Raw genomic sequence first — 115,343 nt, forward strand, 5'->3', positions numbered from 1 at the left:
GCGTACATATATTGCCTTGGGCACCAAACATCTGCAGGCGTACCTCAACGAGTACACCATACGCCGCCGACTGCGCCTGCCCGGAGCGGAAGAAACGATGTGGCATAAGTTGCTGTCCATGGGCGCGGCGATTCCTGCGATCCCTTACCGCCGATTGATCGCGCGCCAACCGGTTCAGCCTCTTGCGGCTGCGTCCTGATCACAATGCTTGAACGAGGAAAAGCGAGTATGATGGCGTGGCTTGAACGGTGTGGGTTAGCATGAACGAGGACATCGGAAAAATTCAGGTTCAAGCGGCAACGAGGGCCGGGGTCTTATATTTTTTCAGGGCTCTGATCCGCTCCCTCCTTCTCTCTTGGTCAGCTTCACATCACCTGAACGCTCTGCTTTCTGCTAAGATCACCTCATAATCTTGAACCGATCTGCTTTCTCCTAAGATCGCCTCATGATCTCGAACCGATCTACTTCTCCATAAGGCACAACCCCAAAATAATAGACCCGTTCGATGGTCCTGAATAGCGTAACAACAGGCATTTTCGTGCCACACTTGATCCGTTATTTTCTTTAACGCGCCTAAAGTCTATTTTCGGTTCCCGGTCTTCTATTTTTCCTTTCTGTTTTTCTTTACCTGATCTAACGGGATAATCGTGCAAGGCTTCCGGGCAGCAAGTTCACATGCCTTGCCACGATCGACGGGCGCCTTGACTATCAAGCCTTAACTTTCGAAGCATGAAATCGGCAAATTTGCAAGGAGGGGATTCGAATTCTTCAGAACCCAGAAGCTATACAGGTTTAAGTGGATTTAGACTCTGCGAAATTTGAGTTGTTATTTTCAACATATGAAAAATTCATAATAGAAAAGATCTCCCCCGAATCTTCTTTTGTGCCCCAAGCAGCTTCCCACCGTAAACAGAAAAAAGAGGTGCACGACCTTAGGTCGGCACCCCCTGCACCTGACAGTGAATTACCCCATATGATTGGCCAAAGTAATCAGGACTGTCATCGTGAGCACGTTGACGATCGTGGAGAGCAGCACGGTCTGTGCCGCGAAATCCGGCTCATTCTTGTATTCCTCTGCCAGAATGGACGTATTGACACCCGTCGGCATCCCCGAAGCGATGAGCAGTGCCTGGGCAGGAACGCCCTTCAGACCAAGCAGGAATATGACGGCAAATCCGACCACCGGGCCGGCCAGCAGCCTCAGAATCATACTGAGATATACAGCGGTCCGGCGCAGCCGGAACGGGTACTGTACAATTTGCGCGCCCAGGGTCAGCAGAGCGATAGCAACCATGGAGCGGCTTATATATCCCAAGGGCTCGGTCAGCATGGCAGGCAGCGGCGAATGCAGCACATTCAAAAGCAGGCCGAGAATAAGCGCGTAGGGCACCGGCATTTTCAGAAAGTTCAGCAAAATCTTTCTGGCGTTGGAGCTGCCGTTTTGGACCACAAAGGTGCCGTAGGTGAACGTGATAAAGCTTTGAAAGGTCATGATAAGCGCCTGCACGGAAACGGCGGTTGGTTCTCCTTTAAAGACCAGCTCATTGATCGGCATCCCGTAATTGCCCGAATTGTCCAGCATTACGCTGTTGGTAAAGGCCCCCCTCATGCCGGGAGAGTATTTCAACGAGCGTGCGACCGTCCAGCTGATCAGGAAAAGAATGAATATATAAATGGCGTAGAAAAGGGCCACTTCACCAAGCAGCACCATCGAAATGTTCGATTGATACAAGCTGAAAAATACAACTGCCGGTGTTATGTAGTAAAAATTGATTTTGGCAAGCGTGTACAGATCTAGCCGGAAGGAATACTGCATGATGCAGCCGAAGCCGATCAGCACCACAATGGGCAGGACCACATTGAGCAAAATCGTTAAAATCATGGAAGTTCATCTTCTTTCTGTCTGGTTCATTAAAGCTATAAAGCACAGCATGCTTTTCATTATACTGCGAAATCAGGCTGAAAAGAGTGGTTTTTTCTGAAAAAAAATTAATTTGCACTACAAAAACAAAATTCAATATATGAAAAATTCAAAATAGTTAAAAACGCAATCCTGCATCATACCAGCTCACTCCCAAGTCTGCACTCGCACCATCGAAAAAGGAAACGAACAGGTGTTCCTGATCACTCTTTGTTCCCATTCAACATAAGGTAAACAAACTGAACACCTATTTACCGGTTGAAGGAGAGAAATAAATGCATCGTTTTTGGGAAAAGGTGATTAAGCCCGTCATAACCGCCCATCAGCCAAAAAGCATTGTTGAGATCGGATCACTATCAGGCCTGAATACCGTCAAGCTGCTCGATTATTGCCAACATTACGATGCGGTATGCCATGTGATCGATCCTCTGCCAAAGTTTGAAGTTGAATGGGCGCAGCTTTGGTACGGAGAGAAGTTCAAGCTTTACCAGGATTTAAGCCTCAATGCACTGCCTCAAATTGAAAGCTATGACATGATTCTTATCGACGGCGACCATAACTGGTATACCGTTTACCATGAGTTAAAGCAAGTGTCCGAAATGGCTGAAAAAAGCGGGCAGTTCCCGCTTGTTCTGCTGCACGATACGGCTTGGCCCTACGGACGGAGGGATATGTATTACAATCCTGAAACAGTACCGGAGGAGTTCCGTCAACCTTGCGAGCTGAAGGGGATTGTGCCTGGCTCGTCAGCGCTTGTGGAAGGAGCTTTTAATTGGATGGTGCATAATGCGGTACATGAATATGGAGAGCGGAATGGAGTGCTTACAGCAGTGGAGGACTTTATGAAGCAGTCCCCGGTTCCCCTGCGCCTTCACCTGCTTCATTCCAACAACGGCCTTGGGGTTCTGCTTCCTGAAGATTCACCTTTGAACCCGATCATATCCTTTATTTTAGATACTTCAGGATTTTAATGAGAAGGAGGTAACGGCAGAATGGTTCTGGTATCCATCATTATGTTGACCCATAATAAGACGGACATGACCCGGCGATGTGTTGACAGTATTTTCAGGCATACGGATGTTCCTTTTGAAATCATATTTGTGGACAATGCCTCAACGGACGACACGGCGGTCTATCTAAAGACCGTGCCCAAGGCAAGGGTGATTGAAAATAAAGAGAACAGGGGGTTTGCCGCCGGCTGCAACCAGGGAATAAAGGCTGCAAGCGGAGATTACATTCTCCTTCTTAATAATGATACCGTGGTTACGGCAGGCTGGCTGTGTAGGCTGCTGAAATCGTTGAATGCTGATCCGCGGCGCGGAATTGTAGGGCCGGTGTCGACGAATGTAGCTCCCATACAATGTGTGTATGACCTGAAAGGTACGTCCATCGAGGACATTGACTCCTATGCTCATGAACGGAAACTGGCTTTTGCGGGCCAGGGCTTTTTTCCACACAAGCTGATCGGTTTTTGCATGCTGTTCCGGCGCAGCCTGCTGGATTTAATTGGCGGGTTGGATGAACGCTTTTATCCGGGAAACTATGAAGATGATGATTTTTCCATTCGGGCGCGGGCTGCAGGCAACACGTTGTGGGTCGCACAGGATACGTTTATTTATCATGAGGGTCAGGGCTCTTTTTCGGGTACAGCACGAACCAGGGAATACAGGCTGCAGTCTCTTGAAAATGCACAGCGTTTCCGCGATAAATGGAATATCGGGCTATCCGCCTTCGAAATTGATCTGAGGGGCTATAATCCGTCTGAGATCGTTGCCAAGGAAAATGTATTTCTTCCCGAAAGGCATGTTGTGCCGCTGCCATAGCTGGAAAATTGACGAACAGGCGATCCGTAATATATATTAGCTGAAGAATAGGCTTATCGTGTAGGCTTATCGTGAGGAGGGGGATTATGAATATAGCAAAAATAGAAGCCAACGGAGAGACGATTGCCGTCGTAAATGACAGCGAGATCAGGATTGAGGATGTTCAATCGGCATTGGATTTTATGGCAACCGTACGGTATGAAACAGATTGTGATCGCATGGTAATCCCCAAATCGATGCTGAGCGAAAGCTTTTTCGATTTGAAAACACGGCTCGCAGGCGAAGTTCTGCAGAAGTTCATCAATTATCACGTGAAGGTCGCCATTATCGGCGATTTCTCGGCATATACCAGCCGCAGCTTTAAAGACTTCGTATACGAGTGCAACGGCGGAAACGATATTTTTTTCTTGCCTGACGAACAACTGGCGATTGAAAAATTAAGCAAGCTGAAGTAGGCAGAGGACAGTTCATTTCGCACCTGTGCGAAACGATCATATCATTAACTCAGCGGCAGCCCGGGACGATGCATTTCGTTCATGGCTGCCGCTGTTTATGATCTTATTCTTTTCCGTTTCCTTGCGGAATTTCACAGCCATCCTCTGTACAGACAGCACTGTCTGGCTGGTCTTGGGATTCCACAATTGTAAATGGAGATTGCTCGTTCCAGGCTCGCTGCAGCGCATCGGCAAATACTTCATCCGGCTGGGCTCCAGAGACGGCGAACTTTCCGTTTAGTACAAAGAAGGGGACGCCGTTAATGCCGAGCTGCTGCGCCTGCGCTTCGTCTCTTCGTACTTCCTCTGTAAACCGGTCGCCGGTAAGAACAGCAGCAGCTTCGGCACGGTCTAGACCGGCTTCCGCGGCCAGATCAGCCAGCACTTCAACGCTCCCGATATGCTGTGCTTCCTCAAGTACGGCTTTAAACAACCGTTCGCTTAGCTCTGCCATTTTACCCTGAGTGTCCGCCCAGTGAGTCAGGCGGTGCGCGTCAAAGGAGTTGGTGGGGACGATTGCATTCAGGTTGTAGTTGAGGCCTACAGTCCGTGCCTGATCCTCCAGATTTTTATTCATCGCTTCGGCTTGCTGCACGCTTACTCCATATTTCGCCGCCAACTCCTCCGGCATGGTTCGTTTGGAATCCCTGGCAGCGGTGGGGTCAAGCTCAAAGCTGCGGAACTGTACCTTAACCTGATCCCTATGCTCAAACTGTGCCAAAGCATTTTCCAGCCGGCGTTTGCCGATAAAGCAAAAAGGGCACATAAAATCAGACCAAACTTCAATCATCATGAGGAAAACCTCCATTATTCCGAATAGCTATAACTCCATCAGTTACAACTATCTCATTATAAAAGATCATTACGTATAACGCAATTTTCGATTCCCAGAAAAAAACAAATTGTCAAACCGAAAAAAGTATGATATTTTTAATGCTGTAACCGGTTACACATTGAGGTGATCATATCATGGCAACAATCAAAGATGTAGCTGTTCTGGCTGGCGTATCCGTAGCCACCGTATCACGAGTCATCAATGAAAGAGGCTACGTGCATGCCGATACACGCAAGAAGGTGGAGGAAGCCGTTAAGCAGCTTAATTTTTCGCCGAATGAAGTGGCACGTTCCTTATACAAACGCAAGTCCAAGCTGATTGGCCTGCTGCTGCCGGACATCGCCAACCCTTATTTTCCACAGCTGGCCCGCGGTGTTGAGGACCGGATGCAGGAGCAGGATTTCAGGCTGATTTTCGGAAACAGCGATGAGGATGAAGAGAAGGAGCAGGATTATATCCAGACTTTTATCCAAAATAATGTTGTCGGTCTAGTCTCTTCGACGAATTATCCTCACTCTTCAATATATGAAAAGTTGAAAATCCCGGTCGTGTTCCTTGACAGAACACCACTGGACAGCCCGTCTGTCTATGCGGACGGCAGAGAAGGCGGCCGTCTTGCCGCCAGAGAAATCATCAGGCGCGGCAGCCGCCGCATCGCGGTCATGCAGGGTCCGCTACATATCAGGCCTGCGCAGGATCGTTTTGAAGGCGCGGTCGAAGCGATCCGCCAGACCGGCATGGACTACCATGTGGTGCAGACTGCGTCCTTTTCCTTTAACGAAGCGGCATTATGGGCGGAAGAGCTGTTCAGCAAGCACAGCGATACCGACGGTGTCATTGCCAGCAATGACATTACGGCGACAGCGGTGCTGCATGAAGCGCTGCGGATCGGAAGAAGGGTACCCGAGGATCTGCAGATTATCGGCTTCGACGATATTCCCTTGAGCAGCCTGCTGTCGCCGGCATTGTCGACCATCCGCCAGCCTGCTTACGAGATGGGCAGGGAAGCGGCCGAGCTGCTTATCAAGCTTATAGAACAGACTCCAATCGATCATAAAAATATACAGATGCCCGTCGAGTTTATCGAAAGAGGCACAACGAGAAAGGTGATTGCGAATGGCTAAAATTTGCGTAATCGGCAGCAGTTCCATGGATCTGGTTGTTACATCCTCGAAGCGTCCGGGTGCAGGAGAAACTGTGCTGGGCGAGAGCTTTAAAACCGTTCCTGGCGGCAAGGGCGCCAACCAGGCCGTAGCTGCGGCAAGGCTCGGCGCGGAGGTAACCATGATCGGACGGGTAGGCGACGATCATTTTAGCAAGGTTATTTTGGATAATTTTAAAGCCAATTCTGTAAGTACACGGTATGTGGAACCGGTTACAGATATGGAAAGCGGAACAGCTCATATCGTGTTGGCGGAAGGCGACAACAGCATTGTCGTTGTCAAAGGAGCTAATGATGAAGTTACGCCCGCATATGTGGACAAAGCGGCTGAAGCGATCCGCAGCGCCGACATTGTACTGATCCAGCAGGAAATTCCGGAGGAAACGGTTGTTCATGTAAGCGCCATTTGCGTCGAGAGCGGAGTTCCGCTGCTGCTGAATCCGGCGCCGGCAAGAAGCGTGCCGGAAGAGGTTATCAACAATGCCGCTTATATCACACCGAACGAGCATGAAACTGCAGTATTGTTTGAGGGGTTGACCCCGGCAGAAGTGTTGCGTAAATATCCGAACAAGCTGTTCATTACGGAGGGCAGCAAAGGAGTTCGCTATTTTGACGGGGAGCAGGAGATCGTAGTTCCAGCCTACAAAGTGGAGACGGTAGATACTACCGGCGCGGGCGACACATTTAACGCGGCATTCGCCGTGGCTCTGGCGGAAGGCAAGCCGCTTCAGGAAAGCATACGTTTCGCCAACCGGGCGGCATCGCTGTCTGTTACCAAATTCGGAGCACAGGGCGGCATGCCGACACGCCGTGAAGTAGAGGAGAGCCTGTAATGAAGAAACATGGAATGCTGAACAGCCATATTTCCAAAGTGCTGTCTGATCTTGGTCATACGGACATTATCGTCATTGCCGATGCCGGCTTGCCCGTACCCGATGGAGTGCCCAAAATCGATTTGGCTTTAAAGCTGGGTACTCCCGGCTTCCGGGAGGTTGTTGACCTGGTTGCTGAGGATATGGTGATCGAAAAGGTCATTCTGGCGCAAGAAATCAAGGATGAAAATGCAGAGGCTTTGCAGTTTATTACGGATAAATTTGGTACCGGCACAGTTAACGCTTCTATCAGTCACGAGCAATTTAAAGCGCTTACCCGGCATGCCAAAGCGGTGATCCGCACGGGAGAAGCGACGCCATATGCCAATTGTATTTTGCAGGCTGGTGTCAATTTCGGTTAAAAGGAGGGCTGTATCATGCATATTCAGATGAAAGGCATTCATAAAGCGTTTGGAACGAATCAGGTGCTAAGCGGAGTGGACTTTGAATTGAAGGAAGGCGAAGTTCATGCCTTGATGGGCGAGAACGGAGCCGGCAAGTCCACATTAATGAATATTCTGATCGGTTTGCATCAGCGGGATCAAGGCACCATTGAGATTGATAGAAAGGAAACCTATTATGGCAGCCCGAAGGAAGCGGAGCAGCAGGGAATCGCCTTCATCCATCAGGAGCTTAACGTGTGGCCGGAAATGACCGTGCTTGAGAACCTGTTTATCGGCAAGGAACTGACTTCAGGCCTAGGACTGCTCAATACGAAACAGATGAGAGCGCTCGCACAAGAGCAATTCGCCAAGCTGGCGGTCCAAATTCCGCTGGAACGTCCTGCGGGCGAATGCTCGGTCGGACAGCAGCAGATGATTGAAATCGCCAAGGCCCTGATGACGAATGCCAAGGTGATCATCATGGACGAACCGACTGCAGCGCTTACGGAACGCGAGATCCGCAAGCTGTTCGATGTCATTGCTTCGCTCAAGAAAAACGGGGTATCCATCGTATATATTTCGCACCGGATGGAGGAAATCTTCACCATCTGTGACCGAATTACCGTGATGCGTGACGGGAAAACCGTGGATACCAAACCGATCCCGGAGACCAACTTCGATGAAGTGGTACGGAAGATGGTTGGACGTGAGCTCACGGAACGGTATCCGGCGCGAAACCCTTCATACGGGGAAGTTGTGCTGGAGGTACGCAATGCAAGCCGCAAAGGATTGTTTCAAAACGTCAGCTTCTCTGTAAAAGCGGGCGAAATTCTCGGCTTCTCCGGGCTTATGGGCTCAGGGCGCACCGAGATCATGCGCGCCATCTTTGGACTTGATGCTTTGGACAGCGGGGAGATTTTGATTCGCGGCAAGAAGGTTCACATTCGCAAGCCAGACGATGCCGTCAGACACGGAATCGGCTTTATCACGGAGGACCGCAAGGATGAAGGGCTTGTGCTGGATTTCTCCATCCGCGAGAACATGGCCTTGCCGAATCTGTTCAGCTTTTCAGCCAAAGGTTTTATTTCCGCCAAGAAAGAACAGGATTTCGTTGACACGTTGATCAAGCGGCTGCAGATCAAAACCCAGTCCTCGGAGACAGCGGCCCGGAACCTGTCCGGCGGCAACCAGCAGAAGGTAGTCATCGCCAAGTGGGTCGGCATCGGACCGAGCGTGCTTATTCTGGATGAGCCGACACGAGGCGTCGATGTGGGAGCCAAGCGGGAAATTTATCAGCTGATGAATGAACTGACAGACCGCGGTGTCGCGATCATCATGGTTTCGTCGGAGCTTCCCGAGGTGCTGGGCATGAGTGACCGGATCGCGGTGGTGCACGAAGGACATATTACCGGTGATCTGGCCAGGGATGAAGCAACACAGGAAAACATTATGACATTGGCCACAGGGGGGCAATGAGATGACAACTTTGCAGGACAACAAAACAGCCAAAGGCGGCTTCCGCCTTACCAATCTGACACAAAAATTGGGCCCGCTGCTCGGACTGATCATTCTGATCGTCATTGTTTCGGTATTAAATCCCAGCTTTTTGGAACCGCTTAACATATTAAACCTGCTGCGCCAGGTCTCCATTAACGCGCTGATTGCCTTCGGTATGACGTTTGTGATTCTGACCGGCGGCATCGACCTGTCGGTCGGCTCCATCCTTGCATTGTCGAGCGCCTTTGTCGCCAACATGATGCTGTCCGGTGTAGATCCGATTCTGTCCATCATTATCGGGGTAGCGCTCGGCGGTGTCATGGGAATGGTGAACGGCATCATGATCACCAAGGGCAAAATGGCTCCTTTTATTGCCACATTAGCTACCATGACGGTATTCAGAGGTTTGACACTTGTGTATACGGATGGGAACCCGATCACGGGACTGGGCGATAGCCTGCTGTTCCAATTGTTTGGACGCGGTTATTTGTTTGGTATCCCGGTTCCGGCCGTCACGATGCTGATTACCTTTTTGATTCTGTGGATGATTCTGCATAAAACAGCCTTTGGCCGTAAAACTTACGCCATCGGGGGTAATGAGAAAGCCTCCATCATTTCCGGGATTAAAGTGCCGCGTGTCAAAATCATGATTTACTCGCTGGCAGGCATGCTGTCCGCACTGGCCGGCGCAATTCTGACCTCCCGCCTGAACTCGGCGCAGCCAACAGCTGGTACGTCCTATGAGCTGGATGCCATCGCTGCCGTCGTGCTGGGCGGAACGAGCCTGTCAGGCGGACGGGGCCGGATCGTAGGCACACTCATCGGTGTGCTGATCATCGGTGTACTGAACAACGGCTTGAACCTGCTGGGGGTTAACTCCTTCTATCAAATGGTTGTCAAAGGTGTCGTTATTGCCATTGCCGTCCTGCTGGACCGCAAGAAAACGGCTTAAGGAGAGAGACGAACATGAAAAAACTGACTATATTCCTGCTTGTAAGCGCATTGATGATTGTTCTGGCCGGCTGCTCCCTGGAGCCTCCGGGCTGGGCGAAGCCTAATTCCGGCGGAAGCCAGGGACAAGTGAAAATCGGCCTGTCGGTTTCAACCCTGAACAATCCGTTCTTCGTATCCCTTAAGGACGGAGTTGTATCCGAGGCGGCCAAACTGGGCATGCAGGTCATTGTAGTCGACGCGCAGAACGATTCCGCGAAGCAAACCAATGACGTGGATGATTTGATTCAGCAGGGAGTAAACGTGCTGCTTATCAATCCGGCGGATTCCGCAGCCATTTCCACCGTCGTTCAGTCCGCCAACAGCATCGGCATTCCGGTCATTACGCTGGACCGTTCGGCCGATAAAGGTGAAGTTGCGGCACTGGTGGCATCCGATAACGTTAAGGGCGGACGCATGGCGGCGCAGTACATCGTCGATCAGGTCGGCGAGGGAGCGAAGGTGATTGAGCTGGAAGGTGTACCGGGTGCATCCGCAACCCGTGAACGGGGTAAAGGCTTCCACGAAATTGCCGACAAGCAGCTTAATGTAGTGGCCAAGCAAGCGGCAGACTTTGACCGCTCCAAGGGGCTGAATGTCATGGAAAACCTGCTGCAGGGCAACCCTGACGTGCAGGCGGTATTTGCCCATAATGACGAAATGGCGCTCGGAGCCATTGAGGCGATTCAAAGCTCCGGCAAGGACATTCCGGTCATCGGCTTTGACGGCAACGATGATGCGATCAAGTCGATCCAGGAGGGAAAACTGACGGCGACCGTTGCCCAGCAACCTGAGCTGATCGGCCAGCTGTCGGTGCAGGCGGCACGTGATGTGCTGGACGGCAAGAAGATCGCGAAGTCCATCCCTGCTGAATTGAAGCTGGTTACGAAAGAAAATGCAAACAAGTAAAGTTCGATGAATGCAATCCCGTTCCGGGCACAGATGCCTGGGACGGGATTTTCTGTTTTTCAGTCTGGAAAAAAGTTAATTTCCGTACAGTACATGGATAGGGTGCAGGGCGGGAAAAATAAACAAGAACGTATAAGGAGGCGAGAGCATGTCAAATGACTCCATGAACGGTACTTCCCGTTCAGCGGGAGGTTTCGGTGTGCATGAAAAGCTGGAGCTGCACGAGCTGCTTGTATTTAAGACAGGCTGCCTGACCAAGAGTCAAATGATGCTGCCCCAGGTTCAGGAAGATGAACTGAAAAGCATCCTGCTGACAGACATTCAATATGGAATGGAAGACGTGAAACAGCTAAAAGAAGCTTTCGAGCAAAAAGACGAAGGAGCCCAAAAAGGCGAAGGAGCACAAAATGATAAAAATAAAGGCTGAACACAAATCGGACAAGAACACGTTAACGGATCAGATGATTGCCGCAGAGCTTTTGGCCTCTGTGAAAAGCGGCATTATGAACTGCGCCATGGCATTGACCCAGGCAGCGACCTCCGAAACACGCAGTATGCTTTGCGATCAGCTCAGCAAAGCGGTGACATTACATGAGCAAATTTTTGATTATATGCATAAAAAAGGCTGGTACGAGGTTCATGATATCGACAAACAGCTGCAAGCGGATTTGCGGGCAGCGGATACGGCTTTAAACCTGCAAAATGACGATCAGTCCAAACAGTAACCATCATTCGGAGAGCCTGGTTTACAAGCCAGATCTTTTCCTTGAGAACCGCTGCGGTACAATCGGGAGTGTGAACTTATTCATATGTCTAAGGCCAAAAAGAATTTGCGGAAATGGAAGCTCGGAATGATTGCCGCCACTGCCCTGGCCGGTCTGGCCGTGTTCGCAGGCATTGCTTACCATGAAGGTCATGCACCGGCAAAAAAGAAGATAAGCACGATGAATACGGGCCTGCAGTCCACCATCCAGGCCATTCAGCAAATGGAGGAGACTTATCCTTACCGGAAATATAAAAAAGCGGGGGCGCCAGCCTATTTCGGGGCGGGAAAGGGCTGCAATCTGATCGTCGTTCAGCTCGAGTCCTTGCAAAATTTTCTGTTAAACACCTCCATAGATGGCAAAGAGCTGACGCCGGTCATGAACCGTTTGGCCGCGGAAAGCCTGTATTTCCCATACATATTTCAGCAAATGGGACGGGGCAATACCTCGGATGCCGAGTTTTTGAGCAATACCTCCGTGTATCCTGTCGGCAATAAACCGATGTCCTATGCTTACAGCGAAAAAAAGCTGCCAAGTCTGGCCCGGCTGATGCACAAGCAGGGCTATACGGCAAGGACATTTCACGTCAACAATATTACCTTCTGGAACCGGGATCAGCTGTATAAGGCCTTGAATTTCGATAAGTATTATGACAAGCCTTATTTTCGCAAGCAAAACTTCAACCGCTTCGGCGCTTCTGATGAAGAGCTTTTCCGGGTAGGCTTGAACAAGCTGACAGCACTGCAGTTCAGATGGAAACCGTTTTACGCCCAGTTTATTACCGCCTCCAGCCATGCTCCCTTCACCATGCCTGCCGGACACAAACGGCTGAAGCTGCCAGAACGGCTGGAAGGCCAGCCGCTTGGAGATTATCTGTCGGCCGCGAACTATGCGGATTATGCGTTAGGTACTTTTATCGACGGTCTGAAAAAGAGCGGTATATGGGATAAAAGTGTCGTTGTTGTGTACGGTGACCATTTCGGCTTGAACCGCAAAAAATTCAAGGCCAAGGAGATCAGCCAGGCGCTGGGCATTCCGTACCACCGTCATATCACCAGATTCAACGTGCCGCTGATGATTCATCTTCCCGGCCAGTCCGGGCGGGTGGTTGAACAGGTGGGCGGACAGGTGGATATTTTGCCGACCGTGGCCAACATCATGGGCATTGACCTGGCGGAAGAAGGGTTTACCGCCTTCGGGCATGATCTGATGAACATAGACCACAATATTATCGGTATCCGTTATTATTTGCCTACAGGATCGTTTTTTAATAATGATATTTTATTTATCGCAGGCAAAAAGGGTTTTAAGGACGGCAAGGCGGTATCAATCCGAACGCTGCAGCCGGTCAAGGATTTGTCGCCCTATCAGCCCGAGTATGAATATATCAGGAAATGGATGAAGCTTTCGGACAAGTATGTCAAGGAGCTGCCCGGGCTTGACGAATTTTAGATATAATCCCTTGCCAGGGGGAACCTCCCGTTCAGCGGAAGGTTTCCCCTTTTTGCTTTTTTTGCAATTCACCCTGCTAATGTCCGAACCATATACATAACGGGTAGGCATGAGCCCGCCAGTTGACTGATACATGCGGGTGATCACACGAATACAGGAGGAGGGGGGACTTTATGATTCGGGCAACCAGGATAGCTGACCGTATTGGCGGAGGCGTTATGATTCTGACAGGTCTGCTTTCGCTGCGGGAAGCATACCGTCTTTATCCCTATCGATTGACAGAAGCTGCGGGAGATCATAGCGTTCCGGCGCTGCTCGGGATAGCGCTTGTTATATTGGGAGGCTGTCTGCTTTCAGGATGGAAGGCGGAATGGACGCCGGCGGATGCGAGACAGAGCTCCAAAACCGGCAGGATCATGCTTCTCTGCGGGATATTGCTGATCTATGCGGAAGTAATGCCTTATTTGGGGTACTCCGTAAGCACATTCCTTGCAGGGATCGGGTTGTTTTTCATATTTGGCCATGGCGGGCTGCTGTTCTCGCTGCTGGCATCCGCAGCCGTTACGGCTTCACTGTATGTGCTGTTCGTCGTTTGCATGCATGTGACCTTGCCTGCGGGCTGGATCGGGTTTTAAGGAAAGGGGGCATTTCATGGATTCGTTAAGCATGCTGATGCACGGGATGGCCATTGCGCTTACACCGCCGAATCTGCTGCTGGCCGCCCTTGGCGCGCTGCTTGGCACCTTTGTGGGCATCCTTCCCGGACTTGGGCCTACGTCGGCCATAGCTATTCTGCTGCCGGTCACGACCCTTATGGATCCGGTCCAGGGTATGATTATGCTCGCGGGCATTTATTACGGCTCCATGTACGGAGGCTCTACTACAGCCATTCTGTTAAATATCCCGGGGGAAGTGTCATCGGTACCGACCTGCCTGGACGGGTACCCTTTGGCCAGACAGGGCAGAGGAGGTCCGGCGCTCGGGATCGCTGCCATTGCGTCTTTTGCGGCGGGAATTATAGGAACGCTGGGCCTTGTCCTGTTTGCTCCCTTTCTGGCGGAGCAGGCACTCAGCTTCGGCCCTCCGGAATATTTCGCCCTGATGCTGCTGGCCTTCTCCGTCATTATCGGCATTGCCGGCCGTTCCATGATCAAGGCATTGGCCATGTGTGCGCTTGGTTTTCTGTTTGCATCGGTGGGCCTTGCAGCGACATCGGGCATGCCGCGCTTCAGCTTTGGCAGCACAACACTGACAGGCGGTTTTGAAATGGTAAGCATCATCATTGGGCTGTTTGCCATCACCGAAGTATTTAAAGGCATGGCGGAGGAGCGGGCGACGATTTCCAGTACGGCCGCCGGCAGCCTTTATCCGGGCAGGAAGGACCTGCGCGCAAGCGCGCCGGCGATGCTGCGCGGCGGATTGCTGGGCTTTCTGCTCGGCCTGCTCCCGGGCTGTTCGGCTGCCGTTACCTCTTTTCTCGCCTATGATCTTGAGAAAAAGGTGTCGCGAAACCGCAAGCGGTTCGGCAGCGGGGCCATCGAGGGAGTGGCCGCGCCCGAAGCGGCGAACAACGCCACCAGCTCGGCCGGCTTTATTCCATTATTTGCGCTTGGCATTCCCGCATCCCCGCCTTTGGCCATCCTGCTTGCCGGGCTCATGATCTACGGCCTGGCGCCCGGTCCTGTCCTGTTTGAGGATAACGGTCCGTTTGTGTGGACGATCATCGCCAGCATGTTTATCGGCAATGTCATGCTTTTAATCCTGAACCTGCCGCTGATCGGCCTGTGGACGAAGCTCACAAACATCCCTTACAGCCTGATGGCACCCGTGATTCTGCTGCTGAGCGTAATCGGAGCCTATACGGTGCGCAACAGCATTTTTGATGTGCTGATTGCCGTGCTGTTCGGCGGCCTCGGTTATCTTTTTCACCGTTATGGCTGGCCTGTACTGCCGTTTGTGCTGGGCTTCATTCTCGGGCCGATGCTGGAAAGCTCCTTCCTGCAGTCGATGGCTCTGTCAGGCGGCAGCTTTGGCGTATTTTTCTCCTCACCACTCTCGATAGTGCTGCTGATTCTGTCAGTGGTGCTGGTAGCTGTCTCCGTTTTACTCAAAAGGCGCACGCTGCAGCGGGTCGAGGAGACGACAGGGGAGAATGCCGGAATGATTTCCTGAGGAGGTTATGGAATGAAAGCTTGGTGGAGAAAAATTATGATGGTTGTGTCTGCTGCAGCTTCCGCCGCTGTGTTCCTGTCCGCCTGTGCGGAAAACACCGCAACGGACAGCGCAAGGGGGGCGGCTGCCGCTGCGGGTTATCCTGAACATGAAATTCAGTATATTGTTCCTTTTTCACCGGGAGGCGGGGTGGATCTGGTCGCAAGGGCGACGGCGGAATATGTGGGCCAGAAGTGGAACCAGACCATTGTTGTCGTCAACAAGCCGGGAGGCGGCGGGGCGGTTGGAGCTCAATTCGCGCTAAAGCAGTCCCCGAATGATGGTTATACCGTGCTGGCAGATAATAATTCTAGCACAACGATGCTGACCGCCGGCAGCAGCACACCGCCTGTACAGAATGATGACAGGGTGTTCGCGGCCCGCATTGTGGAGGACGCCCCGGCTTTTGCTGTGGCTGCCGACGCGCCCTGGAAGGACTTCAAGGAGTTTTCGGATTGGGTAAAAGCGAATCCGGAGCAGCTGACATGGACCAGTGTGGGGAAGGCCGGATTCTCGTCGTTTGTCATGGCTGAATGGATGGAAGCGATCGGAGCGGATTTTGCCAAAACACGCATGATTACGACCAAAGGAGCCTCCGAATCCGCTCCCATGGTGGCAGGCGGGCATGCCGTATTGGCCATTCATACGGTTTCCGAGCTTTATCCGCTGGCTAAAGCGGGGAAGATCAGACTGTTGGCTGTGCAGGCTGATGAGCGTAGCCCGTATTTTCCCGAGGTGCCAACTACGGAAGAGCAGGGTATCAAAGGTTTGGCGATCCGCTGGTGGACCGGTCTGTCACTGCCAGCCGGCACGCCGGACGGCATCCGCCAGAAATGGGAGGAGACCATTGCGCAGATGGTTAAAGACCCGGAATTTATCCATAAGTTAGAAAATATGAAAATGAAGGCTTCCTACGCCGATTCGGCCGCTTTCCGGGAGGAAATCAGGCAGGAGACGGAATATCTGAAAGAGATGGCGCAGACACACGGAATGAGAACGGAGTAAGCGAAATAAAGGGGCACCTCCCAAAACCATTTTCAGGCGGGGTGCCCCTTTTCCTAAAGAGCTGGCACTTGTTCAGCGGCAGCCTGCTCACGGCTGACAAGACGCCGGTGTGCGATATACAGGAAAGGAAGGCCGGCGGCGGTCATGAGCGTCAGTGGAATAAATATAGTCAGGCCGTTCTCTGCACCGAATTGATCAAGCAGCAATCCGCCCAGAACCGGGGCCAATACGTTGCCGAAGTTATTGAAGCCGATGGTGCCGAAATACGTTCCCTTCAGCTCCGGCTTGGCAATGCGGTCCACGAGCATATCCATCATCGTAAACAGCATCACTTCTCCGACCGTAAACACCACAACACCAACCATCATCAATGCGACGCCTTCCGCGATGCCAAAAAGCAGGAAGCTCGCAGCGACACATACATTACCGAACATCAGCGGAATAAGCGGAGGCAGATTGCGCATCAACCGCACAATTGGAAATTGTACAACCAGCACGGTCACCGCATTCAAAGAAAGCATATAAGAGAACACTTTCGCTCCGTCAGCAAAATGAGTGTTCAAGGCCAGATACTGCGCCAGCGTTGATTCGAAATGTCCGTAACCCAGCACGCAAAAAACGGTGCCGATCAGCACGGGCAAAAAGACGCGGTCGCTGCCCGTAATCCGCAAAGCCTCAATCAGCTTCGGCGGACTTGTATCCGTACGACGGGACAGGACGGAACGGTGAATAGAAAACTGGACAAACAGGACGGCTCCATAAACCGTATATACGAGCGCGGCAATCAGAAAAGGAAATGTCGATTGCGCAGTGCCCAGCTGCAGTCCGATCAGCGGACCAAATACGACACCCATGTTGATCGCGGCATACCGCAGGTTAAATACAAGCAGCTTATGCTCCGGCGGCGTAATGTCGGACAGCATGGCCCGTGATGTCGGCTCAAAGAAAGCGCGGGCCAGTCCGTTCAAAGTATTGAAGATAAAAAACATCACAAGATGCTCCGCGGTGGAGAAGCCGACAAACACGGCCGCCCAGCCGAATATGGATACCAGCATTACAATCCTGCGGCCAATGCGATCGGATATGTATCCGCCGTAAAAGCTGACAAGCACTCCGGCAAGCGAGCTTACAGCGACCGTAATGCCGGTCTGGGCAGGTGTAGCCCCCAGAACCTGCGTTAAATAAATGGAGAGAAAGGGAATGCTCATGGATGTTACAAGCCTGCCGAACAAGGTGCCGATAATGATCGTCCAGGCGAGAGGATGAATCTGTCGAATCGTGTGTGCCATCTTTTAGTTCTCCTTTAAGAGGTTGTTCAAAAAGTCATCTTTTGATCACGAAGGAAGTCAGGAAGCGGATTCGACGTCGAATCTTGAATTCAGCCGGGCCTAAGCAGATGCTTCCGATGCATGTTTCCTGCGGAAACATTTCAGGTGCTCACGTACCCCACGTACGCTCCGCTCCTCAGTCCCTAGCTTCATCCAACTCCAGCGTTTTGAAAAAACGCACTTCGGAAGCATAGGCTTCGGTGCTGAAAACCTGACTTTTTGAACTCGCACTGTAAGTGTGTACTTGCCATGATGCTTCCCAGATCGGTCAGGGAACGATGTTCTCATTCTAGGGCAAGAAAAGGAGAAGAAAAAGTGTAAGCTTCATATGGCTCATTTCACCTTTTATGTTGCGGGTGTTTTTTTTCATATATAGCAGCCTGTTTGTTGTACTTGCGGATTAATGACTTATTATCCATTGGTTCTCCTCTTGCCATGATCCCCGGATCTGATTTGATTGCGCAGCAGCCTGTTAATCGTTTCTCTGCGCAGGCCGATAAATTGGCCGATTTCATCCTGGGTCAGAACATCCGTCAAAGTGGACGGCGCGATATATGGCTGAATCCACGCTTGCAGCTTCAACAGTCTTTCAGCGGGAGATATTTCAGTTAATTGATCAATGCGCTGCTGCATCATGCGCAGTTTATCCTGCAATTGCAGGGCAATATCGCGGCACCGTTCCGGATTCTCTTCAAGCTCACGATACCAGTCTGAGCGGGGAAGGACGTCCACATCGCTTTTCACCAGCGCGATTGCCGAACCGAAATACGGGTTGGGACTGATCAGGGAATGATGGGGAATGGTTTCATTCGGTACAATGATGTTGACCAATAATTGCGAGCCGTCCGGATGAAGGCGTACAATTTTTAACATGCCGCTTTTCAGATGATAGAGAGGCCCCGTTTCACCTTGTCTGAACAGAGTCTCGCCTTTTTGTAAAATCATAATTATGCCTCCATATGTACCCCAACGAAATGCCGAGATTTCTGTACTATTTTTTTAGATTCGAGAAAGTATAAACATCTTGGTGTAAGCTTCCTGGAATCGCAAGAAAAACTACTGCTAAACGCGGTCTGTCTTCTGTGAATGTACATCGATAGACGTTTTTCTTAGGAGATCACAATTATTATAGCAGTCCTCGCTTTTTCGCTCCAAGTGACAGATTTGAGTCGCTATCCTTCGACCTAAAACAAGATACTCGTGAGGCATATTGTGACTGCAATCACAATATGCCTTCCAGGCACCCCCTACAATGAACTTAATAGATGAAAACCATTCTCAAAAGGAGGGCATAGACTTCCTGGTATCTTAGTTGCGACGGGGTGATTACTCGTATGTTCAAGCTTCCTTTCTCTTTTATCATTACGGGAATGATCAGCTTTGTGCTGTATCATGTTTCGACATTGGTCGACTTCGCAGGTTGGATTACTGAATACCCCCGGACTTCGGACGGCTGGTATATGGTGCATCTGCTGGTTCTGGGCTGGGCGACCATGATCGCGATGGGGGCGGTTTATCAGCTGGTTTCCGTTGTTCTTCAATCCGCCATTTATAGCGAAAAGCTTGGTTTTGTTCAGTACGGTTTGTTTACTTTGGGTACGGCCGGGCTGTTGTTCGCATTTCGTACGGCCCATGCCGGATGGATTGCTATTTGCGCAACGGCGGCCTTTCTGGGCATTATGCTGTTTTTATGGAACATTGGGGCCACTTTATGGAAGAGCCGCCGCTGGAATCCGGTTACCTTATGTACGGCAGCCGCCGTCAGTTATTTGGGGCTTACGGGGATGAGCGGCATGCTGCTGGGCATGGATTTTCATTTCAATTGGCTTGGAATATATCATGACCGTTTATTCGGGGCCCATGTGTGGCTTGGGATGACCGGATGGTTCGGGCTGCTGATCGTTGGTTTCAGCTATAAGCTGCTGCCCATGTTTTTATTGTCCCATCATTATCCTGAGCGGTTGCAAAAAGTTATCGTTCTATTATGGAATGCTGCTGTGTGGTGTGGTGTTCTCGGTTTCATGACGGACTGGGGCTTCGCCAAATCTATTGCTTTTCTAATGCTGGCCGGGGCATTGGTTCTGTATTGCTGTCATGTACAGCAGATGTATACCGTCCGCCATAAGCCCGATCCAGGCGCGGGAGTTACCTGGGCGGTATGGGCTGCAAGGCTGCTGGCGGCCGAGGCGGTAATTGCTTCCGTATCCTATCTGTTTATCCCGGATCAACTTTCCCATTCCTTCATTGTAATGATGGTTTGGAGTTATTTGTACGGATGGGTTGGGATCACCATGATGGGATATTTGTCCAAAATCGTTCCTTTTTTATGGTGGACACACAAGTATGGCCCGCAGGTGGGTAAGACCAAGGTTCCGACCATGGGTCAGCTTCTGCTGGACCGGCCGGTTAGTACCAGCCTTGCGATATTGACCATCTGCCTGCTGCTGCTTCTGATTGGCATGGGATCGGGACAAGGTGTATTGGTAGGAGTGGCCGGCAGCGCGCTGTCCGTTGCGGCTTTGATCTATATGAGTTTGATCGCGCGCGTATTTACAAAATAACGAAAGAAGCAGGGGGGATAAATCATGGGCTTGCATGAAGAAACGGATATGACTGCAGCAATTATGGCCTTGCTGAAGGAGGTATACGACCCGGAGCTTGGCGTGAACATCGTGGATCTGGGGTTGGTTTACGGAGTGGAGTGCACGGAAGGGAGCGCCAAAATTATCATGACCCTGACCACGCCAGGCTGCCCCATGCATGACATGCTGGTTGGCGGGGTAAAACGGGCAGCTGCCGGACTTCCGGGAGTCCGGGAGGTTCAAGTGCAGGTTGTATGGGAGCCGCAGTGGAGTCCGGAGCAAATGTCCGAAGAAGCCAAAGGATGGCTGGGCTATATATAAATCTGGGGGGAATAGTCACATGAAGAAGATAGCCAGAAACCAATATGAGCAATTTAATGATGAGCATTTTACGAAAAAGATCTTGTTTAAGCAAGGCAAAACAGTCGTGTTTACGCTTAGCTTCAGACCCGGACAGCAGCTTCCGGCTCACAGGCATCCTGGCAGCCACTTGTATCTGACCGTGCTGGAAGGGGGAGGGACGCTCACCATCGACGGCATCGATACGGACGTCGCAAAAGGCGACGCTGTCCATTGCGAAGGAGAAGAAGAGTTCTCATTCCGCAACACGGGAGCCGAATCGGCGATCCTGTACGTCGTGCTGAATCATATACCGGATGAACGATACGCACAGGATTTTTGATGAATGTGGGGGTCCAAAAGAAAGGAAGATGCCTATGTTCAGGCACTGGTTAAAATTATTTATCATGATTGCGGTTTTCGCTGTCCTGGTTATGACCGGATGTGAATCCGGACCATCACACGAATCATCTGCACCAAAGGAGACGGTTCAGCCAGATTTTCCGGAGGAAAAGCTTGATCAGCCTCCGGTAAAGCCGGTGATCCGAAAAGAAGGCGATCAGGAGTATGTTGATCTGACTGCCCAGGTTACAAATATTGAGATTGCCAAAGGTTACACCTATCATGCATGGACATTCAACGGCACCGTGCCCGGACCGATATTGCGGGTGAAGGAAGGAGTTACCATTCATATGACCCTGCGCAATCTGGACCCGAACTTGCCGCATTCCATGGATATGCATGCCGTTCAAGCGGCACCCTCCAAGCATTTTATTGATGTCAACCCTGGAGAGGATGGGACCTTTATATATAAAGCGGACAATCCCGGCGTATTTATGTATCATTGCGGCACCAAACCAGTGCTGCAGCACCTCGCCAACGGCATGTATGGTATGATTATTGTTGAACCGGAGGCAGGATATCCGACTGACAAGATCGTAGATCGGGAGTATACGATCGTACAAAGCGAATTTTACAAGGAAAATGATCTGCAAGCCTTTAGTGAAGGGGAACCGACACATGTGGTGTTCAACGGCGGCACGGAAGCGATGAAGGATCAACCTTTTATGGCCAAAGCAGGGGACAGAGTGCGGTTTTATGTTATCAATGCAGGGCCGAACCATGTCAGCTCGTTTCATATCGTGGGGGCCATCATGGACCGGGTATACCTGGACGGAAATCCGCAAAATGTGCTGCAAGGCATGCAAACCGTACTTATTCCGGCTGGCGGCGGGGCGGTCATAGAGACCGAGGTGAATGAAGAAGGAGAATATACAATCGTTACTCACCAATTCAACGATGCAGACAGAGGAGCCACAGCGACATTATCGGTTACCCGGTAGCTTGAAGAAGGAGCGTTATGTTTAAAATCAAAAGAATATATGACCTGCCTGCCCCGGACGATCAGATCCGGGTGCTGGTGGACCGGCTGTGGCCGCGCGGGACCGATAAACAGCGGGCACAGCTTACGAGATAGATGAAGGAAGTGGCTTCAAGCGGTGAGCTGCGCAGATGGTTTGGACATGATCCAGATAAGTTTGGGGAATTCAGCATTCGTTACAGGGAAGAATTGCAGAGTGTGCCTGTTCAGCCTTATTTGCAGCAGCTGCGTAACTGGGCTGACCAGCAGACGGTGACTCTGCTTTATGCGGCAAAAGATGAGAGATGCAATCATGCGCTGGTTCTTAAACGAGTGCTTGAAGATACCAAACCGGAGTTTTAATAACTTTACACCGCAAAAAAACTGTACCCGGCTGTATGGCTCGGGTACAATTTTTTGATGATAATAGAATTATTAAGTTTTTTAGCCGCTAATCACAATTTTCATTTTTGCCGTGCCGTCCGACTGTTCTTCCACCGTATAGGAATAACCCAGGTTCGTGAGTTCCTCCATCAGGAATACCGGCACTCGGTCATTATGAATCCAGATCTCATCCCCCGGGCGGCTTCGTTCCAATGCGGACAGCGTCCGAACCATAGGTTTTGGAGGCTCCAGCCCCCGGTTATCCAGCTGAATAATTTGCGGATCTGAGTTTTCAGTCCTTGTCCCGTGATCAGCATGAATGTCTTCTTCGGCAGGTGAGGCCGTGGTATGAACTTCTTCATCGAGCCATTGCCTGTTCTCTTTCCGGACAAGGGTGACCACCCAATGATCCTGCGCTTTTTTCTCTGTTTTACTTGCAAAACCCTTCATCTTTAGAAGCGTGATCAATGGAGAGGGTTTGATCGTAGCGTGGAGAATAAACATGTCGTCTTTATCCAGTTTTTTGACCGTGTCCATAATGATGTGAAACGGATCGTTTTTATTGCGCAAATATGCTCTTACATCCAGCTCTATGATGTTAAATGCTTCCTGTTTCATGCCATTAATCCCTCCCGGCCAACCTGGGGATTTTACGAAACTTCTCACAGGCTTTTAATTTTTGCCGATTTTGACCTGAAAAACGTCAGGCCCCTCTTCGACGTACTCCCATGTGAATTCATTGGGGTGCATCGCTTCAAACTGATAGCGGAGAGGGAGCGGATCGTGGTCGTTCACCAGCAGCATCGCTTTGGACGGCGGCAGAGCAGAAAATGTATCAAAAATAACCTTGTGCTTGAATTTAGGGGGATACTCCGTAGCGTTAATCATTGCGGCATATTGATTCATGGTTGATTCCTCCTTGGTTGTTTGTAATTCCATTCACAACCTGATTATAAAATTGGTAGGGATTCCACCCTGTGATTAGACTCACTAAATGTAAAGTCAATGTCAGGCGCAAAAAGGAAATCTGTTATAATACTCAGTATCTGAACCTAGGAGTGGAATGGCATGCATATCGAAATGAATGATATAACGAGAGATAAACTAAAGAACAGCCTTGGAAATCGCCCAGGCTGCTTTAAACTATTTATTGATACAGAGGACTGCGGTTGTAATGGTGTTATTGTCATACTCATCGTTGATGGGCCTAATAGAACGGATATCACTTTTCAGACCGAGCCGTTTACGTTCCTTGTAGACCCCCAGCAAAAGCCGCAATTTGAAGAAAAGTTGCGTTTGCAAGCGGACGAGAATTATCCGTCGTTTAAATTGTCCAGCGATTCTGCGTTATACAGCAGCAATGTGCGGTTAAGGGATATGCGCGCATAATTCATTAAAATTTGGAGGGGGGATGCAATAACAACAAAATTCATATGATTCGACAACATTATTTGCGAGACTTCGACATTATGATTCTGGTATTTTGTTTCTATACCATAAACTTTGTATTTATGTAAATGATTTCAAAAGGAATCATGTATAGGTCAAAGATCTGAATTTTTGAACAGATTCCACTACTCATCCAGTGCATTATCCTCAACAAAGTTGAACTATCCTCTCTTTCAGCAGTTTTTCTTCTATGTGAAACAAAAATCAAACATAAAATGCATAATAGTAACGAAAACTTCTTTAGAAAAACCATCTCTTCGTATAACAAGCGTATTTTATAACCATTTCTATTATACTAAATATTTTTACCACAGACTGGAGGAATGTAATGAACCCAATCAATGAGTTTAATAGAAGTATGCTAACCGGCCGGCTGTTGGATCAGCCCAATTCTTTCATTCATGACGAGATCCTGAACCCCCAATTCAGGTATGAGGTTAATCATTTATTACCCTATTACATACTGATAGAGAAAGTAATAACCAGAGAGTACGAGCGAATGGGATTACTGGGATCTGAAGCCCTGCAGAATATTATGTTTCTGCTTGACCAGATTGACCCTGAGACATTAGTAGGCAGCCCCCAGGGCAATATGACGGATATTTTGTTTGCTATTGAGTGTTATGTGGAACAGAATGCAAGCAACCCGATTACAGCGTGGCATCTCGATAGAAGCCGAAATGATGTGCAGGCAACAGCCCAGTTGATGTTGGCAAGAGACAAACTGTTGGAAATTGTTGAATCGTTGCTCGAACTTTCCGATGAGACTCATAAATTGGCGCAAGAACATATAGATGTTCGAATGCCAGGTTATACGCATTATCAATCAGCACAAATCATTAGTGTAGGCTTCTTTTTTACAGCTCTCATTGAACAGTTAGGCAAAATCATCGATCGCTTGATCAGCCAATGGGGGAGCATTGATGAATGCCCACTAGGTTCAGGTGCCATGTCTGGCCTGGAATTACAGTGGGATCGTAAACGAATGGCATGTATGCTTGGCTTTGAAAGACCTTGCCGACATGCATTGATGGGCGTTGCCAGCAAGGAGTATATGCTGCTTATCGGTGCTGAACTATCTACTGCCAGTGTAACATTAACTCGGTTTGTGACGGATTTTATGAACTGGGGAAGCAGTGAATACAGATTCATTGATCTGCCGGATCATTTGTGCGGGATTTCTTCAGCCATGCCTCAAAAGAAAAATTTAACTGTTTTGGAACGGATTAGAGGGAAGCTGGCCCACATTTCAGCGTATTATGTAGATTTTGTGATGGGGCAGCAAAGGACCCCCTACACAAATTTAGTCGAGACAGCGAAAGAAGGGGGGAGCAATTTTTTATCGATGCTCACGACTATGCACTTGGCGATCAAGCTTCTGACTCATGTGATATCGAATATGCAATTTAATAGAGACCGTATGGACAAAATCTGCAATCAGGAGTTTTTCGGAGGATTTTCTTTAGCTAACTATCTGACTCAGCAGTTTGATATTCCTTACCGGATCTCGCAAATTGTGGCCGGAAAATATATTACCAGCATGATTGAGCACGACAGGCTTCCCGCAGACGTTGACCAGCGATTGCTTCAGGAACTGTGTCTCGAGTTTGGATTTCCGACAGTGATCAAAGAGGATGTATTGGCCCGCCTGTTTTCTGCTGATGCTGGCTTATCCATGAAACAATCTCTTGGTTCTACCCATCCTGATCAAGTGGCTGCTTTGCTTTCCATACAGGAACGTGAACGAAAAATACAAAGGGAGGACTTGCGCAAGAAAAAAGAGCAATGCCAAACATATTTACTTTAGTGAATCTAGGGGGATGGCCAGATGAGCTCGCATTTGGAAGAGAAAAATGTAGCCAAGCATATCGGAATCGGTAAGTCATTCGGAACCTTTGGTGAATTACTTCAGGGTGTGGGGACAGATAACCAGAACTTTCTGATTACCCTCCCTATCAGCCGTTATTCACAAGTAACGTTCGAGTCTCAGCCGGACTTTCCTGATTTGATTGTGTCTCCCAGCTATAAATTGAAATCCAAACAAATAGCACTCCGGCTTCTTCGACTTTATAACCTTCCCATCGGTGGAGTGATCGAGATCAGCAGCAATATTCCGGTCGGAAAGGGATTGGCCAGCTCTTCGGCAGATATTGTGGCAACGGCCCGCGCCATTGATCATTGCTTTGCTTTAAATATGTCTACAGAGCAGATTGAGCGGTTAATTCAGGAAATTGAGCCGACTGACGGGGTGATGTATGAGGGGATTGTTTCTTATTACCATCGTGATGTGAGGCTTCGCGAACGTTTGGGCCCCGTGCCAGACATGTCAATTGTGAGCCTTGACGAAGGAGGTGAAGTGGATACCACCGAGTTTAACAAAATTTCCAAGCCTTTTGGCGCTGCAGAAAAATCCGAATATGACGAGTTGCTTGAAAGCATATCCTCCGCGATAAAGAAAAATAACCTCAAGATCATGGGCGAAATTTCTACACGCAGCGCGTTAATGAATCAGGGGCTGCTGGAAAAGAAGCAGATGGATCAGGTGCTTGATATTTGCAATACGGTCAATGGTTTGGGCATTGTGATCACACATAGCGGCACCTGTATCGGAATCTTGCTGGACAAGTCCGATACGAACTACTTCCGGCAATTACATAACGCTTACCATTTGATGAGCGAACTGAATGGCGTGGTTACGATTTTTCATACGAATACGTAGCATTTATTGAAAAAAACTAATCGGAATCTATGGGAGGAGAATCAGAGTATGGAAACGGGTACACGCAAGTCCGCACTCTCTGCCGCCAAACAGGAGTTGTTTCATAAACTGCTGCAGCAAAAAGGTGAAAGTCATGCTGTGCAGACAGCCATTCGTCCCGTATCGCGAACAGGGCACACGCCGGTGTCCTCGGCTCAAAAAAGACTTTGGTTTTTGGACCAGTTATATCCGCAAAACTCCTTTTACAATATCCCGTTCCTGTTTCGTCTCCAAGGAAAACTTAACATGGCCGCATTGTTAAGCAGCCTTCAGCACATTGTCAGCAGGCACGAATCCCTCAGAACCACATTTTCTGTCAACGATGGAGAACCTGTGCAGATCATCCATGACCAAGCCGAATGCAAGTTTGATGTGGTGGACTTAAAGGAGATTTCCGAAAAGGACAGAGAAGCCGCCGCAATGGACTTGTTTCAGCAGGAAGCGCAGACGCCGTTTGATTTATCCGAAGGCCCGTTGATGCGTTCCATCTTGATTTGCATGCAGCCGGAGGACCATATTTTTATTCTCAATATCCACCACATTGTTTTTGACGGCTGGTCGACGGGGGTGTTATGCCATGAGCTGGAGGTTCTGTACCGTGCCCACACCAATGGAGAAACTTCACCTTTACCGGCCTTAACAATCCAATATGCAGATTATACTTACTGGCAGAATGAATATCTGAAAGAAAGCGAAATCAAACGGCAGCTTGCCTATTGGGAGGACAGACTGAGCGGAGAATTGCCTGTTCTTCAGCTGCCCTATGATTTTCCGAGTCCCACCCACCAAACGTTTAAGGGAAAATATACGACATTTGAAATTCCTTCCGAGTTGACGACCGCATTAAAGAATATCAGCCGGGACTACGGGGCCACTCCATTCATGGCATTTTTAACGATCTATAAAATTCTCCTCTTTAGATATACAAGGCAAGCGGACCTAATCGTAGGGACGCCTATTGCTAATCGAAATCTGGAGGAACTTGAGAATCTGGTAGGCTTTTTTGTGAATACTCTGGTGATTCGTACATCCGTGTCAGGGGAAATGTCCTTTGTTGACCTTCTGCGCCAGGTCCAGCAGGAAACCGTGAATGCTTATGCTAATCAGGATGTGCCGTTTGATATGGTTGTCGAGGCGGTGCAGCCTGAAAGAAATTTAAGTGGAACCCCGTTATTTCAGGTGTTGTTTAATTTGATCGATGATGTGAGTTTGGAGCTGGACGGATTGCAGGTTAAGTCGCTTGTGATTGATAATAAAACGTCAAAGTTTGAGATGGAGCTGACTCTGGTCGAAACCGCTGAAGGCATGTCAGGTGGGGTAGAGTACAGTACGGAACGGTTCAAGGAACACACGATCACCCGGCTCATCGAACACTATATGCTTCTGATCAGGGAAATCATTGAGAAGCCAAACCTGCCGATTTCACAGCTGCAGTTCATGTCTGATGAGGAACGCAGACAGCTCTTGTACGAATGGAACGAGACCGCAGTCCCTTATCCGGATGATATCTGTCTGCATGACTTTTTTGTACAGCAGGCTCAACTTACGCCCGATGAAATCGCCGTCACTTTTCAGGATGAACGCCTAACTTACAGGGAGCTGGATCATCTTTCTAACGGGCTGGCATGGAAGCTGCGGACGTATGGAGTAGGGCCGGATGTTTGCGTAGGCATCTGCATGAACCGGTCTATGGAAATGATTGTCGCGGTGCTGGGCGTGCTGAAAGCAGGAGGAGCTTATGTTCCGCTTGATCCGTACTATCCGCAGGACCGTCTGATTTATATTTTAGAGGATACACAGGTTCCAGTAGTGATCACCCAGTCCTCCTTAACCTCACTGCTTGGTAACGTGAACACTAACCTGTTCCTGCTGGATACTATTGAAGAACTGGAGGCTTCCCAAGAGGCTCCAGAGACCGGTGTAGGTCCGGACCATATCCTTTACATTCTTTATACGTCTGGTTCAACAGGTAAGCCGAAAGGTATCATCATGAATCATCGTCCAATTGTCAATTTGATCGCATGGCAGAATAAAAATTTGAAGTCGAAGCATCAGGCGAATGTACTTCAGTTCTCAACCCTCAATTTTGATATGTCCTGCCATGAGATGTTTTCGGCCTTTTGCAACGGAGGGGCCGTAGTTGTTGTTGATGAAAAGACCCGCAAAAATCCGGAGAGGCTGCTTGAGTTGATTGCAGGCCATCAGATTAAGCGTCTTCATTTACCTTACATCAGTCTTCAGCAATTGGCCGAAGCTGCTGAACAAATGGAAGAGATTGAATATGCGGTTACGGATATTACGGTCTCGGGCGAGCAATTACGGGTGACACCTCAAATTAGAAACTGGCTGAAAAAGCTTGGGAATTGTACGGTGCAAAATCACTATGGGCCAACGGAAACCCATGTTGTTACCGCCTATATGATTGACGATATGGACACAGTGCCCTCGCTGCCTCCAATCGGCAAGCCGATTGACAACTGTGAGATATACATCCTGGACAACCACCTTCAACCTGTGCCCGTTGGCGTATACGGTGAACTGTACATTGGCGGAATCTGCCTGGCTAGGGGTTATTTGAACCGGGATGATATAACATCTGACAAATTCATTCCACATCCCTTCTCCAAAGAACAGAATCAACGCATATACAAATCGGGAGACTTGGCCCGCTTCCTGCCGAGCGGAGATGTTGAATTTTTGGGCAGAATCGATGAGCAGGTCAAAATCCGCGGCTTCCGTGTGGAGCCGGGTGAGGTCGAAGCGGTCATCAGCGCTTATCCGGGAATCCGCGAGACGGTAGTGATTGGATGGAAGGACAATCATACGTTGCAGGAGCTGGCAGCCTATATCGTTGCGGATCAGACCATCGCGGAATACGAACTGAGGGATCATATGAAAAAGAAGCTGCCTGACTACATGATCCCTTCAATTTTCATGCAGATCGAGAAAATGCCTCTTACGCCAAGCGGAAAGGTAAGCCGGTCTTCACTGCCGCAACCCAAACGCAACCTGGCTGCTAATGAGAAAGTCGCACCCGTAACAGAGACCGAAAAGAGTATCGCCGCGATTTGGGCTGACATTTTAGGCTGCGAGAGAGTTGGACTTAATGACCACTTTTTTGAGCTTGGCGGACACTCTTTATTGGCCATCAAGGTGATCTCGCGGATTAGAAACGCTTTTCAGGCGGATTTACCTTTATATACGATTTTTGAGTTTCCGCAGCTAAGCGACTTTGTCACCCAGTTGGAAACATACCTTGTCCAGCACGAAAGCCTTGCAAAAGAGAGCATCGTTCCTGTCAAGCGCGAGCCCTATATGCCGCTTTCCTTTGCTCAGGAGAGGATATGGTTTTTTGAGCAGCTTCGGCAGGGGACATCGATGTATAACATTTCCAAGGCTTTAAGAATAAGAGGAGCGTTTGATATCGGAGCTTTACAAAAGAGCTGCCAGCAGTTGATTGGACGCCACGAAATCTTGCGCACCAACTTTGTGGATGTGGACGGATTACCGATGCAGGTTATTCACACGCACCGGACATGTCCGATGCAACAGGTGAACCTGACGCACGGGGAATCGGGGCATCAAGAAGCGGAACTCAAGGCACTGATCGCCAAGGAGGAGCAGCGGCCGTTTGATCTCGCCCAGGATCCGTTAATCAGGACCTTCTTATACCGTCTGAATGATGATGAGTGGGTACTGCTGCTGGTGATGCATCATATCATTTTCGATGGCTGGTCCATGTCTGTACTCGAGCAGGATTTGTGGGAAATTTATGAGAGCTGCAAGCATGACCCGGCTTATCAAGGAGAGGCCCTCCCTTTACAATATGTTGATTATGCGGTGTGGCAGCGCGGCATGCTTCAAGGTACTCTATGGGACAGGCAGTTGAGTTATTGGAAGAACCAGTTGCACGGCAAACTCCCGATATTGCAGCTGCCAACCGATCGGCCGCGCCCTATGGAACAGTCATATAAGGGTGCAAGCATCCGCTTTGTCATGGATGACCGGCTTGCTGCCCAGGCAAGGTTATTCAGCCAGCAAGAAAACGTATCTTTATATATGACGCTGCTTACTGCATTTAAAGTGCTGCTTTATCGGTATACCGGGGAGCAGGACCTGCTGGTTGGGTCCCCCATGACAAACCGCAACCGAATGGAATGGGAGAAACAGATCGGATTTTTCATCAACACCCTGGTGATCCGGACGAACGTGTCTCCGAAGCTTACGTGGAGGGAAGTGCTGTCCAGGGTGAAGAAGGTGGCCATGGAGGCCTTTGCGCACCAGGATATTCCCTTTGAGAAATTGGTGCAGGAACTGCAGCCTGAAAGATCACAAGGTTTTTCCCCCGTCTTTCAGGTGATGTTTTCCGTGCAAAACGCGCAGCATGATGCCTATCCAACCTCAGATCTGCATTTCAGCCATTATGAGCTGGAGAATATCAATTCACTGTTTGATCTGAGTATGTTCGTGGAGGAAGAAAGGGAAAAAATCAACGTAACGATTGAATATGCCGCGGACTTGTTTGAGGAGGCGACGATAGAGCGATTTGCCGGGCATTATTTGCAATTACTGGCGGGCATGCTGCGGCAGCCAGACGAATGCATTTCCCAAGCCCCTTTACTGACTGAGGAGGAGCGGCGGTTGCTTGAAGATTGGAATCACACGGATGCGACCTATTCGGAGAACAGCAGCATATACGAGTTATTTGAAAAAAACGCTCATCGCCGTTCGCTGGCCGTGGCCATTGAAGATGGTGAACGGCAGGTCACTTATCAGGAGCTTCATGCCCTGGCCGAGGAAATTGCGTCTATGCTGCGTGCCAGACAGGCGGGAGCTGGTATGGTCATAGGCATTTATCTGGGGCGCTCGCTGGAGCTGGTTGCATCTATGCTGGGGATTTTGAAAACAGGGGCCTGCTTTGTCCCGCTCGATCCTGAATATCCCATTGACCGGATCATGTGGATGGTTGAGGACAGCCGTATGCCCGTCATCCTGACTCACTCCCAGCTGACGGGTCGGTTGCCGGTTGAAACTGAGCGGATAATACGGGTTGACCAGCTCGCTTCAGGAGAGGGAACAGACTGTACATTGGATCACCCTGCCGTATCTGTAGACCAGCCTGCATACGTGATCTATACTTCCGGTTCCACAGGCAAGCCCAAAGGGGTTATGATTTCGCAGCGCTCGCTGGCAGATCATGTCCAGTCGGTCATGGTGGATAACAAGCTGAATGAAGAGGACCGGATTGTACAATTTTCAGCGATCAGCTTCGACTTTTCTATCCATGAAATGTTTCCGGCGCTGCTGGCGGGAGCGACATTGGTGCTGCGTCCGAAGTCGGTGCTGGATACGCATGAATTTATACGCTGGTTAGTTGTCAAGCGCATAAGTGTGCTGTACCTGCCGACAGCATATTGGCATCTCATGATCAGTGAATGGGAAGACACCGATGCCTTTCCTCCTTCCTTAAAGCTGCTGTCTGTCGGGGGAGAGAAAGCCTCATCGGCCATGTACAAGAAATGGAGGCAAATCACGCAAGGGCGCATTCGTTGGAGCAACGCCTACGGACCGACAGAAACAACGGTAGCGGCGACTGCTTTTTACGATGACCTTGACCCGCTCCATGAGGAACATACCGATATCCCGATCGGAAGACCATTGCCGAACACGCAAATTTATATTTTGGACGATCTATTACAGCCAGTCCCGATTGGGGTTGCGGGAGAATTGTATATAGGCGGAACCCGCCTGGCCCTGGGCTATCTGCAACAGCCTGAGTTAACGGCGAAGGCGTTTATTACGAATCCGTTCCGTCAAGGGCAACGTCTATACCGGACAGGTGATTATGTGCGTTATCGGCCCGACGGTCAGGTCGAATATATCGGAAGAAAGGATTCACAGGTAAAAATCAGGGGCTATCGTGTGGAGCTGCGAGAGATCGAAGCCTGCTTGGAGCAGCTTTCTGGAGTTGAGCAGGCACTGGTGATGGTCAGAGAGGATATGTCTGCTTCGGAGAAGCAGCTTGCTGCTTATGTGAAATGCGAAGACGGGGAGAGCGCATTGGACCGGATCCGCCGGGAAGTAAAGCAGTATCTGCCGGCATATATGCATCCTTCCTTCTTTATCGCACTGGAGTCTTTCCCGGTAACAACGGGGGGAAAGGTAGACCGGGAGCTTCTGCCCAAGCCGGATGTTTACCCGGCAGCAGATCCTGCTCAGGAGATGCCGTCCAATGAAACGGAGGTTAGATTGCATCAGATTTGGCGCCAAATCCTGCAGCGTGAGGCTGTTGGCACGACGGAGAACTTTTTTGACATTGGTGGCCATTCTCTGCTCGCTACCCAGGTTATCTCACAGATTCGAAAGGAATTTGCCAAAAATGTGCCGATCAAGACGATATTCGATGCACCGACGATTGTTGAACTGGCTCAGGCCGTAGATGCGATAAATCCGGTTGAGCCGGACAGCAAGATATCCATTCCGAGGGTATCCAGGCAGGCCAGAGATATAAGATCTTAGAGTTGTCATTTTAGCATAAAGGAGGCTGACCGATTGAGCACATCGTTCATCAGTAATCACTATGTGTTTCCAGCTTCTTTTGCCCAGCGAAGGATATGGTTTGTACAGGAAACGATATCCGATCCTTCCGTCTATCATGTGCCGCTGCTGTATAAGCTTCACGGGCCGGTTCAAATGGAGCTGCTCCAGCAATCAGTCAATAAACTGGTGGAACGGCATGAATCCTTGAGAACATATTTTGCGATGGAAGACAATGAAATTGTGCAAGTTATCGTTCCGGAGCTGGACTGTGTCATAGACCATGTTCAGATCCACGCCGAGGCCGTCATGCAAGTACAGGGGCGGATGATGGACGAGATCCGCAGACCATTTTCGTTGGAGCAGGCACCGCTTTTTCGTATGATTCTTTATTCCATCAATCCGCACGATCACTATTTGCTGATCAATATGCATCATATTATTACGGATGGCTGGTCTTACTCCGTTTTCATGAGGGAGTTAAGCATGCTGTACTCAGCTGCGCTGAGAGAAGAGGAAGCTGAGCTGCCGGAGCTTCCTATTCAGGTGGCTGACTTCTCTCAGTGGCAAAAAGAGAATTTACAGGGAGGGTTATTGGAAAAGCAACTCTGCTTTTGGGAAAAGCATTTGGAAGGGGAACTGCCTGTTCTCGATCTGCCGACGAACCCTTCCAGGCCGAGTGTAATCGATAATACGGGCGCATCTTTCGATTTTACCGTTCCGCTTGAGCTCTCCCAAAGATTTGCCCAGCTTTGCAGCAGCAGTGGAATGACCTTATATATCGGCTTATTAGCTGTATATCAAGTGCTGCTGGCCCGCTATTCGGGACAAGACGATATCATTACCGGTACACCGATTGCGAATCGCCATCATGATCAGCTTGAGAATGTAATCGGGATGTTTGTCAACACGGTAGTGTTGCGCTCTCGGCTGCGTCACAATCCGACTTTTCGGGATATGCTGCGGGAGCTGAGAATGACAGCCATAGAAGCCTATGAGCATCAGGATACTCCCTTTGAAATGCTGGTAGAGCGTCTTTCTCCGGAAAGAAACCTTGGACAGACACCGGTATTTCAGGCGATGTTCGCTTTCCAGAATCATCCCAAGCTGGAATTGGAATTGCCTCATGTTCATATCACTCCGGTGGAGTTGGATCTAGGTACCGCCAAGTTTGAGCTTTATCTGGATATCACTGAAACGGCGAAAGGTTTGCTTGGGGTTTTCGAATACCAAAAGCAATTATATGATCACAACCTTATAGAGCAGCTGTCCGTGCATTTTATTGGCCTGCTAGAGAGCATTTTAGAAGACCCGGACCAACGTGTGTGGCACATCCCTTTTATAAGTGAGCAAGAGAAACAGAGTCTGCTTGACCGGCTGCATCATCAGTCCAATATCGCTCTCCACTGGCAGGGCGACGAATGCTGCCACCAAAGGTTTGAGAGAGTAGCCACTAATGCACCCGATGCTGCAGCCGTTAGCTGCAATGGCCAGACGCTTACCTATTTTGAGCTAAACCAAAATGCCAATCAAATAGCTTGGCATTTACGGAAGAATGGCATTGGTCCAGGGTCTGCTGTAGGAATATGGCTCAGCCCTTCCCTGGACTTTGTTCTCAGCATACTTGCGATCTGGAAAGCAGGCGGCTGTTATGTTGCCTTGAATCCCGATTATCCAGTGGAGAAGAACAGCTCCACGCTGCAAGCAGCGGATTTATCTTACATCCTCACGAATCAAATGAATCAAAGGGATATCCCGGAAGGCGATCATACGGTCATCTGCCTGGAGCAGCTTGGGCCTGTGGGAGAGTCGGACAGCAATCCTTACAGCCCGGCAGCGCCCCATCATGCGGCATATCAAATTTATACCACTGATGCGTCCGGCAGCCATCAAGCTGTCAGCGTGCCTCATTACAGGCTGATGAAACGGTTCGAAGCGGCAGCTGGGGAATTTGGGTATCAGATCAGCGATGTCTGGACTTTACTGCATTCTCCGGATAGTGGGCTGGCCGTTTGGGAAATGCTGTGCCCTCTCTTGTCCGGTGGAAAATTGGTGATCGTACCAAACTGGATTGCGAAGACTCCTAAATATTTGCATGAGCTGCTGATCAAAGAGAAGGTGTCGATTCTTACTCTAACGAATGCGTCGTTTTTCTCATGGGTCGCTTTGGACGAGATCAACATCAAGGACAAGCTGTATCTTCGTACAGTCTTTGTCAAAGGAAAGATGCTGGCAGCGCCGCCCTTGGATGACTGGTTTAAACGTCATGCTCATTCGCACCCCGAGCTTATTCAGATGTACAGCAGCGATGAGCTGGGAGGGCCAGTTGGCTATCGGACCATTCATGCGCATGGGGACAATGGAGGAAGACAGAATCGGAGGATAGACGTTCCTGCGGGCGGACTGGCGATTTATATTGTGGATGCGAATGGCGAATTCGTGCCTGCAGGCGTTGCAGGAACGCTCTATGTGGGGGAACCGGACACGGGCAGCGCAAAACTGTTTCATACCAAGTTGAAAGATGGGCGCTGGAGTTATCATACCGTGAATCAAGACCGGGGCGTCTGGTTGTACCGGACTGACGATATCGGACGTTTGTTGCAAAATGGTGAAATCGAGTATTTACGAAGCTCGGGAGGACACGCGGAACTGGGCGAATTTTATGCCAGGCTTGAAGAAATAAGAAGGGCTTGCATTCAACATGGCTTCATACGAGAGGCTGCCATCCGGGCTGTTCGGGATGAACATGAAGTTGAGCAGTTGACGGCTTATCTGGTCGCTGAAGCTGATCAGGACGTATCCGTGCAAGAGGTGCAAGCTTATCTGCGGAATAAGCTGCCGGAACATATGATTCCGTCAACGATGCATTGGGTTGAGAGCCTTCCCCGTCAAGAAGACGGAGAGATTGACTATAAGCTCCTGCGAAGACAAACAGAGCATAAAGCAAAACAGCGCTCCTATTCTCCACCCTCCAACTGGATGGAAGAGACATTGGCAGGTATCTGGGAGCGTAGTTTGGAACTCCTGAAAGTCGGCGTGGATGACAATTACTTTGTGTGTGGAGGAGACTCCATTCGCATGCTATCGATGATTGCCCTGGCAAGAGAGTGCAATTTGCATTTTGACATCAGGGATCTGCTGTCCCATCAGACGATCCGGGAGCTGGCGCCGCATGTAAAGATGGTACAGCAGACTTCACAAGCCCCTGAGGAAAAGTTTGATTTGGTCCCGGATACAGATCGGGCAAAGCTTCCCAGGGATGTAACAGATGCTTATCCGCTGACTCAACTGCAAAACGGCATGCTGTTTCATAGCGAACTGTATCCCGAATCCAGGCTGTACCATGATATGCTTCGGTTTTCAATTCACGCTCCTTTCCAAAAAGACGTGTGGGAGAACGCTTTACGGAAGCTGGTCAGCCGTCATCCGATTTTGCGCACCACCTTCGACTTGTCCGGTTACAGCATTCCTCTGCAATTGGTGCATGAAGCAGGTGAACTGCAGCTCAAGTACTTCCAATTAAGCGGATTGAACCCTGAGCGGCACCAGGAATGGATTCAGGATTGGGTGGAGGAGGAACTAGATACGCCCTTTGACTGGAGTCATTCATTGTTCCGAGTCTATATCCATCAGCTTGCGGATGATTGGATTCAACTGTTTGCAGTGTTTCACCACTCCCTTCTGGACGGCTGGAGTGTGAACCTTATTATGGTAGAGCTGTTTGAAACGGTTGATCGTATCCTGCAAGGGCAGGACTCGGAAAAAGTATCGCCATTGCAGTCCACATTCAAGCAGTATGTCAAAGAGGAATTAGATGCTGTTCAATCCATAGAGCATAAGCAATACTGGCAACGGCAGCTGCAGGGATTTTCAAGAGTCAAGCTGCCCCAATGGCAGGAGAGCAAACCTAGACCCCCAGAAATGAAAATCAGAGATGTAGAGATATCCATATCTCTTTTGCAGGCTGTGCAGGCTTTGGCACAGAGGACGCTGATTCCGGTCAAAAGCTGGCTGTTGGCGGTTCATATGCAAATTTTAAAAACGTTGACTAATCAGCAGGACATTACGACAGGGGTGCTTTTTCACGGTCGTCTTGAGCAGAAGGATGGAGACCGAGCTCTGGGTTTATTCCTGAACACGCTGCCTTTCCGTATGCAGCTGAATGGCGGAACTTGGGCACAGATCGCGGAAAAAGCATGGGAAACCGAGAAGGAAATGCTGCAATACCGCCGATATCCCATGGCACAAATTCAACAGGATGCAGGTGGTGGCAAGTTATTTGAAACCTTTTTTAACTTCACTCACTTCTATGTGTCTGAACAAAAAATAAATTCTTACGCGAAATTGCGCATTCGTGAGGAACTGGGCTTTGCTGACAACAGTTTCCCGTTCGGGGTTGAATTTTCACTGGAGGGGGAGAACCCTGAGCTAATATTGAGGCTCCGCTGGGATCAAGCTCTCTTCACCGAGGCGCAAATGGAGCGGATTGCCGGGTACTACCAGAATGCCCTGGCAGGAATCGCTTACCATTCCCATGAAGTGGCTGACCAATTTTCCTTGCTGCCGGACCGGGAGCTTCATGAAATTGCACAGTGGAATCAAACATCCCGTCATTTTCCGGAAACTCATCTGATACATGAGCTGTTCGAGCAGCAGGCAGAGAGAACGCCTGACCAAATGGCTCTGATTTATAAGGAGCATCGGTTAACCTACCGCCAATGTAATGAAGAGGCCAATCGGATCGCCCATTACTTACGAAAGCAAAACATCGGACCGGATGTAAAAGTAGGAATTTGCCTGGAGAGGTCGGTTGAGATGGTTACGGCCTTGCTTGGTATCTTAAAGGCGGGCGGCGCGTATGTACCCATTCATCCGCTTCATCCAATGGCCCATAACCGTGGATTAATCCATGACGCTGAGCTGGAGCTCGTCATAACAAGCGAGGAATGGACTTCGTTATTTAACGATTACGAAGGCACAGTTTTGTACATGGAGCAGATCGGACAGGACTTGGCTGTTGAGCCTGTGGAAAATGTGAATGCCCCGGCCCATCCGGAGCAGCTTGCTTATATGATTTACACGTCCGGCTCGACCGGAAAACCCAAAGGTGTCTTGATTGAGCATAAGGCGATTGCCAATCGGCTGCTCTGGATGCAGAACAAGTATCGGCTGAATGAAAGTGACCGGGTGCTGCAAAAAACGCCATTTACATTTGATGTCTCAGTATGGGAGTTCTTTTGGCCTTTACTGGCTGGAGCGGCCCTTGTCATTGCGGAGCCTGAGGGGCATAAAGACCCGGAATATCTGGCAAGGCTCATCGGGGAGGAGCGCATTACAACCATTCATTTTGTTCCTTCTATGCTTTATGCCTTTCTATCACAAGCAGGAGTGGAGCAGTGCACGAGCCTGCGGCGGGTCATTTGCAGCGGAGAAGCGCTATCCCCTGCGTTAAAGCAGCTATTTTTCGAAAAGCTGTCCTGTGAACTGCATAATCTATATGGCCCTACGGAAGCGGCCGTGGATGTGACCAGCTGGGAATGCAAACGTGAGGATACCCAGGTGCCCATCGGCTATCCGATCGCCAACATCTATATCCGGTTGTTGAATGAACAGATGCAGCCTGTACCTGTTGGTGTGCCAGGTGAGCTGTATATTGGCGGAGTTGGCTTGGCTCGTGGCTATCATAACCGTCCGGAGTTAACCGCCGAACGATTCATAGCGGACCCGTTCAGCAAAGATCCGCATGCGCGTCTCTATAAGACAGGGGATGAAGCAAGGTACCTGCCGGGCGGGGCTATCGAATATATTGGTCGTCTGGATCATCAGGTGAAAATACGCGGTCATCGTGTCGAACTGGGAGAAATCGAAGCCAGGCTGGCAGAGTTTCCTGAAGTTAGAGAATGTGTGGTACAGACCATGGAGGACCTGCACCAGCACCTGCAATTAGTGGCCTACATCGTCAAAAAGCAGCCTGACATTCAGATTTCCGTAAAGCAGTTATACGATTTTCTGAGGGAACGGATTCCTGAATACATGATCCCGGCCCGTTGGATGTTCATCGAAGAGCTGCCGCTAACGGCGAGTGGAAAAGCGGACCGAAAAGCTCTACCGTGTCCTGATGTCAGTTCTTTCGCGCAGCAGGATGCCGAATATCAGGCGCCAAGGGATGACCTGGAGCAAAAGTTGGCAGCCATTTGGGAAAAGGTACTTCATATATCCGCACCTGGCATCAGGGACTCCTTTTTTCATCTGGGAGGAAGCTCGCTGCATGCCGTTCAGCTTATGGCAAGCGTGGAGCGGGAGTTTGCTCGTAAATTACCGTTATCCACCATACTGGAAAATGATACGATTGAACGTCTGGCGGAATTGCTGCGAAATAAACAGGAATCGGAGCAGAAACCGTCGGCTCTTGTAACGTTAAGATCCTCCGGCTTCCAGCCCCCCCTGTTCTGCATTCATCCTGTGGGAGGAAGTGTCATTTGCTACAATGCTTTTCCCGAAGCTTTAGGCGAAGATTGGCCCATGTATGCCATTCAGGCAGAGCACAGAATGGGGGAGCGTCCACCTTCTTCAATTAAGGAGATGGCCAAGCAGTATATTCGGCTCATAAGAACAGTGCAGCCCGCTGGACCTTATTCACTGCTCGGCTGGTCGTTCGGCGGAGTTGTCGCTCATGAAATGGCCTGCCAGCTCCGGATGGAAGGAGAAGCTGTTGCAATATTGGCGCTGTTGGATGCAAGACTCAAGTCCCCGGATGAAGGCGAGCCTGAGCTTTCGGAGGAAGAATGGAAGGATTATTTCCTGAATGATTTGGCAGCTGTGCAACTGATGGGAAGAGACACCGTGGACAAGGAGGCTTGGGACCAGGGAGAGGAAGGCCTGAGTCATTTTTATAGCTTGTTCAAATCCAACTATAAGGCGATGCTTAAGCATGCCCCCCAATGGTTTGACGGAACATTAACCTGGTTCGGGGCTAAGGAGGAAGAAGCAGACTTCGCCACGGATAACGTATGGAGCAGTCATGCAAGGCAGGTCGACAGCATCATGCTTGAGGGAGACCATTATTCCATCATGAATGCCGCGAATGTACAGCGGATTGCAGCCTATCTGAAATCCTATAATCCTGAAGTGAAGGAGTCGGTCTGATTGTCAGTCCAATTGCTGTATAAAACGCTTATAAATAATGAGGGACAGTATTCAATTTGGCCTGCGGAAGAAAAAAATGCTTATGGCTGGAAGGATGCGGGTTTTGAAGGAACGCTTGAAGAATGCCTGAAGGAGATTGGGAGTGTCTGGCAGGATATGCGTCCATTGAGCTTGCGGCAGCAGAAGCCTGCAAATGAAAATGAAACACTGAATGTGGGGAAGATTTCCACCGGCTCCGAGCATTTGGAGGAGGAAAGCTCATGGAACGGGAGCGTCAAGCCCTTGGCCCCTCCCTCCTGCATTCACCAGTTATTTGAGAGCCATGTCCGCACAGCTCCCGATTCCTATGCTTTAACCTATAATGGCCGTCATATGACTTACCGGCAAGTGGATGAAGAGGCGGAGGCATTAGCGAACAGATTGGCACAATTTCAGATCGGGCCTGACAGCGTTGTTATGGTGTTTGCCGAGCGTTCCTTTGAACTTGTGATCTCTCTATTAGCTATCCTGAAGGCAGGTGGTTGTTATCTTTCCTTGGAGACAACGATTCCGCAGGCACGGCTGGATTTTATCATAGGGGATGCCGATCCAGGGCTTATCATAACCCAACATAAATTCAAAGAGCATTTCACGAATCAAGCTGTTCCGATACTGCTGCTGGATGACAAAGAGGTTTTCATCAGCCAGGCCCCTCAAAGAAACAAGGTGGCAGTAAATCCGGAGCATCTAGCTTATATCAGTTATACATCAGGTTCCACGGGCACTCCGAAAGGGGTATGTGTGCCTCATAGAGCCGTTGCCCGTCTGGTTAATAACCCGAAGGATTTCTCTTTTTCTTCAGAGGATGTATTCCTCCTCATTTCACCGGTAGCTTTTGATGCCTCGACCTTTGAAATTTGGGCACCTCTCACCAATGGGGGACGGCTCGTTATTTATGACTGTGGCATGATTCAGCCGGATTTGCTGGCAGACACCATTCAAACAGAAGGCGTTACGACATTGTGGCTAACGGCTGGACTATTTCAGGTCATGGTTAATTCCTATCTGGAGGCTTTTGCCGGCCTGAAGCATGTTATAGCGGGCGGGGACGTGATTTCCACCGTACACCTTGAGCTTCTTTTGAAAGCTCATCCGCATTTGATGTTTACCAACGGATACGGTCCAACTGAAAATACGACCTTCTCCACTTGCTGGACAACAAACCAGATGACTTCACATTCTACGGTGCCGATCGGCTCGCCAATAAACGGAACCTGGGTTATGATCTGTGATTCCAATTTGAATCCATCATCCGTGGGGCAGGAAGGGGAATTGTATGTTGCCGGAACGGGATTGGCCCGCGGTTATCTCAATAATCCGGTGGAGACGGCGAGCAGGTTCATTCCCAATCCTTGGAGCAAGATTCCGGGGGCAAGAATGCTGAGGACCGGTGATCTTGCCCGCTGGCTCGAGGACGGCAGTATCGAGTTTATTGGACGAGCGGACAGGCAGGTCAAGATACAGGGCTACAGGGTTGAGCCGGATGAAATTGAGCTGGCTGTAATCAAACATTCAGATGTACAGGCTGCAGTAGTTACGACACAAGAGGATGGGGTTGGGAACAAGCGCTTGCTCGCATATGTTGTGCTCCGGGATTTCGTCACCAATGAATCAGAGCCTTTGGCCAGCTTGCATGCCTACTTGTCCCGACAACTGCCCCCATATATGATTCCATGGGCCATAATGCCCATAGCAGAAATGCCATTGACGCCCAATGGGAAGGTGGACCGCAATCAATTACCTGCGGCCGTGCGTTCACCACGTCGATTGAACACCCCTTATACTGCACCACGAAATTCAGTGGAATCAGCTCTTGCCAGGCTGTGGGGGGAGACTTTGGCGGTTGAGCCTGTCGGTATCCACGACAATTTTTTCTCGATTGGCGGCGACTCGCTTACACTATCCGAGTTAATCGTAAGAATGGAGAGTATGCTGGATATGGCTATATCCGCCCGCTTTCTCTATCTGAAACCAACAATTGCTGAGCTTGCCGTTATGATCGAAGACAGTAAACGGGCCGTAAAAGGCTGACCCAAGGAGGAGAGGACTATGCCAGACACCAATGTTATAGATTCATCCCATGTGAACATAGCGGAGGTCAATTTATTGGACCCGCTGTTATACAGCCATGGTGAGCCTCACGTCATATGGGACGCGCTGCGCCGCCAAGCTCCGGTTCATTGGCAGCAGGTCAATGATGATATAGGTTTTTGGTCGATTACCAAATATAAAGATGTGGTTCAGGTCTTAAAGGATTATGACACATTTACCTCCGAACGGGGCAGCCTGCTGAATTTACTTGGAAAGAAGGATCCTGCGGGAGGGAAGCAAATGGCGGTTACAGACCCGCCGCGCCATACCCAAATCCGGCGTCCGTTGCAGCGGGGCTTTAATCACAACTCGATTGATAAGCATGAGGATCAAATACGTGCGGAAATTCGGCGACTGCTATCTCCTTGCCTGGAACCAGGCGGGGTTGATTTTGCCCGCGCGATGTTTGCGATGTCGATTGCTGTAGCCGGGTGTATTTTGGAGCTGCCGGAGGAGGATTGGCCCATGCTTACCCGGCTTACCACCATGGCGATTGCTCCCGATGATGAAGAGTATGTGCTGCAGGAGGGCAGTGCTGCTACTCTGCAAAGAGCACACCGGGAGCTGTTTGCTTATTTTCAGGACATTGTGGGTCAGAGACGGCGGTCTCCCGGCGAAGACTTGATCAGTATTCTGCTGAACCTGGAGGTGGATGGAGCCAAGATGGACATGGGAACGGTGATTTCCAACTGCTACAGCATCCTTCTTGGAGGAACGGTGACCACACCTCATGCAGCCAGCGTGTCGTTTTTGGAATTAATCAGGACTGATTTGTATGGAGAATTCGCTGCACATCCGGAATGTATGGACAGCGGACTGGAGGAAGTATTACGCTGGTCGTCTCCAGCTAGCCATTTCATGAGGTATGCAACACGGGATACCGAAATCAGAGGCACGCGAATCAAGGAAGGGGAGGCGGTTGTTGTATGGCTCGGTTCTGCCAACCGGGATTCCGATATTTTTACCGATCCTTACACATTTGATATCCGGCGCACACCCAATCCTCATATTGCATTTGGAAGTGGTGCCCACCATTGCATCGGACATAAAACTGCGAAACAAACGATGAACATGTTGTATGAAGAGCTGTTTGCCAATTATGAAGGCTTTGAAATCACAGGGCCTATTGAATATTTGGGCTCGAACTTTATCTCCGGTCTCAAGCATTTGCCAATCCGCGGATACCTGCGAAAATCGTAAGGAGTGGATTTACAGTGGAATATATGTATCAAGAAACGGAGGCTCAGAATAATCCATGGTTTCTTAAAGAGCCCTCTCCATTGTCAAAGGCTCGGCTGTTCTGCATTCCTTATTCCGGATGCGGCGCGAGCATGTACCGCCATTGGCCCGAGTTCATTGGAAGGCTTGAGGTATGTCCGATCCAGCTGCCTGGCCGTGAAAACCGGTTTCATGAACCGACCTACGCTTCCTATGAGCAATTGGCGGGAGAGATGAATAAGGCCTTGCTGCCATACATGGACCGACCGTTTGCTTTTTTTGGTCACTGCGGTTCTGCATTACCGAGTTACGAGGCATCCTTCCAGCTGGTGCAGAGAGGAGGACCGTCACCGGCGCACTTGTTTATATCGTCACAGGTAGCGCCGCATCAAGGGCCGTATGGAAGGTTTTTAGATTTGAACGATCATGAGCTTGCGGCCGAAATTGAATTGTTAATGCGCAAAATGGGAGGCACGCCGCTGCCTGATATCATCGAACTGAATACAGGAATCATGCGGGCTGATTTGGAGGCGAATCGACGTTATATTCAGAGTCAGCCGGTACAGCTTCCCTTTCCGATTACAGCGATCGGCTGGAACGGGGACAAAGAGGTGGACCCCTCGCTACTAAGCGGCTGGGAAGAATATGGGGAAACTTCCTTCAAAATTCTGGACGGGGACCATCATCAATTTCTGGAGGCACCATTAGAGCTTATATCTGTTATAGCAGAAGCTATGAGGCTTTATGTTTGAGGGGGGAATACATGGATAATCTCGATAAAATTGAAATGCGCAGCGATACCTTTACCTTGCCTACTCCCGAAATGATGGAAGCGATGGTTCATGCTGAACTGGGGGATGACGTCTATGGGGAGGACGTTACAGTCAAGAGGCTGGAAGCCAGGGCGGCTGAAATGCTGGGGAAGGAAGCGGCAATTCTCATGCCCAGCGGAACGATGGCGAATCTTGCTTCGATCATGGCTCATTGCCCGCGCGGCTCCAAGGTGCTGGTGGGTGATGAATCGGATATTTACATTTATGAAGCAGGAGGTGCGGCAGTCTGTGGAGGAGTCATGTATGAGCCGGTCAAAACTCAGGCTGATGGCCGGCTGGATTTGGAGGATTTGCAGAGAGTCTTTCCTCGTGACCCAGCCGATCCGCAATTCGCATTGCCTGCACTGCTCTGCCTGGAAAATCCACACAATCGCATGGGAGGACGGGTACTGCCGCTTTCCTATCTGGAAGAAATCCGCGCTTTTGCAAGCGAGCGACAGATCGCTGTGCACATGGATGGGGCCCGTATTTGGAACGCCGCTGTAGCTATGGGGGTTCCGGCGGCAGCAATTGCTCAATATGCCGACTCGGTGCAGTTTTGCCTTTCCAAAGGATTATCCGCTCCGATTGGCTCGATGGTGGTTGGAAGTGAAGCCTTTATCGGGGACGTATACCGGATCAGAAAAATGCTTGGGGGAGGAATGCGTCAGGCAGGGGTGATTGCTGCCGCAGGTTTGGTGTCACTGAATAAAATGATAGAGCGCCTGGCAGAAGATCATGAGAACGCCAAAAAGCTAGCTTTAGGATTATCTGATATCCCGGGAATCTCATGCGACCACCATGCCGTTGAAACCAATATTGTGTTCTTTCGTGTTACGGATCCCAGGTTTACGTGGGAACGTCTTGTGGAAGAATTGCGGCACAAAGGCGTGTTTGTTGATGAGCTCGGTCATGGCCGCATACGTGCGGTGACTCATGCAGGGACAAGCTCCAGGCATATCGAGCAGGCAGTAGCAGTGATCAAAGAGACTCTTGCGTAAACAGTTAAGGGAGGGGATGGCTTGAATTTTCCGGATCATTGCATTCACGAGCTTTTCGAGAAGCAGGTCGAGCAAACTCCGCGGCATACCGCTGTCATCATGAATAATACATCCATTACATTTGAGGAATTAAATAGACAGTCCAACCGGTTTGCACACTATTTAGTCCAAAAAGGGGTAGCTCCGGATGTGGCGGTAGGTGTGCATATGAATCGCTCACTGGAGTTAATTGTTGTGCTGCTTGGCATCTTAAAAGCTGGCGGCGCCTATGTGCCGCTGGATACGGAAGCCCCGTTATCCCGGAAGCAGCAGATTCTAGAGGACGCCGGTGCCCGAATCTGTGTGACCGAGCCTGATGTAATGACAGATACTCCATTCGAATCCGTAGAGGTAATTGAATATGAAGGGTTATTCTCCGAATTGAAGTTTTTCGCTGATAGTAACCCGGGAAATAGAGTTCAACCCGAACATCTCGTATCCATCTATTATACTTCCGGTTCTACCGGCAGGCCTAAGGGAGTAGCAAATATGCATCAGGGCTGGGTCAATGCCATACTTTCCATGCAGCATGCCCTCCAGCTTCAACAGGGGGAGACAGTGCTGCAGAAGACCACATTAACTTTTGACGATGCTGCTCTTGAAATATTTTGGCCATTGCTTACCGGAGGGCGGGTTGCCCTTCTTAATCCGGGAATGCACCGGGATCCTGAAGCGATAATTGATGCTGTCCTCCGATATGATGTCTCCTTCCTGGTGCTGGTTTCAAGTATGCTGAGCCGAATACTGGATGTCATTACACCGGAACAAACGCAGAGCATGAACTGCCTCAGAGGCTGCTTTGGTGGAGGAGAACCTTTATCTACACAGTTGGCACGCCGATATATGGAGAAAATGCCTGGCACCCTGTACAATCTTTGGGGAGCTACGGAGGTATCCATTGGTTCTACGCTGCATGCCTGCACTGAAAAAGACTTGGCAGTAGATGGCCAAATTAGTATCGGTCAGCCGCTGGTTAACAGCCGGGTCTATATTTTGGACCACAACTTGCAGAAAGTGGCGGCGGGTGTAACAGGAGAGCTTTATGTTGCGGGTAAAGGGGTTTCCAGAGGATATATTAATGATCCCGAGCGGACAGGCAGCTTTTTTACCAATGATCCGTTTGTAGCCGGTGAACGCATGTATAGAACGGGAGATCAAGCCTATTTTCGCGAGGACGGCAGCGTTCAGTTTGTGGGGCGGTCGGATCATCAGGTCAAAATCAGGGGAATCCGCGTAGAGCTTGGCGAGATTGAGGCTGTGTTAATGGCGGATGCTGCTATTAAAGAAGCGGTGCTTCTTCTTCGGGAAGACATTCCGGGCATCCAGCGGTTGACCGCATATGTCGTACTGTATCCGGGTCGGACCAAGAGCGTGCGGGAGATCAAGGAAGACTTGAAGCAACAACTGCCTGCGTATATGATTCCGCATTTTATTGTGCTGCTGGATGAGCTGCCTTTGAATAGTAACAGCAAGCTTGATCGGCTTGCCCTGCCGGTACCAGAACCTTTTCATAGTGAACTTCAAAGGGCTTATGCAGCACCGCAGACACCTATGCAGGAATTTTTGGCAGCCGCGTTTGCGGATGTTCTTCAACTGGAGCAGGTGGGAATCACAGATGACTTTTTTGAAATCGGTGGAGATTCCATCTCCGCATCCAGGATGATCTCTACCCTCCGTTCACGTGTGGATGCAGCGCTTCCTTTGACCTTGATATTTGAGAAAAGAAATGTACAAGAGCTGGCACACTTTTTCGGCGAAAAGGGTTATGTAATCCGCGACGCGGACAGGCATCCTTTACGGATACCGGAAAAACAAGACAATAAATATGCCGAGATGTCTTTTGCACAGGAGCGCATATGGTTTGTTCAGCAAATGGACCCGCTTGAGCCTGCTTATAATGAACCTTTGGCTTATTGGATTGAAGGAAGGCTGGATACAGAGGCGCTTCAATCCGCTCTAAACGAGATTGTACGGCGGCATGAGGTGCTGCGGACCTCTTTCACAGTCATCAATGACCGGCCTGTACCGCAGATCGCCGATCAGCTTGTCCTTGATATGCCTGTCCTTGATTTGGCTATAAATATGAGCGGTGATGCGGAAGAGTTTATTCAGTTTAGGCTGACTGAAGAATCCCGGGTGCCTTTTGATTTGGAAAAGGGGCCACTAATCAGAACAGTTTTGTATCGAATGAACGAGGAAAAATGGATTCTGTTCATTAATATGCATCATATTATCACCGACGCTTGGTCGAATGTCATTTTCCTGGAAGAATTAAATCTTCTGTATACCGCTTATCTGCGGAACAAACCGAGTCCGCTGCTAGACCCGCCTATTCAATACACAGCATATGCTTCATGGCATAAACAATGGCTGCAGGAGAGCAGACTGCAGGAGCAGCTCGCATTCTGGAGAAGAGAATTGGCCGGGGAAACGCCGGTTTTACAGCTGCCGACTGATTTTACAAGACCACCGCTTCTGACGTATGAAGGGGATAAGCTCCATTTTTCACTGCCGTGGGAGCAGGTATCCCGGATTCAGAAGCTTGGCCGGCAGACAGAAGCATCCGTATATATGGTATTGCTGGCCGCGTATAATATTTTACTTCACCGGTATTCCGGTCAGAAGGATATCCTCGTAGGCTCGCCAATTGCGAATCGGAATCAGCATGGTCTGGAACGGATCATCGGTTTTTTCGTGAACACGGTGGCCATCCGCAGCCATTTCATGGGAAACGACAGTTTCCTGGCCTATTTGCGGCAGGTTAAGGAGCGCTGCCTTAACGTTTATGATCATCAGGACGTACCGTTCGAATATTTAGTAAGAGAATTGCAGCCAGAAAGAAATCATACATATTCTCCACTAGTCCAAGTGATGTTTGCCTATCAGAATAACCTGGAGGAAATGTTACAGCTTGGTGATCTTACTGTGCATTCGATCGAGGTCAATAGCAAGACATCGCGCTATGACCTTACACTTTTTTTCAAAGAAACGGCTTCCGGCCAGCTGGCGGGCACGTTCGAGTTCAATACCCGATTGTTCAAGAAGGAAACAATACAGCGGATGCTTGAAAGCTTTACAACCTTGTTAGACGCGATTTTGACCCAGCCTGAAAAAAGTATAGCAAATCTGCCCTTGCTGTCGGCTGACGAGCAGCGGCGTATTCTGTTTACGTGGAATGATACCTATGTGCCTTTTCCTTCCGAGCTTTGTCTGCATGAGTTATTTGAACATCAGGTGCAGAAGACTCCCCAACATATAGCGGCAGTTTATAAGGGGAAGGAAATCACCTATGGAGAACTTGAAAAGCAATCCAATCAATTGGCTCACCATTTACGTCTGCACCATTTAGGCGAAAAGAAGGTTGTAGCTGTATGTGTGGAGCGCTCTTTTGAGCTTGTGATCAGCCTTATGGCGGTTTTAAAAGCAGGAGCTGCCTTTTTGCCCATAGATATGGAACTGCCGCTTGGCCGCATTCAACATCTGCTGCAAGATGCGGACGTGAAGGTCTGTCTTGTGCAAGAGCATTTGAGACAAACGCTGAGGCTGGATGGAGTAACCTTCGTATGTCCGGATTCGGATGGAGAGATCATCAGACAACAACCGGTCCACAAACCCGAACGCAGTGCAACAGCAGACTCGCCAGTCTCGATTTATTATACCTCCGGATCTACAGGCAAGCCGAAGGGGGTGATCAACCTGCATCGCGGCTGGGTGAACAGGATGTGCTGGATGCAGAACCATTTTCAATTAAAGCCGGGCGAAACCGTTCTGCAAAAAACGACCTTGACCTTCGACGATGCAGCAGTGGAGTTTTTCTGGCCATTGATGTGCGGCGGTCGCATAGCCCTGCTGGAACCGGGCTTGCATCGCGATCCGCGTGCCATCATTCAGGCATGCATACAGCACGAAGCCGTTCATGTCCAGTTTGTACCCAGCATGCTGAATTTAGTGCTGGATGAGGTTACACCGGAGGATCGGCGGCAGCTTCATAAGCTTCGAAGCACAATTTCATCTGGCGAGGCACTGACGGCCAACACGGTCAAACGTTTCTTTGCCAAGCTGCCCGGAACGCTTAACAATACTTGGGGAGCAACAGAGGTTTCCATTGATTCCACGATCCATGTGGCTGTGAAGGAAGATATGGAGGTGGAGGGAGCAGTATGTATTGGAAAACCGATTGATAATAATCGCTGTTATGTGCTGGATGAAAACCTTCAGCCCGTACCGCCAGGAGTAATAGGCAGCCTGTATCTTGCCGGCACCGGTCTCGCTCAAGGATATTTGAATCTGCCGGACAGGACAGCCCAAGTATTCATCCCGGACCCTTTTGTCCCGGGTGAGTTGATGTACCGAACAGGCGACCTTGGATTTTATCGTCCGGATGGCTCGCTGCAGTTCATTGGCAGGTCTGACAATCAGGTGAAAATTCGGGGAATGCGAGTAGAATTGGGCGAGATTGAAGCCGTTCTGTTGCAGCATGCGAAGGTGAAGGAGGCGGTGGTTATTGTCGATGAGGAAGAGCCAGGCATCCAGCGGCTGCTGGCTTATGTGGTTCCGCTGCAGACGGGCAACGATATAAGCGAAGAGCTTCGGCAGTTGGCGAAGGAGATGCTGCCGGATTATATGGTGCCTTCATTCATTATGCTGCTGGACCAGATGCCTCTAAATGCCAATGGAAAGGTTGACCGCAGCCAGTTTATCAAGCCGGACCGAACTCTGCATTATACCGGTGCCAGCCTGGTTCCCCCCCAGACGCAGATGGAGGAGTACCTTGCCGGGATTTGGCAGGAGCTGCTCGGCATGGAACTGATCGGGGTAAAGGATAACTTTTTTGATCTGGGGGGGCACTCGTTATTAGCTACGCAAATGGCATCCCGCATCCGCCGCCAACTGGAGGTAGAAGTACCTTTACGGGAATTTTTCCTCCATCCCACGATTGAGCAGTTGGCTTTGAAGGTGGAAGAGCTACTGTATGAGAAGCTTGAACAGATGAGTGATGAAGAAGTAGATACGCTATTGAAATCATAATCAGCCATTCCATGCATAACCGGAATACCTGAGCTTGAAGGAGGTTGCCGCTTGATCTGCACAAATATGATAGATGCCATAGGGAATACTCCACTGGTGCAATTAAGGCTGAGTCATCATGAAGGTGGAAACGTATATGCCAAGCTGGAAATGCAGAATCCCTTTGGCATGAAGGACCGGGTTGCCAAGCAAATTATATTGGAGGCCAGACGTACCGGCCAACTTAAGGAGGGAGACCCTATTATTGAGAGTTCCTCCGGGACGATGGCTTGCGGTGTTGCCATGGTTGGAACCTATCTGGGACATGACGTTCATATTGTTACAGATCCCCGTATCGACCAGATTACGCTGGCAAAGCTGACGGCCATGGGCAGCAAAATTTATATTGTAGATCAGATGGGCGTAAATGGCTGGCAGAGCGCGCGCCTGAACCGTCTATATGAGTTGATGGAAGAACTGCCTGGCGCCTACTGGCCAAGACAATATGAAAATCCGGATAATCCCGGTGCCTATCACTCGCTTGCTGTGGAAGTCATGAATGAGCTGGAGCATGTGGACATCCTGGTGGCATCTGTGGGGAGCGGTGGATCCATGTCAGGTACGGCCCGCGCTTTAAAAAGCTATAATCCGAATCTCAAAGTAATTGCGGTAGATTGCATAGGCAGCGTTATTTTTGGTCAGCCGGACAAGCCCGAACGGCTGCAAGGCGGTCTTGGCAACTCTTTGGTTGCCTCTAATGTGGATCATGCGCTGGTCGATGAGGTTCACTGGCTCAACGATGAGGAGGCTTTCGCCGCAACGCTTGCGCTCGCGGCGGAGCAGAAGATATTCGCCGGCAATTCCTCCGGCTCGGTATATGCCGTAGCCAAGTGGGTCCGTTCAAACGTACCTCAAGGGGTTAATATTTTGGCCATCTTCCCTGACAGGGGAGACCGGTATGTCAATACGATCTATAACGAGCGCTATAGAATCGACAAACAAATTGAAAGGCTTCGCCTGCCAGAGAATCCGCAGTATGTGCCGTACCGGACGACCGTTGCTTCATGGTCGTATTCCAGCCTTTCAGGAGTGATGCATCGTGTCTAGGTTGCTTTTTATTGAGGCAAATACAACGGGGACGGGAATGATCGCACTAACCCGTGCCGCATCCTGGGGGCTGAAACCACTATTTTATACGAATAATCCCGACAGATATTCAGGATTGGCGGAAACGGGCTGTCAGGTTCAGGTCTGTGATACAAATCATCTGGAGAGCCTGCGGCAGCATATTAGGGACACAATGGACCCACAAGACATCCGCGGCATTACGACCACAAGTGAATTTTATTTGGAGCAGGTGGCTGCGCTAACCGCTGAATATCATCTCCCGGGGAATCCCGTTGAGGTTGTCCGCAAGGTGCGAAATAAAGGCGAAACACGCAGGACACTTGCACAGGCGGGAATTCTGCAGCCCAAATTTGCGGTAATCCATAATGAATCGGAGGTTGAAGCAGCAATTTGGAAGATTGGTCTCCCTTGTATTATAAAGCCGGTTGATGATAGCGGATCAAATGAAGTCCGTCTGTGTTCAAACCTGGAGACTGCACTACAGCAGGTATCGCAAATCCTTGGACATAAGGTTAATGTGCGCGGGCAAGCGACAGTGGGTGCGGCCTTGGTGGAGGAATATGTCCAGACCCCTGAGTTCAGCGTGGAGACCATAAGCTGGCAAGGGCAGACAGAGGTCATTGGTATCACGCAAAAATCGCTTGCGGGACTTCCTTTTTTCGTAGAAGTGGGACACGTGTTTCCTGCTCAGTTGGACAGAGAGCAGTCCAATTCGATGATCCGTTCCGTGTTGGATGCTCTTCAGGCCGTGGGCTTCCGCAATGGAGCAGCTCACACGGAGGTGAAGTGGACCACTCAAGGCTGCTCTATTATCGAAATCAATGGCCGCTTGGCAGGAGGAATGATTCCTGAGCTGGTCCGTTTGACGACAGGGATCGATCTTCTGGAGCAGCAGGTATTTTGCTCCTATCAAGGTCCAACCGTGAAAGAAGTGGTGTGCCAGGGTACGGCGGGAATCCGGTTTCTAATATCAGAAACGGCTGGAACGGTCGAGCATATCAATGGCCTGGATGAAGCAGCCCAAATGAGCAATGTGAAGGAAGTAAAGGTTAACGTTCTTCCAGGAGATTTTGTATCTCCTCCACAAAACGCTTACCAGCGTTTAGGATATGTGATTGCTCATGGATCTACAGCAGAGGAAACGAATCGAGTTCTTGATCAAGCTATTCAAAATATTCAAATTTTGACCGGGCAACATGATTAGGGAGGCTCCTATGAGTAGAATTTCACTTGGTTTATTAAAAAAGCCGGATTTCAGGAATTTTTGGCTTGGCCACACGGTATCCTCATTCGGTGTTCAGATTACAACCGTGGCCATTCCGTTAATTGCGGCGCTCACGCTGGAGGCTTCTTCTCTTGAAATGGGGATTCTGTCCGCCGTCGAATTTCTGCCTTTTTTGCTGATCAGCTTGTTTGTTGGTGTATGGGTGGACCGCAAGCACAAGCGACCGCTCATGATTATAGCCGATATCGTGCGGGCAGTTGTTTTGATCGGCATCCCGATCAGCATCTATTTTAATATATTATCCATGCCTATCCTTTATGTGATTGCAGCCGTGGTAGGAGTCAATACCGTCATATTCGAGATAGCCCACGCCTCCTATCTGCCAACGGTGGTTAAAAATGAAGAGCTGGTTGAGGGGAACAGTAAATTGGAATTCAGCAGCTCCAGTGCTACAGTCGTGGGGCAAAGTATCGGCGGCGCATTGATTCAGGTTCTATCCGCCCCCTTGTCCATTTTATTTAATGTTGGGACCTATTTATTATCGGCCCTGTATCTTGCATTAATCAAAAAAAAGGAAGCTCCGATTGAGGTTCCGGAAGAAGCCGAGCAAAATATGTGGGCAGATATTCGCGAAGGAACCACATTTGTTTTCCATCACAATATCATTCGTCCTATTTTGATAGGAACCGTGATTTTTAACCTGTTCACTTATGTAATTGAGCCCATTTTCATCCTGTATATTTCACGAACCTTGGCATTGGACCCCATCTATATCGGCTTGATTTTCTCTATGTCCGGAGTCGGAGCGCTGTTGGGTGCCTTTATAGCGGGACCCATGGCGAACAAGCTGGGGCTTGGCAAAACGCTAGTGTTCTCCCTGTTTGTAGCAGGATTCGTATCCTTAATCATCCCTGTGGCTACCTTAATGCCAACATTACCTGCTGTTATATTAATTATGGTGATGTATATGATCGATGCTGCGATGGTCATTGTGTATAACATTAACCAACGCAGCTTGCGGCAGGCCGTTACTCCACAGAATCTGCAGGGCAGAATGAATGCTTCCATACGTATGTTCGGCATGGGGGTTGTCCCGATCGGAGCTGTCCTGGGAGGATGGCTGGGAGGAATTATAGGTACAACGCCGACCTTAATTGTTGGTGCCATTGGCCTGATGTGTTCGTCGATATTTATTATTTTCTCTTCTGTGCGTACAGTATCCCAACCCGCAGCATCGGGAATTACACAAGACGGGGGATGAGTTTGATCAGTTTGGGATAAAGTTCGGGGTAAAAAATACACCTTTCAAAGGAGGATTTTAGTATGTCTGGAAACTGGGATTGGAATAATTGGAGAGCACAATTCCGCAATCGAATTCAGACAGTTGAGGCTTTAAAAGAATATATTCAGGTAAGTCCTGAAGAAGAAAAAGCGATCCGAAAAAGCGAAGGACTCTATCGTTGGGCAGTTACCCCTTACTATGCATCCTTGATGGATCCAAATGACCCCAATTGTCCGATACGGCTGCAAGCTTTGCCTACTGCCGAAGAACTGGTTCCCAATATGTATTCGGACGTGGATCCGGTAGGGGATATGAAGTACCGGGTCACCAACCGGATCATTCATAAATATCCGGATCGGATCGTGATGCTGGTCACGGAGCAGTGCTCTGTCTATTGCAGGCATTGTACACGCAAATATCACACAACCGATGTCAACGGCACTTATTTTGAACGTCAGGAAGCAGAGTCCTTTGAGGAGGATTTTAAATACATTGAAAAGCATCCTGAAATACGGGACGTGTTATTAACCGGTGGTGATCCGTTAACCTATTCGGATGAACGGCTTGAGCATATCATATCGCGTCTGCGAAGCATTCCCCATGTGGAGATTATCCGAATTGGGACAAGGTATCCGGTGCTGCTTCCTCAGCGAATTACCAAAGAATTTTGTGAGATGCTGGAGAAATATCATCCGGTTTGGCTGAATACCCATTTTAATCATCCGAAAGAAATTACGGAGGAATCAGCAAGAGCCTGCGATCTGCTGCTGAAGCATGGTGTTCCGGTACAGAATCAATCCGTTTTACTTAAAGGTATTAATGATGATTTGGAAACGATGAAAGCTCTGCTTCATGGTCTGTTAAAAATTCGTGTAAGGCCATATTATCTCTATCATTGCGATAATGTGACAGGTGTCTCTCACTTTATGACCCCATTGGAAAAAGGGCTCGAAATTCTTCGCGGCCTTGTTGGATTTACGACCGGGTTTGCCATACCAACTTATGTGCTTACTACAATCAATGGAAAAATTCCGATATCTTTAGATACGATCATTAGCTATACCGAGGAAGGCTTAACCCTTCGAAGTTATGAAGGCAAGGAAACGTTCATTCCTTATCTTCAGCACCAGGTTACAGTAAGGTCGGAAGTTTAAGTGATATCACGACACTGTAAATTGCTCAATTCCCGGCCGGGAATTGAGCAATTAAACTTTAGGGGGAACTATGGAGAAAATAAAACTTTTTTGTCTCCCTTATGCTGGCGGTTCAGCAGCATTATATATGAAGTGGAAATCCTCTTTGCATCCTTCTATCCATATTGTTCCGATTGAACTGGCAGGCCGGGGGAAGAGGTATTCAGAGCCGTTCTATTCAGATATTGAACAAGCTGTACATGATATATATGAAAAAATAAAAGACGAATTAGATGAACTGCCTTATGCTTTGCTTGGGCATAGTATGGGAGGATTGCTCGCATTTGAAATCGCCCATAAAATCCAGGTACAAGAACATAGGGCACCTAAAATCATTTTTTTATCGGGAAAGAATCCTCCTCATTGTCAAAACCACAGATTCATTCATCATTTGCCAAATAAAGAGTTAATCAACGAGATTCTTGAAATGGGAGGGACTCCAAAGGAAATTTTACAGCATAATGAATTAGTTGAAATTTTAATCCCGATTTTACGGGCGGATTTTACTCTTGTGGAAAACTATCATTACAATAAGAGAGAAGAAATTTTAGATTGTGATCTGGTAGTAATGTACGGAAGACAAGATAACCTGACCAATAATTCCGATATGAAGGAATGGAGCCGGTATACAAAAAGAGAAGTGCGGACTTACGATATTGACGGAGGTCATTTCTTTATAAATGAGCAATTAGAGTCTGTTTTACATCTGATTCATAAAGAATTGATTCATATGTAGGAAAGAAGAGCCCTCCCGGACGACAATGAACGCTCTGTTTGAGATTGAGATGCAAGGCTGTTGTCCGGGAAGGATTTTGCGGTACTAAAAGTTATGGCGTCTGACTCTTGTAGCTGTTCAAAAATTGCTGCACCTTTGCCGGGTCGGCAGTCAGCTCGTTTCCGGTCTTCACCAGCGGGCTGACCGTCGATGCGGCTTTGATTTTGTTGCCCTCATAAAACTGCAGGATTTCATCCTGATTGATCGAATACAGGACCGCCTTCCGCAAATCCTCGCTTTTGCTTACCTCACGGTTGCCGGTAACATTGAAGAGCAGATAAGCTACACCGTTGCTTTCCAGCGTTTGCAGCTTCAGCTTGGGATCGCTTTTTACAATTTCATATTTGGTTTCCGGCACACCGTAATAGGCGTAAATTTCACCGCTTCTGAGCGCCGACAGGGCGCTGTCCGCATCCGCGATAAAGCGGAGAGAGATTTTGGAGATTTTCGGTTCATTTTCCGTGCCTGGCATATAAGCCGGGTTTTTCTCAAAAACAGCCTCATAATCATTTTTATAAATCAGGATATATGGACCGCTGGCATACAGCGTATTGTTGTATTTTCCACCTTCGGTCACCGTGTTTTGATCGCCGTAAGGGATGTCTTTGTTGACGTCAAAAGTAGCTACATCGAACGTGTTGATGCTTTTGACCTGCTTTTCAGATACAATGCCGGCGGATTGATGGCCTAAATAGTTCAGCACCTGCGGAAAAGGTTCCGTGGTCGTCAGCTTAACCACCTGGTATTTGCCTTGTGCGTTGTTCGCTTGGTTCTTATCCGCAACCAGGGCGGAAATGGGGGCGCCAAGCCCTTTTTCCAGCGCATCACGCACGGTGCCGCCGTCTGCGGAGCGGACAGAGCTCAATGTATTCAGATCCGTAACGGCTTCAACCGTCTTGATATGCTCATGGAGTGAATACGTCCGGTGATCCGGTACGGAATTCTGATCCTTGGCACGGTTCAGCGAGAAAATGACGTCTTCTGCACCGACCCGTTCACCGGAATCGATGGCTTTTTTACTTTCTACCTTGGCAAAGTGAATATCATCCCGCAGGATAAAATAGTACTCCGAGTTGCCCTCCGCAATGGTAAAGTTGCGGGAGAGGGAACCGTCAGCCGTAATTTTGTCGTCATCTGTCAAATTGATCAAGCGCACATACATATTTGTGTTGATCGTATTGATGGAGCCGTCATTGCCTTTAATCGGGTCCAGTGACGTCAGGGTTGAAATCGATTGGGTCAGAAGCAAAGGGTCTGACGCATTGCGGGAGGAATCGTTAAATTCGATATCCTCCCAGGCCAGCGCACGGGATTTGGACAGCCGCACGGATTCCGGCTTCAGAATGTCCTTATTGACGGCCTGGCTCTTCAGCGAGATGTACAAGGGAGCAATGTAAGCTTTGTCAAAAACGAGACGCTGCTCCAGCTGCTTGTACGTTTCCGCATATTTCTCAGGTGATTCCGAAGCAGCCTGATCAATCAGCTTGTCGATGTCCGGATCGGACATGATGCTGTAGTCACCCCCGGTTTTGAACAGGGAACGGACGGCATAGTCCGGGTTGCCTGTCACCGTTGTCCAGCTTGAGAGGGCAATGTCATAATTGCCGGCGTCCTTTTGCGCACTGAAGCTGCCGTAGTCAGGCTGCAGGTTAAGCTTGACGTTAAACCCGTTTTTAGTCAGCTGATCGCGGATGATGTTAACATCGGATTCCTGTGAAGTTTGCGCGAGCAGCTCGATATCCACTCCATTGGCAGTATTGTCAGACGGCTCCTCGGTAGCGGAATTTGCCGTCGGATTGGCCGTGTCTGATTTGGTCGTTATGGAGCAGCCTGTTAATAGAAGTAGTATAGCCAGAGTAACGATGGCCGCCGATTTTTTGTACATGCTTGTTTCCTCCCCTAATATAAGTAGGTTTACTGAATTTCCATGAATGTGTAATTCTCGAACTATGCCATTTGGCTAGGCCATTTTAGGATCAAGGGCATCCCTTAAACCATCCCCCAGAAAATTAAAGGAAAGCACAAGGGCGATGATGGCCAAACCCGGATACACGGCCAGATAGGAGTTGGTTTCCAGATAGGTGCTGCCCAGCTTCAAAATATTCCCCCATTCCGGGATATGCGGCTCCACTCCAAGCCCAAGGTAGCTTAAGCTGCTGGTGGCGATGACAGCCGAACCGATGGTCAGAGTAGCTTTAACGATCATGGGCGCCATGGAGTTCGGTACAATGTGCTTAAACAGAATAGACAGACTGCCCGAACCTAGTGCTCGGGCCGCATCAACAAACTCATACGTGGACACCATCATGACGCTGGCCCGCATCGTGCGGGCGTAAGCCGGGATGGCGCCGATACTGAGGGCCAGAATCAGGTTGACTGTACTGGCACCAAAAGCGGCGATAATGGCAATGGCCAGCAGAATGCCCGGGATGGAGTACAGGATGTCGAGTGTTCTCATAATGATGTTATCTGAATGTCGCCCATAATATCCGGAGATCGCCCCCAGAATGCCGCCGGCCAGGAACGGGATCAGGGTGGATATCGTTCCGACAACAAGCGAAATTCTGGCCCCAAAGATGATTCTGGAGAACAGGTCTCTGCCAAAGTTGTCGGTCCCCAGTGGATATGCCAGGCTTGGAGGCTGCAAAATAGCACTGTAATTGTTTTCCACCGCCATGCTGTAGTCAAAGGTGAACATGCTGCAGATGGAAATGGAGAACAGAAAAACGATAAAAAACATACCCAGCATGGAGGCGATGTTTTGTGTGATCCGTTCTGCAATGTCTTCCCATTTGGGTGCGGCCGGATCGTTTCTGCCCCGTATTTTCGCCATTAAAATGATGCCAAGCAGCAGGGAGAACAGATTCCCTGTTATTGCTGTAAGGATCAACGGCACCGCAAGCCATAGCAGCCGTGGGGCAATATCATTTTTTCGTACAGCCTTCGCAATGATGAGCAGTGCTGCAAGATCAAACAGGGCAACAGCGCATAGGATGAGCATGGCGGCGGGGAAGGCATCCGCCACATACGGCTTGAACAGATTCAAGGCCGATACGGCAATTACGAAAAGCTGTGTGAGCAGCATATACACGGCCAGCGTGTACTCAGCGGTTTTTTGTTTTTTTACAAGACCAAATGCTGCAGTCACGATAAAAATATTGCCTATCGCAGCGCTTAGAAGCTGGATATAACCGAAGGCCCTTGTGCGGCGGCGGATGGCTCCGGAACGAAGGAGATCCGCACGAACCAATGCCGTAACGGCAGCCTGCAGCAGGGTGAAGAAGGCATAGAGCAAACATACCGTAAACACCACCGGCTTCAACGAAAGGCTGTTATAGCTGAAGCTGTTGAGCAGCAGAATCAGTGTAACCACAAGCGAGCTGATCCAGGCAAAGACGGCCTGGTTGTACGCTGTGGATGTTTTAAGCTTGAGCCCGTCTTTGTGACGGGCGAAACGTCTTTCGGACAATGGACCCCACCTGCTTTAATAATGTTTCATTTTCGTGCGGATTCTTGGATCAATAAAGGCATACATCACATCCACAATGACGTTGACCAGTGATATGGTAATCGCTGTGTACACCACCCCGCCCATAATGGCCGGAATATCAGGGATAAACTGTTTATCCACGATATAACTGCCGAGCCCGCTGATATTGAATACCTTCTCTGTCACGGCCGCTCCGCCCAGCATGGTGCCGAACTGCAGGCCAACCACGGTGATGATCGGGATAAGGGCATTGCGGACCGCATGCTTCATCAGCACCTGCGACCGGTTAAGCCCTTTGGCTCTGGCCGTCATTATATAATCCTCATGAATGACCTCCAGCGTGGAAGAACGGGTCATTCTGGCGACCGCCGCCGTCAGTCCGGTACCCAGCACAATGACCGGCATCACGAAGGACAATGCATTTTGCGGGTTATAGGTTGCGGGAAGCCATCCCAGATGAATCGAAAAGTTCAGGATGAGTACCAGTCCCTGCCAAAAGTTCGGAATGGACAATCCCAACAGGGCGATGAACATAAAGCTGTGATCGAACAAGGAATTCGGTTTTACGGCCGAAAGGATGCCGATCGGCAGAGCGATCACTAATGCCAGCACAAGCGAGATGGTTGCGAGCATAAATGTTACCGGAAACTTTCTGACGATTGTGGGCACAACCTCTTCATTGCCGGTGAACGAGCTGCCGAGATTAAAGGTCAGGATGCCTTTAATACTGCTCCATAGCTGTGTGAGATAAGGCTGATCCAGACCATACAATGAGTTAAAGGACTGAATTTGTGCAGGAGTCGCTGTTTCGCCAAGAATGTTGGCTGCCGGATCGAATGGCGACAGATACAGGATGGTGAAAACCAGCAGCGCCACGCCAAGGATGACGAAGAAGGTCATGACCAGCCGTTCGAATACGAACTTCACATAAGGATTGCTGTAAACCAGCATCAGGCTGTACATCAGCAGACCGGGAATGAAGGTTAACAACAGAAACAACGGGTGCTTTGCAAGCGAGCGGAATGTGTCCGTAAAACTGTGCTCCACTGCCTGGTTATCCTGTGCCTGATGAGCAACCTCTTCGTTGACGAGTTCCCGAAACCGCACTTCCGCCCGCTGAACCACTTCCCGGTATGCTTCGCGCTTGCTTGGCTGCTGCCCGAAAAAACGCTGTTTATGTATAAGCTGCTGCTCAAACTCAGCCACGAGCCTGTCATAATGCCCTGCAGCACGCAGCTCTGTTTCCACCTGCGCCCGCAGACTGAGTACGGTAGAGCTTCTTCTGCGATACAGATGCACCAGCAGGACAACGAGGTTTACCGGGGCGCCGGTTAATAACAGCCAGAAGCGGTATGCAGGATGGAGCATCATTTGCCCGTAAGCTTCAGCAACGGCCTGGGAATAAACAGATGATACTTTGGGAGCTGTGGATAATTCCAAAAGATTTCACCTCCTTACAAAATTAAATTGTACTAATCCGATGAATATAGTACATTTTATTTGGGCATTTGTGGATAGTCAAGACAATTCGGGAACGGATGAAACTTTTAACTTGGCAGGTGATTCGTTTGGAACCTATTTTAAAAATAAGAGATTTACGCGTAGCCTTTGCAGCCCGCAGCCTGGAGGTTGAAGCTGTGCGTGGAGTAAGCTTTGAGCTTTATCCGGGGGAAACGCTTGGAATTGTGGGGGAATCAGGCAGTGGTAAAAGTGTTACCGCACGGTCGATCATGCGGCTGCTGCCCTCTCCGCCAGCATCGATCAAGGGGGGTGAAATTGTTTTTCTGGGGCACGATTTGGTGCAAAAAACACAGGCGGAAATGGAGAGCATCCGTGGCAGGGATATCGGCATGATTTTTCAGGACCCGATGAGCTCGCTCAATCCGACGCTTCGGATCGGTGAGCAGATTGCGGAAACTTTAATCAAACATCAAAAGCTGTCTCACAGGGAGGCGAAGGAGCAGGCCATTGAGATGCTGAAGCTTGTAGGCATCCGGGAGCCGGAAAGGAGATATGAGCAGTATCCGCATGAATTTTCGGGAGGCATGCGCCAGCGGGCGATGATCGCCATTGCGCTCGCCTGCCGTCCGGCCCTGCTGATCGCGGATGAACCGACGACCGCGCTTGATGTGACGATCCAGGCGCAAATTTTGCAGGTGATGAAGCATATGCAGCAGCAGTTTGGCACGTCCATCATCCTGATTACGCATGACCTGGGCATCGTGGCGGGTATGTGCGACCGGGTAGCGGTGATGAAAGAGGGCGAGATTGTCGAATCGGGAACGGTTGCGGACATCTTCGAAGATGCGAAGCATCCTTACACACGCAAGCTGCTTGATGCGATTCCACGATTGCACGAAAGCAAAAAGTCTAAGAGGCAAGTCAGTCTCAGTGTAAGCGGCAAGGGTGAACGTCCACTGATCGAGGTGCGTGCGCTCAAGCAATTTTTTGATATGGGGAAAGGGCAGGTGGTACGGGCGGTTAACGATATCAGCTTTTACATCAATGAAGGGGAGACGCTGGGGCTGGTGGGGGAGTCGGGCAGTGGGAAATCAACTACAGGACGCTCCATTCTGCGGCTTCATGAGCCCACTGGAGGAGATGTGCTTTATCAGGGCACGGCGCTCGGACGACTTTCCCCCAAAGAAATGAAGCAGATGAGAAGATATATGCAAATCATTTTTCAGGACCCGTATGCCTCTTTGAATCCGCGCCGAAAAGTAAAGGATATTATTGGAGAGGCTCTGGATATACATAAGCTGTACGGAAGCAAGCTGCAGCGTGGAAAAAGAGTGGAGGAGCTGCTGGACATGGTTGGGCTTGATGCCTCATTCGCCAACCGTTATCCGCATGAATTCTCCGGCGGACAGCGGCAGCGGATCGGGATTGCCCGCGCGCTGGCGGTTGAGCCGCGATTTATCGTATGCGACGAGCCGCTCTCGGCACTTGACGTCTCCATTCAGTCGCAAATTGTGAAGCTGCTTGAAGATCTTCAGCAGCGGTTAAGCCTCACTTATCTTTTCATAGCTCACGACCTCGCCATGGTCAAGCATATCAGCGACAGGGTGGCCGTGATGTATGGAGGCAAAATTGTAGAGCTCGCGGAAAGTGAAGAGCTGTATGCCAATCCGCAGCATGAATATACCAAATCACTGCTTTCGGCCATTCCCGTACCGGACCCGAAGGCGGAGTCCTTCAAAAGCAGACAGCTCACGGAAGAGGAAAGCGGGGAGGAAAGCAAGGCGGATAAATACCAGTTGGAGAACTCCCGCTTGATCGAAATTAGCAAAGATCATTGGGTGGCGGTTCCCTCTTAAAGTGGTTGACAGTCGGGATCAAGTCCATTTATACTCGAAAAAATCCAAGTGGAATGATAGGAATGCAGACTGAACCCCGATGGCAACGGACCCCGCATTCCGCGCCAGCACTGATGTGGCGAACGAAGGAATGGAAGCTGATTTTGTATATCGAGGGCTCTGTCCGGGATGCGGCCGCGCGAGTGGATGATACGAAAGGGGAACTGTACCATTTGACGGATGATCCGGGAGAATGGGTGAACCGCTACCATGATGAGGAGCTATCCGCCATTCGTGAACGGCTAAAGACAGAGCTATTAATGCATCTGGCTGTGGCCTGGTCCAAAGGGCCGATGTTCTATGATAAAGGCGGAATTCAGCCGTTGGAATCCTGAAGCCAATATATGGGGAGTGCTTTGTTATATCGCATCAAGGCAAGCTTCAAATAGTTCCTGCAGCTTACTATATCAGAAAATTAAAACCTCCCTATGTGAGCGTTTAATCAACATCATTTGCTCTCATGGGGAGGTTTTATCAATAGACTAACGTTCACCGTTAGCTGAATATCTTCACAGAGAAATGTTATTCGAGTGTTTTGGTCATTATAAAATCGATCTGTTCTTCATCACCCATATAGAAAGAGTGGGCTCCTGTTTGCACAAACCCCATTTTCTTATAAAAAGCAATGGCATTTTCGTTTTTCTCCCATACGCCCAGCCAAATTTTCTTTTTATGATGTTTCATCGCAATTTCAACAGCTTTATTTAGCAGATATTTGCCCAGCCCATGTTTTTGAAATTTGCTCTTTATATAAATCCTCTCGATCTCAAGTGACTCATCACCCATGTTTTCGGATTGGGCATCATTCATATTTATCTTTAAATATCCTGCAAGTTCTTCATTGGAACAGGCGAAAAAGAATTCCGCAGCACTATTGGACAATTCCTTTTCCAGCTGTTTAACGTTAAATGCTCTTTCCAAGTAGGCTTTCATATTTTCAGGTGAATTCTGATCTTTAAATGTATCGTTAAATGTTTCAATGCTTATTTCCTGGAGTATTTGTAAATCTTCGTGGCTGCATTTTTTTATTGTTAGGGTCATTTGAATACGCCTCTCCTTTAATAATCAATAAGTTCGCTTGTTACCCTTTTTTACAAATTCCCAATCCTTTTCTATATTTGTTCTTACTCTTTGCAGAAGACTGAAAATGGTTTCTGCTTCACTTTCGGAAAATCCCGCTAATGCGACGCTATTTGAATGATCATGTTCTCTTTTTATAAAAGGAAATACATGCTTCCCTTTTTCTGTTGGAAAGAGCTTGTTTATTTTTTTGTTATGCTTATCATCTTTCTTTTCAATAAAACCATTCATTTCAAGTTTTTTTATAGCACGAGCGGCGGTTGTCCGGTCTACTTTAATCATTTCAGCCAACTTTTCCTGAATGATTCCCGGGTTTTCACATATTCGCACAAGGTACAAATACTGTCCTTTTGTAAGGTCATATTCTTTAAATTCTATATTGCTTATGGAATCCAACGCCCGTGCGATCATTCCAATTTCACGAAGAATTTCCCTCATAGTTAACTCCTTCGCACATATTTTTGTTGCAAATGCAATAAAAATGGCATACTTTGAATTTAACCTAATTTTGTTGCATTTGCAATAAAAAAATAATGATAAAGAGGTCGAGTAAAGCAAACCGTCCAAATAACTACTTTTTAATAAGGTCAATGAACTTCTGTGCTGCAGAAGATAGAGGAAAGTCTTTCTTTACAGCAATACTCAAAAACCTTTTCGGTATTTTCTCCTGGATAGGTACTTCGAACAGCTGTTGCTGTTCCAATTCTGTGCGTACAAAATCTTTAATTACACAGGAAACACCCATTCCTTTTTTGGCAAATTCAATTAGCAGCTCCATGGTGCTTAATTCTGCTTTAGGAGACACCTTCAGATCATGAGAATCAAAAAAACTGTCAATATAGTTTCTTGTGTTAAGTCCTTTTTGCACCAAATTGATAGGATAATTTTCTACTAATGTTTTTAAAGATACTTGTTTATCGCAAAGCTCACGGTATCGTTCATTCACTACAAAGCAATCTTGAATTTCAATCTTGCCTATAATAGAAAGGGAGTCTTTGTTTCCGTTAAAATTAATTATACCTATATCTATTTCGCCAGATTCCAATTGCCGCATGGTCATATCAGTAGATTGATCTTTTATAAAAATTTCGATATTGGGGTATGTTAAAGAATACGTTTCTAAATATTGCATAAAAAAGCTGCTGCATGCAGTAGTGCTTACAGCTATTCTTAGTTGTCCGGTAGTCAGATTTCTCAGTTCCAAAAATTTTCGCTCGGCTGCTTGTAATGATTCATAGACCTGTTCTACATATTGAAACAACAATTTTCCTTCAAAGGTGAGAGACACACCTTGCGCCACTCTATGAAACAATTTCCCCCCCAGCTTGCTCTCCAATAATTTTATGGATTGACTAACCGCAGGTTGTGACGTGAAAAGCTCTTTTGCTGCATTAGACATACTGCCTGTTTTGGCCGTGATATAAAAAATTTTGTAGAGTTCATAATTGATATCCATATAAGATTCCAGTATACCTCCTATACTCATTATTAATTTTACTTATCTAAGTATATAAACTATACTCGGATTGTCAAAGGCTTGGAGAAAGGAGGCACATCAAAATGGCTATTTTTTTTATGATATTTGCATTATTAGCAGGGATGGCTCTTCCTATTCAATTTAGCGTCAATTCACAATTAAGGACAGTGGTGGGTTCACCCATTACAGCTTCTGGTATTTCATTTACTGTCGGGGCCATCGTATTAATGTTTATCTCTCTTTTTGGAAATGGTTTACATGTAAAAAAAGAGTGGCTTGAAGCACCCTGGTGGATGTGGACAGGGGGACTTTTAGGAGCCTTCTATGTATCGGCAACTACTATACTAATGCCCCGGATAGGTGCGGCAGCCACTGTTGGATATGTACTTGCCGGACAGATCATAGTGTCCATAATCATTGACCATTTTGGATTAATCGGTGCGAATACGCATGCTATTAATATTCCTCGATTAGTAGGAGCGCTTTTGGTTATTGGGGGAGTGGTTATCGTTCAAAAATTTTAACCGGAATGCAATTCAAGCGGTACCCAACAGAACAATGGAGGAATTAGCAATGAAGGAAATTGGAAAAGACTTCTTATGGGGGGGCGCAATAGCTGCAAACCAAGCAGAAGGCGCATATAACAGAGATGGAAGAGGGTTAAGTACAGCGGACATCCAGCCTTTTATATCTGGTGCTGATCCCGTGGATTTGCATTTCAATGATCTGGATTCATCGACATATGAAAAATATCGAAATGGGGCATACTTTTATCCGAAACGTCAAGGCGTTCATTTCTATGACCGTTACAAAGAATATATTGACGCCTTAGCTGAAATGCATGTGAAAACATTGCGCTTATCCATCTCCTGGAGCAGAATTTTTCCTAATGGGGATGATGCCGAACCCAACGAATTAGGCCTGGCCTTCTATGACCGGCTGTTTGAATATATGAAAAGCAAAAATATTGAACCGATTGTAACCATTTTCCATTACGAAATGCCTCTAAACCTGGTTGATAAATATGGCGGTTGGGCGAATCGTGAACTCATTGATTTATTCGTAAACTATGGACAAACAGTACTAAACAGATATCAACATGTCGTTAAGTATTGGATCATTATCAATCAAATTAATCTTATTCATAAGGAAGCATTCGCTTCATTGGGAATTCTGAAAGACCAAGCAGATCATTACGAGCAGGCGAAATTTCAAGCTATTCATCATCAATTTGTAGCTTCCGCGAAGATTACGGAGTTCGCCCATCAACTGAGCCCAACGCTGCAAATGGGAATGATGTTGGCGGATACATTAACCGTTCCTTATTCATGCGATCCGGCGGATGTTAAATTAAACTTCCAAAGAAATCGAATGCAGTATTTTTACAGCGACGTTCTGTTGCGGGGGGAATACCCTGAATATGCTTTGACCTATTTTGAGGATCATAACATCCGTTTGGAAATCACCGAATCCGAAAAAGAGCTGCTGCGAAATAATACAGCCGATTTCCTGGCCGTCTCCTATTATTGGTCAAACACCGTTAAAGCTGGCGAAAATACGATGGATCCCAATTCAACCGTCAAGAATCCTTATTTGAAAGAAAATCGTTGGGGCTGGTCTATCAATGCTTCCGGATTGTATTTGTGTGTGTCGAAATATTGGGACAGATATCGTGTACCGATGATGATTGCCGAAAATGGGATTGGATTCAGAGATGTTCTGACAGCTGACTGCAAAGTTCATGACAACTACCGTATCGAATACCACCAGGAGCATATCAAAGCGTTGCTGGAAGCAGTTCGTGAAGGGGCGAATGTTTTTGCTTACTGTACGTGGGCACCGTTTGATATTATCAGCGCAGGTACTGCAGAAATGACGAAAAGATATGGCTTTATTTATGTGGACTATGATGACGAGGGGAACGGAAGCGGGGAATTCCATTACAAAGACAGTTTTTACTGGTATAGGCATGTGATTGATTCAAACGGCCAGGATCTTGGCTAAATCAACATGGCCCGGATCATTTTGTTACGTTCAAATTTTGCAGTCTGTAATGAGTTGGTCCGGGTCTTTATAATGGGGGGGATAAAAATGAGTTTTCAAAAATTGGCAAATGATATTCTGGATGGCGTAGGCGGCAAAGAGAATGTAAATGCGGTCTGGCATTGTGCTACCAGATTGCGATTCAAATTAAATGATGTAAAACGCGCCGATACCGGCAAAATTGAAAAATTGGAAGGAGTAATTACTGTCGTTGATAGCGCTGGCCAATATCAGGTTGTGGTCGGGAATTCTGTCAGTCAGGTTTATGAAGCTCTAACATTGTTACCCGGAATGGCTGCACATGCTTCTGCCAGCAATGGGGACATTCAAGAAAAAAGAACTGGCAAGTTTAATCCCGTCAGTCAATTGATGGACTTTGTTTCGGCAGTGTTCACGCCGTTTCTGGGCGCTTTAGCCGGAGCAGGTATTCTTAAGGGTATTCTGGCTTTGTTTACGACAATGAATTGGATATCTCCGGATAGTGGAGCATATAAGGTATGGAGTGCAGCGGGGGATGCTATTTTTTATTTTTTGCCAATTTTCCTGGCATTTACAGCCGCCAAAAAATTGAGAGTTAATCCATTTGTTGCTGTATCGTTAGCCGGTGCGCTGATTCATCCAACTTTAGTTGAAATCGTTTCCAATTCACAAACGATTAACTTCTTTGGCATACCGATTGTACCTATAACCTATACTTCGTCTGTGTTTCCGATTTTATTAGCAGTCTGGGGCCTCTCTTATTTGGAACCGCTGTTGAACAAGTGGTTTCCTGAATCCGTTCGTAATATGCTGACTCCTCTGTTCTCTCTGGTGATCATGCTGCCGCTCACGCTGATTGTGATCGGGCCCATCGGTACAAAGATCAGCGGTTTGCTTGCGCTGGCATTGTTGGCGATCTATAGTTTCTCGCCGCTGCTTGCCGGGTTGGTTCTGGGTGCGTTCCATCAGTCCATTGTCATTTTTGGAGTTCACTGGGCGCTTATTACACTGATGATAAACAATGTCGCCAATCAGGGATACGATCAGTGGTTACCGATCGTCTGTGCAGCTGTACTTTCCCAAGCCGGCGCTGCTTTAGGCGTATTCTTAAAAAGCAAAGATGCTAAGATAAAGGGCTTATCGAGCTCGGCGGCGATCACTGCTATATTTGGAATTACTGAGCCGGCTATCTATGGGGTAACTTTAAAGTTGAAGCGTCCATTCTACTGTGCAATGATTGCCGGAGGTATTGGAGGCGCTATCATTGGATCGTTTGAAGTTCACGCGTCAACATTTACATTCCCAAGTCTTTTAGCTATCCCGACTTATTTAGGTCAAGGTTTTATTGGAGAAGTGATTGGCTTGATCGTTGCATTCTTTGGTGCTGTCATTTTAACCTATTTCTTCGGTGTCTCTACTAAGCCTCCAGGGGACAGCATCGATAGTGATGTTTCCAACCCAAATGAAATTTTGTCACCGATAGATGGAGAGGCAGTTCCGTTAAATCGCGTAAATGATGAAGTGTTTGCATCTGAAGCTATGGGTAAAGGCGCGGGAATCATTCCGGCAAATGGTATCGTTAAAGCTCCTGTGAACGGAACTGTAACGAGCGTCTATAAAACGGGCCACGCCATAGGCATTGTATCCGATTCCGGGATAGAATTATTGATTCATATCGGTGTTAACACTGTAAAATTAAAAGGGCAGCATTTTAAACCGTTAGTTAAAGAAAATGAGACGATCAAAGCTGGTGATCGATTGGTCGAATTTGATTTGGAGCAAATTAAAGCTGCCGGTTATGATCCAACCGTTATGGTTGTGGTTACCAATTCCTATAATTATGATCAAGTTATTGTCAACTTGGAGGATACCAAGTCAAAACGCTTATTACAATTGATTCCGAAAGAACAATAAATAACATTTGCTGTTGGCGAAACCAGGCCAAAGACAAGACAAGGGAAACTGAGAAATCTTCCCTTGTCTTTTATATTTAACATTGCAATTGGGGACAAAACTTGTTCCGCATTACGCTTTCATTAATTTTATAATTCTTATAAAGGCTAAACAAGCGCGCTTGCCTTCTAGGTTTTTAAACCGCTTTCAAACAACTTTTATGCTTGATCACAGAGGGGGATAAAAATGGATGCAGATCGCAAGGCGTTGATTGAACAAATTGTGGCCGGGATTGGAGGGAAAGAAAACTTAAAATTCGCGAATCATTGTGCAACCCGGTTGAGGCTGCAAGTAAATGACGCCTCCAAAGTAAAGGAAGAGGCTGTAAAAAGCACGCGAGGGGTACTGGGGGTCGTCCAAAAGGACAACGAAGTTCAAATCATTATCGGTACTCATGTGAACAGTGTTTACAACGATTTTATCGCTACGACCGGCGAACAAGCTACAGCTAGTGCCGACCCTTCGGAGACAGGCAGGAAAGCAAAATTCTCCGTACACACCATCATTGACTTTCTGAGCGGTGTTTTTGTTCCCGTATTGCCGGTTTTGGTAGCGGCAGGGCTCGTTGCGGCGGTCTTAAACATTTCAACGATGTATTTTGGACTTGATCGCAATAGCGGTACCGTTGTCGTTTTGTCGGCCATCAATTCCGCCGGATTCTTTTTTCTCCCGGTTTACCTGGGGGTCACTACAGCCAGAAAGCTTGGCATCAACGGAACGATGGGAGCGTTTCTTGGCGGCATATTGTTAAGTGATACAATCAATAATGCGGAAGGCCTGTCTTTTCTGGGCATTCCCATTGCTCAGACGACGTACGCCTCGACCACGCTGCCGGTGATTTTCGGGGTTCTGTTAATGGCGTTTGTTGAAAAAAACGTGGACAAGGTCATTCCCAAGGAACTCAAGTTTTTCTTGCGGCCTTTAGTTACCGTCTTGATAACCGTTCCTGTCGTTCTGGTTGCATTCGGCCCGGCCAGTGTATATTTAAGCAATATTGTGGCGCAGGGGCTTGACTGGGTAAATACGAATTTTGGTTGGCTTTCTTTAGGAGTATTCGGATTATTCAGCCCGTTTATTGTCATGTTGGGCTTGGACAAAGCGTTCCTCTCCGTAATCACCACCTCTCTGGCGACAAACGGTTATGAGAGCTTTATGCTGCCGGGAATGCTTGTTTCTAACGTGGCTGTGGGCAGCGCGGCGTTGGCGGCGTTCTTTCTCTCCAAGAACAGTGAGTTTAAAGGGTTGTCCCTCTCTGCAGGAATAACGGGAATTTTAGGAATTACCGAACCATCTTTGTTTGGCGTCTGCCTAAAATATATGACCCCTTTATATGGGGCGATGATAGGCGGTGGAGCAGGCGGGGTATTTGCCGGGATTTTTCAGCTAAAACAGTACGCCCTTGTCTCGCCGGGACTGGCTTCCATTGTTACTTATGTCGGCGGGGATGGACAATTGTTCAATTTTTGGATTGCGCTGATTTCAGCACTCATCGCGATTGTGGTCAGTTTTGCGGCTACAATGATATTGAGTAAAGTAGGCAAAACCAAAAGAACCTACGGGTAATCAACAATACCGTTTGCGAAAGGAGAAGCCGTATGGAAAATACAAAAATAAGCCCGTTAGGCACACTCATGTCTATTGTCAATAACACTTCGACAGGAACGCTTGAATATCAGTTGGCGTCTTATTTCCTGGATCAATACAACCATTTTGAAAGGTTAAACATTTTCGATGTTGCCGACCAGTGTTACTGCTCAAGAGCAAGTGTGCGGAGATTTTGTAAAAAAATCGGCTTCTCCAATTTTGTGGAAATGAAAAAACACTTTATAAACTATGAATTTCAGCAAAGACAGTATACAAATCGTGTACAGGTAAGTGATTTTCGAAAAATAACGGCTCATAAGTTGATAAGCATGATTAACGATATTGACCAGACACTTGATGATGCTCGTCTTGAAGAAGTCGTGCAAAAAATGTATCAGAGCAAAAACGTGATTATCTTTGTCGTTGATACTGCTGCTACCATGGCCAAGTTTTTTCAGCAGGAAATGTTTTTTTGCGGGAAAACCATTAAAGTTGTTACAGATTACTCCGACAGTTTAACCTTCGGGGATATGCAAGCCACGCAATCTGCAAATCATTCGTCTATCGCGGCTTTGGGTAAAGACGACTTGCTTATCACGATTTCAGTTACCGGTATATTTGCCGCAGCGACGCTGGATATTGTCAAGTACTGCGCTGCGCACAAGATGCTGTTCACTTTGAACAGGGACGCAGAATTAACGGAATGTTATGACGATGTTTTTTACATTAGCAGGAATGAAGATAACCCCAGGGTATTTACGGAATACACGGTGTATGGAGTAAATTATATTTTTGACAATTTATTTTACTTGTATTATAGCCGCTACTCGCAAGAAAAGAAAAAGCAATAATGGAGGGACTATATGAAAGTGCTTGTTGGTTCATTTAATGCTGAGTCAAATGCTTCCGTAAAAAAACCATGCGGTTTGAATGACTTTGTCTATAAATTCGGGGATGAAATGATCGATGAGATGAAAACAAAAGATCTTTTTGAACAGCATCATATCGAGCTCCTTCCTACCATTTATGCAAATGGTTATGCTCAAGGATTGGTGACCAAAGAGGCGTTCGATTTTATTTCAAGTGCTATTCTTCAGGGAGTAAAGGAAAATATCCATGAACTGGACGGAATATATCTATTTCTTCACGGCGGAAGCTATATTAAAGATTTGGAGGGAGGATCAGGAGAGCATTTCTTGCTGCGGGAAATTCGCAAAATTACCGGCCCTTACTTTCCAATTGCCGTTGTCATGGACCCGCACGGTAATACTTCTGAGGAACTTATCTCCAATTCAACCATTGTAAGATGTTACAGACAGTCTCCGCATACCGATATTGACGAAACCTACAGACTTGTGGCGAAAATGCTCATTGAACTATTGAATAACAGAAAAAACATAAAACCGGTGTATAGAAGAGTGCCGATTTTATTAGGCGGGGAACGCTGTGTGTCTACAGACGAGCCTTTGTTGTCTATCAATAAAGTGCTGGATAAAGTGGAAGCTTCACCGGAAATTCTAAGTGTTTCCTATTATATAGGATATACGAGACATGATAATTACACCTGTGGGGCGGGGGTTGTTGTCATCCCGTCGGAGGAAGAACATACCCAATATGCCGAAACGGTGGCTGAAGAAATTGCAGATTATGTTTTTTCCAAGAGAAAAGAGTTTCATTTTACCGGGAACGCCATGGAACCTGAAGAAGCATTACAGGCAGCAATTTCATTTGAAGAGAGTCCAGTGATCATGTCCGATTCCGGAGACAACACCACGGCCGGCGCTTCCGGACAAAGCACCTTTGTATTGAGACAGCTATTAACACGAAATCAATTCGGCAATAAGAAAATCCTGATCAGCGCGATCACCGATCCGCAGGCCGTATCCATATTATCGAAACAAGACGTAGGACAAAAGGTAGATATCGAATTAGGCGCCCATTCGGATCTTCCGTCACAGCAAGTAAGAATTTCGGGAGAAGTTGTTTCAAAAGGTTATGTCAGAAACTTGAAAATATTCGGCAGTGCCAATGAAAATGTAGGGGAAGTTGTTACCGTTCGTTTGAACGAATATCCGATTGATGTTGCCGTATCCAATAAATTTGTTTCGTTTGCCGAAATGCATCAATTTACAGCGGCGAATCTGGATATTCACGCCTATGACATTATTGTTGTCAAGCAAGGGTATATTTTCCCTGAACTGAATGAGATTTCGAAATTGAGCATTATGTCTTTAACCCCTGGGGAGACGTATCAGTATACCGAAAAAATCCCTTACAAACGAATTCTTCGTCCTATGTTTCCTATCGACGATATTTAAGCAGAACGGAGTGGAGTCTTTTGACACAAACTTATAAAATAGCATTTGAAAAAGTGCAGCAACCTACATGTGAATTCAATAAAGAAACAGTAGTTTTGTCCGATGAAACGATGAAGGAACGCCGCAAAAAAGTTCTTGATCAAATGAAAGCAAGAAATATTGATTCGCTCCTGATTTATGCCGATCGTGAACATGGAGCCAACTTTGAATATCTCACCGGTTTCATTCCCCGGTTTGAAGAAGCTTTATTAATCATGAACAGTCAGGGGCCTTCATACCTCTTGCTTGGAAATGAAAATCTAAAAATGGCGAACCACTCCAGGTTTGAGGCGGAAGCCATTCACGTTCCCCATTTCTCCTTGCCTAACCAACCCATGGAGAACACAACAAGTTTTACCGAGTTTCTTAAAGCCGCCAATATTGAAAACAAGAAGATCGGCGTTGTAGGATGGAAAGTTTTCACCAGCAAGTATGACGATAATCATCAATTGTATGATATCCCTTATTATATTGTGGATTCCTTACTGGAGGTTGTTCAGGACGGCGGATCCATCATCAATTGTACGGACCTCTTTATCGGGGAGAAAGGCGGGGTTCGAACTGTAAATAATGCGGATGAGATTGCCTACTATGAATATGGATCGAGTTTGGCCTCCGATTGCGTACTAAAGGCGATGGATGAAATAGAGCCGGGCAAATTGGATATTGAAATCGCCAGCTATTTATCCGTATTTGGTCAACCTCATAATGTAACAACAATTTTTACAACAGGTGACCGGTTTACTAAAGCTGTTTTGTACCCGCAAAATAAACGGATACAGCTAGGAGATAAGTTTTCGATGACTACAGGTTACAAAGGCGGTTTAACAAGCAGAGCCGGTTATATTGTATCCGATCCGAGCGAACTGCCTGAAAATGTGCAAGATTATCTCGAAAAAGTCGCCATTCCGTATTATGCTGCCGTAGTGGTTTGGCTGGAAAACGTAAAAATAGGCATGAGCGGCAGCGAAATGTATGATTGTATTCAAGCTGTGTTGCCAAAAGAACAATTCAACTGGTCGCTGAATCCCGGCCACTTGGTGGCCGATGAAGAGTGGATGTGTTCGCCGATATATCCCGATTCCAAAACCCGCTTTAAAAGCGGGATGTTGTTTCAGGTAGACATCATCCCTTCCGTGAAAGGTTATGGGGGAACTGGCGCGGAAACAGGGATTGCTCTGGCCGACGAAGCTTTAAGGGAGACGATTAAACAACAGCACCCGGGTTTGTGGGAAAAATTTGAGAAACGCAGAGTGTATATCAAAAACGTGTTGAATATCGATTTGCACCCGGAGGTGCTGCCGCTTTCCAATACCGTGGGTTATTACAGACCGTTCGCTTTAGCAAAAGATAAAGCTTTAATCAAAAAATAGAAAGGGTATGGGGAGATTGGCAAGGCCTAAATGGGCCGTCTTATAATCAAATTCCCTCCGATGGTTAGAGAACTGAATTATCTGGTTCTCTAACCATCGGAGGGATTTTTTCATGATAGTGATCACCACAAGAATTGCTCAGTAATGCGACAGCAAGCTATTCCTTAACTGAACCGATTAATAAGCCTTTAATGAAGTACCGTTGAAGGAATGGATAGAACAAAACGATCGGACCGATTGTGACGATCGCAGTTGCCATCTTTATGGATTCGGTCGGAAGCAGTGATGTCGACATCGAGGTAGAAGTGGATTGCATCTGCTGAATCATGCTTATTTCTGAATTGAGTTTGAATAGCAAGTACTGTAACGGGTATAACTTCGGGTTATCGACAAGCATAATAGCATTAAACCAATTGTTCCAATAGCCGATACCATAAAACAGCGTAATGGTGGCTAATACGGGCAGGCTAAGCGGGAAGAAGATCTTGAAGGCGATAAATGCATCGTTCGCTCCGTCGATTCTGGCAGCTTCGATCAGCGATTCGGGAATTTGTTTCATATAGTTTCGGACAAGGAACAGGTTAAACGGGTTGAAAACAAGTGAAGGAATAATCAATGCCCATATGTTGTTGTGGAGACCAAGTTTTGTACTTATCATGTACCAGGGGACCAAGCCGGTGTTGAATACCATTGTCACAAAGAAAAACATGGCTAGGCCGTTACGGTACCGAACATGGCGTACCGCCAGCGTATAACCGGCCATTGATGTTGATCGTAACCGCGAGCAGCGTTCCCACCACAGTGACGGTTATAGAGACCAGGTAGCTCTGTAACAACGGTGAGCTGCCTGAGAAAAGCAGGCGATAAGCATCAAATGACAACTGATTTGGGAAAAAGCTATATCCCTGACTCTGAATAGAGCGCTCATCTGTTATCGATACAATAAGCACCAGCAGCAAAGGCAATGTACATACGAAGGATAAAGTTGCAATAAACGTATTGTTGACGACATCGAATAGTTTATGGTTTTTCATAAAGACTCCTTTCTCGTTTAGAAAAGGGAATTATCCGGACTGACCTTGCGTACGATCATATTTACTCCGAAAACAAGAACGAATCCAACGATGGACTGGTAGAGTCCTACGGCCATCGCCTGAGCAGGATTGCCAATCGTTCTTAAAGACCGGAATACATACGTATCGATGACGTCAACTGTTGGATACAGTAAGCCGTTATCTTTGATGATCGCATAAATCATGTCAAAACTTCCGTACATGATCTTGCCCAACGCTAGCAAGGACAGAATAATTACTGTAGGCATGAGCAACGGTAACGTGATGAAGCGAATCTGCTGCCGACGGTTAGCGCCATCGATAGTTGCCGCCTCGTACAAGGAAGAGTCGATACCTGCAATAGCCGCCAGGTAGATGACGAGCGAGATGCCGACTTCTTTCCATACGTTTACGGTGACGAGAATCGGCACCCAATAACGCGGTTCAGAATACCAGTTCTCCTGAGGAAGGCCTAACCAAGCCAGCATCTGATTGAGAAGTCCGTAATTAGAAGCAAAGAAACTGTAAATCACATAGCTGATAATGACCCAGGACAAGAAATGGGGGAACAGGATTGTGGATTGCATGATTCTGGAGAAGCGCCGCCCCTTTAACTCGTTAAACAAAATGGCGAGCAAAAGGGCTGCTGCTGTGCCGACGACAATAAATAGGAAGTTCAAACGAATCGTATTGAATGTCACTTGCCAGGCGCGATCTGACATGAAGAAGAATTCGAAGTTATCAAAGCCGATAAATGGCGATTTCCAAATGCCAAGCTTATAGTTGAACTTTTGGAACGAGATCAGGAGGTAAGGAAGTGTCAGGTAGCCGAAAATAAACGTATAGATCATTGCGGGTAAAGCGAGTGAGTAAGCAATGTGATTTTTCCTTATTTCTTTGAATGTGCTTTTTATTTTACTCATGTTCATTCGGTATTCCTCTCCTTCGGATTGATTTAAAAAAACAAGACCTGCACCTAAACTACCTCAGTGTCATTTCGGATTAAACTTTGATTTATTGCTTCCCCACCACTTTTCCGATACTTGATATTTCGTTTTTCTAAATTAACTTCGATTTCCGGCCTTTTAGGTATGAAGTGCACTATTTACTTGCTACAATGTTGAAACAAGAAATACTGTACGCATACCGGGGGAGTTTTTGATGCAGATCCGTAAAAAACTATTTCTTTATGCAACCTATCGCAAGCTGTTCCTAAGTTATTTTTTGCTGCTATCCATCTCGATCGGAGTAGTCTGTACGGCGCTCTATATGTTCTTTTCAGCCAACTCGGTAAGAGAGGTTGCCGGCGTCTCTCAGTCGATGCTTCGTCAGACAAGCTATGTGGCGAATATCGTCAACCAGCAAGTGTACGAGGTGGGAAACCATTTGCTGAACAATCCTGACATCGTAACTGGCATGTTTAACCCGGAAATTGACTATCTTCAGGAGTATCGTGTCGTACACGCCTTGACGGATGTGCAGGCAGGCTACCCATTCCTTAATTTCATCGGGATTTATAATGGTTACACGGAACGTTATATCAATAATAAGGGAGTGAGCCGCCAAGCTGAGGCGGAGCTTCTGGACCAGGCTTCCAGTTCTTCTGAAACCGCATACAGCAGCTTATACCCACGAACGTTCGAGGATCCGGTCACAGGTGAGCGAGAACAGGTATTCACCTTCGTGCTCAAGCCCGGGTTCAACTCATACTTGCCCAAAAAGGGAGCCATCGTCATCAATATCAACGAAAGCTACATCCAAGAGCTTGTTCAGCAAATTCGAAGCAATCGTGGAGACTTTATTGTTATTACTGACGATGCCGGCTCCATCCTTATGCAAAGCGACAGCGAATCTCCTCTCGTGAACGTCGACAGCGAGTCTTATCTTAATAGGATGCTGACTTCAAAATCGACAAGCGGGAGCTATACAATAAGCATGGCCCACGAGAAGTATTTAGTCAGCTATGTCAAGTCCGAAGAGTTGAACTGGTCATTTGTCAGCGTGAACCGTTACAAAGACTTGTTATCGAATCTCGGACGACTTCGTTCCATTGTGCTGACCATTGCATTAGCGATGTTTCTAGCCGGAGTTGCAGCGGCAATCTGGCTGGCAAACAATATGTACGCCCCGCTCGACAAGCTGCTGCGCAAGCTGAACTCCATTCATGCGGTCGGAGGGTATGAAGCGCGCCAGAAAGTAAACGAGTATTCATTGCTCGGCGAAGCGTTTCAAGACATCGCTGATCAAATTTCCTCCATAAGCCCGGCATTGCAGATCGCAAAAAAGAGCCATCTGTTGAACTATTTTAAAGGGAGCCAGATCGACCTCGCGAATCGTTACCTAGAACCGTTAAAGGGTCCCGATTTCTTGGCAATTGTACTTAAAATCGATCGCTTCGCCGTATTCAGCCATATACATTCGGAGCAATCGCAGTCGCTAATACGATTCGCCATCTGTAACATAGCTCAGGAGTTGACGGGAATGGAAACTATCGTTATCGCTGCAGATGAGATAGGGATACTCGGAAAGCTTGATTCTCCGATTTTTCCGAGTGAACTGCAGACTCGACTGCAGGAGGTTCAGCGGCATGTCGAGAAGCTCTTCAAAATAACGGTATCCATCGGCATTGGTACTATCGTACATACGGATATCGAGATTCGGGATTCCTATGAGAAGGCCAAGGAGGCGCTGCTAAACAGGTTCTTTGCCGGAGCAGGCAGAATCTTTTACGGTGAAGACGACGAAGAACCGACAGCGGGGATCCGCTACCCATCCGCGATTGAGAAAGTGCTGGTGGAATCGATTCGGGCTTCTCGTGACGAGATCGCTGCTAAAGAGATCGATACATTGGCGGTTTACGTATCCGAGCTTCCCTACGACCAGGCGCTGATCTGCCTGAATCAATTGGTTATAACGATGTACAGGAACTTTGCCATAATACCCGCCTGTAAGAGCGAAGCTAACGGACTGATGGAGTTGGCTACAAGCTTGACGCTTTATGAGACTTTGGAGGAAGTTATCTCTGAGTTGATGCGGATTTGTATAGCCATATCTGAGGCGATCAGAGTCAATTCGAAAGGCAGACAGGCGGAGATTATCGAAGAAATCAAAGCGTATATCGATCAAAATTATTCGAGGCCGGATCTGTCGCTGGATTTTATCGCCGATCAGGTTCAATTGACGCCGGGCCACCTTGGAAAAATGTTCAAGGCGCATAGCCGATTGTCCTTCAGTGATTACTTAAAAAACATAAGGTTGGAAAAGGCGAAGGAACTGTTGCTAGAGACGGACGACTCTGTCAATACGATTAGCGAACGGATCGGCATCTTTAACACAACCTACTTCTACACCATTTTCAAAAAAAAGTATGGCGTATCTCCGGCCCAGTACCGTTCGGAAGCACTTACCAGCCGTTTGAAATCCCCTGGAGAGAAAGCCGATATTTCCGAATCATAGTTGTCAAAAGCCTCATAAATTGAAGCAATCTCCGGATTTCGAAGTTTACGTACTTTCAGGTGCAGCCCTATTATGAACATGCACTTCAAAAAACGATTAAAGGAGAGGGTCTCGTATGATCGAAAAGCTGTTTCGTTTCAAGCGTCTGCTGACGCTGCTGCTTGGAGTTGCGCTCGTGACGTCCGCACTTGCGGCCTGCTCAAATTCGAAGAGCGAGGGCAGTTCTTCCGAGGAAAACACTGGTCCTGCTTCCACAGCTGGCGTCAATAGCAGCGCCGACGGAGAGAAGGTACCCGTTCGTTATGTCATGCCCGGCACGGCGCCGCAGGATCAAGCCATGGTGGAGGATGCCATTAATAAAAAGCTGGAGCAGGACGGGCTTCATCTGACGTATAAAGCAATCTATATCCCGTGGGATGTATGGGATCAGAAGACGAATTTAATGATGTCGACAGGCGAAGAGTTCGAGTTGATCCATATTATGCACGACTTGAAGGGACCGAATATCCTTGCGGGTAACGGCGGTATCATCCCGATTGACGATTTGTTGAATAAATACGGATCCGACTTGAAAAAATCGCTTCCCGATTGGGTCTGGGATGCAGCAAAGATTCAAGGACAGACGTACTTCGTTCCGGACTTTTGGACCGATACCGCCTATGCTGACGGGATGATCACCATTCGTACCGACCTGCTGAAGCAAAACAATCTGCAGCCGCCAAAATCGCCAGAGGAATTACTCTCGATGTCGGAGGCATTAAAGCAAAATTGGCCCGAAGACAACAAGGACGTGTACATTCGGGTACTGAAGGAAGAGACCCCGGCTTACCTGCACACGACGTACGATACGTACCCGTTTACAGTGTTCCAGGATTTGATCTACGTGGATCAACAAGGAAACGTCAGGCCGTGGATCGAGACAAATGAATTTAAAAAAGACGCTCAGTTTTTCCGGGAAGCCTATACCCGTAAGTTAATTAATCCGGATATTCTCACCATCCCCAAGGAGTTGGAATCGAAGGAAGAATCCAATGGCAGATTCCTTTATCGCGAAGCCGAGGCACTTATCGGCGACTTGGCCCATAAAGTTCCGGGAGCTTCCGTAGACACCTTTTATCTGAATGACAAACCGAAGTTCCGGTCTTACGGCGTTCGCAACTCCAATGGTGTGTCTGCTACCAGTAAACATCCTGAAGCGGCCATCGAGTTTCTGAACTGGCTGTACAGCAAGCAGGAGAACTTCGATCTCGTCATGTATGGCATCAAGGATGTCCATTGGAAAGACGATGGGCCAAACAAGATGGAGTTGCTGAAAAAAGACGACAAAAACGCCCCTGCTTATCAGCTGCAATATTGGATGTTGGGGAACATCAAGATGGGGCGCTGGACTCCGGAGACACATCCGACATACGTTAAAACCAAGACGACAGTCGAGGAGAACGCGATCAATAGCATCACAGTAGGCTTTAACTTTGACGCAAGCAAGGTCGGGGTAGAATATTCGAACTGTCTGACAGAGCTTAAGACAAGCATCTACCCGATCAAACTCGGATTGATCGATTATGACAAGGCGTTCCCCGAAGCACTCAAAAGGATGAAGGCTGCAGGCCTGGATAAGGTCGTTGCTGAATATGAACGCCAGTTCGAGGAGTGGAAGAAGAGCAACACTTGAGTACGACCAAGGAGTGTGTTTGTTATATGCAAGCTCGAATCAATGTAAACGTTACGAAGAAGCAGAATTTAATTCATCATTTTATGTATGGACAGTTTATTGAATTTCTTGGAAGGTGCATTGATCAAGGTATCTTTCACCCCGGTTCTCCGTTGTCCGATAAAAACGGATTTCGTCAAGACGTACTGGAGAAAGCAAGGGGGCTGCAGCCTCCGCTTCTTAGATTCCCCGGTGGCACAATGGTGAAATTGTACCACTGGATGGACGGCATCGGGTCTAGGGAGGAGCGCAAACGCCAGAGCAATCGGATCTGGGGCGGCGTCATCGATCACGCATTCGGCACAAACGAATTCATTCAATATTGCAGGGAAATCGGAGCCGAACCCTTCATCATCGTCAACATGACGACAGGAACAGCCGAAGAAGCAGCGAATTGGGTGGAATATTGCAACGGAACGGACGACACTTACTATGCTAATCTGCGCAGAAGCCATGGCTTCGAGGAGCCGCATAACGTCAAGTACTGGGGACTTGGAAATGAGGAGGCCGCGGTCCCTGATATCGGCTTTCTTCATGATCCGCACGAATACATTAAAGCCTCTTGGGAGTTCGCCAAGCAGATGAAGTTGGCCGACCGTTCGATTAAGCTCGTAATGGTAGGGGAAAAACCGGAGTGGAACAAGGCGATTCTGGATGAGCTTCATCCAATATGCGATTACCTTTCGCTTCATTATTATGCACGCTCGGAAAACGATGACTACGCCAACTTGTTTGATCATGCGGTCCGAATGGAGGAGATGATCGTCGATACCAAAAAGCTTCTCGATCGTTATCCTGCAAGGGTTGAGTCATTCGATCGCTGGTATCGCTTCCCGCCAAGACAGGGGGAAATTCAGATAGCGCTTGATGAATGGGGCATCTGGCAGCATCAGAGTTCGGACGATTACGTAGCGGATCTGGAGGCAATCTTCAACTGGAAGGAGGCGCTGCTCGTCGCTAGTATGCTGAACGTCATCCAACGTCAGAGTCATACGGTGACGATGGCTACTTTTGCACAGCTGGTCAACATTCTGGCGCCGATCTTCACGAACGGGAACGGTTCGTTCTGTCAAACGATCTATCATCCGCTGCAACTGTATCGGGAACACAGCGGGAATTGGAAGCTGCCGTGCGAAGTAGAATCAATGATGTTATTGGATGGAGATGAAAAAGCGACAGTTAGTGCTTGTCTGGATGTATCTGCTACCTATCACGATGAAAAAGGTGAGGTTATCCTTGCTGTTGTCAACCGCCACCCGGAACAGTCTGTGACTGCGGCAGTATCATTTGTCGGCCTGGAAAGCTTGGAGATCTGCGAGGCGATTGAATTGAATTGCCCATCGTGGGAGACGGTTAACGGTTTTGAAATCGTGGATCAAGTAACGCGCATGACAAAGACAGATGCTCGGTACGACTCGGAGCGAGGGTATGTCTTTCCTCCTCATTCAATCACGCTGCTTAAACATCGCTATCTCATAGATGGATAATCAAATTCCTTGATCTGCTCCCTTAATCATGCTATATTTATATCAAAATTAATGCGTTTCCAAAATGGGTTTCATTAATAAATCTAATTGGGGTTGTGACTGTTCGGCAGGCGATACCTAAATTGTGGCGATATAAAGCTGCTTATGTGCAGCAGTTTTTATCGTTTCAGTTTAGGTATTTTTATTATCTTACTGTGAGAAGGTGTGAAGGTGAGCTGAATGAGAATCAAAAAAATTTTCAATAACAATGTGATATTATTGGCCGATGAGCATCAGAACGAAATGATCGTGATGGGAAAAGGCATCGGGTTTAACAAACATAATGCAGAGTCCGTCGACTTTTCCAAGGTAGACAAAAGGTTTGTGTTAGACAAGGGAAACACCGATAAGTTGGTGGGACTAGTTAGCGAAATTCCGGCAGAGCATCTGGAGCTCTCTCATGAAATTATCGAATATGCGAAGCAGAATCTGTCCGAGAAACTGAGCGATAACATTTATATCACCTTGACCGACCATATCAGCTTTGCTCTCTTTAGATTGGAGGAAGGCCTGCAAATTAAGAACGTCCTGCTCTGGGAAATCAAAAAATTCTATAAAGAAGAGTTTCGCATCGCGCTGGGTGCGCTGGAACTGATTGAGCGGAAGTTAGGCATTCGTCTTCCGGAAGATGAAGCGGGGTCCATTGCCTTGCATTTCGTCAATGCACAGCATACCGGGCAGGATATGAGACATACCGTGATCGTGACCCGGATTGTAAATGACCTGGCGAATATTGTGAAATATCATTATGGAATCAAGATCGATGAGGAATCCTTGAATTATAGCCGGTTTATGACGCATTTGAAGTACTTTGCGTACCGCATGCTCCAGAATGAACTGATTCCGGAGGAACAGGATTCCCTTTATGATCAAATCAGAGAGAAATACCCCGAGGCGTATGTTTGTACGCAAAAGCTGGTAAATTATTTGGAACGTAACTACGACAAAAAGCTGACGAACGAGGAAATGTTTTATCTCGTCATTCATATTCAACGGCTGACGAGCCGGGAAATTTAACCGGCAAAGCTGGAGGCCAAAAACAATCGAATACAAAGGGATTGTGACTGTACGGCAGGCGAAACCTGAGCTGATGCTTCTTCATGGGAATGATGTACCCGTGAAGAAACATCAGTTCAGGTTTTTCTTTTTTGGCGAGTAAATGACATGTATTTGCCAAAGCTGAGCTGAGTGGATGATTGTCAAACTTATCAATGGGAGGTTATATTTCATGGATCACTCCAAATTGGCCAAAGAAATTTTGCATCTTGTCGGGGGCAAAGAAAATGTACAAAGCTTGACTCACTGCGCGACACGGCTGCGGTTCGTACTGAACAACAACGAGCGGGCTGATGCTAAAAAGCTGGAACAGACTTCAGGGGTACTTAAGGTCGTTATAGGAGGAGGACAATTTCAAGTAGTTATCGGGAACGATGTATCAGAGGTGTATAAGCACATTGATAGAGAGGGCGGTTTTGCCAACAAGGAGGCTTCACAGGGGAACGATGCGCAAAAAACAAGCCTGACCTCCAAAATCTTCAGCGTGATCTCCGGCAGCTTGTCGCCCTTGATCCCGGTGTTTGCCGGAGCGGGGCTTGTCAAAGCACTGCTTATTGTATTGGAGAGGTTGGGCTGGATTGCAGCAGACAGCAGCACGTATGCGATTCTTGCGGCTGCCGGAAACTCGGTATTTTATTTCCTTCCAATTATGCTGGGTGTAACGATTGCCAGAGTTTATAATGTGAGTTCTTTCGTCGCGGCCGCGATTGGAGCCGCTTTGCTGGAACCGAATTTTACCGCGCTGGGAACGACCGGTGGCTCGACTTCTTTCCTCGGGATACCTGTCCCGCTGTTGGATTACGCATCATCGGTGTTTCCGATGTTTATCGCGGTCAGCCTGTATGCGGTGCTCGAACGCTTCTTGAAACGAATCATTCATAAAAATCTTCAGCTTTTTGCCGTGCCGTTCATTTCCCTGGTAATTATGGTGCCCTTGACCGCCATACTTATCGGTCCGTTTGGCGTGTACGTCGGCCAGTGGATTGGCGTGGCCGTGAATTTTCTCATCAATGCAAATCCGATTATTGCCGGCGCCATCCTTGGCGGAGTTTGGTTCTTTGTCGTCCTGCTGGGGCTTCACTGGGCCGTAGTGCCGATCATTATGAGCAACCTGGCAACCGGCAATGGGGACGTGATCGTCCCGCTGCTTGCACCATCAAGCGCAGCAGCCATGGGGATTGCACTGGGCGTTTTTCTTAAAACCAGGGACAAGGATTTGAAAGCTTTAGGCGGTTCCACGTTCCTTTCCGGTATTTTGTCAGGGGTCACAGAACCCATTATGTATGGCATCATCCTTCGTTATCGGAAAACACTCATCTATTTGATTATCGCTTCGGCTGTCGGCTCAGCCGTTGAGGGAGCATTGGGTGTAAAGCTGATCGCTTTCAATTTCTTCGTGAGCATATTTACACTCCCCGCACAGTCGCCTTTGTTATATTTTGTTATTGGCCTACTTGTTTCGCTGTTGCTAGCGGCCATTTTCCCTCTATTGTTTGGATACGATACGGCCGATAAGAAAGCACATCCAACCGCACAGACAGAACATCCGGCAGAGGCTGCGGCTTCGCAGCAAAGCGAAACGATCGTTTTTAGTCCGCTGAGCGGCCGGGTAGTCGGCCTGGAGCAGGTTGAAGACGCCGTTTTTTCTTCGGAATCGATGGGGAAAGGGATCGCGATTGAACCGGACAAAGGGGTTCTGCTCTCCCCGCTTGACGGCAAGGTTGCCGTGACCGTGGGCAGCTCGCATGCCATTGCCGTGAGAGCGGAAGATGGCGTGGAAGTCTTGATGCATATTGGCATTGATACCGTCAAACTGAAGGGACGGCATTTTTCGCAAAAAGTAAGTGAAGGCGATACGGTTCGTAAAGGGGATGTACTGATCGAATTCGATGTGGAGGGCATCAAGGCTGAAGGCTTTAAGCTGACAACGCCGATCGTCATTACGAATACACACGAATTCCGGGAAATTCGGGTTGCGGCATCGACAGGGCCGATTCAGCCGCTGCAAGATCTGCTAAAAATAACCAAACAGGAGTGACGGGTAATGAGATTGATCGTAAATGCCGATGATTTCGGAATTACGACGGAGGTCAGCCGGGGGATTCTTGAGGGGATGAGGGACGGTTTCATCACCGATACCTCTGCGCTCGTCAATTCGCCCGATTTCCTAAGCTCTGTCGTACTTGCCCGTGAAGCGGGAGTTACTGAGATGGGAGTTCATCTCACGATAACTTTTTTGAAGCCGGTGCTGGACTCCGCACAGGTCAGCAGTATAGTCGACCCGCAGGGGAACTTTTACCGCAAGCCGCAGTTGGTTCCGTCTTCATACAATAAACAGGAGGTCAGGGACGAGCTGCGGGCACAGATCGAAACTTTTCTGCGGACGGGGCTCAAAATGAATCACCTGGACACGCACCACGGATTCAGCATTATGGACGAACAGATGCTGGCGATCGTCATCGGATTGGCCCAGGAATATCAGGTGCCGATGCGAAGAGACGATGCCATGACCGCCGATGAACGCCTCAAGGAGCAGATTGTCGCGTCAGGCGGGAAGGTGGCCGACAGGCTATACTTTGATCCGTCCAGCCCCTCTGTTCGTGAAGAAAAAGTGAGGTCCATACTGGAGTGCTGGCAAGACACCGAAGCTGTCGTGGAGATTGCCGGCCATCCCGGCTATGCGGATGATAAGCTGCGCACTCTGTCTTCTTTGGCCGATGAGCGGGAGACGGATTTGAAACTGTTCATGAATCAGGATCTGTTCACGTATATCAGGGATCGTCATATCGAATTGATAAGCTACAGCAAGCTGTAATCAGATCAGGCCTATTAAGATCCGGGCAGAAAGGAGAAAAAATGAAAATTTCATTCAAAAAACAACTCATAAACCCAGAGCTACCGTGCCATATGGATGGTTATGCGGATCGGATAAGTTATGAACAGCACGATGATCTGGAAATCAATTCGTTGTTAATTGAGAGTAATGAGATTATTTTAATTCACGTTCTTGATCTTATTTTAATCGAAAAACAATTTGGTGAAAAAGTTAAAAGCATTTTATCTGAGAAATTTTCAATTTCAAAAGAAAACATCATTATCGAGGCTACGCATACTCACTCAGGGCCAAAGGTTTCAACGATGTTTTATCCGGAGATCACGCCATCTCAGGACTATCTCCAATTATTGCTGGATATGATCGTTAAAAATACGGAATTTTGTTTGAATCATAAAATGGAAGCACGGGCTTATTACGGAATATGTGAAATTAATGGATATTACTGTAATAGAAACGACAGATCGCTCCCTTTTAATAATAAGGGGTATATATTGCAATTTAGAAATCATTCAAATGATCCTTTGGTTAGTTTAATCAATATAGCGTGCCATCCAACGGTTTTGGCAAAAGATAATCTTTTCATTTCAAGTGATTATATAGGTGAATTGAGAGAGGAATATTATCATTTAAATCAAACTCCAGCCATAATCATAAATGGGGAATGCGGCGATGTTAGCACACGGTTTACCCGACAAGGCGATGATTTCGCAGAAACACGCAGAATTGGAAAGGGGATAGCGAGAGTTCTTGCTGAAGTAAAAGACTTTAGAGAGATTACTATGGACAATTTGTCCGTTTCTAGTTTTACATTGAAGATTGATAAAACCATAAATCCGACAGTACATTTATATGAATGCGATGATATTAGATTTGTAACGATACCGGGAGAAATCGTTTATAATCTTGGCCAACTAATCCGCTCCCAAGATGGAAAGCCTGCATTTATCCTTGCATACGCTAATGAATATAATGGTTATGCTGTAGATAAAGAACAATACGGTAAATACTTCGAGTCATCTATTACCAATTACCCTTATGGAAAAGCGGATGAGCTTGTTGGCGGAGTATTGAATTTGATTAAATCCAAAAGTTAAACCGAATTTAAAAACGAAAGAAGCAGTCAGCTTTCTGCTGGCTGCTTTTACTTGTTGACGCTGCTCCAAAATATAGGGTGTTGTCGATAACTTTCGATGGCAGATTAAGTATGGTCGAACCTCTGTCTTGAAATACGGATAAATTCGGACATAGCTGCAGTTTCATAAGTATCCTTACGACGTATGAATAGAGTCGGGGTTTTATAGAACTCTTCCGAGATATCTTGAGATCGCAAGTTATATTGAACCATGGCTCTTTCAACCACCGAGCGAGGTAACAATGATACCCCGAGACCCGCATGAATACATCCAAGGATTCCTTCCAATGTTCCGAACTCCATGATCTTAGCAGGAATAATTCCTTGCAAATGCAGCCAATCCTCAAGTTTTCGCCGATATGAACACCCAACACGAAATACTAGTAAAGTTAGATTTTGCAGTTGTTCAGGCTGGTCAATCAAGGGGAATTGTCCTCCCGATATAAACGCAAGTTCCTCAATCCCTACTTCTGAAATATCGAGATCAGCATGATCAACTGGTGCAGCTACGAAAGCTCCGTCCAACTCGTATTTCAATACTAAATGGATAAGTTCTTCCGTCGTTCCCGTTTTTAATGCCAAATCCACCTCTGGATAAGATTTATGGTAATCGGTGAGAATAGACGGTAATCGAATCGCTGCTGTTGTTTCAGGCGATCCAATCCGAAGCGGCCCTCTTGGGATAGAGTTATCTGTCACGACTCGCTCCGCCTCTTGAGTAAGGAAGACAATTTTCTCAGCATAGGACTTGAGTGCCTCTCCGGATGTTGTGAGCCGAACCCCTTGCCGCCCACGACGAAATAGCGCAGTTTTCAGTTCTTTTTCAAGCTGCTGGATACGGATACTTATACTCGACTGAACATATTCCATTTTTTCGGCTGCTCTTGTAATGCTTCCTTCGTTTGCAACCGCCAGAAAAATCTGCAGGTCCCGAATGTCCACCGTCATGCCTCCATTTAATTATTGATAAATTTAATATTACAGATCGTATAAATTCATTTTACACGATATTTATGGAGAGTTACAATTAGCTTGGTAAGCGGCAGGTCTTATGGAGGAAACAGGAGGTTACAGTATGACGACTTATCGTTCATTAGAGGTAGAAGGATTAAACGTATTTTATCGGGAGGCTGGTAATCCGAATAAACCAGTCATTTTATTGCTTCATGGCTTTCCGTCCGCAAGTCATATGTTTAGAGAGCTAATACCTGTTTTGGAAAAAGACTACTATTTGATTGCTCCTGATTATCCGGGGTTCGGGAATTCCTCATCACCTGACAGAAAAGATTTTCAGTATACATTTGACCATATTACTGAAATTATCGAAACTTTCATGGATAAACTAGGGCTTGCTAAATATGCATTATATGTCTTTGACTACGGAGCCCCTATTGGCTTTCGTATAGCCATGCACCATCCAGAACGTGTTACAGCCATCATAAGCCAAAATGGCAACATTTATCGTGAAGGACTAGGGGAAAAATGGGCGGCACGAGAAGAATATTGGCTTTATCCTACGCAAGAAAAAAGAGAAAGTTATAGGACAGCATTTGCGCCTGGCACGATCAAGCACCAATATGTTGATGGAACAAAGGAAGGCCAAGTTTCCCCAGATGGCTATACTCTTGATATTGCTTATATGTCCCGGCCGGGGAATGATGAGAAACAATTGGATTTAATTTATGATTACCAAAATAATGTAAAAATGTATCCGGAGTTTCAGCAGTATCTTAGTGAATATCAGCCGCCCTTATTAGCGACGTGGGGTAAAAATGATGTTTCATTTATTCCGGCTGGCGCCGAAGCTTTTAAGAAAGACTTACCTAAAGCCGAAATTCATTTATTAGATACCGGGCATTTTGCATTGGAAACACATGCCTATGAAATTGGAGAACTAATGCTGAATTTTTTGAAAAATAATGAGATTTAAAAATAGGAGTAATTTGAATTTAGAAGGGTGACAAGTCAGTCTCATGGAGAATTCAGGAGCTAAAAAAGCGAAATTGTCTAATTCCACAAAGACCATGATTGGTGGATTAGTTATGCTCATCATTGCAATGGGAATCGGACGTTTTTCATATACTTCCATACTTCCATTGATGCAATCACAAGCTCATCTTTCCGTTACGGAGTCCGGATATCTGGCAGGAAGTAATAACATGGGTTACCTTATCGCTGCCTTTGGTGCAGGCTTCATCGCTTGGGGAACCCGGAGAGCTTACCATCTTCGAATTCAATTGGTACTTTGTATCATTTTTACGGGACTTATGGGGATCACATCATCATTTTTATGGTGGATGATTTTCCGCTTCCTGGCTGGGGTTAGCAGTGGTCTTATTTTCGTCCTATCATCAAGTTTAGTGTTGGATGCGCTGTTTTCAGATAAACGTGAAAAATGGGTGGGTATATTTTACGGCGGGGTTGGTATAGGCATTGTTTTAGCTGGATTGCTTACGCCTGTCCTTGGCTCTTTCACTTGGAGGGGGACTTGGATCGGTCTTTTGATCACTAGTATCATCCTTGTCGTACCCGTTTGGTCATTTATCCGCGATAAAGAACCGAAACCTATAACTCAAAATGCTGAATCTCTAAGTTCATCGGCGGAAAATCCATCTATCTTCGGCTGGCTTCTTGTTGCTTATGGGCTCGAGGGGTTAGGTTATATCGTAAGCGCGACGTTTCTTGTAGCAATGGTTAAGCAAATGCCTCATGTGTCAAGCTTTGCAGACTATAGCTGGATTATCGTTGGGTTAGCGGCGGTGCCATCAACCGTGTTCTGGTCTTGGTCGGCGAGTAAAGCCGGTTACATCAAACCATTGATTATTGCGCTTATATTGCAAGCTGTGGGGGTCATACTGCCAATGTGGCTTCCTAATATTTTCGGCGTGACGTTAGGGTCTGTCCTTTTTGGTGGCACGTTTATGGGTATTTCCATGCTTGCTCTCGCCGCAGCTCGTATGTCTAGACCATCCAGTAGTAATAGAGCAATTGCTTTGATGACGGGCTTTTTTGGTATCGGGCAAATACTCGGTCCAATCGGAGCCGGAATCGTTTTGGAAATGGCGCATAGCTACAGCCTATCACTTCTTCTTGCCACTATGGTGCTTGTTGCTGCTGCTATAACATTGCTAATCGGTGCAGTCATTTCCAGTAAAAAAAGAGCGACAGGAAATTTGGATCATGCTCGTATTCATCCTGATCAAGAGCTTGGTTAGATCCTGGGCAATTTGCATTGCAACCAGATACAAATGGAAATGGTGAATTGATTCCTTGATTGGAGGAACAGAAATGCAAATAGGTTTTTTTGATTCTGGTATTGGAGGCATTACTGTATTGCATGATACATTAAAAGTTTTACCTAATGAAGATTATATGTATTACGCAGATACATTAAATGCTCCATATGGGCAGAAAACGAAAGATGACGTTAAAAAGCTTGCATTAAATGCTATAGAATTTATTAGCCAGCAAAAAGTAAAAGCTATAGTAATTGCTTGTAATACTGCTACAAGCGCAGCAATCGAAGAAGTAAGGGCAAAATACAGTATTCCAATCATTGGTATGGAGCCTGCCATAAAACCAGCTATTAAAACAAAAAAAAATATTGATAAACGAGTTTTAGTAACTGCTACAGCGTTGACTCTAAGGGAAGAAAGACTGCAAAATCTTATTGCTAAATTAGATAACGAACATATTGTTGATTTATTACCTCTTCCGGGATTAGTTCAATTTGCTGAAAATTTTGAGTTTAACGAGCAAATAGTACTGCCTTATCTTCAAGAACAGTTATCTATATATGATTTAAGTAATTATGGAACTATTGTTTTAGGATGTACTCACTTTTCTTACTATAAAGATATATTTAGAAAATTATTTTCATCGGATGTTCATATCATTGATGGAAATCAAGGTACTGCAAAAAATTTGAAACAAGTATTGGAAGAAATGAATTCTTTAAATGAAGGCAACGGCAGGATTTCTTTCTATTGTTCAGAGGTTAAAGTCGAGGATAAGGCTAAATTAAAAGAGTTCGATAAACTGTTCAAAAGATTGGATGCCATTAACGAATGTATTTAAAAATAGGGGAAATAATTTTATAAAAGGGAGGAAGTTAAAATGCCATTACTTCGTTTTGATCTTATTAAAGGACGAGACAAAGCAAGCCTGAAAAAACTTTTGGATGTTGCCCACCAGGTTGTTGTGGAAGCTTTTGACGTTCCTGAGCGAGATCGTTATCAAATTGTTCACGAACACCCGGCGGATCATATGATTATTGAGGATACTGGGCTAGGATTTAACCGTACCGATAATCTGGTTGTTCTCTCCATAATAAGCAAAGCCCGACCAAAAGAGAAGAAACAAAAGCTTTATTCCTTACTGGCTGAAAGGTTAGAAGCAGAATGCGGCATCGCACCAACCGATTTAATGGTATCGATTGTTGAAAATCATGATGATGATTGGAGTTTTGGATTAGGAGAGGCACAATTTTTGACCGGTAAGTTATAAAACTGATTCAACCCTAGTCGTTTTGATCTCAATCAGATAAAAATATTATTCGCCCTTAAATTGGTCCGGTAGGCTGATTTAAAGGCGATTTCCATGAGGTTTGGTATGATTCAATCATTCCGATGTGTAACGCCCCAATTCATAGTAAGTATTATGGTTGAAATCAAAGCTCTTAATCACATCAAGACCAAGTTTTTTGGTGTGGGCAGCGTATGATCTTTGATTGATGTGGTTTATAAAAGTTATCAATATCGGATATTTTTTACTCATTTGCATTCTGGAAAAATAAAAAACCTTTCGGAGTACATCCGTACCGCGGTAATCCATATCAATGCAAATTGGCCCATACTGATAAGAGTTTTCTGTAGAAAGCGTAATCCCTTTATATTCTGTATCTTTCAAATCGTCAATCATATATTGAAAAAGAGGCCACTTAGCCCAATACTTCCATGAGGCAGCCATTGCATAAGCAACAATCTTCTTGCCATGACATGCAATTGTAATTCCATTTTCGTTTTCAATTAATTCTGTAAACTGTTCTTCTGTAAATAAGGTTGTAACGAAGCCATCGGGTTTGTCATTTTCACTAATGGTTGTAATGTGATATTTTTTTTGTAATTCCACTATAGCAGATATATCATCAACAGTAGCGTTTCTATAAATCATTATGATCCTCCTATATGAAATGAGCTGAAAAACTCTATACCTCAGCATACAACATAATTGCGAATATTTTAAATAACCATTATTGAATTGTTTATTGTACGCGCCAATTTCAAGGAAAAACAACAGCAAATAATTACGTATAACATAAATTATACGCTGTTTTTGTTTATTTCGATTTTATTTGTCAGAGTCGGTCAACAACACATGAAAAGGGTGCCCCAATCGGGACACCCTTCTGTCATAATTTAGGATTTCAAACTTGCCGGAAGCGGAACATAATATATTTTGCCGCCTGTCTGGATAATCAGTTCGTCATTAATGGTACTCGTGGTTTCGAGGAAATTTCCCGAGCCCAGCTTGTAGGTTGCGACATCCTTGCCTGTTTTGATATTTTTCAAAACCATTCGTCCGTCCGCCAAACCGATCGCAATCGTATTCCCCAGGATATCAAAACGGCTGATTTTGGAGCTATATTTGGTGACAACATCCTTGCCTGTTTTGATATTTTTCAAAACCATTCGTCCGTCCGCCAAACTGATTGCAATCGTGTTATAGATACTATCCGAGATGCCCACCCCGGTAATTTCGGAATCGTATTTATAGGTTTTAGCGGCTGCGGAATGGTTAGGTGCATTCTGCGGAACAACCGCAAGGATGTTTCCGCCGTCTTGCGCATTCTGAACAAAGTAATAATTGTCGAATGTCGATTCAACCATTTTAGCGGATTCCATTTCCACAAATTTAACCGGCTGGTACTCCAGCGTTTTCAACTTCTTGCCTGTGGCATATTCGAGGACATCAATCGTGAGTGCATATCCATCGTCTACACCATTGTTATGCCTGGAGATATAAAGATTGGGGCTGGTTTGGAGTACTTTTTGGAAGTCGCCTTCATAAGTCCATTTTACTTGCCCCGTGTATGCACTGAAACAGTACAAATAATTGCTGGTAATGGCTCCACTGACTGTGGAACTGGCCAAAATGAATCCGTCCATAACCTCGATATGATAAGGAGATTCCCCTTTGCGCTCGGATTTCCATTTTAATTTACCGGTTTTAATGTCATAAGAGGACAGTCCATAGGAATCGTTAATGATCAGCATGCCGTCATAATAATCTATGTTTATCGGTTCATATGCAGAGCCTTTCTCTGGAGCCGAAGAAACTTTGCTTGTCCATACGCTTTTTCCCGTTTTGGCGTTTACTTTGTGGATACGGCCTGCGGTGTCCGCAAAATAAACATAACCGGAGTTATATACCGGAGCTGACGATGGGGTGGATTTGTAGGTCCATTTCGTTTTGCCTGTCTTCAAATCTGCTGCGGCCAGTGAGGTTCCGGTTTTGTAATAGAGCACGCCCTTTTCGAATGTATAGCTGATTTGCTCACTGTTCGAGCTGCCGACGTTTTTTTGCCACACAGGCTTCAGTGTCTGTGCATTGGTTTGCTTCTGGGCGGCTGCTGAGGCAGCTTTTGCATTTACAGCAGAGTAAGGCACGGCAGTAGCGGACAGCACTACTGCAGATGCCAGGATTACGGGGCCAATTTTTTTGTGGTTAAGAAGCTTGAGAACATTCATGTGATGACCTCCTGAAATATGACTGTCTTGTTGATCCCATTTGTTAAACGATGATTTTGTGGAAAATGTTGCATGACTAGGTGAAAATAATTCCTTAGTCCCATAATATTGAAAATTAAAGATTTTATTTTCATAATTATAATTATGTAAACTAAAAAGCTTGCGTTATGCTTCCGGCTTCCATTACACTGGGTAGAAACAGTTTCCATTAGATGAAAGGGAGAAGAACGTTGCCGAAATCAAAAACAGATCACTCCGTCATCGAAGAAATGTATGAAGAAGAGCTGCAGGCCTTTCGGATCTGGATGAAGGACAGCGGTTTTACAGCCTATACGCAAAAAAATTATATGAGCGATGTGTACCAGTTTCTCCATTCATTAAATGAAAAGCCTTTACAGCTAGTGAAAAAGATTCATGTGATGGGATATTTGTCACAGGCCAGAGAGAACGGGGCGGGAGACGGTACACGCAATAGAAAGCATGCGGCTGTCAACAGCTTTTTCAAGGCTTTGCAGGAATTCGAGCTGTGCACGGTCAACCCGGCTGCAGGCATTAAGAAAGCGAAGACCGAAAAGAACAGAGCGCCCGTCTATTTGGATGAAAGCGATATTCAGCCGTTCCTGTTATCTGTAACCGGAAAATATGCGAGCCGTAATTTGGCCATATTTCTGCTGATGATCTATATGGGGCTGCGTGTGGGTGAGGTTCACGCACTTAATGTAGGGGATTTTAATCCCGAGCGCAGGGAGCTGAGTGTATTTGGTAAAGGACGCAAATGGCGGACCCTGCCTGTACCGGCTGAGGTGGCACGGGTTTTGCAGGAAGTGTTGAATACCCGGCTTCAGCCCTGGCGCAGCAAGGAACAAGCCTTGTTTGTCTCGCAAAAAGGCGGGCGCCTGGCCATTCGCACCATTCAGCAAATCGCTTATGAAACGTTTGAGCAGTACCAGGTGAAAAAAGGAGCTGTTCAGCGAACCCCTTTTTCCAGCCATAAGCTGCGGCATACGTTTGCCACCATGCTGCTGCGCAAAGGGGCCGACCTGAGAACAGTGCAAGAGCTGCTGGGGCACTCGTCGATACAGACAACGACCATTTACACACATGTGACCAACCGGGAGAAAGAAACGGCCATGAATTTGTTGGATGTGAAGTTCCCTTCATAGAAGCTTCATAAATATTATTATGTAAACTAAAGATGAAATACAAGATGGTTTGGAAAGACAAACAAAGAAGCGCCGCTACTCTGCTCTGATAGGTACGCGGCGCTTCTTTATTATACGGGATATAAACTTATCCATGTTCCCACGGATTATAAACGGAAGCCTGGCAACGTTCTAAGTCCTTTACATTACGAGAGACAACAGTTAGATTGTGGGCGATTGCAGTAGCGGCGATAAGGCTATCCATTACTGGGAGCGGTGTGCCGTTTTTTTCTGATTTTCCTAGGACTTGCCCCCATGTCAACAGGATATCCAAGTCGAGGGGAATGATGCGCCCTTCGAACCGATGAGTTAGGTCCTGATCGATCCAGGCTTGCAGTCGTTCGCTCCGGTTTTTGTCACTTAGTTTACTAATCCCTTTTTGTAATTCCCCAAACGTTACCACACTCAAAAAAAATTTGGCTTCGTCACGCTCATCGATCCAATTCAGCACGCCCGGATTGGGTTCTTTCTTCACCAGCTCTGAAATCACATTAGTATCCAGGAGATACTTCATAATTCAACCTCGCGCGGGAAGTCCTTGTTTCTTTCCAAATCAAGTTCGAGATCATGTAGAGGAGAGTCTTTAAAAAAATCTGTCAGAAGAGTTTTAGGCTTTGTTAAACGGTGATACTCTTCCATCGATAGGACAATAGCAGCAGGCTTTCCCCGTACACTGATAATTTGTGGTCCTTCATCTGATGCTTTTTTGACAACGGAACTTAATTGATTTTTTGCATCTTGAAGTTGCCATTGCATAAATCATCCCTCCGTTCAGCTAGACTGGCTAGCTATAGTATAGCATATGCTGCTTGTATTTAATCGCCCAATTTACTTGTTGGATAAATCAATATGCGATATATTGGTTTTATGGATAAATTACATATTGCCAAAGTAAATCGTATGTCGTTAAGAGATCAGGTATATATGGTGTTAAAAGAAGCTATCGTCTCGCTTGAGCTTGCTCCGGAGGAGCGTATTCATGACGCCAAGCTGGCTGATTCCTTTGGCGTCAGCCGTACGCCTGTGCGTGAAGCGCTGAAGCGGCTGGAGGATGAGGGGCTGATCCAATCCTTTCCGGGATCGGTAACCAAAGTAGCGCCGCTGCGCGAGGAGGATGCAGCCCATGCTTTTGTCGTTGTGGCCTCTTTGTTCGGGCTTGCCGCCAGATTGGCCTGCTTGCACTTGCAGGCAGAGCATTTTGATCGTCTGGAGGCCGCCAACGAAAGGCTGCTCACGGCTCTACAGAGTCAGGATGCCGCAGCGGCATTGGAGGAAGACACACTGTTTCACTCTATTTTTATCGAAGCGGCTGCCAATCCGGAGCTGCAGGATGCGCTGGAACGGATTCTGCCGAAGGTGCGGCGCATCTCGCTGGCGAAATTTTCATCCATTGCCGGCTTTCATTCGGTAGAAGATCATAAGGCGATTATTTCAGCGGCCAGGGAGGGTAATGCGCAGAAGGCCGGGGAGCTGACCGAACAGAATTGGTTGACGCTTGGAGCGATGCTGTCCGGACACAAGGAGGATGTCGAGTGAAGCCGCTATGGATCGGAATTTTATCCGCTTTTTTCTTTGCATTTACGTTTATTCTGAACCGGATTATGAATCTGGAAGGGGGGAGCTGGGCCTGGAGCGCTTCATTACGTTATGAGATGATGCTTCCGCTGCTGCTTGGGCTTGTCGCTTTGCGGGGCGGGGTTGCTCCTGTCTTCAGAGAGATTAGAGAGAATCCGGGTCCATGGATGCTATGGAGCTTTATCGGGTTCGTGCTGTTTTATGCCCCTATTTGCTTTGCTTCCGTATACGGGCCCGGGTGGCTGGTGGCAGCCACATGGCAGCTTACGATCGTAATCGGGCTGATGATTGCGCCTGTGCTTCAGGAGAACTGGACGAAGCGGGGATTGGCTGCTTCCTATAAATCCTCTATTCCCATTGCCGCTTTATGCACATCTCTCATCATTTTGTTGGGTGTCGTCCTTGTTCAGGCGAGTCATGCGGCAAGTATTACCGGCCGTGAACTGCTGCTGGGCATGCTGCCGATTATCGTCGCCTGCGCCGCATACCCTGCCGGGAACAGGAAGCTGATGCAAATCAGCGGCGGGCGGCTTGATGCTCCCCAGCGTGTGCTGGCGATGACACTGTGCAGCTTGCCGTTCTGGCTGATGCTCTCCCTGTATGCATGGATTACCTCCGGACCTCCGAGTGGGGGGCAGCTGTATCATTCGCTGCTCGTAGCTGTTTTCTCCGGTGTGGCGGCCACGGTACTGTTTTTCCAGGCTACCCAAATGGTCCGCAATAACCCGCAGCGGCTGGCCGGTGTGGAAGCGACCCAATCACTGGAGGTCGTCTTTGCCTTGATCGCAGAAGTTATCGTGCTGTCTGCGCCTTTGCCCGGAATGACAGGCTGGGCGGGTCTGATCCTGGTCGTCGGGGGAATGGTCATTCACTCCTTTGCCACCCTTCCCAAAGCGGCTCAGAGGGCGCAAACCGTGCGGACGGAATCGGCGGGGCCATCGAATTAAGCTCGCTGCTGCTGTTTTGAACGCTGTTCCTTTCTCCCGCCGGGTGATATAATTACGCGGTACATGCCTGAAAAAGGAGCTTAGTTGACGTTATGAACTTTACAGTTGAATTTCTATCTTTTTTTGTTATCCAGGTTGACGGCAAGGATGGCCAGGGCGGCAAAACATACAAGCATTACGCCACGATGGACGATTATGATTACGAGGAGAGCGATGTCAAGAAGTTTCTTGACGGAGAGTTTGCGCGGATCAGCAAACGCAAGGTCGAGAAAAACCCGAGCACGGAGCAGGCCCCGACCAAGATTGGCCGCTTTATTGTAGAGCCTGAGCATGATTTGAGCAGCAACCCGAACTTTAACATGTTCGCCCGCCTGCGCGCGGCAGGGGATAAGGAAGATTTTAAAAATGCCTGCGATGATCTGGTCCGCATGTATCTCGATACAAGCGCTGTACGAGGCGGGGCGCTGATTGTCGTGCAAGCCGTCATGAACACCCATTCGGACGATCCGTTTATTTTTGTGCTGAAATGCGATTTTGAGCCGAAAATTGCGCGTATTTCCGAAAGCAGCCTCATCAGCGAGGTAGAGATGGCTATTTCCGCCCGCAACATGAAATCTATTATGTATCCTTATATGATCGAAGAGGGCATGGTGGATGAGTGGGAGCTCAAGATTCACCAGTCCTCCCATGCCCGTTATTTCGAGGATTTTCTGAAATTCGTGACCTATGAACAGTCCATGCCGGAGATTGTGAATGACCATGTGATGAGCTTTGTGCAGGACTATGTTGAGACGAAGTGGCCGGACGCGGAGAGCGAGGAGAGGCAGCAGGAGGAACGTGACCTGGAGCTGTGGGCGTCCAGTGAGAAGCGTGATTTGCAGGAAAAATGGGAGCCTGTTCAGGTCGTCGAAGCGGCTCAGCGCATCGTAGAGCTCAAGCCGGAGATTGAAATTCGCTTCAAGCTTGACGACACGACCGTACGCGGTTTGCTGTCCGACTTCGGCGGCAAGCTGCATATCGCGAAGCTGCATGACCGGTATGCTCTTATTATTGAGGGGGACTCCTTTACGTTTGATAAAGGCTTTTCGCCAGTCGAGCTGCTGCAGCCGGAACAGTTTGCGGTTGTGGCTGAACGTCTGCTGCAGAAGAGGGAAGAGGAAGCGGAGGTTATGTAAAAAGCTGATTGGCCCGTACACCATTTGCCGTACGGGCCGCTTTTGTTTCATTCAGATGCTGAGCTTGGCGATCTCGGCCTTCAGCTTATCCGCCGACCGGTGGAAAGCTTCCCTTTCCTCCTGATTCAAGGGAAGGTCCAGCAGCTCGCGAACGCCAGAATGGTCTACAATACAAGGCACACCCAGATACACATCGCTTACTCCGTTATAGCCGGTCAGAAGGGCGGATACATTTAATACAGCGCCTTCATCACCGAGTATGGCGGCTACAATACGGTCCAATGCGAGGCCAATCGCATAGGAAGTTGCTCCCTTGGCGTCGATAATTTCATATGCGGCATTTTTGGTGCTGTTGAAAATATCCGTTTTGTCCTCCTCCGGGATCACAAGCGGTGTACCGGCTACATTGGCAAGGCTCCAGACCGGAAGCTCGGAGTCTCCGTGTTCGCCGATAATATGGGCATGAATGCTGCGGGGGTCAATGCCCTTGTACGTTCCGATAAGATACCGGAATCGTGCGCTGTCCAGCAGGGTGCCGGAGCCGATCACACGGCTATGCGGCCAGCCGCTCCGTTTCCATGATATATACGACAGAATATCCACCGGGTTGGTCGCAATCAGCATGATGCCATGGTCATTGATCTTGACGATCTGGTCTATAATCTCTTCAAAGATTGCAGCGTTTTTTTTCAGCAGATCTATACGGGTTTCTCCCGGCTTCTGGGAAGCGCCTGCGGTGATAATGATGATGTCGGCTTCTTTGCAGTCCTCATAGGTGCCGGCCCACACTTTGACACCTCCCAGGAAAGGAAGCCCGTGATTCATGTCCAGCATTTCGCCTTTGGCCTTTTTCTCGTTGAGATCGATAAACACGAGCTCAGACATGCGCTGGCGCAGCAGCAGAGTATATCCGGTTGTTGTGCCCACAGCTCCCATGCCGATAATAGCCACACGGCTTCTTTTATACGGCTTCATGCTTCATCAGCTCCTTTTTCTGGTTTGGGTTCCAAAGGAGAAACCCGTTGTTCTTCATTATCTGCCATGATGCTCTTTATCCGCGCGTCGATATTATTGATTCTGGTTCCGGCCAGCAAAGCATAGCAGGCCAATCCGCGCAGCATCCTGTGCAGAAGGGCTGGCGGATGAGATTGCGTGCCTGATATGATATAATTGTAGATTCAGGAAGACCAATCTTGTGTTCGTAGATTTAAAACCGGCGGCAACTGGAGGGACTTATGAAATGAAAATGCGTTGGTGCAGGCCGCTTGCCGGGCTCCTGCTGACCAGCATGATGCTGATCTCCTGCACGTCAGAGCCGGCTAAAGAAAAGGACAAGCCAGCGATGACGGATGCGCAGGATGTTGAAGATGGACAGACGATTACTGTCGTACCGGCTGTGCCGGCCAAGACAGGGGAAGATACGACCAAATATCAAATTCAGACGAGATTGACGGATTTTCATTTGTTTGACGACACCAGCGGCATTGCCTGGGGCGTGACGCGCAATGCACTGCGTATCTATTATACCCACGACCAGGGAGAAACGTGGACGAATATCTCTCCATCCGAGAATATTCCTTTTCCCGGCGAGCTGGAATACGGCAAGGAAATATGGTTTACGGATGCAAACCACGGGTGGATTGTACGCCAAACGTGGGACCGGACTTCAACGATCGTGCTGCGTACGAATAATGGGGGGGCCACCTGGAATCTCACTGCATTGCCTAGCGGCGGAACGGTAAGCGCCTTGTTCTTTACGAACCCGTCCAGTGGGTGGATTATGGCGGCTGGTACTGCCAATGAGACCAAGGAGCAGAAAATTTTGTATCACACGAAGGACAGCGGCGCAACCTGGGCTGTGTATATGCAGAATTCCGGCGATTTGGCTGAAGACAGCCGTCTCCCCCAGCTCCCTCTGACCGGCAAAGTGACCGGAATCCGCTTTAAGCAAAGCGGGGAAGGGATGGTTACTTTGAATTTCGAAGGATCGCCTGCCCTGTATGTGACGAAGGATGAAGGAAAGACCTGGTCTTCCTCTTCGGATCTGGACACGCCTGCGGCGTGCAGTGCTGATGCCGGCAGCAAACCGCAGTTTGCAGATGCGATCGATCTTTCCGGCTGGCTGCCGCTAAAATGCTCGACATCAGGGAAAACACGGTACAGCGGCTTTTTCACTGCAGATGGCGGTTTGAACTGGGACTTTTCCTTCATGCCTTTGGCGGTGCCTGAGCATCCGGAGAGCGCTGCCGTCCCAACTTTTCTGAATAGAAGGGAAGGCTGGATTCTGCTGGACGGAGCGGTCCATTATACGGAGGATGGAGGCCGTTCCTGGATACGCTATGAGCCTAACAAGATTTTATCGGACATGCTGGCCAAGTATCCTGAGCCGGTAAAAATCAGATTTGCCTCATCCAGAGTAGGTTGGCTATTAATTGAAAAAGCGGAGGACCGCAAGTCGTTGCTGATGCAGACGACGGATGGAGGCAGAACCTGGAGAGTTTTATAAGAAGACATGAAGGACAAGCAAGCGGTAATGGCCGTCTGCTTGTTTTTCAATGTTTCAATGTTAAGAGCTTAAGTTTTTGTTTAATATGTGAAATTAATCACAAATATAGCGAGCTTTTGTTGTTATACTTGGTACATAAAGAACCCGAGGAGTGATCCCCATGAAAGCAAAACCGAACGCCGAGTTTAACATGACCGCATACCTGCTTCAATTCTGTTACACCTGTACTGATGCAAGCGAATGTACAACCGAGGACGATTGCAGACGCTGTGCTGAATATTATGCAGAGCAAAACCGGATGGAAGAAGAAATCGATGAAACTCAATGGTACCTCCAGCAGGTTCACGCCTAGGGTGTTATCGTATGAGCTGCTGTATTCTCCAATTTCAAAACAAAGACGGCTGAAGCCTCCCGAATGCTGTTTCGGAGAGGCTTTTTGCTGTAACCAGTCAAAGTCTGCGGCCGGCGTGGTCAAGTATTTGCTGCTTGGGCATATAATGGGGAATGGAAGAAACAGCTCTCTACTTAGCAAAGGGGGATCATTCTGTGGGGTTCGAATCACTATGGATGTTTGATTTGATGGGAACCGTTTTTCCTGTCTTTTTTGTCATGATACTTGGAATTATCATTTTGTCGGCCGGGAAGGAAGTTTTGGGCTGGAAGCGGAACCGGACAGAGCCGGTGCTGACGGTAAGCTCCCGCATTGCCTCCAGACGTATGTATATACAACAAAGGCAGCTTGACGATGCATCCCCTGCTACGAAGACACTTTATTATATAACCTTTGAAGTAGAGAGCGGGGACAGACTGGAATTTAAAGTGAACGGGGAGCAGTACGGGATGTGCTCGGAGGGGGATTCGGGCAGGCTCACCTTCCAGGGCACCAGATATATCGGGTTTGAGCGTGACCATCGTCCCCATTCCATGGGCTCGGGGGGGATGGTGTCCGGGTGAATACAGCAGGAACGTGCGGCCTGTTTTAATTGTTTAATTGTATGTGAGAGTATTCAAATAAGAGGTGTATTGTCTGTACGTGGTGTTGTTTAGTTTAGTAGTTGACATATTTTTAAGTTCGTTGCATAGTGTCACTGAAAAACCGCCGTAATTTTGAGAAGTAGCGTCGTTGGAGTAACGGGTTAGTATAACAAATCAGCAAACTGAAGATGAGTCATTTAAGCGCCCAAAAGTCCGCGAAGTTCGCGGACTTTTGGGCGCTTGGTAGCGTGCCGACCCGTTTTTAGCTTTCAGCAGCAGGACTGCCTTCGTCTTTTGTATCTTCTTTCTGAGATATTTTCATCGGTTTAATAAAGAATGACAATATTAAAGCAAAGAATGCCAAAACGGTGGAGAACGTAAAGGCAACTGAGACCCCATGAATCATTGGATTGGGAAGTTGTTGCTGAACGGCAGCCGTTGTATTGTTCGTCATTACCGTAACCAGCAAGGCTGCTCCAACAGAAGCGGCCACTTGCGTCAACGTGTTACTTATTGCGGTTCCATGTGGAATCAAATGGTCAGGCAGTTGGTTTAATCCAGCTGTCATGACTGGCATCATCATAAGAGATATTCCGAACATTCGTATGGCGTAAATTACCATCATATAGATGTATGGCGTTGATGCGGTTATGTTACTGAACAACAACGTCATACCTACTAAGATAAGCGAACCAATCACAGCCAACGGTCGTGCTCCAATCTTATCAAAGATCCTCCCGGTAATCGGCGACATAACCCCCATCACGATCGCACCAGGTAACAACAGCAAACCCGATTCAAGCGGCGTAAAGCCTCTTGCCGTTTGTATATAAAGCGGAAGAAAAAGCTCTACGCCGATCATCGTCACCATAACAACCATACCGATGACTAAGGTCAATGAGAAGGTCCAGTTTTTTAACACCTTGAACTCAAGCATCGGTTTTTCAACAGCCAGCTGCCGCCAAATAAACAAACCAATTGCGACCGTACCGACAATTAAAGCAATGACCACTTCTGAACTGTTCCAGGCATGATTACCTGCGCTGCTGAAGCCATACAACAATCCTCCAAATCCAAGGGATGACAAAATAATGGACATGATATCAATTTTTGGATGGGTCACTTTCGTAACATTTTCAAGCATAAACGAAGCAAAAATGATTATAAGTACTGCAATTGGGAAAATCATATAAAAGAGTGCCCGCCATGAAAAGTTACCAACAACCCAACCGGAAAGTGTCGGTCCAATCGCAGGAGCAAAAGCCATCACCAGTCCCACCATACCCATTGCTGACCCGCGTTGTTTAACAGGAAAAATCATTAAAAAGATCGTTTGCATTAACGGGAGCATGAGCCCATCACTTACCGCCTGTAGAATCCTACCGAATATTAAAACAGGAAAGTTTGGTGCAATAGCTGCCATCAATGTCCCGGACGCAAACAGGCACATGGCAGTAATAAATAGTCTTCTTGTTGAAAATTTTTCTATTAGAAAAGCTGAAACCGGAATCAACACCCCAGTGACAAGCATGAACCCGGTGGTTAACCACTGAGCTGTATTAGCGGAAATGGATAGATCATTCATGATTTGTGGCAAAGCAGTATTGAGTAGCGTCTGATTTAACATGGTAACAAATGCACCTGCAAGCATAACGACCACAAGTATAGTCCGCTTAAACGTTGGAAGAGACTGTTCTTTCTCCATGTTGGTTTCCTCCTATGATCTTCTTGTATGGTTAAGGGTTCCAAGAACTGCGCGAAATATATAAAATTAGCCCCCCCTTATTATACTTCAAGTATATATTTGAACTCATGGTTTAATAGGTCTATATTATACTTGAATTAAACAAAAAATCAATCACTAAATATATTAAGAGTATATATTTGAACTTGCAGTATGTGGTGTATAATGTTAACAGAAAGGATGATAATGATGCAGGTGAAAAAATCCGATATATTAATGGCGGCTCTCCGTCTTTTTAGTGAACAAGGTTATCATGCCACATCGATCCAGGACATTCTTGACCAATCCAATATTTCAAGAGGAACTTTTTATAAACACTTTCAAACCAAAGGAGAACTTTTTAGGGATGTACTTATGTATTCCGAAGAAAAAATGTATGTGGATCGGGATCAACTTTTAATCGGACAGGATGAAACGAACAAAGATATCTTTATTCGTCAGTTAGAAGTTATGATGAACTATCGCATAGAAAAAAAAGTCGATGCATTGCTCATGGACGCTCTAGTTTCCAACGATAATGAAATTATTGCTTTCTTAAAACAGATCAGGCAACAATGGGCATATTGGTTCTTCACAAGGATGAAGCAGATTTATCCGGAGTATCGGGATTATATTGCGGATGCTACGATTTTTTTAACGGGGATTCTGCATAATGCCAACGAAATAAATAATGTTCAAATCCAACCCAAACCCATGATTGAAATTTGCAATTATTGTTTTAGTCTAGTAGATGAAGTACTTCCATTACTCGAACATAAGCGTATACGGCTTTTTAATATTGAAGATTTTGAACAGTCTTTACTTAGCATAGGACAAGTAGATTTCCCTATTAATGACCTCATGTTAAGTACTGGGAATTTAAAAAAATTAATTGAGAGACTTCCTGCAAATAACGATAATAAACAGCACACCCTTGATTTGTTACAATTTATACAGAATGAAGCAATGTCTGAGAATCCGCGGAAAGCCGTAATCTCAAGTTGTTTGAAATCTTTAATGAATATAAAAAGTATTATGAATACTGATGAATTGGTAATTTATATGAATACATTAAAAAAGCTAGGGTTTTATCCTGTAGACCTGAATCCGTGAGGATAGAGTCCGTTTTCCCAGCCAAATCTACCAGCGGACAACTCCAGGTGTAATGAAAACATGGAACTTACTACTACAAATGTTGGGCCCATCCCTTATTCATGTTTCTGCAGCTGCCTGAACGGTTTTATATCATAGAAAGGGGTTGTTATACTGGGGTAAATCCCTCAAGGAGGAAAATGGATATGAGGTTTGAAGAGCAGGTTGTGATCGTTACAGGGGCAGCCCAGGGGATCGGCCGCGCAGTCGCTGCCGCGTACGCAGGTGAAGGGGCCTGCGTCGTGCTTGCCGATCATGATGCGGAAAAAGGAGCGGCAGCGGCGGCGGCTTTACGCAGCGAGGGACATGAAGCCATGTTTGTGGCATGCGACATGCGCAGTGAGGAGGACATTCTCAGACTGGTTCATACGGCCAAGGAGCAATACGGCACCATACATATACTCATCAACAACGCGGGTAAAGGTGTCTGGAAATCCCTCTATGAGCTGACGGCTGCCGAATGGGACGATGTGATGAACACGAATGCGCGCAGCTGCTTTCTGGCCAGCCGGGAAGCGGCGAAGGTGATGAAAAGCAATGCAGAGGGCGGTTCTATCATTAACATCGCCTCAACCCGTGCTGCCATGTCCGAGCCTGACACGGAAGCATATGCCGCTTCCAAAGGTGCGATCACCGCACTGACGCATGCGCTGGCCGTTTCGCTCGGACGTGATGGCATCCGGGTCAACTGCATCAGTCCAGGCTGGATTGAGACAGGGGATTATGGGCAGCTTCGCCCGGAGGATCACAGCCAGCATCCTTCAGGACGTGTGGGAAGACCGGAGGATATTGCCAGAGCCTGTCTGTATTTGACGGAGCCCGGCAATGACTTCATTACAGGTGAAAATTTGGTGATTGACGGCGGAATGACACGCAAAATGATCTATATTCCCTGAGCGTAAGGCTGTGTACTATACCTTTCCGGAACGAAATGCTTCGGAAAGGTATTTTTTTGTAGCCGAACAAGTCACCTAATAGGCGGATGCACAATACGATATAGTATCTAATCGGGAAGTCAAGGAGGGGATCGAGTGGCTGTCATCAAAGCAAATTCGGAGGACGTCAAGCTGCTGGGCCGCCTGATGAGAGCGGAAGCCGAGGGTGAAGGGGAGCAGGGAATGCTGATGGTCGGCAATGTCGGCGTGAACCGCATTCTTGGCAACTGCCTCGATTTCAGGGACATCCGGCTGATGAAGCAGATGGTTTTTCAGAGGCCTGGCGGTTTTGAAGCAACGGTTAAGGGGTATTTTTACCAAAGAGCACGTGAAAGGGATACCCGGCTTGCCCGGCGGGTAATCAACGGAGAAAAAATTTGGCCAGCTTCCAACTCCCTGTGGTTTTTCAGACCTTCGGGGGGCTGTCCAGGAACATGGTATAACCAAAGCAACGCAGGCCGTTTTAAAGCCCATTGCTTCTATAACCCGTCAGCGACTGACTGTCCTGCAGTTTATTAGGGAAGCAAGAACACATTCAGGGAGGATATTCAATGATGTCTCAATTTTATCCGTCATATGCTTATGAGGGAGGTTACCCGGAGCCTTACAGGTTTGCATCCAATGTCGGACCCGTACAGATGATGCCCAAAGCCGGGATGATGCCGATGGGAACAAACGCGGGCATGAATGTAACGGGTCAGGGCGTAGTTCCGCCCTCGGTCAACAGCGGAAGCATGATTACCCCGACTGGGACCGTCATACAGGCTCCGAGTCAGCAGTTTGAACAGTCCTATATCGAGAATATTTTGCGCTTGAATCTTGGTAAAACAGGCACGTTCTACATGACTTATGAAAACAACAAGGAATGGAATGCCAAAATTTTTAAAGGCAGACTGGAGGCCGCCGGCCGCGATCATATTATTATCAGCGATCCGTCAGGCATGCGGATTGTGCTGCTGATGGTGAACCTTGACTATGCGACCTTTAACGAGCCGCTTACCTATCAGTATCCGGGCGTAATTGGCAATCCTCCGACAACATCGAGATAAAACGTTATTCCTGACCTATGATGTACGAACCCTCTGTTCAACAGAGGGTTAACTGCCGTTTGGGACCAAAATCGGGCTTTTCGGCCTCAAAATACCGGATATCAGCTAAAATCTGCAAAAAATCGGGTTATCTTCCGTGTTTGCAGTCATAGTCGGCTATTTCGTTGTGTAGTCTATAACTATATAATGTAATATAAGAATTTACTTATGAGAAGAGGAGTGAGCCCATTGGGAAGTTGAAGCTGAATCTTGAATTTAATCGCAGTACAGTACAAAACAATCGAAGGAGGTGCTCCTGTCTGTCTATTGTCAGGACGGATAGGAAAATTTATTGAGTAGTGATCCTTTACCCATAATTTTGAATTTGGTGGCAGTCATCTTTTTGGTGCTGCTTAACGGTTTTTTTGTATCCGCCGAGTTTGCCATGGTCAAGGTCAGAGGCAGCCGGATCGAGATGCTGATGGATACCGGCGACAAGAAGGCGGCTTATGCCTCGCAAATGATTCATAATCTGGATGCTTATTTATCCGCTTGTCAGCTCGGCATCACTCTTGCTTCCCTGGGATTGGGATGGATCGGGGAGCCTGCCATTGCCGGCCTGATTGAGCCGCTGTTTGTGTCCGCGGGTCTCGGACCCGTCTATGTACACGGAACCGCCGTTGTCATTGCTTTTATTCTGATAACGATTCTTCATATTGTGCTTGGTGAATTGGCACCGAAGACAATCGCCATTCGCAATTCAGAAAAGATTACATTATATTCGGCCTTCTTGATGACATGGTTTTATAAGATCATGTATCCATTTATCTGGGTGCTGAATGGTCTGGCCAACCGACTGCTGCGGATATTCCGGATCGAGCCGGTATCCGAACACGACGAATCCGCTCATACGGAAGAAGAAATCCGCATACTGATGAAGGAAAGCAATAAAAGCGGACTAATTGATAATACAGAATTGGCGCTTGTTGATAATATATTTGATTTTGCGACAACCACGGCGCGTGAAATTATGATTCCGCGAACGGAAATGATCTGCCTGTACAGTCATTTTTCGACGGAAGAGAACCTGGCCATCGCTCTGGACAGCATGCGGACCCGCTATCCCATCTGCGGCGAAGACAAGGATCATATTATCGGGTTTATTCATATCAAAGATCTGCTGCGGGGAGACACTTTGGACACCCGGACGATGATCAGGCCGATACTCGCTGTTCCCGAGTCTACACAGATCAGTGATTTGCTGAAAAAGATGCAGCGCAGCAAGACGCAGATTGCGATCCTGATTGACGAATATGGCGGGACTTCCGGCCTCGTTACCCTCGAAGACATTATGGAAGAAATCGTGGGTGAAATTCAGGACGAATTTGACCAGGAGCGGCCGGTGTTGGAGCATATTGGCGAAGAGGAATTCTCCATTGACGGCATGATGCTGATTGATGAGTTCAATGACCGTTTCGGTCTCGGGCTGAGCAGTGAAGATTTCGATACGGTCGGAGGGTGGATGTACTCGCAAATTGAGGTCATTCCGCCCCAGCCGGGACAATCCGTTGCCCATAACGGCTTCCTGCTTGTCATCGAAGAGACGGAGAACAAACGCATTTCACGTGTCCGGCTTATGAAAGAAGAGGCTGTAATTGAAGAAGCTGTAATTGAAGAGGCTGGGGCATAATCTGCCACTATAGAAAAGGAGTATCCTGCTTCCGAATGAGAATGGAAGCAGGATACTCCTTTTTAATGTTTCATTTTATTTTGTGAAGTCAAAAAGCCCAGTTGCCCTTGCGGAATATAGGCTCACGTTTGCCGTCCTGAGTGATGCCGTCGATGTCCATGTCAGCGGAACCGATCATAAAATCGACATGGGTCAGACTGCGGTTCAATCCGTGCTCGCTCAGCTGCTCCTGCGTCATGTCCTTGCCGCCCTTCAAACAAAAGGCGTAGGCGCTGCCGATCGCAAGATGGTTGGAGGCATTCTCGTCAAACAGCGTATTGTAAAACAAAATGTTGCTTTCCGAGATCGGGGATTGATGCGGCACAAGAGCCACCTCGCCAAGATAATGGGCGCCCTCATCCATTTCAATCAGATGCTGCAGCGTTTCCAGGCCGGTTTCGGCCTGTGCGTCCACAATGCGGCCATTCTCGAAGGTAAGGGTGAAGTTGTCGATAATATTGCCGCCGTAGCTAAGAGGTTTGGTGCTGCGGACTTTGCCGTTGACCCCGGTCTTGAGAGGGGCTGTAAATACTTCCTCAGTCGGCATGTTGGCCACGTAAGTATGGCCCTGCGCGTTAATGCTGTCCCCTTGAGCCCAAATATGACCTTCCGGCAGCTCGATGGTCAGGTCGGTACCGGGAGCGGTATAGTGCAGCTTATGGTAGTTCTTGCTGTTAAGCACATCCGATTTGGATTGCAGGGTTTGCAAATGTTCATTCCAGGCTGCTACCGGATCAGCCTCGTTCAGGCGCACGGTATTGAAGATGGCATCCCAAAGCTTGTCAACCTGCTCTGAAGGCGAAGCATCCGGGAACACCTTGGCAGCCCAAGCGGCGGAAGGAACGGCAACAATGGACCAGCTGAACTTGTCCGCCTGCTGATAGGCGCGGTATTTCGCCAATGCAGTAGCGCGGACCCTTTGAGCCGCCTGAATGCGGCTGGATGGAATGCCTGCCAGCAGATCGGGGTCTTCTGCAAGCACATGCAGCACGGCAGCCCCGTTTTCGACGAGCTCGGTCATTTCCGCGGCATACCATTTCGGTGAAATCTCGAACGTTTCATCAGGCGCCATTTCATACTGAAGGCGCGTAACGGTCTCGTCACTCCAATTTACTTTGACCAGGTTGGACCCGGCTGTGTATGCTTCCTTTACAATAAGCCGGACAAATTCTGCAGCCGAGATTGGCGCATGGACAACAAGCGTCTGGCCCTTTTGCACATTGACGCCAATGCGGACGGCCAGCTCGGCATATTTTTGCAGCTTTTGCTGAAAGTCTGACATATTCATTCCTCCATTTTAAAAGGATGATACACTTATGTATCGTATGTATCTTTTCTATTGTACAATGGAACGATAAGGTTCACAAATCACCTTGGCTTGGTTGGCGGACAGGCTGCCGGAGAAACTGAACATTTTTACATAGAGGAGATGATTGGCATGACTGAACTGGCACAGGAGGTTCAAATTAAACAGGCAGAGATGAAGAGGGGAGAGGATGGCACCTACTTGGGCAAGATTGTGTTTACGCTCGCAGGCAATCAGTCCTCATACGAGGTTGTGCTCTACAGCAAAAAAGGAAAGGAATGGGATTACAGCCTCCATTTTGCGGAAGGACCGCGCAGTGAGGAAGAAATGCTGGCTGTTGACGCGAGGCTGGAGGAAGATGACGATCTGTTCGATCTGCTGCTGGAAGCGGCTCAAGCGTCTCTGCAGGAATAAGGCGTGTCCTAATTGGGCAGATAGATTTGATGGACTATCTTCAAACAGAACGTCATATGATGACAAGGATACGGGAACACTATTAGGCGTTTAACTGAGATATTTCCGTGTATACTGGAGGTTCCTTGCATATGGCAGATTCCCTGATCTTCGATGGATTGACAGCAACGGAAGAGGCTGCGCCCGACATTCTGAAGCTGCGAACATTATTTGTAAATACGTTATTTATTGGTGAGCCTGGCCGCCGCGGCTGGGTATTGGTAGATACCGGTATGCCCGGTTTTCAAGACTCCATTATTTCAGTTGCCGAAGCCAGGTACCCGGGGCCGCCGTCGGCCATCATTCTGACCCATGGCCATTTTGACCATGTAGGTACAGTGATCGGCCTGATCCAGCACTGGGGCTCTCCCGTTTACGCGCACCCGCTGGAGCTTCCTTTTCTGACGGGGCGGGAGGACTATTTGCCCGCAGATCCTTCCGTGGGCGGCGGACTTCTGGCAGGGATCTCATTCCTGTATCCGAATGAAGCCATCGACCTGGATGATCGTGTCGAGCCGCTGCCAGCTGACGGAACTGTACCGGGAGCGCCCGGGTGGAAATGGCTGCATACTCCTGGACATACACCGGGCCATGTATCCCTCATCCGGCAGGCGGATCGGATGCTCATTTCGGGGGATGCCATTATCAGTGTAAAACAGGAATCGGCACTGGCGGTCGTACAGCAGGAAAGTGAGATCCATGGCCCGCCGGCTTATTTCACCACCGATTGGCACGCCGCGAAGCGTTCGGTCGAGCTGCTTGCGGAGCACCGCCCCGCTGTTGCTGTTACTGGTCATGGTCCTATCATAAAAGGGGCCGAGCTGGAGCGCCAGCTGCAGCAGCTGGCAGAGCGTTTTGACGAAATGGCGGTACCGAAGGAAGGAAAATATGTCTGAAATCAAGCGGCCTCTGGGCCGTTTTCTTTTTGATGATTAGCAAGTTTGCCGATTTCATGCTGCGAAAGTTGAGTTCAGTGCTTGACATTCAAGCCGCCAGTCGATCGTGGCAAGGCATGTGAACTCGCTGTCCGTGGGCTTTGCATGATTATCCCGTTGGATCAGTTAAAGAAAAGCAGTAAACCGGGAACCGAAAATATACTTTAGGCACGTTTAAAGAAAGTTTCTCTCCATTCCTTCCCTTAGCTTCCCATCCCTCAACCCCTGCATTCTGAATAAAAGGGATAATCGTGCAAGGCCGTATGGAGAGGCATCAGGCAACGGACACCAGACTCCAGACAACTTACCCTATAGACACCCATCTCACTCTGGCTTCTGTGAATGTACGTCGATAGACGTTTTTCTTATATGGAATTTTTGCACAGAGCGTGGTATAGTCTTGCCGAAAAGCATATTACCGCTTTCACAAGCTTATGAAACAGGAAACATACATACTTAGGAGGTTCTACATGTCTAACGATCACGCTGTTTATAAAGAGCCGTTTCACGGATTGGACGCCATTTGGCTGAAGTTTGGAAGGTACACGGCTGTATTGATTCCGGAATATGGCGGAAATCTGGTGGCATTCCGGGATACGGAGCGAGGATACCGCTTTTTACGGGAGCCGGAAGAAAATGCAGTAGGCGATTTTACCGCCAATCCTTCGGTATACGGAATTCCTTTTCTTTTCCCGCCCAACCGTTATGAGGACGGCAAATTCCCTTGGAAAGGAACCGTGCACGAGCTGCCGATCAATGAGCCAGCGACACATAACCATTTGCACGGCTTTTTGCATAATGTGCCGTGGAATGTCGTCGCCTCAGGTACAACCGATGTAGAAAGCTATGTATTAATCAGCCAAAAGGTGGATCAGCAGCATCCGATGTACCGCTACCTGCCTTTCCAATTCACGGTCAATTTGCGTTACAGCTTGAACAGCACAGGCCTGCACCAACAGTATTCCATTGTGAATGAAGGAACGGAAGCGATGCCTAATCTGTTTGCGTTCCATACCGCCATTAATGCACCCTTTGCTGCAGACAGCACACCTGACGATTACCGGATCAAGGTAACCATCGGCGACCGTATTGAACTGAATGAGCGTTCCTTGCCAACAGGCAGGCTGCAGCCGCTGTCTGAAGAAGAACAGGCCATGAAGACAGAGGGTATTAATCCGTATTTTGCAGCCATGGACAACCATTACACGGCTGTTCCGCAAAACGGCCGCAATTATATGGAGCTTACGGATCTACGGACAGGAGTCAAGCTGGTATATGATGTCGGGACTTCCTATAAGCATTGGATGATCTGGAACAACAAGGCAAGCCGTTCATTTATCTGCCCTGAACCACAAATGAACCGGGTCAACGCTCCTAATCTGAGCAGCATGGATCCGGAGGAAGCTGGCTTGGTGCAGCTGCTGCCAGGTGAACGGTTCGAGCAAAGCGCCAGCCTGTACTGCATTTACCCGCAATAAGATTATGCAAACCCCGCTCTGATCTCCGATGGCGGGGTTTGTTCTTGTCTTAAAGAGGTAGTTCAAAAAGTCATCTTTTGATCACGAAGGAACTCAGGAAGCGGACTCGACATCGAATCTTGAACTCAGCCGGGCCTTCCGGTGCTCACGTACCCTAAGTACGCTCCGCTCCTCAGTCCCTATCTTCATTCAACCTTCTCGGTGCTGAAAACCTGACTTTTTGAACACGGACTTAAAGACTAAAAAAGGATGAAATACCACCATCGGGGTGAGAATAAAGCAATGAAATGACAGCATGAAAGGGCGGTATCCATCCGTGATCGAAACGACTTCCAGACACCCTCTTGTAAGGATTAAAGACAGTGGACGAATTTTTGAAACCGATGCGCACGGGAGAGGGCTGTTATCCCATCCCCGATTGAATAAAGGGACTGCATTCAGCGAGCAGGAGCGGAAAGCATTGGGGCTTACCGGACTGCTCCCGCCAGCCGTCATCAGCCCTCAGTCGCAGGCGGACAGAATTTACGAGCAATATCAGCGGCAGCCGAACGATGAAGCCAAGCAGGTGTATTTAACCGCCCTCCAGAACAGGAATGAAACCCTTTTTTACCGTGTTGTAACCGAGCATGTGGAAGAAATGCTGCCGATTATCTATACGCCAACCATTGCGCTTGCCATACAGCATTTCAGCCATGAATTCCGGACTCCTCAAGGGATTTACTTATCCATCGATAAGCCTGACGACATTGAGGTATCCTTCAGGAACAGCGGCTTTACCAAGGACGATATCGATATTGTCGTCGTTTCCGACGGCGAACGGATTCTCGGCATCGGTGATTGGGGAGTAGGCGGGATCAATATTACGATCGGCAAAAAAACAGTATATTCCGTCGCTGCAGGCATTTATCCGCGGCGCATACTGCCTGTCGTTCTGGATGTCGGCACCAACAACAAACAGTTGCTTGAGGACCCGCTCTATCTGGGCAACCGTCATGAACGGGTTACCGGTGAGGCGTATGACCGTTTTGTCGAAATGTTTGTTTCCGCTGTCGAACGGATTTATCCCGGTGTGCTGCTGCATTGGGAAGACTTCGGGGGACAGAACGCAAGGCGTCTGCTTGAAAAATATAAAAACAGGCTCTGCACCTTTAACGATGACATGCAGGGAACGGGAGCGATCACACTGGCGGCCGTGCTTTCGAGTGTCAAAGCTTCTGGCGTGCCGCTGCAGGAGCAGAAGATTGTTATTTTTGGCGCGGGCACGGCAGGCATCGGAATTGCGGATCAAATCCGGCAGGCTATGGAGCGAAGCGGTATGAGCGCCGCGGATGCGGCGGCCCGCTTTTGGTGTATTGACCGCTATGGCCTGGTGGTGCAAGGAGCGGAGGGAGTTACCGAGGTGCAGAAGCCTTATGCGCGCCGTCCCGAAGAAGTTGAGGGCTGGCAAGGAAGAGGTGGCAAGGAAGGGATCTCCCTGGTGGAGGTCATTCGCCGCGTTCAGCCGACCATGCTGATCGGAGCCTCTACCGTTAGTGGAGCCTTTACGGAAGAAGCGGTAAGAGAGATGGCCAAAGGCACAAAAATGCCTGTCATTATGCCCCTGTCCAACCCGACGGAAAAGTCTGAGGCCAAGCCTGACGATCTGCTCAATTGGACGGATGGCAAAGCCTTGATCGTAACCGGCAGTCCCTTTGGGGATGTGGAATACAACGGGAAAACTTATAAAATCGGGCAGGCGAATAACGCGCTTGTCTATCCGGGAATCGGTCTCGGGACCGTCGCGGTCAAAGCTTCGCGGGTAACAGACAACATGCTGACCGCCGCCGCCGAGGCCGTGGCAAGCAAGATTACACATAATAAGCCGGAGGACCCCCTGCTGCCGGGTGTGCATGAGCTGCGCTCTTTGTCCCGCCACGTAGCCATTGCGGTCGGGCAGGCTGCGGTAAAAGAAGGCATGGCTCCAGGCGGGCTGCAGGCACAGGATGTGGAAAGAGCTGTAGACA

General features: G+C 47.8%; 94 protein-coding genes and 2 pseudogenes (1 of these 96 running past the window's edge). 72 read left to right on the plus strand and 24 right to left on the minus strand.

Features of this window, described 5'->3' with window-relative positions:
* Positions 1-199: pseudogene (locus ACE5KN_RS14045) on the plus strand (hypothetical protein); the annotation flags it as partial.
* Between the two features lie 765 nt (positions 200-964).
* Here ACE5KN_RS14045 and ACE5KN_RS14050 read toward each other — a convergent pair.
* Positions 965-1,882, minus strand: a complete 918-nt coding sequence (locus ACE5KN_RS14050) for an AEC family transporter (protein ID WP_375523770.1) — start codon at positions 1,880-1,882, stop codon at positions 965-967.
* A 314-nt stretch (positions 1,883-2,196) separates the two neighbouring features.
* Here ACE5KN_RS14050 and ACE5KN_RS14055 point away from each other — a divergent pair, with 314 nt between their 5' ends.
* The 3 genes from ACE5KN_RS14055 to ACE5KN_RS14065 all read left to right on the plus strand — a co-directional run bounded on the left by ACE5KN_RS14055 (position 2,197) and on the right by ACE5KN_RS14065 (position 4,199).
* Positions 2,197-2,892: a class I SAM-dependent methyltransferase gene (locus ACE5KN_RS14055; RefSeq protein ID WP_375523771.1), complete on the plus strand. Its 696-nt coding sequence runs from the start codon at positions 2,197-2,199 to the stop codon at positions 2,890-2,892.
* 21 nt (positions 2,893-2,913) lie between these two features.
* On the plus strand, positions 2,914-3,744 hold the full coding sequence (locus ACE5KN_RS14060) for a glycosyltransferase family 2 protein (protein WP_375523772.1): 831 nt from the start codon (positions 2,914-2,916) through the stop codon (positions 3,742-3,744).
* 86 nt (positions 3,745-3,830) lie between these two features.
* On the plus strand, positions 3,831-4,199 hold the full coding sequence (locus ACE5KN_RS14065) for a DUF4180 domain-containing protein (protein ID WP_375523773.1): 369 nt from the start codon (positions 3,831-3,833) through the stop codon (positions 4,197-4,199).
* Between the two features lie 103 nt (positions 4,200-4,302).
* On the opposite strand, the gene ACE5KN_RS14070 is transcribed toward ACE5KN_RS14065, so the two are convergent.
* The gene (locus ACE5KN_RS14070) at positions 4,303-5,031 is read right to left on the minus strand and encodes a DsbA family oxidoreductase (RefSeq protein ID WP_375523774.1); all 729 of its coding nucleotides are present in this window, start codon (positions 5,029-5,031) and stop codon (positions 4,303-4,305) included.
* Between the two features lie 176 nt (positions 5,032-5,207).
* On the opposite strand from ACE5KN_RS14070, the gene ACE5KN_RS14075 reads away from it, so the two are divergent.
* The 12 genes from ACE5KN_RS14075 (at position 5,208) to ACE5KN_RS14130 (ending at position 16,318) form a co-directional block, all read left to right on the plus strand.
* On the plus strand, positions 5,208-6,197 hold the full coding sequence (locus tag ACE5KN_RS14075; RefSeq protein WP_375523775.1) for a LacI family DNA-binding transcriptional regulator: 990 nt from the start codon (positions 5,208-5,210) through the stop codon (positions 6,195-6,197).
* A complete protein-coding gene (rbsK, locus tag ACE5KN_RS14080; RefSeq protein WP_375523776.1) occupies positions 6,190-7,068 on the plus strand; it encodes a ribokinase in 879 nt (292 codons plus the stop codon). The genes ACE5KN_RS14075 and rbsK overlap by 8 nt, the downstream gene beginning before the upstream one ends.
* Complete coding sequence (rbsD, locus tag ACE5KN_RS14085) at positions 7,068-7,469, plus strand: D-ribose pyranase (protein ID WP_375523777.1); 402 nt, start codon at positions 7,068-7,070, stop codon at positions 7,467-7,469. Before rbsK ends, rbsD begins: the two co-directional genes overlap by 1 nt.
* A gap of 15 nt (positions 7,470-7,484) precedes the next feature.
* The gene (locus tag ACE5KN_RS14090) at positions 7,485-8,966 is read left to right on the plus strand and encodes a sugar ABC transporter ATP-binding protein (RefSeq protein WP_375523778.1); all 1,482 of its coding nucleotides are present in this window, start codon (positions 7,485-7,487) and stop codon (positions 8,964-8,966) included.
* Between the two features lies 1 nt (position 8,967).
* Positions 8,968-9,939 (plus strand): ABC transporter permease subunit, encoded by a 972-nt coding sequence (locus ACE5KN_RS14095; protein WP_375523779.1) that lies wholly within the window; start codon positions 8,968-8,970, stop codon positions 9,937-9,939.
* Positions 9,940-9,953: 14 nt separating this feature from the next.
* The gene (rbsB, locus tag ACE5KN_RS14100; protein ID WP_375523780.1) at positions 9,954-10,886 is read left to right on the plus strand and encodes a ribose ABC transporter substrate-binding protein RbsB; all 933 of its coding nucleotides are present in this window, start codon (positions 9,954-9,956) and stop codon (positions 10,884-10,886) included.
* A gap of 148 nt (positions 10,887-11,034) precedes the next feature.
* The gene (locus ACE5KN_RS14105; protein WP_375523781.1) at positions 11,035-11,313 is read left to right on the plus strand and encodes a hypothetical protein; all 279 of its coding nucleotides are present in this window, start codon (positions 11,035-11,037) and stop codon (positions 11,311-11,313) included.
* On the plus strand, positions 11,294-11,611 hold the full coding sequence (locus tag ACE5KN_RS14110; RefSeq protein ID WP_375523782.1) for a spore coat protein: 318 nt from the start codon (positions 11,294-11,296) through the stop codon (positions 11,609-11,611). Before ACE5KN_RS14105 ends, ACE5KN_RS14110 begins: the two co-directional genes overlap by 20 nt.
* An 84-nt stretch (positions 11,612-11,695) precedes the next feature.
* The gene (locus ACE5KN_RS14115; protein WP_375523783.1) at positions 11,696-13,102 is read left to right on the plus strand and encodes an LTA synthase family protein; all 1,407 of its coding nucleotides are present in this window, start codon (positions 11,696-11,698) and stop codon (positions 13,100-13,102) included.
* A gap of 173 nt (positions 13,103-13,275) precedes the next feature.
* A complete protein-coding gene (locus tag ACE5KN_RS14120) occupies positions 13,276-13,737 on the plus strand; it encodes a tripartite tricarboxylate transporter TctB family protein (RefSeq protein ID WP_375523784.1) in 462 nt (153 codons plus the stop codon).
* Positions 13,738-13,753: 16 nt separating this feature from the next.
* Positions 13,754-15,274, plus strand: coding sequence for a tripartite tricarboxylate transporter permease (locus ACE5KN_RS14125; RefSeq protein WP_375523785.1), 1,521 nt, complete (start codon positions 13,754-13,756; stop codon positions 15,272-15,274).
* Positions 15,275-15,286: 12 nt separating this feature from the next.
* On the plus strand, positions 15,287-16,318 hold the full coding sequence (locus tag ACE5KN_RS14130; RefSeq protein WP_375523786.1) for a tripartite tricarboxylate transporter substrate binding protein: 1,032 nt from the start codon (positions 15,287-15,289) through the stop codon (positions 16,316-16,318).
* A gap of 53 nt (positions 16,319-16,371) precedes the next feature.
* On the opposite strand, the gene ACE5KN_RS14135 is transcribed toward ACE5KN_RS14130, so the two are convergent.
* Both ACE5KN_RS14135 and ACE5KN_RS14140 read right to left on the minus strand, forming a co-directional pair.
* Positions 16,372-17,607 (minus strand): MDR family MFS transporter, encoded by a 1,236-nt coding sequence (locus ACE5KN_RS14135; RefSeq protein ID WP_375523787.1) that lies wholly within the window; start codon positions 17,605-17,607, stop codon positions 16,372-16,374.
* Positions 17,608-18,057: 450 nt separating this feature from the next.
* On the minus strand, positions 18,058-18,591 hold the full coding sequence (locus ACE5KN_RS14140) for a Crp/Fnr family transcriptional regulator (protein WP_375523788.1): 534 nt from the start codon (positions 18,589-18,591) through the stop codon (positions 18,058-18,060).
* A gap of 377 nt (positions 18,592-18,968) precedes the next feature.
* Here ACE5KN_RS14140 and ACE5KN_RS14145 point away from each other — a divergent pair, with 377 nt between their 5' ends.
* The 5 genes and pseudogenes from ACE5KN_RS14145 to ACE5KN_RS14165 all read left to right on the plus strand — a co-directional run bounded on the left by ACE5KN_RS14145 (position 18,969) and on the right by ACE5KN_RS14165 (position 22,290).
* Positions 18,969-20,207, plus strand: a complete 1,239-nt coding sequence (locus ACE5KN_RS14145; RefSeq protein ID WP_375533095.1) for a hypothetical protein — start codon at positions 18,969-18,971, stop codon at positions 20,205-20,207.
* Positions 20,208-20,231: 24 nt separating this feature from the next.
* A complete protein-coding gene (locus tag ACE5KN_RS14150) occupies positions 20,232-20,549 on the plus strand; it encodes a metal-sulfur cluster assembly factor (protein WP_375523790.1) in 318 nt (105 codons plus the stop codon).
* Positions 20,550-20,568: 19 nt separating this feature from the next.
* Positions 20,569-20,910: a cupin domain-containing protein gene (locus tag ACE5KN_RS14155; RefSeq protein ID WP_375523791.1), complete on the plus strand. Its 342-nt coding sequence runs from the start codon at positions 20,569-20,571 to the stop codon at positions 20,908-20,910.
* A gap of 34 nt (positions 20,911-20,944) precedes the next feature.
* Positions 20,945-21,910 (plus strand): multicopper oxidase domain-containing protein, encoded by a 966-nt coding sequence (locus ACE5KN_RS14160; protein WP_375523792.1) that lies wholly within the window; start codon positions 20,945-20,947, stop codon positions 21,908-21,910.
* Positions 21,911-21,927: 17 nt separating this feature from the next.
* Positions 21,928-22,290: pseudogene (locus tag ACE5KN_RS14165) on the plus strand (DUF488 domain-containing protein).
* 81 nt (positions 22,291-22,371) lie between these two features.
* Here the strand turns inward: ACE5KN_RS14165 and ACE5KN_RS14170 are convergent.
* Positions 22,372-22,929 carry a DUF2249 domain-containing protein gene (locus tag ACE5KN_RS14170; protein WP_375523793.1) on the minus strand — a complete coding sequence of 186 codons (558 nt, stop codon included), beginning with the start codon at positions 22,927-22,929 and terminating at the stop codon, positions 22,372-22,374.
* Positions 22,930-22,983: 54 nt separating this feature from the next.
* Positions 22,984-23,217: a DUF2249 domain-containing protein gene (locus tag ACE5KN_RS14175; protein WP_375524012.1), complete on the minus strand. Its 234-nt coding sequence runs from the start codon at positions 23,215-23,217 to the stop codon at positions 22,984-22,986.
* Positions 23,218-23,379: 162 nt separating this feature from the next.
* Between ACE5KN_RS14175 and ACE5KN_RS14180 the strand changes: the two genes are divergently transcribed.
* The 15 genes from ACE5KN_RS14180 to ACE5KN_RS14250 all read left to right on the plus strand — a co-directional run bounded on the left by ACE5KN_RS14180 (position 23,380) and on the right by ACE5KN_RS14250 (position 55,972).
* Positions 23,380-23,700 carry an iron-sulfur cluster biosynthesis family protein gene (locus ACE5KN_RS14180; protein WP_375523794.1) on the plus strand — a complete coding sequence of 107 codons (321 nt, stop codon included), beginning with the start codon at positions 23,380-23,382 and terminating at the stop codon, positions 23,698-23,700.
* A 388-nt stretch (positions 23,701-24,088) separates the two neighbouring features.
* On the plus strand, positions 24,089-25,567 hold the full coding sequence (locus tag ACE5KN_RS14185; protein ID WP_375523795.1) for an argininosuccinate lyase: 1,479 nt from the start codon (positions 24,089-24,091) through the stop codon (positions 25,565-25,567).
* Positions 25,568-25,588: 21 nt separating this feature from the next.
* Entirely contained in the window at positions 25,589-26,479 is an 891-nt protein-coding gene (locus tag ACE5KN_RS14190; RefSeq protein WP_375523796.1) for a GHMP family kinase ATP-binding protein, read from the plus strand.
* Between the two features lie 48 nt (positions 26,480-26,527).
* Positions 26,528-33,037, plus strand: coding sequence for a non-ribosomal peptide synthetase (locus tag ACE5KN_RS14195; protein WP_375523797.1), 6,510 nt, complete (start codon positions 26,528-26,530; stop codon positions 33,035-33,037).
* Between the two features lie 33 nt (positions 33,038-33,070).
* Positions 33,071-40,201 (plus strand): non-ribosomal peptide synthetase, encoded by a 7,131-nt coding sequence (locus ACE5KN_RS14200; RefSeq protein ID WP_375523798.1) that lies wholly within the window; start codon positions 33,071-33,073, stop codon positions 40,199-40,201.
* Positions 40,202-42,271 carry an amino acid adenylation domain-containing protein gene (locus ACE5KN_RS14205; RefSeq protein WP_375523799.1) on the plus strand — a complete coding sequence of 690 codons (2,070 nt, stop codon included), beginning with the start codon at positions 40,202-40,204 and terminating at the stop codon, positions 42,269-42,271.
* Positions 42,272-42,289: 18 nt separating this feature from the next.
* Positions 42,290-43,531: a cytochrome P450 gene (locus ACE5KN_RS14210; protein WP_375523800.1), complete on the plus strand. Its 1,242-nt coding sequence runs from the start codon at positions 42,290-42,292 to the stop codon at positions 43,529-43,531.
* 23 nt (positions 43,532-43,554) lie between these two features.
* Entirely contained in the window at positions 43,555-44,301 is a 747-nt protein-coding gene (locus ACE5KN_RS14215; protein ID WP_375523801.1) for a thioesterase II family protein, read from the plus strand.
* A gap of 11 nt (positions 44,302-44,312) precedes the next feature.
* A complete protein-coding gene (gene ltaE / locus ACE5KN_RS14220; RefSeq protein ID WP_375523802.1) occupies positions 44,313-45,362 on the plus strand; it encodes a low-specificity L-threonine aldolase in 1,050 nt (349 codons plus the stop codon).
* Between the two features lie 21 nt (positions 45,363-45,383).
* Positions 45,384-50,429, plus strand: coding sequence for a non-ribosomal peptide synthetase (locus ACE5KN_RS14225; protein WP_375523803.1), 5,046 nt, complete (start codon positions 45,384-45,386; stop codon positions 50,427-50,429).
* A 51-nt stretch (positions 50,430-50,480) separates the two neighbouring features.
* A complete protein-coding gene (locus ACE5KN_RS14230) occupies positions 50,481-51,515 on the plus strand; it encodes a PLP-dependent cysteine synthase family protein (RefSeq protein WP_375523804.1) in 1,035 nt (344 codons plus the stop codon).
* Entirely contained in the window at positions 51,508-52,740 is a 1,233-nt protein-coding gene (locus ACE5KN_RS14235; RefSeq protein ID WP_375523805.1) for an ATP-grasp domain-containing protein, read from the plus strand. Before ACE5KN_RS14230 ends, ACE5KN_RS14235 begins: the two co-directional genes overlap by 8 nt.
* A 10-nt stretch (positions 52,741-52,750) precedes the next feature.
* Positions 52,751-54,022 (plus strand): MFS transporter, encoded by a 1,272-nt coding sequence (locus ACE5KN_RS14240; RefSeq protein ID WP_375523806.1) that lies wholly within the window; start codon positions 52,751-52,753, stop codon positions 54,020-54,022.
* A gap of 62 nt (positions 54,023-54,084) precedes the next feature.
* On the plus strand, positions 54,085-55,197 hold the full coding sequence (gene blsG / locus ACE5KN_RS14245) for an arginine 2,3-aminomutase (protein ID WP_375523807.1): 1,113 nt from the start codon (positions 54,085-54,087) through the stop codon (positions 55,195-55,197).
* Positions 55,198-55,267: 70 nt separating this feature from the next.
* On the plus strand, positions 55,268-55,972 hold the full coding sequence (locus ACE5KN_RS14250) for a thioesterase II family protein (protein ID WP_375523808.1): 705 nt from the start codon (positions 55,268-55,270) through the stop codon (positions 55,970-55,972).
* Between the two features lie 91 nt (positions 55,973-56,063).
* Here ACE5KN_RS14250 and ACE5KN_RS14255 read toward each other — a convergent pair whose 3' ends face one another.
* The 3 genes from ACE5KN_RS14255 to ACE5KN_RS14265 form a co-directional block, all read right to left on the minus strand.
* On the minus strand, positions 56,064-57,896 hold the full coding sequence (locus tag ACE5KN_RS14255) for an ABC transporter substrate-binding protein (RefSeq protein WP_375523809.1): 1,833 nt from the start codon (positions 57,894-57,896) through the stop codon (positions 56,064-56,066).
* Positions 57,897-57,971: 75 nt separating this feature from the next.
* The gene (locus ACE5KN_RS14260) at positions 57,972-59,480 is read right to left on the minus strand and encodes an ABC transporter permease (protein WP_375523810.1); all 1,509 of its coding nucleotides are present in this window, start codon (positions 59,478-59,480) and stop codon (positions 57,972-57,974) included.
* A gap of 15 nt (positions 59,481-59,495) precedes the next feature.
* Positions 59,496-60,872 carry an ABC transporter permease gene (locus tag ACE5KN_RS14265; RefSeq protein WP_375524013.1) on the minus strand — a complete coding sequence of 459 codons (1,377 nt, stop codon included), beginning with the start codon at positions 60,870-60,872 and terminating at the stop codon, positions 59,496-59,498.
* 197 nt (positions 60,873-61,069) lie between these two features.
* Between ACE5KN_RS14265 and ACE5KN_RS14270 the strand changes: the two genes are divergently transcribed.
* On the plus strand, positions 61,070-62,818 hold the full coding sequence (locus ACE5KN_RS14270) for an ABC transporter ATP-binding protein (protein ID WP_375523811.1): 1,749 nt from the start codon (positions 61,070-61,072) through the stop codon (positions 62,816-62,818).
* Positions 62,819-62,931: 113 nt separating this feature from the next.
* A complete protein-coding gene (locus tag ACE5KN_RS14275) occupies positions 62,932-63,192 on the plus strand; it encodes a hypothetical protein (RefSeq protein WP_375523812.1) in 261 nt (86 codons plus the stop codon).
* A gap of 187 nt (positions 63,193-63,379) precedes the next feature.
* Here ACE5KN_RS14275 and paiA read toward each other — a convergent pair whose 3' ends face one another.
* The 3 genes from paiA to ACE5KN_RS14290 all read right to left on the minus strand — a co-directional run bounded on the left by paiA (position 63,380) and on the right by ACE5KN_RS14290 (position 65,393).
* On the minus strand, positions 63,380-63,898 hold the full coding sequence (paiA, locus tag ACE5KN_RS14280; protein ID WP_375523813.1) for a spermidine/spermine N(1)-acetyltransferase: 519 nt from the start codon (positions 63,896-63,898) through the stop codon (positions 63,380-63,382).
* Between the two features lie 24 nt (positions 63,899-63,922).
* Complete coding sequence (locus tag ACE5KN_RS14285) at positions 63,923-64,375, minus strand: MarR family winged helix-turn-helix transcriptional regulator (protein ID WP_375523814.1); 453 nt, start codon at positions 64,373-64,375, stop codon at positions 63,923-63,925.
* Positions 64,376-64,508: 133 nt separating this feature from the next.
* The gene (locus ACE5KN_RS14290) at positions 64,509-65,393 is read right to left on the minus strand and encodes a LysR family transcriptional regulator (protein WP_375523815.1); all 885 of its coding nucleotides are present in this window, start codon (positions 65,391-65,393) and stop codon (positions 64,509-64,511) included.
* Positions 65,394-65,497: 104 nt separating this feature from the next.
* Here ACE5KN_RS14290 and ACE5KN_RS14295 point away from each other — a divergent pair, with 104 nt between their 5' ends.
* The 7 genes from ACE5KN_RS14295 to ACE5KN_RS14325 all read left to right on the plus strand — a co-directional run bounded on the left by ACE5KN_RS14295 (position 65,498) and on the right by ACE5KN_RS14325 (position 74,703).
* Positions 65,498-65,938 (plus strand): DMT family transporter, encoded by a 441-nt coding sequence (locus tag ACE5KN_RS14295; protein WP_375523816.1) that lies wholly within the window; start codon positions 65,498-65,500, stop codon positions 65,936-65,938.
* Between the two features lie 49 nt (positions 65,939-65,987).
* Positions 65,988-67,418, plus strand: coding sequence for a glycoside hydrolase family 1 protein (locus tag ACE5KN_RS14300; protein WP_375523817.1), 1,431 nt, complete (start codon positions 65,988-65,990; stop codon positions 67,416-67,418).
* A gap of 87 nt (positions 67,419-67,505) precedes the next feature.
* Complete coding sequence (locus ACE5KN_RS14305) at positions 67,506-69,350, plus strand: beta-glucoside-specific PTS transporter subunit IIABC (RefSeq protein WP_375523818.1); 1,845 nt, start codon at positions 67,506-67,508, stop codon at positions 69,348-69,350.
* Positions 69,351-69,575: 225 nt separating this feature from the next.
* Positions 69,576-70,952 (plus strand): PTS transporter subunit EIIC, encoded by a 1,377-nt coding sequence (locus ACE5KN_RS14310; RefSeq protein ID WP_375523819.1) that lies wholly within the window; start codon positions 69,576-69,578, stop codon positions 70,950-70,952.
* Positions 70,953-70,984: 32 nt separating this feature from the next.
* The gene (locus tag ACE5KN_RS14315; RefSeq protein WP_375523820.1) at positions 70,985-71,824 is read left to right on the plus strand and encodes a MurR/RpiR family transcriptional regulator; all 840 of its coding nucleotides are present in this window, start codon (positions 70,985-70,987) and stop codon (positions 71,822-71,824) included.
* A gap of 12 nt (positions 71,825-71,836) precedes the next feature.
* Positions 71,837-73,291 (plus strand): M81 family metallopeptidase, encoded by a 1,455-nt coding sequence (locus ACE5KN_RS14320; protein ID WP_375523821.1) that lies wholly within the window; start codon positions 71,837-71,839, stop codon positions 73,289-73,291.
* Between the two features lie 20 nt (positions 73,292-73,311).
* Positions 73,312-74,703 carry a M24 family metallopeptidase gene (locus tag ACE5KN_RS14325; protein ID WP_375523822.1) on the plus strand — a complete coding sequence of 464 codons (1,392 nt, stop codon included), beginning with the start codon at positions 73,312-73,314 and terminating at the stop codon, positions 74,701-74,703.
* 157 nt (positions 74,704-74,860) lie between these two features.
* Here the strand turns inward: ACE5KN_RS14325 and ACE5KN_RS14330 are convergent, their stop codons facing one another.
* Genes ACE5KN_RS14330 through ACE5KN_RS14340 form a run of 3 tightly spaced genes read right to left on the minus strand, consistent with a single transcriptional unit; the run spans position 74,861 to position 76,684 of the window.
* A complete protein-coding gene (locus ACE5KN_RS14330; protein ID WP_375523823.1) occupies positions 74,861-75,466 on the minus strand; it encodes a carbohydrate ABC transporter permease in 606 nt (201 codons plus the stop codon).
* Positions 75,423-75,737: an ABC transporter permease family protein gene (locus ACE5KN_RS14335; RefSeq protein WP_375523824.1), complete on the minus strand. Its 315-nt coding sequence runs from the start codon at positions 75,735-75,737 to the stop codon at positions 75,423-75,425. The genes ACE5KN_RS14330 and ACE5KN_RS14335 overlap by 44 nt, the downstream gene beginning before the upstream one ends.
* Positions 75,738-75,754: 17 nt before the next feature.
* Entirely contained in the window at positions 75,755-76,684 is a 930-nt protein-coding gene (locus ACE5KN_RS14340) for an ABC transporter permease (protein ID WP_375523825.1), read from the minus strand.
* Positions 76,685-76,916: 232 nt separating this feature from the next.
* Between ACE5KN_RS14340 and ACE5KN_RS14345 the strand changes: the two genes are divergently transcribed.
* The 7 genes from ACE5KN_RS14345 to ACE5KN_RS14375 all read left to right on the plus strand — a co-directional run bounded on the left by ACE5KN_RS14345 (position 76,917) and on the right by ACE5KN_RS14375 (position 87,434).
* Positions 76,917-79,211: a helix-turn-helix domain-containing protein gene (locus tag ACE5KN_RS14345; protein ID WP_375523826.1), complete on the plus strand. Its 2,295-nt coding sequence runs from the start codon at positions 76,917-76,919 to the stop codon at positions 79,209-79,211.
* Between the two features lie 115 nt (positions 79,212-79,326).
* Positions 79,327-80,883, plus strand: coding sequence for an extracellular solute-binding protein (locus tag ACE5KN_RS14350; protein WP_375523827.1), 1,557 nt, complete (start codon positions 79,327-79,329; stop codon positions 80,881-80,883).
* A gap of 152 nt (positions 80,884-81,035) precedes the next feature.
* A complete protein-coding gene (locus ACE5KN_RS14355) occupies positions 81,036-82,409 on the plus strand; it encodes an alpha-L-arabinofuranosidase C-terminal domain-containing protein (RefSeq protein WP_375524014.1) in 1,374 nt (457 codons plus the stop codon).
* 219 nt (positions 82,410-82,628) lie between these two features.
* On the plus strand, positions 82,629-83,465 hold the full coding sequence (gene licT, locus ACE5KN_RS14360; protein ID WP_355320928.1) for a BglG family transcription antiterminator LicT: 837 nt from the start codon (positions 82,629-82,631) through the stop codon (positions 83,463-83,465).
* Between the two features lie 211 nt (positions 83,466-83,676).
* Positions 83,677-85,542 carry a beta-glucoside-specific PTS transporter subunit IIABC gene (locus ACE5KN_RS14365; protein WP_375523828.1) on the plus strand — a complete coding sequence of 622 codons (1,866 nt, stop codon included), beginning with the start codon at positions 83,677-83,679 and terminating at the stop codon, positions 85,540-85,542.
* Between the two features lie 6 nt (positions 85,543-85,548).
* Complete coding sequence (locus ACE5KN_RS14370) at positions 85,549-86,319, plus strand: ChbG/HpnK family deacetylase (RefSeq protein WP_375523829.1); 771 nt, start codon at positions 85,549-85,551, stop codon at positions 86,317-86,319.
* A gap of 41 nt (positions 86,320-86,360) precedes the next feature.
* Positions 86,361-87,434, plus strand: a complete 1,074-nt coding sequence (locus tag ACE5KN_RS14375; protein WP_375523830.1) for a hypothetical protein — start codon at positions 86,361-86,363, stop codon at positions 87,432-87,434.
* 104 nt (positions 87,435-87,538) lie between these two features.
* Here ACE5KN_RS14375 and ACE5KN_RS14380 read toward each other — a convergent pair whose 3' ends face one another.
* The gene (locus tag ACE5KN_RS14380; RefSeq protein ID WP_375523831.1) at positions 87,539-88,414 is read right to left on the minus strand and encodes a LysR family transcriptional regulator; all 876 of its coding nucleotides are present in this window, start codon (positions 88,412-88,414) and stop codon (positions 87,539-87,541) included.
* A gap of 133 nt (positions 88,415-88,547) precedes the next feature.
* Between ACE5KN_RS14380 and ACE5KN_RS14385 the strand changes: the two genes are divergently transcribed.
* The 4 genes from ACE5KN_RS14385 to ACE5KN_RS14400 all read left to right on the plus strand — a co-directional run bounded on the left by ACE5KN_RS14385 (position 88,548) and on the right by ACE5KN_RS14400 (position 91,978).
* Entirely contained in the window at positions 88,548-89,402 is an 855-nt protein-coding gene (locus ACE5KN_RS14385) for an alpha/beta fold hydrolase (protein ID WP_355320933.1), read from the plus strand.
* Positions 89,403-89,445: 43 nt separating this feature from the next.
* The gene (locus tag ACE5KN_RS14390; RefSeq protein WP_375523832.1) at positions 89,446-90,687 is read left to right on the plus strand and encodes a YbfB/YjiJ family MFS transporter; all 1,242 of its coding nucleotides are present in this window, start codon (positions 89,446-89,448) and stop codon (positions 90,685-90,687) included.
* Between the two features lie 73 nt (positions 90,688-90,760).
* Positions 90,761-91,549 (plus strand): glutamate racemase, encoded by a 789-nt coding sequence (gene murI, locus ACE5KN_RS14395; protein WP_355320935.1) that lies wholly within the window; start codon positions 90,761-90,763, stop codon positions 91,547-91,549.
* Positions 91,550-91,588: 39 nt separating this feature from the next.
* Complete coding sequence (locus ACE5KN_RS14400; protein ID WP_355320936.1) at positions 91,589-91,978, plus strand: tautomerase family protein; 390 nt, start codon at positions 91,589-91,591, stop codon at positions 91,976-91,978.
* 114 nt (positions 91,979-92,092) lie between these two features.
* Here the strand turns inward: ACE5KN_RS14400 and ACE5KN_RS14405 are convergent, their stop codons facing one another.
* Positions 92,093-92,644, minus strand: coding sequence for a GNAT family acetyltransferase (locus ACE5KN_RS14405; protein WP_375523833.1), 552 nt, complete (start codon positions 92,642-92,644; stop codon positions 92,093-92,095).
* Positions 92,645-92,889: 245 nt separating this feature from the next.
* Positions 92,890-94,221 (minus strand): outer membrane protein assembly factor BamB family protein, encoded by a 1,332-nt coding sequence (locus ACE5KN_RS14410; RefSeq protein ID WP_375523834.1) that lies wholly within the window; start codon positions 94,219-94,221, stop codon positions 92,890-92,892.
* Between the two features lie 269 nt (positions 94,222-94,490).
* On the opposite strand from ACE5KN_RS14410, the gene ACE5KN_RS14415 reads away from it, so the two are divergent.
* Complete coding sequence (locus ACE5KN_RS14415; RefSeq protein ID WP_375524015.1) at positions 94,491-95,384, plus strand: tyrosine-type recombinase/integrase; 894 nt, start codon at positions 94,491-94,493, stop codon at positions 95,382-95,384.
* A 127-nt stretch (positions 95,385-95,511) separates the two neighbouring features.
* Here the strand turns inward: ACE5KN_RS14415 and ACE5KN_RS14420 are convergent, their stop codons facing one another.
* Complete coding sequence (locus ACE5KN_RS14420; protein ID WP_375523835.1) at positions 95,512-95,937, minus strand: type II toxin-antitoxin system VapC family toxin; 426 nt, start codon at positions 95,935-95,937, stop codon at positions 95,512-95,514.
* The gene (locus ACE5KN_RS14425) at positions 95,934-96,179 is read right to left on the minus strand and encodes a type II toxin-antitoxin system Phd/YefM family antitoxin (RefSeq protein WP_375523836.1); all 246 of its coding nucleotides are present in this window, start codon (positions 96,177-96,179) and stop codon (positions 95,934-95,936) included. Before ACE5KN_RS14425 ends, ACE5KN_RS14420 begins: the two co-directional genes overlap by 4 nt.
* A gap of 111 nt (positions 96,180-96,290) precedes the next feature.
* Between ACE5KN_RS14425 and ACE5KN_RS14430 the strand changes: the two genes are divergently transcribed.
* From ACE5KN_RS14430 to ACE5KN_RS14440, 3 genes are all read left to right on the plus strand, one after another.
* Positions 96,291-96,959, plus strand: coding sequence for a GntR family transcriptional regulator (locus ACE5KN_RS14430; RefSeq protein WP_375523837.1), 669 nt, complete (start codon positions 96,291-96,293; stop codon positions 96,957-96,959).
* Entirely contained in the window at positions 96,956-97,945 is a 990-nt protein-coding gene (locus ACE5KN_RS14435; protein WP_375523838.1) for a DMT family transporter, read from the plus strand. The genes ACE5KN_RS14430 and ACE5KN_RS14435 overlap by 4 nt, the downstream gene beginning before the upstream one ends.
* Positions 97,946-98,037: 92 nt before the next feature.
* Positions 98,038-99,120 (plus strand): DUF3900 domain-containing protein, encoded by a 1,083-nt coding sequence (locus ACE5KN_RS14440; RefSeq protein ID WP_375523839.1) that lies wholly within the window; start codon positions 98,038-98,040, stop codon positions 99,118-99,120.
* A 51-nt stretch (positions 99,121-99,171) separates the two neighbouring features.
* Here the strand turns inward: ACE5KN_RS14440 and ACE5KN_RS14445 are convergent, their stop codons facing one another.
* Positions 99,172-100,095, minus strand: coding sequence for an L-lactate dehydrogenase (locus ACE5KN_RS14445; RefSeq protein ID WP_375523840.1), 924 nt, complete (start codon positions 100,093-100,095; stop codon positions 99,172-99,174).
* The gene (locus ACE5KN_RS14450; RefSeq protein ID WP_375523841.1) at positions 100,092-100,241 is read right to left on the minus strand and encodes a hypothetical protein; all 150 of its coding nucleotides are present in this window, start codon (positions 100,239-100,241) and stop codon (positions 100,092-100,094) included. Before ACE5KN_RS14450 ends, ACE5KN_RS14445 begins: the two co-directional genes overlap by 4 nt.
* A 119-nt stretch (positions 100,242-100,360) precedes the next feature.
* On the opposite strand from ACE5KN_RS14450, the gene ACE5KN_RS14455 reads away from it, so the two are divergent.
* The 3 genes from ACE5KN_RS14455 (at position 100,361) to ACE5KN_RS14465 (ending at position 102,580) form a co-directional block, all read left to right on the plus strand.
* A complete protein-coding gene (locus ACE5KN_RS14455) occupies positions 100,361-101,626 on the plus strand; it encodes a YCF48-related protein (RefSeq protein WP_375523842.1) in 1,266 nt (421 codons plus the stop codon).
* 160 nt (positions 101,627-101,786) lie between these two features.
* Positions 101,787-101,978: a hypothetical protein gene (locus ACE5KN_RS14460; protein WP_375523843.1), complete on the plus strand. Its 192-nt coding sequence runs from the start codon at positions 101,787-101,789 to the stop codon at positions 101,976-101,978.
* A gap of 194 nt (positions 101,979-102,172) precedes the next feature.
* Positions 102,173-102,580, plus strand: a complete 408-nt coding sequence (locus ACE5KN_RS14465) for a DUF2500 domain-containing protein (protein WP_375523844.1) — start codon at positions 102,173-102,175, stop codon at positions 102,578-102,580.
* Positions 102,581-102,863: 283 nt separating this feature from the next.
* Here ACE5KN_RS14465 and ACE5KN_RS14470 read toward each other — a convergent pair whose 3' ends face one another.
* Positions 102,864-104,306 carry a DHA2 family efflux MFS transporter permease subunit gene (locus ACE5KN_RS14470; RefSeq protein WP_375523845.1) on the minus strand — a complete coding sequence of 481 codons (1,443 nt, stop codon included), beginning with the start codon at positions 104,304-104,306 and terminating at the stop codon, positions 102,864-102,866.
* A gap of 228 nt (positions 104,307-104,534) precedes the next feature.
* Between ACE5KN_RS14470 and ACE5KN_RS14475 the strand changes: the two genes are divergently transcribed.
* From ACE5KN_RS14475 to ACE5KN_RS14495, 5 genes are all read left to right on the plus strand, one after another.
* The gene (locus ACE5KN_RS14475; RefSeq protein WP_375523846.1) at positions 104,535-105,437 is read left to right on the plus strand and encodes a TetR/AcrR family transcriptional regulator; all 903 of its coding nucleotides are present in this window, start codon (positions 104,535-104,537) and stop codon (positions 105,435-105,437) included.
* Between the two features lie 185 nt (positions 105,438-105,622).
* Positions 105,623-106,372: an SDR family NAD(P)-dependent oxidoreductase gene (locus tag ACE5KN_RS14480; protein ID WP_375523847.1), complete on the plus strand. Its 750-nt coding sequence runs from the start codon at positions 105,623-105,625 to the stop codon at positions 106,370-106,372.
* Positions 106,373-106,507: 135 nt separating this feature from the next.
* A complete protein-coding gene (locus ACE5KN_RS14485; RefSeq protein WP_375523848.1) occupies positions 106,508-106,930 on the plus strand; it encodes a cell wall hydrolase in 423 nt (140 codons plus the stop codon).
* Between the two features lie 32 nt (positions 106,931-106,962).
* Positions 106,963-107,460, plus strand: coding sequence for a spore coat protein GerQ (gerQ, locus tag ACE5KN_RS14490; protein ID WP_375523849.1), 498 nt, complete (start codon positions 106,963-106,965; stop codon positions 107,458-107,460).
* Positions 107,461-107,815: 355 nt separating this feature from the next.
* A complete protein-coding gene (locus tag ACE5KN_RS14495) occupies positions 107,816-109,129 on the plus strand; it encodes a hemolysin family protein (RefSeq protein WP_375524016.1) in 1,314 nt (437 codons plus the stop codon).
* 88 nt (positions 109,130-109,217) lie between these two features.
* On the opposite strand, the gene ACE5KN_RS14500 is transcribed toward ACE5KN_RS14495, so the two are convergent.
* Complete coding sequence (locus tag ACE5KN_RS14500) at positions 109,218-110,450, minus strand: aminopeptidase (protein ID WP_375523850.1); 1,233 nt, start codon at positions 110,448-110,450, stop codon at positions 109,218-109,220.
* 156 nt (positions 110,451-110,606) lie between these two features.
* Between ACE5KN_RS14500 and ACE5KN_RS14505 the strand changes: the two genes are divergently transcribed.
* From ACE5KN_RS14505 to ACE5KN_RS14520, 4 genes are all read left to right on the plus strand, one after another.
* Positions 110,607-110,888, plus strand: a complete 282-nt coding sequence (locus ACE5KN_RS14505; RefSeq protein ID WP_375523851.1) for a hypothetical protein — start codon at positions 110,607-110,609, stop codon at positions 110,886-110,888.
* A gap of 131 nt (positions 110,889-111,019) precedes the next feature.
* On the plus strand, positions 111,020-111,823 hold the full coding sequence (locus tag ACE5KN_RS14510) for an MBL fold metallo-hydrolase (RefSeq protein ID WP_375523852.1): 804 nt from the start codon (positions 111,020-111,022) through the stop codon (positions 111,821-111,823).
* A 509-nt stretch (positions 111,824-112,332) separates the two neighbouring features.
* Positions 112,333-113,340 (plus strand): aldose 1-epimerase, encoded by a 1,008-nt coding sequence (locus ACE5KN_RS14515; protein WP_375523853.1) that lies wholly within the window; start codon positions 112,333-112,335, stop codon positions 113,338-113,340.
* 295 nt (positions 113,341-113,635) lie between these two features.
* A protein-coding gene (locus ACE5KN_RS14520) for an NAD-dependent malic enzyme (protein WP_375523854.1) crosses the window boundary here: on the plus strand, positions 113,636-115,343 show its 5' portion. The gene runs 47 nt beyond the window's last position; the window shows 1,708 of its 1,755 coding nt (coding positions 1-1,708); it begins with the start codon at positions 113,636-113,638; the stop codon falls past the right edge of the window.

The organism is Paenibacillus terreus (assembly GCF_042138595.1).
In the GTDB taxonomy this organism is placed as follows: Bacteria; Bacillota; Bacilli; order Paenibacillales; family Paenibacillaceae; genus Paenibacillus; species Paenibacillus terreus.

Coding starts and splice junctions, on each gene's coding strand:
- licT (WP_355320928.1), top strand. CDS start 82,629: ATGAGAATCAAAAAAATTTTCAATAACAATGTGATATTATTGGCCGAT.
- ACE5KN_RS14210 (WP_375523800.1), top strand. CDS start 42,290: ATGCCAGACACCAATGTTATAGATTCATCCCATGTGAACATAGCGGAG.
- ACE5KN_RS14455 (WP_375523842.1), top strand. CDS start 100,361: ATGAAAATGCGTTGGTGCAGGCCGCTTGCCGGGCTCCTGCTGACCAGC.
- rbsD (WP_375523777.1), top strand. CDS start 7,068: ATGAAGAAACATGGAATGCTGAACAGCCATATTTCCAAAGTGCTGTCT.
- ACE5KN_RS14300 (WP_375523817.1), top strand. CDS start 65,988: ATGAAGGAAATTGGAAAAGACTTCTTATGGGGGGGCGCAATAGCTGCA.
- ACE5KN_RS14375 (WP_375523830.1), top strand. CDS start 86,361: ATGAAAATTTCATTCAAAAAACAACTCATAAACCCAGAGCTACCGTGC.
- ACE5KN_RS14240 (WP_375523806.1), top strand. CDS start 52,751: ATGAGTAGAATTTCACTTGGTTTATTAAAAAAGCCGGATTTCAGGAAT.
- ACE5KN_RS14255 (WP_375523809.1), bottom strand. CDS start 57,896: ATGTACAAAAAATCGGCGGCCATCGTTACTCTGGCTATACTACTTCTA.
- ACE5KN_RS14500 (WP_375523850.1), bottom strand. CDS start 110,450: ATGTCAGACTTTCAGCAAAAGCTGCAAAAATATGCCGAGCTGGCCGTC.
- ACE5KN_RS14470 (WP_375523845.1), bottom strand. CDS start 104,306: ATGGAGAAAGAACAGTCTCTTCCAACGTTTAAGCGGACTATACTTGTG.
- ACE5KN_RS14515 (WP_375523853.1), top strand. CDS start 112,333: ATGTCTAACGATCACGCTGTTTATAAAGAGCCGTTTCACGGATTGGAC.
- ACE5KN_RS14125 (WP_375523785.1), top strand. CDS start 13,754: ATGGATTCGTTAAGCATGCTGATGCACGGGATGGCCATTGCGCTTACA.
- ACE5KN_RS14370 (WP_375523829.1), top strand. CDS start 85,549: ATGAGATTGATCGTAAATGCCGATGATTTCGGAATTACGACGGAGGTC.
- ACE5KN_RS14475 (WP_375523846.1), top strand. CDS start 104,535: ATGCAGGTGAAAAAATCCGATATATTAATGGCGGCTCTCCGTCTTTTT.
- ACE5KN_RS14385 (WP_355320933.1), top strand. CDS start 88,548: ATGACGACTTATCGTTCATTAGAGGTAGAAGGATTAAACGTATTTTAT.
- ACE5KN_RS14350 (WP_375523827.1), top strand. CDS start 79,327: ATGATCGAAAAGCTGTTTCGTTTCAAGCGTCTGCTGACGCTGCTGCTT.
- ACE5KN_RS14070 (WP_375523774.1), bottom strand. CDS start 5,031: ATGATGATTGAAGTTTGGTCTGATTTTATGTGCCCTTTTTGCTTTATC.
- ACE5KN_RS14250 (WP_375523808.1), top strand. CDS start 55,268: ATGGAGAAAATAAAACTTTTTTGTCTCCCTTATGCTGGCGGTTCAGCA.
- ltaE (WP_375523802.1), top strand. CDS start 44,313: ATGGATAATCTCGATAAAATTGAAATGCGCAGCGATACCTTTACCTTG.
- ACE5KN_RS14345 (WP_375523826.1), top strand. CDS start 76,917: ATGCAGATCCGTAAAAAACTATTTCTTTATGCAACCTATCGCAAGCTG.
- ACE5KN_RS14170 (WP_375523793.1), bottom strand. CDS start 22,929: ATGAAACAGGAAGCATTTAACATCATAGAGCTGGATGTAAGAGCATAT.
- murI (WP_355320935.1), top strand. CDS start 90,761: ATGCAAATAGGTTTTTTTGATTCTGGTATTGGAGGCATTACTGTATTG.
- ACE5KN_RS14060 (WP_375523772.1), top strand. CDS start 2,914: ATGGTTCTGGTATCCATCATTATGTTGACCCATAATAAGACGGACATG.
- ACE5KN_RS14195 (WP_375523797.1), top strand. CDS start 26,528: ATGGAAACGGGTACACGCAAGTCCGCACTCTCTGCCGCCAAACAGGAG.
- ACE5KN_RS14065 (WP_375523773.1), top strand. CDS start 3,831: ATGAATATAGCAAAAATAGAAGCCAACGGAGAGACGATTGCCGTCGTA.
- ACE5KN_RS14190 (WP_375523796.1), top strand. CDS start 25,589: ATGAGCTCGCATTTGGAAGAGAAAAATGTAGCCAAGCATATCGGAATC.
- ACE5KN_RS14265 (WP_375524013.1), bottom strand. CDS start 60,872: ATGATGCTCCATCCTGCATACCGCTTCTGGCTGTTATTAACCGGCGCC.
- ACE5KN_RS14275 (WP_375523812.1), top strand. CDS start 62,932: ATGTGGCGAACGAAGGAATGGAAGCTGATTTTGTATATCGAGGGCTCT.
- ACE5KN_RS14365 (WP_375523828.1), top strand. CDS start 83,677: ATGGATCACTCCAAATTGGCCAAAGAAATTTTGCATCTTGTCGGGGGC.
- ACE5KN_RS14055 (WP_375523771.1), top strand. CDS start 2,197: ATGCATCGTTTTTGGGAAAAGGTGATTAAGCCCGTCATAACCGCCCAT.
- ACE5KN_RS14180 (WP_375523794.1), top strand. CDS start 23,380: ATGCATATCGAAATGAATGATATAACGAGAGATAAACTAAAGAACAGC.
- ACE5KN_RS14295 (WP_375523816.1), top strand. CDS start 65,498: ATGGCTATTTTTTTTATGATATTTGCATTATTAGCAGGGATGGCTCTT.
- ACE5KN_RS14400 (WP_355320936.1), top strand. CDS start 91,589: ATGCCATTACTTCGTTTTGATCTTATTAAAGGACGAGACAAAGCAAGC.
- ACE5KN_RS14115 (WP_375523783.1), top strand. CDS start 11,696: ATGTCTAAGGCCAAAAAGAATTTGCGGAAATGGAAGCTCGGAATGATT.
- ACE5KN_RS14130 (WP_375523786.1), top strand. CDS start 15,287: ATGAAAGCTTGGTGGAGAAAAATTATGATGGTTGTGTCTGCTGCAGCT.
- ACE5KN_RS14340 (WP_375523825.1), bottom strand. CDS start 76,684: ATGAACATGAGTAAAATAAAAAGCACATTCAAAGAAATAAGGAAAAAT.
- ACE5KN_RS14390 (WP_375523832.1), top strand. CDS start 89,446: ATGGAGAATTCAGGAGCTAAAAAAGCGAAATTGTCTAATTCCACAAAG.
- rbsK (WP_375523776.1), top strand. CDS start 6,190: ATGGCTAAAATTTGCGTAATCGGCAGCAGTTCCATGGATCTGGTTGTT.
- ACE5KN_RS14510 (WP_375523852.1), top strand. CDS start 111,020: ATGGCAGATTCCCTGATCTTCGATGGATTGACAGCAACGGAAGAGGCT.
- ACE5KN_RS14430 (WP_375523837.1), top strand. CDS start 96,291: ATGGATAAATTACATATTGCCAAAGTAAATCGTATGTCGTTAAGAGAT.
- ACE5KN_RS14175 (WP_375524012.1), bottom strand. CDS start 23,217: ATGAATCAATATGCCGCAATGATTAACGCTACGGAGTATCCCCCTAAA.
- ACE5KN_RS14050 (WP_375523770.1), bottom strand. CDS start 1,882: ATGATTTTAACGATTTTGCTCAATGTGGTCCTGCCCATTGTGGTGCTG.
- ACE5KN_RS14105 (WP_375523781.1), top strand. CDS start 11,035: ATGTCAAATGACTCCATGAACGGTACTTCCCGTTCAGCGGGAGGTTTC.
- ACE5KN_RS14160 (WP_375523792.1), top strand. CDS start 20,945: ATGTTCAGGCACTGGTTAAAATTATTTATCATGATTGCGGTTTTCGCT.
- ACE5KN_RS14410 (WP_375523834.1), bottom strand. CDS start 94,221: ATGAATGTTCTCAAGCTTCTTAACCACAAAAAAATTGGCCCCGTAATC.
- ACE5KN_RS14330 (WP_375523823.1), bottom strand. CDS start 75,466: ATGGCCGGTTATACGCTGGCGGTACGCCATGTTCGGTACCGTAACGGC.
- ACE5KN_RS14505 (WP_375523851.1), top strand. CDS start 110,607: ATGACTGAACTGGCACAGGAGGTTCAAATTAAACAGGCAGAGATGAAG.
- ACE5KN_RS14140 (WP_375523788.1), bottom strand. CDS start 18,591: ATGATTTTACAAAAAGGCGAGACTCTGTTCAGACAAGGTGAAACGGGG.
- blsG (WP_375523807.1), top strand. CDS start 54,085: ATGTCTGGAAACTGGGATTGGAATAATTGGAGAGCACAATTCCGCAAT.
- gerQ (WP_375523849.1), top strand. CDS start 106,963: ATGATGTCTCAATTTTATCCGTCATATGCTTATGAGGGAGGTTACCCG.
- ACE5KN_RS14150 (WP_375523790.1), top strand. CDS start 20,232: ATGGGCTTGCATGAAGAAACGGATATGACTGCAGCAATTATGGCCTTG.
- ACE5KN_RS14305 (WP_375523818.1), top strand. CDS start 67,506: ATGAGTTTTCAAAAATTGGCAAATGATATTCTGGATGGCGTAGGCGGC.
- ACE5KN_RS14480 (WP_375523847.1), top strand. CDS start 105,623: ATGAGGTTTGAAGAGCAGGTTGTGATCGTTACAGGGGCAGCCCAGGGG.
- ACE5KN_RS14290 (WP_375523815.1), bottom strand. CDS start 65,393: ATGGATATCAATTATGAACTCTACAAAATTTTTTATATCACGGCCAAA.
- ACE5KN_RS14095 (WP_375523779.1), top strand. CDS start 8,968: ATGACAACTTTGCAGGACAACAAAACAGCCAAAGGCGGCTTCCGCCTT.
- ACE5KN_RS14320 (WP_375523821.1), top strand. CDS start 71,837: ATGAAAGTGCTTGTTGGTTCATTTAATGCTGAGTCAAATGCTTCCGTA.
- ACE5KN_RS14090 (WP_375523778.1), top strand. CDS start 7,485: ATGCATATTCAGATGAAAGGCATTCATAAAGCGTTTGGAACGAATCAG.
- ACE5KN_RS14405 (WP_375523833.1), bottom strand. CDS start 92,644: ATGATTTATAGAAACGCTACTGTTGATGATATATCTGCTATAGTGGAA.
- ACE5KN_RS14285 (WP_375523814.1), bottom strand. CDS start 64,375: ATGAGGGAAATTCTTCGTGAAATTGGAATGATCGCACGGGCGTTGGAT.
- ACE5KN_RS14155 (WP_375523791.1), top strand. CDS start 20,569: ATGAAGAAGATAGCCAGAAACCAATATGAGCAATTTAATGATGAGCAT.
- ACE5KN_RS14075 (WP_375523775.1), top strand. CDS start 5,208: ATGGCAACAATCAAAGATGTAGCTGTTCTGGCTGGCGTATCCGTAGCC.
- ACE5KN_RS14440 (WP_375523839.1), top strand. CDS start 98,038: ATGAACTTTACAGTTGAATTTCTATCTTTTTTTGTTATCCAGGTTGAC.
- ACE5KN_RS14425 (WP_375523836.1), bottom strand. CDS start 96,179: ATGCAATGGCAACTTCAAGATGCAAAAAATCAATTAAGTTCCGTTGTC.
- ACE5KN_RS14315 (WP_375523820.1), top strand. CDS start 70,985: ATGGAAAATACAAAAATAAGCCCGTTAGGCACACTCATGTCTATTGTC.
- ACE5KN_RS14135 (WP_375523787.1), bottom strand. CDS start 17,607: ATGGCACACACGATTCGACAGATTCATCCTCTCGCCTGGACGATCATT.
- ACE5KN_RS14310 (WP_375523819.1), top strand. CDS start 69,576: ATGGATGCAGATCGCAAGGCGTTGATTGAACAAATTGTGGCCGGGATT.
- ACE5KN_RS14415 (WP_375524015.1), top strand. CDS start 94,491: ATGTATGAAGAAGAGCTGCAGGCCTTTCGGATCTGGATGAAGGACAGC.
- ACE5KN_RS14460 (WP_375523843.1), top strand. CDS start 101,787: ATGAAAGCAAAACCGAACGCCGAGTTTAACATGACCGCATACCTGCTT.
- paiA (WP_375523813.1), bottom strand. CDS start 63,898: ATGACCCTAACAATAAAAAAATGCAGCCACGAAGATTTACAAATACTC.
- ACE5KN_RS14445 (WP_375523840.1), bottom strand. CDS start 100,095: ATGAAGCCGTATAAAAGAAGCCGTGTGGCTATTATCGGCATGGGAGCT.
- ACE5KN_RS14215 (WP_375523801.1), top strand. CDS start 43,555: ATGTATCAAGAAACGGAGGCTCAGAATAATCCATGGTTTCTTAAAGAG.
- rbsB (WP_375523780.1), top strand. CDS start 9,954: ATGAAAAAACTGACTATATTCCTGCTTGTAAGCGCATTGATGATTGTT.
- ACE5KN_RS14120 (WP_375523784.1), top strand. CDS start 13,276: ATGATTCGGGCAACCAGGATAGCTGACCGTATTGGCGGAGGCGTTATG.
- ACE5KN_RS14420 (WP_375523835.1), bottom strand. CDS start 95,937: ATGAAGTATCTCCTGGATACTAATGTGATTTCAGAGCTGGTGAAGAAA.
- ACE5KN_RS14450 (WP_375523841.1), bottom strand. CDS start 100,241: ATGCTGCGCGGATTGGCCTGCTATGCTTTGCTGGCCGGAACCAGAATC.
- ACE5KN_RS14335 (WP_375523824.1), bottom strand. CDS start 75,737: ATGAAAAACCATAAACTATTCGATGTCGTCAACAATACGTTTATTGCA.
- ACE5KN_RS14110 (WP_375523782.1), top strand. CDS start 11,294: ATGATAAAAATAAAGGCTGAACACAAATCGGACAAGAACACGTTAACG.
- ACE5KN_RS14185 (WP_375523795.1), top strand. CDS start 24,089: ATGAACCCAATCAATGAGTTTAATAGAAGTATGCTAACCGGCCGGCTG.